This window comes from Cellulomonas sp. PhB143 (genome assembly GCF_003752595.1).
GTDB lineage: Bacteria > Actinomycetota > Actinomycetes > Actinomycetales > Cellulomonadaceae > Paraoerskovia.
Genome location: NZ_RKIJ01000012.1, coordinates 282012 through 397354, shown reverse-complemented (window position 1 = coordinate 397354; position 115343 = coordinate 282012). Strand labels below are relative to the sequence as shown.

The following is a 115343-nucleotide window of genomic DNA, read 5'->3' as shown; positions in this document are numbered from 1 at the left end:
TACCTGCACGTGCGGACCTGGTTGCAGATGCGCCGCCCCGTGGGGGACGCGGACCTCGACCCCCGCCCGCCGGGGCCGGGGGTGCGTGTGCGGCTCGTGCGGCAGGGCGACGACGGGCTGCCCGACGAGCGCGACGTGGTCGCCGTCCACGACGTGCTGGAGGAGGCGTTCGCCGACCACTTCAACCACCACACCGAGACGTTCGACGAGTTCGTCGCCCGGCTCCGCGAGGACCCCGGGCACCGGTGGGACCACTGGTGGCTGGGCGAGCTCGTCGACGGGGACGACGGCGCCGCGGTCCCGGCCGGCGCCCTGGTCGCCACGGCCTCGCTCGACGACGACGGCGAGCCCGTCGCGAGCTACGTCGACTACCTCGGGGTGCTGCGCACGGCCCGCGGCCGAGGGATGGCGAGCGCGCTGCTCGACGCCGTGCTCGCGGACGCCGCCGAGCGCGGCCGGGCGAGCGTCGCGCTCGAGGTCGACGCGGACTCCCCCACGGGCGCCACCGACCTGTACCGGTCGCTCGGGTTCGAGACGACCTACGTCACGCAGTCGTGGCACCGGGACGTGACGGTCCGCTGACCGCCGGACCGGCCGCCGCTCAGCCGTGCCGCGGCGCGTACATGATCATCGCGAACCCGACGAGGCAGACGAGCGCCCCGACGACGTCCCAGCGGTCGGGCCGGAAGCCGTCGACGAGCATCCCCCAGGCGAGGGACCCGGCGACGAACACCCCGCCGTACGCGGCGAGGATCCGGCCGAAGCTGGCGTCCGGCTGGAGGGTCGCGAAGAACCCGTAGAGCCCGAGCGCGACCACCCCGGCGCCGACCCACACCCAGCCCCGGTGCTCGCGCACGCCCTGCCACACGAGCCACGTCCCGCCGATCTCGAACACCGCGGCGACGGCGAACAGGACCACCGACCGCAGCACCGTCACCGGGCCGCGTCCTTCGCCGCGGGCAGCGCGGACGACGCGAGCACCGCGAGCCGGTCCGCGGCGTCGCTGCCCGCGTCCGGGTGGTAGACGACGAGCATCTGGCCGTCCGCGCCGCCGACGGCGAGCTTCTCCCGGTTGAGCCGCAGCTCGCCGACGACGGGGTGGTCGAGCAGCGACGTCGTCCCCTCCCGGGCGTGGACGTCGTGCCGTGCCCACAGCTCGCGGAAGCGCGGGCTCGCGAGGGACAGCTCGCCGACGAGCTCGATGAAGCGCGGGTCGTCCGTGTCGGTGCCGACGGACTCGCGGAACCCGGCCACCAGGCGCCGCGTCGCCTCGGGCCAGCCCGGGTAGAGGTCGCGCTCGGCGGGGTCGAGGAACACGTCGCGCAGCCGGTTCGCGCCGACGACGAGACGTGGGGACAGCGCCGTCGCCAGCGGGTTGACGGCGAGGACGTCGAAGTAGCGCCCCTCGACGAAGGCGGGCAGCCCGAGCGTCGCGACGAGGCGCGCGATCCCCGTCGGCACGCTCTCGCGCCGCGGCCGCCGCCGCGAGCGCCGCGGCCGGTCGGCACCGAGCTGCAGGAGGTGGGCCACACCGTCGTCGTCCAGGCGGAGCACCGACGCGAGAGACTCCAGGACCTGGACCGACGGGTTGCGGTCGCGGCCCTGCTCGAGGCGCAGGTAGTAGTCGGCGCTGATGCCGGCGAGCATCGCCACCTCCTCGCGGCGCAGCCCGGGCACGCGGCGCACCCCGAGCACCGGGATCCCGGCGTCCGCCGGGGTGACGAGCTCACGACGGGCGCGCAGGTACTCGCCCAGCGGGTTCGACGCGTCGCTCATGCGCCCACCGTAGGCCGCGGGGACGGCCGCGTGCCTGGTCCTGCGCCACCCAGGACCGCGGGGGCTCTGGTCCGCGCGCCGGGCCGCGCGAAGGATGGTGGGCAGAGCAGGACACCACAGCGAGGAGACCGACATGACCACCGCACCCGCCCTCGGCGGCAGCTTCACGACCGCGCAGGGCCTGACCCTGACCCGCACCGGCTACGGCGCGATGCAGCTCGCCGGTCCCGGAGTCTGGGGCCCGCCCGCCGACCGCGACGAGGCCGTCCGCGTCGTCCGCGCCGCGATCGACGCCGGCGTGAACCACATCGACACCGCCGACTTCTACGGCCCGCACGTCACCAACGAGATCGTCCGCGACGCGCTCACGGCGGCCGACGACGTCCACGTCGTCACCAAGGTCGGCTCCGTCCGCGGGGACGACGGCGCGTGGCTGCACGCCCGCTCCCCCGAGCAGCTGCGCGAGCAGGTCGTCTCGAACCTGCGCACGCTCGGGACCGACGTGCTCGACGTCGTGAACCTGCGGGTCGGCGGCGGCGCCGACGGCCACTCGCCGGTGCCGGGATCGCTCGCGGAGCCGTTCGGCGCGCTGGCACAGATGCGCGACGAGGGGCTGGTGCGCCACCTCGGGCTCTCGGTCGTCGACGCGGACCAGGTCGCCGAGGCCCAGGCGATCGCACCGGTCGTGACCGTGCAGAACTGGTACAACCTGGCGCACCGGGGTGACGAGGCGCTGATCGCGTCCCTCGCCGAGCAGCGCGTGGCGTACACGGCGTTCTGGCCGCTCGGCGGGTTCAGCCCGCTGCAGTCCGGGACGCTCGACGCCGTCGCGGGGCGCCTGGGCGCCGCCCCGCAGGCCGTGGCGCTCGCGTGGCTGCTGCAGCGCTCGCCGAACATGGTCGTCATCCCCGGGACCTCGAAGGTGGCGCACCTGCGCGAGAACCTCGCGGCCGCGCAGCTCGTCCTGCCCGACGACGTCGTCGCCGGGCTCGACACCGTCGCCGGGTAGCCGCGCCGTACGCTGGCACGGACCGGAGCCGAGATCCAGCGAGGGGTGGGACGCGGTGCGCTACGTGTTCGTGGGGGCAGGAGCGGTGGGCAGCGCGATCGGCGGGCTGCTGGCGAGCGCGGGCAAGGACGTGCTGCTCGTCGCGCGCGGGGAGCACGCGCGGGCGCTGGCGGGGCGCGGGCTGACCCTGCGCTGCCCGGACGCCTCGCCGACGCTGCACGTGCCGAGCGCGAGCGGGCCCGAGGAGGCGCGGCTGACCACGGACGACGTCCTGGTCCTGACCACCAAGACGCAGCAGGCGCAGGAGGCGGTGGCGCAGTGGGCGGACGCGCCGGTGCGCGACGCGGACGGCGCCGTCGTCGGTCGTGCGGGCGACCTTCTCCCCATCCTCACCGCGCTCAACGGAGTGACCGGCGAGGAGATCGCGCTGCGGTACTTCGCCCGGGTGCTCGGGGTCTGCGTCTGGTTCCCCGCCGTGATGATCGAGCCGGGCGAGGTGTGGGTGCGCGGCTACCCGCTGCGGGGCATCTTCCACGCCGGGCGCTACGGCGCCGCGCAGCACCCGGCCGCGGACCGCCGGCTCCTCGACGCCCTCGCCGCGGACTGGGGCGCGGCGGAGCTGCGCGTGCTGCAGCCGGCGGACGTGATGCGCTGGAAGTACCGCAAGCTGCTGTCGAACCTGGGCAACGTCCTGCAGGCGCTGCTCGGCGAGGCGGCCGAGGAGGCCGACGACGTGCGCCGCGCCGCCGAGGCGGAGGGCCGCGAGGTCCTCGCGGCCGCGGGGATCGACGTCCCCGACCGGGACGAGGTCCGCGAGGCATGGTCGGACTACTCCGCGGAACCGGTCCCCGGGGAGCCCGCGATGCTCGGCGGGTCGACGTGGCAGTCCCTGGTGCGCGGGTCCGGGTCGATCGAGACCGACTACCTCAACGGCGAGGTCGCGCTGCTCGCGCGCCGCTCCGGGCGGGCGGCCCCGGTCAACGCGGCCCTGGCGGCGCTGGGCCGGCGCGCCGCGCGCGAGGGACTGACGCCGGGGGCGACGTCCGTCGCGGAGCTGCGCGCCGCCGTCGGGCCGGAGCCGGGCCCGTCCCGTCCGCCTGCGGCAGACTGACGGACGACGCGCGCCGCACCACCGCGGCGCCGCCCGGACCGATCGGAGCGAACGATGAAGGCAGCGCGGTTCAGCCGCTTCGGCGGCCCGGAGGTGCTCGAGATCGTGGACCTGCCGGACCCGCACCCGGGTCCCGGCGAGGTGCGGATCGCGGTGCGCGCCGCCGGTGTCAACGCGAGCGACTGGAAGAAGCGCCAGGGCCTCATGGACCCCGAGCTCCCGCAGACGCTGGGCTACGAGGCGGCCGGTGTCGTCGACGAGCTCGGCGAGGGGGTCACGGACGTCGCCCTCGGTGACCGCGTGTTCGGGTCCACGTCCTCCGGGGCGGCCCAGGCCGAGCTGACGTGCCTGTCCTTCTACGCCCCGGTCCCCGAGTCCCTGGGGCTCGCCGAGGCCGCGACGCTGCCGGCCGCCGTCGAGACGGCCGCGCGCTCGCTCGACCAGCTCGGCGTCGCCGCCGGCGCCACGGTGCTCGTCAACGGCGCCTCGGGCAACATCGGCAGCGCCGCCGTCCAGCTCGCCGTCGTGCGCGGGATGCGCGTGATCGGCACCGCCGGCCCGGCGAACCATGACTACCTGCGCACGCTGGGCGCCGAGCCCGTCGCCTACGGCGAGGGCATGGTCGAGCGCGTCCGGGCCCTGGCGCCCGACGGCGTCGACGCCGCCCTCGACGTCGCCGGCAGCGGAGTCCTGCCGGAGCTGATCGGGCTCGCGGGCGGCGCGGAGCACGTCGTGACGGTGGCCGACTTCCGCGGCGCGCAGGAGCACGGGGTCAGGTTCAGCCGCGGCGACTCCGGGCGCGCGCTGTACGTGCTCGGCGAGATCGGCGAGCTGGTCGGGTCGGGCCGGTTCTGCGTCCCCGCGGTGCAGACCTTCCCGCTCGCCGACGTCGCCGAGGCGCACCGCGTGGGCGAGGCCGGCGAGGCCGGGGGAAAGATCGTGCTCGTCCCCGCCTGAGCGTTCCCGGATGTCTGCACCGTCGTCGTCCCGCGCGCGTGCGTCCCCCCGTGCCCCTACTGTCGGCCGAGCCGGGCCCTCTCACGGGTCCGGCTCGGCCGAGACGACGGAGGAACACGCATGGGCACGGTCACCACCACCGACGGCACCGAGATCTACTTCAAGGACTGGGGGTCGGGCCAGCCGATCGTCTTCAGCCACGGCTGGCCGCTGTCGGCCGACGGCTGGGACACCCAGATGCTGTTCTTCCTCCAGCACGGCTACCGGGTGATCGCCCACGACCGTCGCGGTCACGGGCGCTCGGCCCAGGTCGCCGACGGCCACGACATGGACCACTACGCCGACGACCTGGCGGCGCTGACCGAGCACCTCGACCTGCACGACGCCGTCCACGTCGGCCACTCCACCGGCGGCGGCGAGGTCGCCCACTACATCGCCCGGCACGGCGAGGACCGGGTGGCCAAGGGCGTGCTGATCAGCGCGGTGCCGCCGATCATGGTGCAGACCGAGGCCAACCCTGGCGGCCTGCCCAAGAGCTTCTTCGACGGCCTGCAGGAGCAGGTGGCCACCAACCGCTCGGGCTTCTACCGTGAGCTGGCCGCCACAGCCTTCTACGGCTTCAACCGGCCGGACCGCGAGCTGTCCGAGGCGATCGTCGAGAACTGGTGGCGCCAGGGGATGATGGGCGGCGCGAAGGCCCACTACGACGGCATCGTCGCGTTCTCGCAGACCGACTTCACCGAGGACCTGAAGAAGATCACCGTCCCGGTCCTGGTGATGCACGGCGACGACGACCAGGTCGTCCCCTACGAGGACTCCGGGCCCCTGTCCGCGAAGCTCCTGCAGAACGGGACCCTGAAGACCTACGCGGGGTTCCCGCACGGGATGCCGACGACCGAGGCGGCGACGATCAACGCCGACCTGCTGGAGTTCATCAGGTCCTGACCCTCAGAGCGCCGCCAGGGCCGGGTCGAGCGTCGCGTGCCGCGCCGACGGCGACGCTCCGCCCGCCGAGGGCGACGCTCCGCCCGCCGACGGTGACGAAATGCGCCCGTCAGAGCCCCATCGGGGCCGCGAAACGTCACCGTCGGCGGACGGGGTGTCACCGTCGGCGGGGTGGGTGTCGCCGTCGGCGGGAGAGCGGGCCCGTCAGCTCCAGTCGACCGAGAAGTACTGCGTCTCCTGGAACTCGCGGATGCCGTCCCGGGCGCCCTCGCGCCCCAGCCCGGACTGCTTGACCCCGCCGAACGGCGTCGCCGGGTCCGAGACCACGCCGCGGTTGACGCCCACCATCCCGGCGTCGATCCGCTCCGCGGTCTGCAGCGCCCAGCGCAGGTCCCGCGAGAACACGTACGCGGCGAGGCCGAGCTCGGTGTCGTTCACCGCGCGCAGCAGCTCCTCCGTGTCCGTCCAGGTCGCGATCGGCGCGACGGGGCCGAAGATCTCGGTCCGCAGGATCTCGGCGTCCGCCGGGACGTCGCTCAGCACGGTCGGCGCGTAGAAGTGCCCGGTCAGGCCCGCCGGCACCGGCGCGCGGTGGCTCACCCGGGCGCCTGCCGCGACGGCGTCGTCGACCAGGCGCGTCACGCCCGCGAGCGCCTTGGCCGAGATCAGCGGACCGATCTGGCTCCCGTCGGCGAACGCGGGGCCCACCTGGAGCGCCTCGACGGCTGCGCCGAGCCGGGCGGTGAACTCCTCGACGACGTCGGCGTGCACGTACAGCCGGTTGGCCGCCGTGCAGGCCTGGCCGCCGTTGCGCAGCTTCGCGACCATCGCGCCCGCGACCGCGGCGTCCAGGTCCGCGTCCGCCGCGACGACGAACGGCGCGTTGCCGCCCAGCTCCATCGACGTGTTGACCACGCGCTCGGCGGCCTGGGCGAGCAGCACCCGGCCCACCGGCGTCGACCCCGTGAACGAGATCTTGCGGACGCGGGAGTCCTCGAGCCAGGTCGTCACGACGCCCGCCGCGTCCGTCGTCGGGACGACGTTCACGACGCCGTCGGGCACGCCGGCCTCGGTGAGGATCTGCGCGACGGCGAGGGCGGTCAGCGGGGTCTCGGCCGCGGGCTTGAGCACCACGGTGCAGCCGGCCGCGAGCGCGGGCGCGATCTTGCGCGTGGCCATCGCCGCGGGGAAGTTCCACGGCGTGACGAGGGCGGCGACCCCGACGGGGCGGTGGGTGACGATCGTGCGCGTGCCCCCGGCGGGCGAGGCGCCGTACTCCCCCTCGGTCCGCACGGCCTCCTCGGCGAACCAGCGGAAGAACTCGGCCGCGTAGGCGACCTCGGCGCGCGCGTCGGCCAGGGCCTTGCCGTTCTCCCAGGCCATCAGCCCGGCGAGCCGGTCGGTGTCGGCGACCATGAGGGCGAACGCGCGGCGCAGCACCTCCGAGCGCTCGCGCGGCGCCGTCGCGGCCCAGCCGGCCAGGGCCGCGGACGCCGCGTCGACGGCCGCCGTCGCGTCGCCGGCGTCGCCGTCGGGCACGGCGGTGATGCGCGCCGCGGTGGCCGGGTCCTCGACCTCGAAGGTCCGGCCGGACCGCGCGGGGCGGCCCGCGCCGTCGACCCACACGCCCTGCGCGGGGGCGAGCGACTCGACGAAGGCGCGCAGGTCGGCGTCGGGCACCGGAGCGACCGCGGGAGCGGTCGCCGTGCTGGTCGTGCTCGTGGTGGTGGTGCTCATGGGGCCCTCCAGGGCGGGTGCGGTGGTGGTCAGGGGTACAGGCCGCGCAGCCGGTGCGCGGTCGCGACGCGCTCGACCGCCATCGCGGTCGCCGCCGTCCGCAGCGACAGGTCGCGGGAGGTGGCGTACTCGCGCACCGCGGTCCACGCGCCGAGCATGCGCTCGCGCAGCCGGGCCTCGACCTCGGGCAGCGTCCACCAGTAGGCCTGGTTGGCCTGCACCCACTCGAAGTAGCTGACGACGACGCCGCCCGCGTTGGCGAGGATGTCCGGCACCACGAGCGCGCCGGCGTCCGCGAGGATCGCGTCGGCCTCGGGGGTGGTGGGGCCGTTCGCCCCCTCGACGACGACGCGGGCGCGGACGCGGGGCGCGTTCTCGGCCGTGAGCACGCCCTCGACGGCGGCCGGGACGAGGAGATCGACATCGAGCTCGAGGAGCGCGGCGCCGTCGATCTCGTCCGCGCCGTCGAAGCCGACGACGGTCCCGGTCGCGTCGACGTGCGCCTCGAGGGCGTCGACGTCGAGCCCGCTCGTCCCCACGACGGCGCCGTACTGGTCGCTCACGGCGGTGACGCGGACGCCGGCCTCGGCGAGGAAGCGGGCCGCGCCGCGGCCGACCTTGCCGAAGCCCTGCACGGCGGCGGTCGTCGAGTCCGGCGCGAGGCCGCGCGACTCGAGCGCCGCGAGCGCCACGTCCACGACCCCGCGGGACGTGGAGCTGGCCCGGCCGAGGGAGCCGCCGAGCGCGACCGGCTTGCCGGTGACGACGCCCAGCACCGTGTGGCCGTGGTTGACGGAGTAGGTGTCCATCATCCAGGCCATGGTGTTCTCGTCGGTGCCGATGTCCGGCGCCGGGATGTCCCGCTCCGGGCCGATCAGCGGCAGGATCTCCGAGGTGAACCGCCGGGTCACCCGCTCCAGCTCCGCCGTGGAGTACGCGCGGGGGTCGATCCGCACCCCGCCCTTCGCGCCGCCGTACGGCACGTCGAGCAGCGCGCACTTCCAGGTCATCCACATCGCGAGCGCGCGGACCTCGTCGAGGTCGACGTGCGGGCTGTAGCGGATGCCGCCCTTGGCCGGGCCGCGGGAGAAGTTGTGCTGCACGCGGTGCCCGATGAGCAGGTCCTGGCTGCCGTCGTCGCGCCGCAGCGGGATCGAGACGGTGACCTCGCGGCGCGGGGTCGCGAGCATGCGCTGCATGCCGTCGGACAGCCCGAGGACCTGGGCGGCCTCCGCGAGCTGGGAGCGGGCGTCGTCCAGCGGGCCCGCCGGGGCGGCGGCGGCCGACGGCGCCGGCGCCGGCGCCGGCGCGCTCGTCTCCGTCAGCGTGGCGGTCATCGGGTCGCCCCGAGCGCGCGCTCGAGCACGTCCAGGCCCTCGGCCAGGAGCTCGTCGGCGATGGACAGCGGGGGCAGCAGGCGCAGGACGTTGCCGTAGGTGCCGCAGGTCAGCACGATGACGCCCTCGGCGTGCGCGGCGCCCGCGACGGCCTTGGCCAGCGCCGCGTCGGGCTCGCCGGTGGCCGGGTCGACCAGCTCGACGGCGATCATGGCGCCGCGCCCGCGCACCTCGCCGACGCGGGCGTCGCGCTCCGCGAGGGCGCCCAGGCGCGCCGTGAGCTGCTCGCCGACCGCCGTCGCACGCTCGAGGAGACCGTCGGCGACGATCGTGTCCAGGGTCGCCAGCGCCGCCGCGCAGGCGACCGGGTTGCCGCCGTAGGTGCCACCGAGCCCGCCGGCGTGCGCGGCGTCCATGATCTCGGCGCGGCCCGTCACGGCCGACAGCGGCAGGCCGCCGGCGACGCCCTTGGCCGTCGTGACGAGGTCCGGCACGATGCCCTCGTGCTCGCTGGCGTACCAGGTGCCGGTGCGGGCGATGCCGCTCTGCACCTCGTCGGCGACGAAGACGACGCCGTTCTCGCGCGCCCAGTCCACGATCGCCGGCAGGAAGCCCTCGGCCGGGACGATGAAGCCGCCCTCGCCCTGGATCGGCTCGATGATCACGGCGGCGAGGTTCTCGACGCCGACCTGCTTCTCGATCTGGTCGATCGCGCGGCGCGCGGCCTCGGGGCCGGAGAGGCCGTCGCGGAAGGGGTAGGACGTCGGGACGCGGTAGACCTCGGACGCGAACGGCCCGAAGCCGGACTTGTACGGCTGGTTCTTCGCCGTGAGGGCCATCGTGAGGTTCGTGCGGCCGTGGTAGGCGTGGTCGAAGGCGACCACCGCGGTGCGGCCGGTGTACGAGCGGGCGATCTTCACCGCGTTCTCCACGGCCTCGGCGCCGGAGTTGAACAGCGCGGTGCGCTTGTCGTGGTCGCCGGGGGTCAGGGCGTTGAGCCGCTCCGCGACCTCCACGTACCCCTCGTAGGGCGTGATCATGAAGCAGGTGTGCGTGAACGCGGCGGCCTGGTCGCCCACGGCCTGCGCGACGAGCGGGGCGCTGTTGCCGACGGTCGTCACGGCGATGCCCGAGCCGAGGTCGATGAGCGAGTTGCCGTCGACGTCGACGACGACGCCGCCCCCGGCGGCCGCGGCGAAGACCGGCATCGTGGTGCTCACGCCGCCGGGAACGGCGGCGCGCTGGCGTGCGGCGAGCTCGACGGAGCGCGGGCCGGGCAGGGCGGTGACGAGCCGTCGCTCCTGGGGAAGGGCGGGGCCGCCGACGACGGCCTGGTCGCTGACCTGGGTGGTGACGGACATCTGCGCCTCCGGGGGTGGGTAGCTCCTCGCCCGCTGCGGGCGAGCGGCGCCGGTCGGGCGCGTGAGGCCGACGCTAGGCGCCACGGCCCGGGGCACGACATGGCAGATCTGCACAATTATGAGATCGCCGTTGTGCAAGAGTGATCCCCATGACCACCGTCCGGGACGTCCTGGCCAGCCCGGCCCTCGCGCTGCGCGGCGTGCACCTCCCGCGCCCCGAGGAGCCGGTGCGCTGGGTCGCGACCTCCGAGCTCGCCGACCCGAGCCCGTTCCTCGAGGGCGGCGAGGTGCTACTCACCACCGGGCTGGAGACGGCGGGGTGGGGCGCCGGGGACGACGGCCGGTGGGACGCCTACGTCGCACGCCTGGCCGCCGTGGGCGTGGCCGCGATCGGGCTCGGCACCGGGCTGACCCATGCGGGCGTCCCGGACGCGCTGGCCCGCGCCTGCCGCGAGCGCTCCGTGAACCTCGTCGAGGTGCCCCGCCGCACCACCTTCGTGGCGGTGAGCCGCCTGACCGGCTCGCTGCTGGCCGAGCGCGAGCGCGCCGCCGCGCAGCGCGCCGCGACGATGCAGCAGGACCTGACCGAGGCCGCGGCCCGCGCCGAGGGGCCCGCGGCCGTGCTCCGGGTGCTGGCCCGCCACCTGGACGGGGGCGCGGCGCTCGTGGACCCGGGCGGCGCGGCCGCGCGCCGCGACCGGGCCGGCCAGGCACCCCCCGAGGGGCTCGACCTCGCCGCCGAGATCGCCCGCATCCGCCCGCAGGGCCTGCGCGCGTCCGGCTCCGTGACCGTCGGGACGTCCACCTGCGTCGTGCAGCCGGTCGGCCTCGACCGGCGCCCGGAGAGCTACCTGGCGGCCTGGACCACCGGCGCGCTGGACGACGGCCGGCGCGGTGCCGTGACCACCGCCGTCGCCCTGCTCGGCCTGGACGCGCAGCGCCGCCGCGAGGGGCGGGACGCGTCCCGGCGGCTGCGGGCCCGCGCCCTGGAGCTCCTGCTCGACGGCGACCCGCGGACCGCCGCCGTGCTCCTCGACGCCGACGACCGCCCCGGGACGGTGACCCTGCCGGCGACGTTGCGGGCGCTGGAGGCGGCGGCGGGCCCCGCCGCCCCGGCCGGGGCGCTGGACGACGCGCTGGGCGCGCTCGAGGAGGAGGCCGGGGTGGTCCTCGCGGCCGGCGCCGGCCCGCGCCTGCGGCTCGCCGTCCCGGCTGCCGACGCCGCGCGCGCCGCGACCGTCCTGGCCGGGCTCGGGTGCACGGTGGGCGTCGGCGAGGAGGTCTCCCGCGACGCGGGCCCGCGCACGGCGCGCACGGCCCGGCACGCCCTCGCCCAGGCCACCCCGGCGCTGCCGGTGGTGCGCTGGGACGACCTGGTGGACGACGGCGTCCTCGCCCTGCTCGGGGAGGACGCCGCGGCGTCGTACGCGGCGACGTTCCTCGCCCCGCTCGCCGGGCGGCCGGGGCTCGTGGACGCGCTGCGCTCGTTCCTGCGCCACCACGGCTCGCTGGGCCGGGTGGCCGACGAGCTGGGCCTGCACCGCAACACGGTGCGCCACCGGGTCGCGGAGATCGAGTCCGCGCTCGGCCGCTCGCTCGACGACCCGGCGACCCGGGTGGGCGCCTGGGTCGCGCTGCAGGCCGACGACGCCCGCCGCGTGGACGGCGCCTGACGCCCGGCGCCCCCTCTCGCCGAGACGTCGAATCTGGCCCCTGTTCTCGTCAGAACAGGGGCCAGATTCGACTTCTCGGCGGAGGGCGGCTAGGCGTCGAGCGCGTGCATCACGTGCTTGACGCGCGTGTACTCCTCCACCGAGTACAGCGACAGGTCCTTGCCGTAGCCGGAGTGCTTGAACCCCCCGTGCGGCATCTCCGAGGTGAGCAGCACGTGGGTGTTGACCCAGACGCAGCCGAAGTCGAGGTCGCGCGAGACGCGCATCGCCGTGCCGTGGTCCGTCGTCCACACGCTCGAGGCGAGCGCGTAGTCGACGTCGTTCGCGAGCTCGACCGCCTCGTCCTCGTCCGCGAAGCGCTGCACGGTGAGCACGGGGCCGAAGACCTCCTCCTGGACGACGCGGTCGTCCTGGCGCACGTCCGTGATGATCGTCGGCGCGAAGAAGAAGCCGTCCTCGCCCACGCGCCGGCCGCCGGTGGCGACGCGGGCGTGCGCCGGCAGCGAGTCGATCTTCTCGGCGACGGACGCCAGGTGGCGGGCGTTGTTCAGCGGGCCGTAGGAGTTCTCGGACTCGTCGGCTGCTCCCGTGACCTGCTCCTGCGCCGCCGCGACGAGGAGCTCGACGAGGGCGTCGTGGGCGGAGTCCTGGACCAGCACGCGGGTGACCGCCGTGCAGTCCTGGCCCGCGTTGAACATGCCGAACTCGACGAGGGCCTTCGCCGTCGCCCCGAGGTCCGCGTCCGCGAAGACGACGGCCGGGGCCTTGCCGCCGAGCTCGAGGTGCGTGCGCTTGACCTGCTCCGCGGCGCCGGCGGCGACCGCCATGCCGGCCCGCACCGACCCGGTGATCGCGACCATCGCGGGCGTGCGGTGGGAGGTCATCAGCGCGCCGGTGCTCGCGTCGCCGAGCACCACGTTGAGCACGCCGGCGGGCAGGATCTCGCCCGCGACCCGCGCGAGCGCGAGGGTCGACTCGGGCGTGGTGTCGGACGGCTTGAGCACCACCGTGTTGCCGGCCGCGAGCGCCGGGCCGATCTTCCAGAACGCCATCATCAGCGGGTAGTTCCAGGGCGTGACCTGGGCGACGACGCCCACGGGCTCGCGCCGCACGTACGACGTGTGGTCGCCGAGGTACTCGGTGGCGGCCTTGCCCTCGAGGGTGCGCGCGGCGCCGGCGAAGAAGCGCAGGGCGTCGGCGCCGGCGGCGACCTCCTCCTGGGCGATCTGCGCGCGCGGCTGGCCGGTGTTGCGGTGCTGGGCCTCGACCAGCGTCTCGGACGCCGCCTCGACCGCGTCGGCGAGGCGCAGCAGCAGCCGCTGCCGCTCGGCGGGCGTGGTGCGCCGCCAGGTGCGCAGCGCCGTCCGCGCGGCGTCCATCGCCGCGTCGACGTCGGCCGCGCCGGAGACCGGCGAGACCGCCACGCGGGTGCCGGTGGTGGGGTCGACGACGTCGAGCCGGCCCTCGCCGGCGGCGTCGACGAAGCTGCCGTCGACGAAGTTCTGCAGGACAGCGCCTGCGTGGGTGCTCTCGTGTGCCACGGGTGTGATCCCCCTCGGGGTGGGCGGGCGCGGGCCGGTCCGCGCACAAATGAACGTGCTTCACTTTCGCACACGGGGCGCCGTCGCGACACCCCCCTCAGCCGGCCGCGAGCCCCTCGAGCCGCGACCGGAGCCCGGCGAGCAGCACGGCGAGCCCGGTCTCGAAGGCCGCGTCGGCGTTGTCGCGCCCCTCCCGCGCGAGGGCGAGGCGGCCCAGCACGGGCTCCGCGCCGTCGTCGGGCACCTCGAAGATCTCCGGGGGCGCGGTCGCGTCCAGCGCCGAGCCGAGCACGAACGACTCGACCACGACGACGACGTCCAGGACGTCGTCGTCCGGCCAGCCGCCGGCGCACAGCCCCGCGGCGACCCGCTCGTACATGGCGACGGTGTGCGGCGAGCCGGCGATCGGCGTGACCGCCATGACGGGCACGAGGGGCGCGTGCCGGGCGTAGGTCTCGCGGTACGAGCGCGCCCAGCGCTCGAGCGCGACGTCCCAGCGCTCGGCGCCGAACGCCGAGTCGTCGATCCCGCCGTTGACATGGTCCTGGATCCAGCGCAGCAGCTCGCGCTTGGAGGAGACGTGGTTGTAGAGGGCCGACGGCGCGACGCGCAGGTCGCGCGCGAGGGCCGCCATCGTCAGGGCCGGGTAGCCGCGCGAGCGGATCAGCGCGACGGCGGCGGCGGTGATCTTCTCGCGCGAGAGCAGGGGCGCGCTGGGCCGGCCGCGCCCCCGCGCGGCGGTCCGCCGGGTGCCGCGCCGCTCGTCGTTGCGGTTCTCGCTGACGGACGTCACGCCGCCACTTTCTCACGCCCGGCGGGCACGCCCCGGCGAGACAGCCCTTGACGCGGCGTCGCGCCCGGGGTGTTAATGAGTGCCATTCATAAAGGAACCCTCCGACGATGCAGGAAGAGCTCGATGAACCCCACACCCTCGCGTGAGCAGCAGCCCGTCCCCGACCTCGAGCGCGACGTCGTCGTCGTGGGCGCCGGCCCCGCCGGCCTCATGGCCGCGCGCCGCCTCGTCCGCGCCGGCCACAGCGTCGCGGTCCTCGAGGCGCGCGACCGCGTCGGCGGCCGCACCTGGAGCGACACGATCGACGGCGCCTGGCTGGAGATCGGCGGCCAGTGGGTCTCCCCCGACCAGACCGAGCTGCTCGGCCTGGTCGAGGAGCTCGGCAAGGAGACCTACGAGCGCTACCGCGAGGGCGAGTCCGTCTACGTCGGCCCCGACGGCACCCGCACCCGGTACACGGGCGACCGCTTCCCCGTCAGCGAGACCACCGCCGTCGAGATGGAGCGGCTCATCGCCCTGCTCGACGACCTCGTGGCGAAGATCGGCGCGAGCGAGCCGTGGGCGCACCCGCTGGCGCGCGAGCTCGACACCGTCTCCTTCCAGCACTGGCTGCGCGAGCAGTCCGACGACGAGGAGGCCCGCGACAACATCGGCCTGTTCATCGCGGGCGGCATGCTCACCAAGCCCGCGCACGCGTTCTCCGCCCTGCAGGCCGTGCTCATGGCCGCCTCGGCCGGGTCGTTCTCGAACCTCGTCGACGAGGACTTCATCCTCGACCGCCGGATCGTCGGCGGCATGCAGTCGGTCTCCCAGGCCGTCGCCGCCGAGCTCGGCGACGACGTGCACCTGTCCACCCCGGTGCGCACCATCCACCGGGACGACGACGGCGCGACCGTCGTCTCCGACCGCGTCACCGTCCGCGCGCGCAAGGTCGTCATGGCCGTGCCGCCGAACCTCTACACGCGCGTGTCGTACGACCCGCCGCTGCCGCGCCGCCAGCACCAGCTGCACCAGCACCTGAGCCTCGGCCTGGTCATCAAGGTGCACGCCGTCTACGCGACGCCCTTCTGGCGCGCCGACGGCCTGTCCGGCACCTGCTTCGGCTCCGGCGCGCTCGTGCAGGAGGTCTACGACAACACCAACCACGGCGACGAGCGCGGCACCCTGGTCGGGTTCATCTCCGACGAGAAGGCCGACGAGATGTTCACGCTCGACCCCGACGAGCGGCGCGCCCGCGTCCTCGGCTCGATCGCCGGGTACCTCGGCCCGCAGGCGCTGGAGGCCGAGGTCTACTACGAGTCCGACTGGGGCTCGGAGGAGTGGACCCGCGGCGCGTACGCGGCCAGCTTCGACCTCGGTGGGCTCTCGCGCTACGGCGCGGACCAGCGCACGCCCGTCGGGCCGATCCACTGGGCGTGCTCCGACCTGGCCGCCGAGGGCTACCAGCACGTCGACGGCGCGCTGCGCATGGGCCGCCGCGTGGCGGAGGAGATCACCGCGGAGCTCGGCGCGTGAGCACGCCCCGCGTCGTCGTCGCCTACGCGGGCGACGAGCGCAGCCGCGACGCGCTGGCCCTCGGGGCGGTGGCCGCACCGTCGTTCGGCGCCGAGCTGCACGCCGTGCTCGTCGTGCGCTCCGACGACCCGTTCGGCACGCCGTACCCGCCCGTCGGGGACGTCCGCCCGCTGACCGAGGAGCACGCCCAGGGCTGGCTCGACGCCGTGCGCGACCTGGTGCCGGCGGACGTGCCGGTCGCCACGCACCTGCGCCGGGACCGCTCGGTCTCGCAGGGCGTGCTCGACGCCGCCGCCGAGCTCGGCGCGTCGCTCGTCGTCGTCGGCACCGCGGCGGGCGGCCCGGCCGCGGCCTTCACCGTCGGCCCCGTCGCCACCCACCTGCTGCACGCCTCGCCCGTGCCCGTGCTCCTCACGCCCCGCCGCTACCGTCCCGCGGAGCGGCTGGAGCACGTCTACTGCGCGATCGGCACCCGCCCGGGCGCCCAGCTCGTGCTCGACGAGGCGGCCCGCGCCGCCCGGCGCGCCGGCGCCCCGCTGCACCTGGTCTCGCTCGTCGACATCGACGAGCAGCACGGCGCGGCCGAGGACGCGCGGCGCAGCGCGCAGGACCTCATGTGGCAGGTCGTCGCACAGCTCACCGACATCGACGTCACCATAGAGATCGGACAGGGACGCCACATGAGTCACGCCATCGAGTCCGTCGCCTGGGAGGCGCACAGCGTGCTCCTGGTCGGCTCCTCCCGGCTCGCGCCGGGCCGTCGCACGTTCCTCGGGTCCACCGCGGCGCGCATGCTGCGCCACCTGCCGGTGCCGATGATCGTGGTGCCGCGGTCCGAGGACGCCGCCGCATGAGCGGGCCCGCCGTGGAGGCGACCGCCACCGCGCCCACGAGCAGCGGCGAGGGCGAGGCCACGAGCGACAAGGGCCTCGGGGCCGGGCGCCTGGGCCTGATCGGCTCCATCGTCATCGGCGTCTCGACCATCGCCCCGGCCTACACGCTCTCGGGGGCCCTCGGCCCGACGGCGGCCGCCGTCGGCGAGCAGCTCCCCGCGATCTTCCTCGTCGGGTTCATCCCGATGCTGCTGGTCGCGGTCGGCTACCGCCAGCTCAACTCCGCCATGCCCGACGCGGGCACGACCTTCACCTGGGTCTCGCGCGCGTTCGGCCCGTGGGTGGGCTGGATGGGCGGCTGGGGCCTCCTGGCCGCCACGGTGCTCGTGCTGTCCAACCTCGCGGGCATCGCCGTCGACTTCTTCTACCTCATGCTGTCCCAGGTCACCGGGAACCCGGCGATCGCCGACCTCACCCGCAACGTGGCCGTCAACGTCGCCACCTGCCTGGCGTTCATGGCCATCGCCTGCTGGGTCTCCTACCGCAGCGTCGAGACCACCAAGATCGTCCAGTACGTGCTCGTCGCGTTCCAGGTCGTCGTGCTCCTGTGGTTCTCCGTGGCCGCGTTCACGCACGTCGCCGACGGGAGCGCCTTCGCCGGCCTGGCGATCGACCCCCAGTGGTTCGACCCGTTCGCCGTCGACTCCTTCTCCTCGTTCGCGGCCGGCGTCTCGCTGTCCGTCTTCATCTACTGGGGCTGGGACGTCGTCCTGACCCTCAACGAGGAGACCAAGGGCTCGGCGGTCACGCCGGGCAAGTCGGCCACCTGGACGATGTTCGTCATCGTCATCCTGTACATGGCCGTGGGCCTGGCCGTGCTCGCGTTCTCGGGCGTCGGGACCACCGGGCTCGGGCTCGGCAACCCGGACATCCAGGGCAACGTCTTCGCCGCCCTCGCCGGGCCGGTGATGGGGCCGATGGCGATCCTCATGTCCTTCGCCGTCCTCGCGTCGTCGGCCGCGTCGCTGCAGTCGACGATCGTCTCCCCCGCGCGGACCATGCTCGCCATGGGCCACTACGGGGCGCTGCCCAAGACCTACGCGCGGATCAACCCCCGCTTCCAGTCCCCCGGGTACGCGACGGTCGCCTCGGCGGTCATCGCGTCGGTGTTCTACGCGATCATGCGCGTGCTCTCCGAGGACGTCCTGTGGGACACGATCACCGCGCTCGGCATCATGGTCTGCTTCTACTACGGCGCGACGGCCCTGGCCTGCGTCTGGTTCTTCCGCAAGGAGTGGCGCAACCCGCGGGCCCTGCTGACCAAGATCGTCGCGCCGGGCATCGGCGGCGTGCTGCTGCTCGTGTTCTTCGTCCAGACGTCGGTCGACTCCATGGACCCGGCCTACGGGTCGGGCTCGCACATCGGCGGCATCGGGCTGGTGTTCGTCATCGGCATCGGCATCCTGGCGCTCGGCGGCGTGGTCATGGTGTTCCAGTGGCTGCGCCGGCCCGGGTTCTTCCGGGGCGAGAGCATCACCCGCGGCACGTCCACGGACGCCGGCTCGCCCGGGACGCTCGTGTCCTGACGGACCGGCGCTCCGCCCGGAGCCGACGGCGCACCCCGCCCTCTCGAGACCCCGCGCCCCCGACCTCGTGTCAGGGGCGCGGGGTCTCGCGCGTCAGCATCCCGCGCAGGGCGCGCAGCACCAGCCCGGAGCGCTCGGTCGTCGAGCCCCACCGGACCAGCGACTGGGCGTTGAGCCCGTCGATCATCCCGAGAACCTGCCACGCGGCGGCGTCCGGGTCGCGGACCTCGAGGTCGCCGGCGCGGACGCCGTCGTCGATCACACCGAGCACCACCGCCTTCCACGCGTCCATGCGGTCGCGGACGCGGGCGGCGAGCGCCTCGTTCCGGCGCCCCAGGGCCCACGACTCGACCCAGACGAGCGTCACGTCGTCGCGGGTGCCGTCCATCAGGGTGCCGACGAGGCGCTCCAGCGCCTGGTCCGCGGTCGCGCCGCGCAGCAGGGCGGTCACGTCGTCCAGCTCCTCGCTGACGACGCGGGCGAAGGCCTCGGCGACGAGCTCGTCCATCGACGGGACGTAGTGCGACACGAGCGCGGGCGCGACGCCCGCCCGGGCGGCCACCGTGCGCATCGTGATGCCCGCGAGGCCGTCCTCGCGCGCGATGGCGCAGGCCGTCGCGACCACCTGCGCCCGGCGCTCCTCGGGGTCGAGCCGGCGGCTGCGCCGGCCGCGGGCGTCGCCGGCCGCCGTCGGGGGCGGGAGCGTCTCCCGCGCTGCCGCGGGGGCTGCCGGCTCCGGTGGGGTTGACATGCGGCAAGCCTAGGGGCATCGTCTCTTGTTGACCAGATGATCAACAAGACCGCCGACGACGCCGTCGGGCACGGCCGAGCAGCAAGGAAGGTGGCCGGCATGGCCTGGAGGATGCCGCGCGAGGCGGACCCGCACGAGCGCACCTGGATGGCGTTCCCGCGCGAGGGGACCACCCTCGGCGAGAGCACGTCCGAGCAGGAGGCCGGCTACGCCGCCTGGGCCGCCGTGGCGAACACCGTCGCCGGTTTCGAGCCGGTCAGCATGGTCGTCGACCCGAGCCAGGCCGCGCGCGCGCGCCGCATGCTCGACCCGGCCGTCGAGGTCCACGAGGCGCCCCTCGACGAGTTCTGGATGCGGGACGTCGGCCCCACGTTCGTCGTGGACGACGAGCGCCCGGGCGTCCTGGGCGCCGTCGACTGGGTGTTCAACGGCTGGGGCGCCCCCGCCTGGGCCGAGTGGCAGCTCTCCGCCCGGCTCGGCGCGCACGTGGCCGGGCTGACGGGCGCCGAGCTGGTGCGCTCGGACCTCGTCAACGAGGGCGGCGGCATCCACGTCGACGGCCGGGGCACGGTGCTGCTCACCGAGACCGTCCAGCTGGACCCCCGGCGCAACCCCGGCCTGGACCGCGCGGCCGTCGAGGCCGAGCTCGCGCGCACCATCGGGGCCACGACCTGCGTCTGGCTCCCGCGCGGGCTCGGGCGCGACTACGACGACCTCGGCACCAACGGCCACGTCGACATGGTCGCGACGTTCGCCGCGGACGGCACCGTCCTGCTGCACGAGCAGACGGACCCGCAGCACCCCGACCACCTCGTCAGCCGCGCCCTGCGCGAGCTCCTCGAGGCCGCGACCGACGCCGCCGGGCGACCCCTGGACGTCGTCGGCCTGCCCGCGCCGGCCGTGCTGCGCGACGACCACGGGTTCGTCGACCTCAGCTACGTCAACCACACGCTCGTCAACGGCGGCGTCATCGCGTGCGGCTTCGCCGACGAGGCCTCCGACGCGCGGGCGCGCGAGCTGCTCGCCGACGCCTACCCCGGGCGCGAGGTCGTGACGGTCGACGCCCGCGAGATCTTCGCGCGCGGCGGCGGAATCCACTGCATCACCCAGCAGCAGCCGCTCCTGCCCGGCGCCCCCGCAACCACCACGCGCGCCGAGGAGGCTCCCCGTGGTTGAGGTGCACGAGGCCTCGATCGCGCAGCTGCGCGCCGCGCTCGAGTCGGGCGGGACCACGGCCGTCGGGCTCGTCCGGGCGTACCGGGCGCGCATCGCCGCCTACGACGCCCCGGGGACGACGACGTCGCTCAACGCCGTCGTCGTCGAGAACCCGCGGGCGCTCGCCGAGGCGGAGGCCTCGGACGCGCGCCGCGCCGCGGGCGAGGTGCTCGGCCCGCTCGACGGCATCCCCTACACCGCCAAGGACAGCTATCTCGTCGAGGGCCTGACCGCGGCCGCGGGGTCCCCCGCCTTCGAGCACCTCGTCGCCCAGCGCGACGCGTTCACGATCGAGCGGCTGCGCGCGGCCGGCGCGATCTGCCTGGGGCTGACGAACATGCCACCCATGGCCAACGGCGGCATGCAGCGCGGCGTCTACGGCCGCGCGGAGAGCCCGTACGACGCCGCCTATCTCACCTCCGCGTTCGGCTCCGGGTCCTCGAACGGCTCCGGCACCGCGACGGCGGCGAGCCTCGCGGCGTTCGGACTCGGCGAGGAGACGTGGTCGAGCGGCCGAGCTCCGGCGTCCTGCAACGCCCTGTGCGCCTACACACCCTCGCGCGGCGTCATCTCGGTGCGAGGCAACTGGCCGCTCGTGCCCACGATGGACGTCGTCGTCCCCCACACGCGCACGATGGCGGACCTCCTCGAGGTCCTCGACGTCGTCGTGGCCGACGACGACGACCCGCGCGGGGACTTCTGGCGCACCCAGCCGTGGGTCGAGGTCCCGAAGGCCTCGGAGGTGCGCCCCACGTCCTACGCGGCCCTGGCCCCGTCGGGCGCGGGTGCGGCGCGGGACGTCCTGCGCGGCCGCGTCCTCGGCGTGCCGCGGATGTACGTCGGCACGGACCCGGAGGCGGGCACCGCGGCGTCGCCCGGCATCGGCGGCCCCACCGGGACGCGCATCGAGACGCGGGACAGCGTGATCGCGCTCTGGGCGGCGGCCCGCGCCGACCTCGAGGCGGCCGGCGCCACGGTGGTGGAGGTCGACTTCCCGCTGGTCAGCAGCTACGAGGGCGACCGGCCCGGGGCACCGACGATCGCCACCCGCGGCCTGGTCTCCCCCGCGTACCTGCGGCGCGAGATCCTCGACCTGTCCGCCTGGGCGTGGGACGACTTCCTGCGCGCCAACGGCGACCCGGCCCTGCCGGACCTGAGCGGCGTCGACGGCGCCGCGATCTTCCCGGCCCCCGAGGGCGCGCTGCCCGACCGCTACACCGGGTTCGACGACGACATCGCCGCCTATCCCGCCCACGTGCGCGAGCACCCGGTCGCCGCGATGACGGACATCCCCGAGCTCGGCCCGGGCGTGCTCGGCCTGGAGGAGACGCGGCGCGTCGACCTCGAGGAGTGGATGGACGGCCTCGGGCTGGACGCGGTGGTGTTCCCCGCGATGGCCGACGTCGGGCGCGCGGACATGGACGTGAACCCGGACTCCGCCGAGCGCGGCTGGGCCAACGGCGTGTGGGTCGCGAACGGCAACCTCGCGATCCGGCACGCCGGCGTCCCGACGGTCACGGTGCCCATGGGCGCGATGGCGGACACCGGCATGCCGGTGGGCCTGACGTTCGCGGGCCGGGGGCACGACGACGTCCGGCTGCTCGGGCTCGCCGCCGCGTTCGAGGCCACGGGGTCGCGGCGGACGACGCCGCCGAGGACGCCGCCGCTCCCTTGAGCCCACTCTGTCGCCGCCCAGTCGACCGCTCACCCGCCGGGACACAGAAGGTCCCGGCCAGGATCCCCTGAGCCGGCCTCCAGCAATTCGGTTCTTCCACAGCCGTTCGATGGGGAGCACATGAATTCGATCGTCAGCCTCGTATCCCGCGCCTCCCGTACGAAAGGCGATCCCTGCGGCGAAGGACGAGCCCGGACGATCACGCAGAGCGACGAGGGGCGAGAGCTGGCTTCGCTTCACGTGGTCTCCGGCCGTGACAGGCGCATCCATCCAGGTCGCTTGTCGGATCGCGTCCTGGACGACGAATGATTCGAGAAGGTGCCCGAACTCCGTGAGCGCCGACGGGTCAAGTCGTTTCACCTTCGCCGCGCTCAGCCGCAGTAGGTGAGCGCCTACACCGGAGTCGACCACGTGGACCTTGGGCGTCTCGAGACTCCTGGGAAGCGGGGTCGCGCCCCAAGCGGGGAGCCTCTGGATGAGGAACAACGCCTCGAGCAGTTCGATGTATGCAGAGGTCGTGTCCCACGACGGAGCCACGTCACCAGCGACCTTGGAGACGTTGAGCATCGGTCGGTCTCCGCAGGCTGCTCCAGAGCCAAGGGCATACCCCCGCGCATGACTCGGTCGATGTACTCGCTGCGCGACGTCGTCGCGAGCCGGGCCGTGTGGTCGACATCCCCTTCGAAGGCTCGCTCGATGAAGTGACTGTCCGTGGCATCGATCTCGGTCTGCGTGAACGGCAGGATGGGGAGTCGCTGCAGGCGGCTCGTCAGCGCCTGGGTGCCTACCGGCAGCGAGTCGTAGCTCGCCGAACCCGCCAGCACGAACATGCCGGGCCGGGTCTCACGATTCAGTCGGGACTTGATCGCGTCCAGCAACGCCGGCACCCGCTGATACTCGTCGATGAGGATGGGCGGGACCTCGCCGATCACTGCCGACGGGCTGTTCTGCGCGAGCTGGAAGTAGTCGTCTCGGTCAAGGTCGACGACGGGCACACCTGAATTCGCGAAACCCGCCAGGAGCGTCGACTTGCCAACCCCTCGGGGGCCTTCAAGCAGAAGCACCGGCGTCTTGGTCCGGCGAGCCCTACCCGGCAAGCGACGAACCTCCTGCTCGCGTTCGCGATCGCCGGCCACATTGCGATAGCGCTCCACCACCCGCGATCTCCTGGGCGGCTGCTGGCAGATTCCGACCCGAGATGGCGGCAGGTTCCGACAAGTTTGATCGAGCGCCGAGTGAGCCCGTCGTCCGCGATCGAGCATCCAAGGAACGCTCGCTCACAACGACGTGAGCACCTGAGCCCCGCACGGACACTCCCACGGCACGACACAGGCAGACGCCCTGCAACGCCTCACCGACACCGCAACGGCACCCACAGAGCGCCACACGCTCCGCTTCCACCCCGGCGGATCCGCCGCTCGCGCCGCCCAACCCGGACAAGCCCGCCGCAAACGAAAAAAGCCCCGACCGGGGAACCCGGTCGAGACCTCTTTCAGAACTGCCGAGCACTTCCAGGAGGAAGCCCTCTCACTGTGGGTGATTCCGGAAATGCGCTGACCAGTCCCGATGCACGGTCACCGCTGAAGCCAGGCACACCCCGCCGTACCTTCCAGGCACACCTGCCATCGATCGGGGCGGTTCTCAAGGCTGCTCGGGGCATCTCCCATGATCAATCTCTGAGAGGCGGGATGAACACCAGAACCTCCTCCATCGGCCCAGTGCGTCCTGCCCCACCGGCCAGCACGGCGCTCACGTGAGGGACGGCAGCTCATCACAGCGAGATGCGCAGATAGTTGCCCCGTTCCTCGCCCACGCCGGCCGCAGCCCACGTGGCGACCTTTCCTGCCTGTTCGCTCCGCACGTCGACATTGGTGCGATTGAGGTAGGCGCTGCCGCCGACGCACTTCACGACTACACCCCAGCCGGGCCACGGTGCATCGGCGTCGGCCACTTGCATCTCCACGGTCTCGAGCGCAATGACCAAGGGAGCGATGGAACCAACTGGTTGGCCGGGGACCGGGGTAGCCGTCCTTACCGCGGCTGGCTCGGCAGTGATCGCGGCGGGTCTGGTCGGTGTCGGCGCAGAGTTCAGGCGACCTGACGCCCCAAGAGCGAACGGGTCGGGCCACACGCGGGTAGCCACGTCCGCGAGGAAGACACCTCGTGCGTTGATCTCGACCTCGTTCCACTCTGGGACGGCCGCGACGCCCTTGTTGATCACCAGTGCGCCTTGCTTCGCGAACTCCGGACGCTTCGCGGACCACCCAAGGTTGGACACGTCGAGGTTGAACGCCTGCGTGACGAGAGTGAGGTTGCCCAGTCGGTCGAGTACCTGTCGGCGCTGGAGCAGCATCTGTGCCGCTGCAGCGTCTGCGGAGTCGGGGTCGACGGGGTTGCCCGTGGGGTCCGTCAGTGGCCAATGCGCCATCCAACTGCGCGGCAAGACGTGTTCGATCTGCAGGTCGTCAAACCCAATCGTCGCGGTCGGCTCGTGCGGGTCCTCATGGCGGAGCTGGCTGTCGATCGCTCGGAACAACGCGCGGATTCGGTACTGCGCGACGGCGTTGTAGAACGGCCGCGACAGGAACGCTCCGCGCACGTCCTCGTCCGTTGGCCATGCGAGCGTCCCGTCCTTGAGCGAGTCGACGACCGCATCCGCGACGTTCCGACCTGCTTCGGCCGCGCGCATCGCGACACGCAAGACGCGAGCCAGGTGGGTGCCGTACCCGCGGGTCTGCCAGCCCACATAGGAACGCCGCATCGCCCACGACTCGACTGCACGGACAGCACGCACCTCGTCGTCGAGGCTGACCACCTCGAGCGAAGCGATGCGCAACCAGGCAAGGAGCGGCACCGCAGTCGTGATCTCGAACTCGTTGAGCCTGTCGTACGACGTGCGCAAACGCGGATCGACGGTTCCAACGCCGTAGATGGCGCGATAGGCCTTCGCGTACTCGCTGAGCTCACGAAGAACTTGCTCGGTGTCCGGGGCGCTAGGACCGTTCAAGTACTCCCTCGCCTCCCGGTAGAGGTGACTGACGTTCGCCTCGAAGCCGGAGACACCAGTGAGCCAGACCGAGAGCAGAACATCGCGCCGGCCCCGCGCCGCGTGGCCTCGTCCGACGACGGACTTCCACCAGTCGTCGTCGAAGTCCGCCCAGTACGTGTCGTAAAGTCGGTCGACGTCCTCGTCGGCAAGTTCGCCTCGGAGGAAGAGAAGGTTCTTCACGAGGTCGATCGCTGCAAGCGGCGTCTGACGGCCGTTGAGCACCTCGAAGATGACCTGCGCGTCGTCGTTTTCCTCAAGATCGATTACGACGAGCTTGAACAGGCTCGACAATGCGTCCGCCAACGCCTGGAGACGCGTGGGATCCAATTCGCCTGCGTCATTGAGCGCACTCTGCCGGACGGCCTCCGAAAAATAGCGGCGCGCCTGAAGGTACAGGTGGTCCTTGCTCCCGGAGTAGGCAGGGACCGCATCTGCCATCGCGGTGGGCCAGACCTCGCGATCCCGTCGTCGCGGCCAGAGCTTGTGGACCTCTTCAGGCGAGTCCACGACGTCGTCGGGGTTGAAGAGCATGCGGCGAACTGATCTGCGCCTGTCCGACTCGGCTTCCTGGAGCACGTCCAGCAGCCCTCGCACTAGGAGCTGGATTGTGGTGAGGCGTTGCTGACCGTCGATCACCGAGCGGAGCGCGACACTTCCCGTCGCGAACGGCAGGCTCGCACAGACGATCGCCCCCATGAAGTGCGGGGTGACGCTCTGCTCCCTGTTCTTCAGGACGACGGTGTTCTCGACCTGGCTTGAACGTGCATCAAGGAGCTTGTCTGCCGTGCTCTCCAGGTCCTCGAACAGGAGTCTCCACTGACCGTCAAGCGTCCACTCGTAGTCGCGTTGGAACGTCGGGATTATGTACCGGCGCTCCGGCTTCAGAATCTCCTGCAATGGGTACGTCTTGGCGTCCACGGGGCTCCTTCACGTCGGCCTCGAGGGCAATCATGTCAGCGGCGCGTCACGTGGTAGGGCTGGCGTCGGGTGAAATCGGCGATCGCCCGCCGGGCGCCGGCTCAGTCACACGTCCCCACTGCCGGGTACTTGGCGTCCCATTCCTCGGCGAAGTCGTCATCCGAACCTCGGCCTGCTCGGCGTTCACCGCCCTGTAGATCAGCTTCAGGTCCCGGGACATCTTGTCCCCAGTCCTGCCGGGCGGCGTAGCGGAACGTGTTGCGGATCAGGTGGAACACGCAGGTCTGGGCCTGCGCGTGCTCCCACAGGGTCGTGTCGTTTCCTACAGGCCCTCGAAACCGTCGCAGACCGCGATGCACACGTCCGCCACGCCTCCGGTTCTTGAACTCCGTCAGGACGCTGAGCCAGAACTTCGCGCCCTCGCCGCCGTCGCCGGTCCAGATCCTGAGGACGTCGCGTTCCCCGCGGGTGGTCACGCCGATACCTCGACGAGCCCAAAGACGACCGGTCCATCGGCTACACCACCCGCTCGCGCACCAAACCCCGACGAGGACCACCTCGCACGGCCGGCAACACCCCCCACAACCCGACCACCTGAACACCGGCAGCACCGCCGGACAGATCAGCACGCCCCAGAACCGCTCGAAATCGTCCCAACCGTCCGCTGAACCAGCCCGATCAGCACCACGCAGGCCGCGCCGTCGCGCATCACCTCGCCGCGAGACCACGCAGGACCGCACGAACACCCAGAAACGACGAAAGTCCCGGCCGGAGTATCCCGGCCGGGACTTTTCGAAGTTCGCTGCTCTCGAAACCGAGAACAGCCTCACGTGGGTGGTTCCGGAAACTCGCTGACCAGCACGAGGCCTGCGCGATGCGAGGGGCCAGGCACACCAGCAGGGTCCCGCCAGGCACACCTGCGCTCCTGCGGCACACCAGGAGAGCGTGCCGTGACGATGCGGAGAGCCCCCGCCCCGCGACGGTCAGCGTGGCGAGTTGTGTTGCAGCGCTTCGAGTCAGCGAGTCGGCGACGACTCCACGGTCGAGTGGCGACGCGACTACCGCAGCCGGTCGCGCTGTTGCCCCGCCGGACAACTCCATAGGCTGAGGCCATGGCACCCCGTCCTCGCTGGTGGCACATGCTCCAGGCCTCGAAGAACGAAGCACGCCTCGCCGTCGATCTGTACAACCGTTCTGGCAATGAGCGTCAGCTTGAAGCCTTCGTCGTGCACATGAACCTGGCGTGGCTCCGACTGCTGCAGGCCGCGACCGAAAAGGACGACGGTGATCTGTTCATCCGTGACGCGCGCGGTTGGAGAGTGCGCCACCACGAGGATGGCGAGTGGAAGCACAAGCCGCTGAGCACGTTGCTCAAGGAACGCTTCACTGAGCACGACCCGGTCCGGCGGAACGTCGAGTTCTTCATGCTGATCCGTAACCGCATCGAGCACCGATACGAGCGAGACATCGCGTCGCTCGTTGCGGGCAAGACCCAGGCGCTGCTCCTCAACTACGAGAGGGCAGTCGTCGAACTGTTCGGGGCCGAGGAGGGTGTGGCACAGGAACTCCGATTCCCGTTGTTCATGTCTGTGCTGACCGACTCAGCTGTAGAGGCGGCGAAACGGGTGCGAAGCCGGGTGCCAAAGGCCGTGCTCGAGTGGGTGCAGGACTTCGAGACCGGCCTGCAGCCGGACACGTTGGCGGATCAGAGGTTCGAGTTCCGGGTCTTCCTCGTGCCGCACAAGGGCCCTCGGACGACGGCCGACGCGAGCATCAGCTTCATCCGTATGGAAGACCTCACGCCCGAACAGACGGAGGCACTGGACCAGTTCCAGACGATCATCCAGGACAAGTACGTGCCGGTGGAAGACCTTGGGAACCTCCGGCCGAAGGACGTCGTGAAACAGGTCGGCGAACAGGTCAATATCGAGTTCACGATGCATGCGCACACTCAGGCCTGGCGGTACTTCGGTGTCCGGCCCCCCGCCGACAGTCCGACTCCTGAGAAGACGAAGTCGGACTTCTGCCGCTACAACGACGCCTTCGGCGAGTACGTCTACACGCCGGCGTGGGTTAACTACCTCGTCCGTAAGGTGAGTGAGCCGCAGGTCTTCGCGAAGATCATGGCTTGGCAGCCTTCTTCGGGCGCGCCGAGTCCGACTATTACCCGCGCCCATGATGCTGACGGCGAGGATGACGTTGACGAGGCGGTCATCGGTTAGTCCATCCGTGCCACGCCAGCCGAGGCCCGCGCAGTGGAACGGCTGTCTCGGTGCTCCGAGCGAGAGATGTCCTTCCTCCCGAGCCGGTTCGCCGTCTATCTACTGAGGGCTCCGGGGAATGGGCCGCGCTGCACGATCTGAGTCGTTCGGCGTAGGCCCAGGAGATCCTGACCCATCGCGCGAAGCACCGACTGACCGACGCCTAGCGGGAGCGACGCGGCCGAGTGCGCGAGAGCGACAGGGATAACCGCGTTCGGGTACAGCCGTGTCTGGACGCGGTCGAGAACCTCACAGATGGGACGCAACGTCGGATAGCTTGCGATATCCTCGCCCGCTGCGGTCCCGTATGGCGTGATCCCCGGTCGCGGCGGAACAGTGATGACGAGCGTGCTCCCTGCCCGTGTGCGATAGATGAATCGCCGCCCGTAGAACTCGTCGACTCCGTACTGGTGGTCGGCGGGCCGGCCCGTGATTCGATTGATGTACTCGCTCGACAGGGCCATCACGCTCCCCTCGGGGATCATGGTCTTGATGAGCTCCGAGTGCTCCACGAACCGACCGGACTTCTCGACCCCGACGACAAGCGGCGCAGCCGGGCTTCCGCTCGCGGCGGCCGCCGCGGTCAGGTCACCGAGGTAGTCCTGGAAGCGGCGCTTCAACGGCGCGACCACACCGTGCAGCGCGAGCGGACCGTCCGTGATGAAGAGGGTTCGCCGCATGGCATCGGCGCCATGAGGGTCGCGGTGGAGAACCTGCATGTAGCCAAGGGAGGTCAGCCGCTCGGCCACGAGCATGACCCTCGTGAGCGCCGACTGGTTCGAGCCCTCGGGCAAGTACTCCTCGTGCGTCCGAAGCGCATCTCCAAGGAAGACCGGGGCTTGGCAGGCAGGGCACGTGGTACCAGCCTTCGGCACGGTGATCGCGCCACCCGGAAGTTCCGCGTCCTTCACGCCGCAGGTTGGGCAGCGGCGCAGGGAGATCGTTGTCGCGGACGCGTCCGGGGTACCGTGCAACGCCAGGAGCATGTCGGCGAGCGTGAGCGGGGACTCGTCGTCGAACTTTGTGCCCGCGAGCAGTCGATCGAGTTCCTGACGCCAGGTGTCGACGCCAGTGAAGCCGGGCATGACCAACCCTGATCCAGGCAGCGCGCCGTCGAAGGCCGCGTGCTTATGCGCCTCTCGGAGCAAGGCGGGGTCCACGAACTCGCCTACGCCCGAGGCGTGGAGCTTCGACAGGTCGACGAAGGACGCGGCGACGCGGACGTAGCCCACCTTGACCGTCGGGTGTTCGCGCGTGGCCTCGACCTCGGTGTCCGAACCATCCACCGTGATGGCAAAACGAACGTCGTCGGATGCTTGCGCGTTCGGGAGGGTCTCGAGCGGGTGACACAGGGACTCGACTAGTCCGAGGTCGGAGGGAGCCGCCTGGGCCACCTGCCATCGAGAGAAGGCGTCACGAACCGCCTGGCTATTGACGACTGGAACGTGCCCGAGCCGGGATGCCCGCTCCATCGGGTACGGCATGTCAGGCGATCTTTGCGGGATCAACCGGCTGCAAGCCAGAGGCCCGCCTTGCTTCGTTGATCATGTCGTGGTCGAACTTCGCGACCTGTACGGGAACGATGTACTTGCCGGAGTACGTCTTCATGCGCACGAACCCTTGGTCCTCGGCTCGGCGGATGCTCTCGGCCCACGTCTTGAAGTCGTAGTAGTGCGACAACTCCTTGGTTTCATTGTCCGAGTTGAGGTGGGCGACCAACCAGTTAGAAGTGTTAGAGAGGATGCGCTGGTCCACGCTAGAGACCTCCTGTGTCGCGTAGATCAGTCCGATCTTGTACTTCGCCGCCTCCTTAGACATGCGGACCCAAGGGTTCCCGGCCACCTCCTTGGCGCCCCGCTCGAACAGGTTGTGCGCCTCCTCGACGATCACCTGGAAGGGGTGTGGCTTCTTTCCCGCAGCGAAGTCGTCGCGAGCACGATCGAGCAGCGTCGTAACGATCCGCTCGGACAGCGTCTTAACAACGGTGCCGTTGCCCTTGGACAGATCGACGATGACGAGCCGGCCCGCAAGCATGTCCTGCCACACGAGATCACCGATGTCGCCGATGGCGTTGCGATCGTGGAACGGCTTGAGGCGCTTGATCGCAGCATCTCCGGCCCGGCCCTCCATGGCCTTCAGGATGTCGGCGAGCTCGCCCTTGTCGAAGTCACGCTTCCAGGACTCCGTGAGCTTCCCATCGGCGTTCTGAGACTTCAACCAGTCAAGGAGTTTCTCGGCAGCGGCGGTGGTCTTCACGTATGCGTACTTCCCAGACCCCGTGACATCCGCGATCGCCTTCGGGCCGGTAGTGGCCTCGGTCACGAGGTCGTTCGTCAGCATGATGCGGGTACTCGGGAGGGGGCCCGAAATTCCAGCGCGGTGGAGCAGAGCGTAGAACGCGAGCCGGTTGCGCTCGAAGTGAGACTGCGCGCTCACGTCTTTCGGATCAGGCACGGCGAAATCGACCGCGCGAAAGCCAGCCATGTACTGAGCTCCCGCTGAGGCCGACTCGGCAACCTCCTGCTGCACCATGGCCCATACCGTCTGGAGGCTCGCCGCATCCAGGAAGTTGATCCGAAGGGGTCTCTCCACGGCCTCGCTCGGGTCGGGGCTCTCCTTGTAGACGCGCACGTGGTCAGCCGTGTCGCCGAGGAGCCGGAGGCCCGTCTTGTCCTGATCGTTGATGTTCGCGTACTCACCCTGAGGATCAAAGATCAGCTGGCCGACGCGCGCGTCGGTCAAGGAGCTCTGGCGGTGGACAGCCGTAACGATTGTCTTCACAGTGTTGGACTTGCCGGTTCGGGTCATGCCGAACACCGCGGTCTTGCGCGCCACGAAGTCGTCGATGTGTACCCGGACCTCCGCCTGGTCGATCCCCGATGCCCGGGCCCGACGGCGAGTAGACGAGAAGCGCACCACGCCGAGCGGCAGTAGGTCGTCCTCACCAGTCTCGGGGTACGACGCGAGCCACGACAGCACCTTCTTCGAGGGGAGGAAGACCTGGTACTTGGCTGACGAGACGACGTTATCGATGTCAGCCCCGAACTCGACGAGGTCTGAGTTGCCCGACGTGTAGAAGGTCCCGATCACCTCGCAGTCGAAGGCGGACTGCTGGAGCTCGTTGCGCGTCAACTCATCGGTGACCTCGTCGAAGCCCTTGCCCGAATCTCCTGCGTCACGGACGACGGCCAGTCGCGTCTGTACGAGGTCTGGCTCGTTCGGAAGGGGAGCCGTGCCCCGCACGCGAAGGAGGATCAGCTCCTCGTCGTCGAGGGTGAACCCTTCCGCGGTCTGCGTGCCCGCCGCGGCAAGTAGGAACCCGCCGTGGGGTACGCCACCGGCCTGCTTCTTCCTGAAGTCGTCGGTGAGTACGACGGCAGAGTTGTAGTCGAGTCGGAAGACGCCACCGATCGCGTGGCATCCGTCGTTCACAAGCGCCGCGAGGGGCGTTGCAGTCTGCTGGGCCGCGAGGAGGGCGGACGTTATGCTCATCAAGACTCCGTGTCGTCAGGCCTGCCGCGAGCGGCGGGAACTTGGGGAAGGTTCGTGAACAGCACTTCGCGGCCCGGCACGGGCCTCGATCTCGTGCCCGTCATCGTGTACGTGTGCGGCACCGCGAACCGACGGACCTCCGGCATCTTGTCCGCGCCATAGAGGTCGAGGACCAAGGGCTCCTTGTCATACGACAGGATCCAACGCTCGCCGCTCCCGTTCAGGTACTCCGCCAACGCTCGGTGATGGCGTTCGGAGAACGAGCGGCGGTAGATCCCGCCCGCCTTCTCGATGTACGGGGGATCCATGTAGAAGACGAGGGACTTCGTTCGCCAGCCCCGGGCAGCGTGGACGTCCAATGCGACACGGATGGAGTCCTCCCAGCGGCCCTCGTGAACACCCACGATGCGCCCTTCGTCGGCAAGCTTCCGGACATGCCGCAGTCGGGCCTCAATGCCGTTCATGTCAAAGCGGCAGTCAATCTTGTAGTTGAGTTGCGCCCGACCGCCGATCGGACCAGCGTTGCCGCCGATTATCCCTGAGAAAGTCGTCCGATTCAGGAAGAGGCACTTGAGGGCGCGGTTGCGCGCGCCCGTCGGCTTGAGTGCTCGCCAGTAGTCCCATCGCTCGACGGTGATCGGCTCTCTGCGCATCGCCGCGATGAGCCACTCGGTGTCAGTCGTCGCAACCTTCCAGAAAGCTGCAATTAGCGGATCGAGATCCGCCAGCAGGACTCGCTTGACGGCGCCGATCTCAAGCAGCCCGAGCGAGACGCTGGCTCCCCCGCAGAACGGCTCGACGAGCAACTCGGGTGCTGGAACATTGGCCTCGATGAGCTCTGCAATAGCCGGAATCATGCGGCGCTTCGAGCCCGGGTACCGGAGGGGCGAGAGCGTGTTGAGCGGTAGCGGCCGGCGCACGCCCGCCAGCGGGATCAGACCCTCCATGCCTACGGGCGACGCGCCCAGCTGCGGCGACGTCGGCTCATTCAAACTTGCGGCCCGGATCGGCGACGCCGTCATCGGACCGGCGCTCACGGCTCTCCTCGGGTGTGTCACGTGGGATCTCAACGGGTCTTCCTGCTGGGTGGACTGTGTCCTGACACTAGTGGACACCAGGGTCGAACGTGTCGATATCCGGTTTCGACGTGGTGTGTGTCGGGGCGTAGCACGCGGGTGATCACGGCATCCGGTCGGCTCGAAGAGTACGACGGTTTCACCCGGCTCGAGGCAGAAGTAGCCGGAGCGTGGTCGTTACGGTAGTAGTTGTCCTCGAGCTCGGCGGGGTGGGATGAGGCCGATCTCGCCGTGCAGCCGTCGGTGGTTGAACCAGTCGATGTACTCCGCGGTGTCGAGCTCGAGGTCGTCGATCGACTTCCACGGGCCCTCGTAGCGCACGAGCTCGGCCTTGAACAGCGTGTTGAACGCCCCGGCGAGGGCGTTGTCGTACTGCCGCCGGTCGAGCCGACCGGCGACGTGGCTGGCTTCGTTGGCATCACTTGATCGGGCGTAGTTGGGGGCGCTGTCCAGTCGACCGCGCCGGGGCCAAGCATTCTGAGGAACGGCCGCGGTCACGCTCAACCGCGCAGGAGGTGTGCCGGATCGCGGAGGACTTATCGAGGCGGCGCGGCATTTCCGGACCGGTTCCCGGGCGTGGCGATCACGAGCCGAGCATCGCGCGAGTTCGTTCGGCGAACGCCTGACGACTCCCCCCCCCCCCGGCGCAAGGTCCACGTCGAAGCGAACTACGCGCGTGCGAGGAACGTCCGCACCTGATCGAGTTCTGTTGCCCTGATGCCTAGTTTCGAATCTGGTTGCAGGAGTAGGCACTGTCCGGTCCCGTAGGCCCGGCGGACTCGGGCCCGACGTGTCGGCTTCAGGTCATCATCGATCCAAGCGAGCGAACCTCGTGCCCCCTCGCAGGTGCAAGAGAACGGATCGCAACTTCCACCACGTTCGATCCGTCGCGTTCCTCTCCACCTCGGCGAGCATCGGGAAGTCGTCGAGGCCGAGTGCTGGGGCGACGTGAGTGCGTACGTCACTACCCCAGCTCGTCAGCCATCGAAGCTCGACGTCTCCCTCCTTGTTGAGGGCGTTGAGCCCTGCGATGACGTCTGGGCGGTAGAGCAGGCGGTATCCGCCCACGCGCGCAACCGCCATCCCGTCTTTCGCTTCGCTCCCGTACGGGCTGATCACTCCGTCGAGGTCGAGGATCAGCATGGGTCGTGGACTCATCGACACCTCCAGAGACGTCCGACTCCATGGTCCGCTGTTCCGCTTCCAACTGCGCGTGCCGCTCGTGACTCTGGACGCCAGTGGGCATACCTTGGTGATGGCTGCCCGTACCTGGTGCGGGGGCACGCCGCTGATCTGAGCCATCGGCTCGCGGCGCTGAAGGAGTCTCACCACCTCCTTCGCTCGGTCCGACCAACCGACTGACGGATCTACGGATCCGGTTCTTACAGTTTGGTCGTTTCGACGGAGGTGGTGATGATGAAGAACCAGAACAGCGCGGTGGTCATCCCAGCTGCGCGGACGGGGCGCCCGTCATCGCGCGACCGTGTCTACGCGCCCGACGAGACGGTGCGGTTCGACGCTCGCATTCCGGCCCACCTCGCGCTCCGCCTGTACGAGACTGCTCGTGCTTCAGGCCGGCCAGTGACGGCGGTACACGCAGACCTCTTGGCGAAGGCTCTCGACGACGAGGGCGGAGCCGACATGGGCTGAGCCAGTCGGCGCAGGGCGCCGAAGGCGCGAAAATGGGCCCAGGAGCGGCAACTCCCGAGCCCGATCGCCTCGCATCAGCGGACCACTACTTCCGCTGCAAGAAAGTCCCGCGTTTCGATGGGGGTCCTTCTATGCCTTCAGACTGCTCTTCTGGAACTGACGCCGTCAACCGCAACGCCGAGAACGACGCCCGTCTTGCCAAGGCCCGTGTCCGCGCGTACACCCCTTACGCGATCCGCGCGGACTTCTGGGCGCCCGTCGCCGAGTTCACCCGCGCGGTCGCCTTGGACCTGCATCCGAGCGAGCCCCGACGGGCGACAGAATCGATGCGGACCCTGAGTCAGTTCGTCGTGTGGGCCCACCGTCAGGGCCACCCGCTGGATCGCGAGGCGATGTTCAGCCCCGACGTGGTGGAACGGTACATCGCCGTCGGATGTACCCACCTGGCCGAATCCTCGAGGGCAACACGGCGTGCTGACCTGCGGCGCTACTCCACCGCATTGACCCGCCGAGCACCCTGGGCACCACTGCCGCACCAGCTGCGCGCCGAGTACACGATCGTCCCCTATACGCCGGCCGAGGTCAGCCGCCTCCTCGAGGTTGCTGCACAACAGCGCACAGCATCCAGAAGACGACGACTGACCGCGCTGCTCGCCCTGGGTCTTGGCGCGGGCCTCTACCCTCGCGAGGCCCGCGACGCCATGACCGACGACCTCGTCGAACGTCACGGTCACCTCTGCCTGGTCGTTCACGGCGACCACCCGCGCACGATCCCTATCTCGCCGCCCTACGACGTGACCCTGGCACAGATCAAGGAAGACGATCCTGGCGCGACGATCCTCGGGTTCGTCGCCAAGGACTGGGACCGCGGTCCCTTGGGCCACATGCTGGAGCACATCGAACGCCCGCCCGACTGTCCCGATCTCAAGACCTACCGGCTTCGGGCGACCTGGATGCTGGCGCACCTCGACAACCGTGTCCACCTCAACGCGCTCTCGCAGATGGCTGGTGTGACGTCCTGGAAGTCATTCAGTCACGTCATGAAGTTCATGCCCCAACCCGACGAAGCAGAGCTCGTCGCGGAGGTCACCCGCCCGTGACCAGGGAGACGACTCGCAGACGCCGACCGCAGCACACGCCGACCGGTGCCAGCCGTCGTGACTACCATCCCGACCGCATGACCGAGCAGCAACGGATCAACCGGGCCATCGCCATGTCGAACACGCCCACCCTGACAATCCTTCTCGATGCGTGCACCAAGCGAGTTGGCCGTCCTGCCCTGCTGAGCTACGCCCTCCTGGCCCGCATCCTGTTCTTCCACACCTTGACGAACCCGGCGACGCTGACCATCGCGTCGGTCGCTCGCACCGTGGCGGAGATGTCACCACGGGCCCGCGCCCAGCTCGGGATCCCCGAGGAATGGGTCGCTACCAGCGACGCCCGTACGGGCCTGGACAAGAGGATCCTCGACCGCCTCCACGCTCTGAGCGCCGCCACCAGGGCTGGCGTGAGCGTCGACCACGACCACACCGTGTGGGTCAACGCCGACACCGGGGAGATCGACCCGTGCCCGACGTCGTGCCCGGCCCTAGCACTGACTCCCGAGCAGATCCACTCCACGATCGTCCAAGCAGGTCTGCCCACCACGTTCCCGCGCACACCCGCGGTCGCGATCGACGGAACCGACGTGGAGTCGTACTACGCGGCCTACCCGCATGACGCCCTACACCCGGACGGACGGATCTGCGCCGACAGGGAAGCGCGCTGGGCCAAGCGCACCGCCACCAACAGGCGCCCCACCGAGTTCTACGTCGGCTTCGAACTCCACCTGGCGACCTACATCGCAGACGAGGGCACCGGTAATGAGGTCCCTCTGCTGTGCGCCGGCATGGCACTGCGCCCCGGCGTGACCGACCGCATCGGAGCAGCTCTCGCCCTGGTCGACGCCGTCATGAGCCACGGCGACGTCACCGAGGCGCTCTTCGACCGCGGCTACACGATGGCCACGGGCGAGCACTTCGCCCGACCGCTGCGAAACCGCGGCGTCGAGGTCGTCTTCGACCTGCACTCGTCACAGCGAGGCACCCGCCCGGGCCCCGTCCCCGGCACCCTGTGGATCGACGGCAGCCTGTACAGCGCCGCTATCCCGACGAACCTGCGCCAGCTCGAGCCACCACGGATCGGCCAGACGAGTGGCGACAATGCCCGTGTCCGCGAGCTCTTCGACGCCCGCGAACCCTTCCGATTCACCCGGCACAGCCGCCGCAACGACGCCCTGGGCACCCAGCGCTACAAAGGACCGGCCCTGGCGGGCCACGTCCGCTGCCCCAACACGCCAGCCTCGATGCGGCGTAGCCAGGACATACCCACCACCACCTGCACCCCGGGCTCAGCCTGCGGCTGCGGCATCACCCTCACCGTGCCCGACACCCTGCACGAACGAGACCGCCAACGCCTGCCCTGGCAGTCCACCGCCTGGGCCAGCTCCTACCACCGCCGCAACCGCATCGAGAGCCTCAACTCGAAGATCCGCGTCCACGACGCCAACGTCAACCACGGCTTCATCCGCGTCCGCGGACTCAACCCCACCGCACTGCTCCTCGCGTTCACCCTCGCCGCCTACAACGCCCGCGAGCTCTACCGATGGCACGTCGCCGCCGGCATCAACGAACCCTGGCAGTCGTACCTCGGCGAGCCCATAGACGACCGGCCCATCGGCTACACCACCCGCTCGCGTACCAAGCCCCGGCGAGGACCACCACGCACGGCCGGCAACACCCGCCACAACCCGACCACCTGAAACACCGGCAGCACCGCCGGACAGGTCAGTACGCCCCAGAACGGCCGAAATCGTCCCGACCGCCCGCCGAGCCAGCCCGATCAGCACCACGCAGTCCGCGCCGTCGCGCATCACCTCGTCGCGAGACCGCGCAGGACCGCACGAACCGCCCAGAAACGACGAAAGTCCCAGCCGGAGTATCCCGGCCGGGACTTTTCGAAGTTCGCTGCTCTCGAAACCGAGAACAGCCCACTGTGCGCGAGGGGGGACTTGAACCCCCACGCCCTTTCGGACACTGGCACCTGAAGCCAGCGCGTCTGCCATTCCGCCACTCGCGCGCGCCGAGAAAACATACCACGGTGACCGCGTCGTCTCGGCACCCGCGGGAGCCGCCACAGCGGTGACGTGCGCCACCGCACCACCCCGGCCAACCCACGGCCAACCCCCCACCCCGCACCCGACCGCCGTCGTCCACGGCACCTCCACAGGCTCTGCCGCGTGCCCGGACGCCCGCGCGGGAGCGGTGTCGTTACGATCGGGTAGTCCGACCGAGGTCTGTCGCGGCCCGTCCGGGCCCAGGCGCCGGGCGACGAGCACGAGGGGAAGGGGTGGCATGGGAGTCCTGGACCGGTTCGAGAAGGGCGTCGAGCGCGTCGTGAACAACGCGTTCTCGCACGTCGGCCGCAACGAGGTCAAGCCGGTCGACATGGCGAGCGCGCTGCGCCGCGAGATCGACGACCGTGCCGCGGTGCTGGGACGCGACCGGACGGTCGTGCCGAACGAGTTCACCATCGAGCTCTCCCCCGAGGACTTCACGCAGGTGGAGGGCTGGGGCGCGGAGACGCTCGCCGACGAGCTCGCCACCAACATCACCGAGTACGCCGCCTCGCAGCACTACGCGTTCGTCGGGCCCGTCAGCGTGAGCTTCGAGGAGGACGGCGCGCACGAGCCGGGCCGCTTCCACACCCGCTCCGCGTCCGTCCGCGGCAACGTCGCCCCCGCCACGTCGACGCCGAACGCCCGCCACCCCCTGCTCGACATCGACGGCCAGCGCTACCTCCTCACGGGCGCGGTGACGGTCATCGGCCGCGGCTCCGAGGCGGACATCGTGGTCGACGACGCGGGCGTCTCCCGCAAGCACCTCGAGATCCGGGTGACCGACGACGGCGTCGTCGCCACGGACCTCGGCTCCACCAACGGCCTGTACGTCGAGGGGCACCAGGTTCCAGCCGCTACGCTCCTGGACGGAAACACCCTGACCATCGGCAGGACCCGGATCATGTTCTGGACCGGCGCGGCGTCGCGCCAGGAGGACGAGGAGTGGTGATCACGCCCGTATGAGCGAGCTCACGTTCACCCTGCTGCGGCTGGGGTACCTCGTGCTGCTGTGGGTGTTCGTGCTGTCCGCCATCGGCGTGCTGCGCCGCGACCTGTACGGCACGCGCTCCGCGGACCGCCGCAAGGCGAAGAAGTCCGCGAAGGCACGCGCCGCGGCGACCCCCGCCCCCGCACAGGTGGCCCAGCCGGTCGGCGCGGCAGCTGCCGGGGCCGCTGCGCCCGCCGCTGCGACGCCCGCGCCGTCCGTCCCCCGCGGCCCGAGCCGCCTGGTCGTGACCGCCGGCCAGCTGCGCGGCACGTCCCTGCCCCTGTCCTCGCAGACGATCATGCTCGGCCGCTCCCCCGGCTGCACCCTCGTGCTCGACGACGCGTTCTCGTCCTCGCGGCACGCGCGGATCTTCCCGCACGAGGGCCGCTGGTACCTGGAGGACCTGGGCTCGACGAACGGCACCTACATCAACGACGAGCGCATCAGCGGGACCGTCGAGATCAGCCAGGGCACCCCGGTCCGCATCGGCCGGACCGTCGTGGAGCTGCAGGGATAGCCGGTGGACATCGCTCTCCGTTACGCCGCACGGTCCGACGTCGGCCTCGTCCGGTCGAACAACCAGGACTCCGCCTACGCCGGGACCCACCTGCTCGCCGTCGCCGACGGCATGGGTGGCCACGCCGGGGGCGACGTCGCGTCGTCCCTGACGATCGCCGCCCTCGCCGGCCTCGACGGCGAGTCGACCGGCCCCGACCAGGCCCTCGCCGCGCTCGAGCGGGCCGTCGACCACGCCCGCGAGGACCTCGTGCGCCGCACCCAGGTCGACCACGACCTGACGGGCATGGGCACCACGGTCACCGCGATGGTGCGCACCGGCAGCACGCTGGTCATGGCGCACCTGGGCGACTCGCGCGCCTACCTGCTGCGCGACGGCGAGCTCACGCAGGTCACCACCGACCACACGTTCGTCCAGCACCTCGTCGACACCGGCCGCATCACGGCCGAGGAGGCCGAGGTCCACCCGCAGCGCAACGTCGTCATGCGCGTGCTCGGCGACTTCGACGTCGACCTCACCCCGGACCTGTCGGTCCGCGAGGCCCTCGTCGGGGACCGCTGGCTCCTGTGCTCCGACGGCCTGTCCGGCTTCGTCGGCGCCGACACCCTCGCCGAGACCCTGCGCTCGGTGCCCGACGTCGACGCGTGCGCCGACAAGCTCCTCCAGCTCGCGCTGCGCGCCGGCAGCACGGACAACATCACCGCGATCGTCGCCGAGGTCGTCGACCTCGACGCCCCGTCCGACGCCGCGCCGGACACCGTCCCGCAGGTCGTCGGCTCCGCCGCGACGGACCGGTGGCGCACCGAGGCCCTGAACGGCACCACGGGCACGTCGGGCAGCCTTGGCGCAGACACGGCCCCGGTGCCCGACGACGGCACGTCCGCCGCGCAGGCGGCGGCGCCCGAGCCCGCGGCCGGCGACCCGGACGACCCCGACCCGGCCGCGCTGGACGCCGAGGACCTGGACGAGGACGCCCGCGAGCTGCCGCGGCGTCGTCCGTGGATCCCGGTGCTCGGGGTGGTCGTCATCCTCGCCGTCCTCGTCGGCGGGGCGTGGGCCGCGTACCTGTGGACGCAGACGCGCTACTTCGTGGGTGTGGCCGACGGGAACGTCGCGGTGTACCAGGGCGTCCCCTCGACGATCGGCCCGATCGAGCTCTCGACCCCGGTCGACGTCACCGGCACCCCCGTCTCCGAGCTGCCCCTGTACCTGCAGCAGCGGCTCGAGCAGACCATCCCGGAGACCAGCCAGGCCGCGGCCCAGGAGCGGGCCGACGCCATCGCGCAGGACGCCGTCCCGCCGGTCCCCGAGCCCACCCCGACGCCGGGCCCGACCGCACCGACACCGACGCCGACGCCCACCGCCGCCAGGGTGACGGGCTGATGTCCACGGTCGAACCCGTCGTCCGCCGCCCGATGCGGGGCAAGGAGCTGGTGCTCCTCGTCCTGGCGCTCGCGCTGGGCATCGGCGCCTTCGCCAACGTCGCGCTGCGCACGCTGGGCGAGCTGCCCGAGGACTTCTACGTCTACTCCGCCGTCTGGGCCGGGCTCGCGCTCGTCGCGCACGTGGTGCTGCGCATCCGTGCGCCGTTCGCCGACCAGGTCCTGCTGCCCGTCGCGGTCGCGCTCAACGGCATCGGCCTCGCCGCGATCTACCGGTACGACGTCGCCCGGCACCTGCAGGACCGGTCCTCGGACCTCGCGCGCGGGCAGCTGACGATGTCGGCCCTCGCGATCGTGCTCGCCTGCGTCCTGGTCTTCGTGCTGCGCGACCACCGGGCCCTGCGGCGCACGACGTACACGGCGATGATCCTGGGCCTCCTGCTCATCCTGCTGCCCCTCGTGCCGCACATCGGCACGTCGATCAACGGCGCGCAGATCTGGATCCGCGTCGCGGGCTTCTCGTTCCAGCCGGCCGAGGTCGCGAAGATCGTGCTGGCCGTGTTCTTCGCGGGCTACCTCGTGACCAACCGCGACACCCTCGCGCTCGCCGGGCGCAAGGTGCTGGGCCTGCAGCTCCCCCGGCTGCGCGACCTCGGGCCGATCCTGCTCGTGTGGGCCGCGTCCCTGGGCGTGCTGGTGTTCGAGAACGACCTCGGCACGTCGATCCTCTTCTTCGGCCTGTTCGTCGCCATGCTCTACGTCGCGACGGAGCGGTTCAGCTGGGTGGTCCTCGGTGTCGGGCTGCTCGCGGCCGCCGCGGTGTTCGCGGCGACGACGGTCCCGCACGTCCAGCAGCGCGTCGAGGCGTGGCTGCACCCGTTCGACGACGCGGTCTACAACCAGACGCCCGGCGGCTCGGGCCAGCTGGTCCAGGGCCTGTTCGCGATGGCGAACGGCGGGCTCTTCGGCACCGGCTGGGGCAACGACTACCCCCTGCTCACGCCGTACTCGTACTCCGACTTCATCTACACGATGCTCGGCGAGCAGCTCGGGCTCACGGGCCTCCTGGGGATCCTCGCGCTGTACATCCTCTTCGTCGAGCGCGGCCTGCGCACCGCCCTCGGCGTGCGCGACGGGTTCGGCAAGCTCCTCGCGTGCGGCCTCGCGTTCACCGTGGCGCTGCAGCTGTTCGTGGTCGTCGGCGGCATCACGCGCATCATCCCCCTGACCGGCCTGACGCTGCCGTTCGTCGCCCAGGGCGGCTCGTCCGTGCTCGCGAACTGGCTGATCGTCGCGCTCCTGCTGCGCGTCTCGGACAACGCGCGGCGCCCGTCCGCGCTGCCCGTGCGCGGCACGGTCGGCAAGGGCGGCATCGTGGCGAGCGTCGGCGCCCCGCAGGTCCTCGAGGCCGTGGACTCCGCGGGCGAGCCCGACGTCGCGCCCGCCGCCGCGCCCATCCGGGTCGGCGCGGGCGAGCCCCGCCCCGCCAGGGCCGTCGGCTCGGCCGGGGCGGACGACGCCGGCACCCAGCTCACCGAGGTCGTCCGGCCGGGAGGGGGCCCGCTCCCGTCCGGGGGGCCGCCGGTGCCGCCGCCCCCGGCGCCGCCCGAGCGCCCCGACCGCCATCCGGTCGACGAGCCGGGAGAGCCGCAGCAGCGGGACCAGCCCGACCAGCCCGAACGGGCGGACGACGACGAGGAGGGCCGAGCATGAACGTCCCGATCCGCCGCGTCGCGTCCCTCGTGCTGCTCATGATCGTCGCGCTCATGGTCTCCACGACCGTGATCCAGTACTTCCACGCCGGCACCCTCGACGCGGACGGGCGCAACAAGCGCGCCACGTACGACGAGTACGGGCGGTTCCGCGGACCGATCATCATCGCCGGCGACCCCGTCGCGTCCTCCACGCCGGTGGACGACCCGTACGGCTACCAGCGCAAGTACGCCGACGGGAAGATGAACGCCGCCGTCACCGGCTTCTTCTCCATCGTCAACGGCACCTCGGGGCTCGAGCGCACGGAGAACGACTACCTCAACGGCACGGCCGACGACCTGTGGTTCGACCGGCTCACCTCCCTGTTCACGGGCGCCCAGCCGCAGGGCTCGTCCGTCGAGCTGACGATCGACCCGAAGGCGCAGAAGGCCGCGTGGGACGCCCTCGGCGACCAGCGCGGCGCCGTCGTGGCCATCGAGCCCTCGACCGGCAAGATCCTCGCCCTCGTGTCCAAGCCGTCGTACGACCCGAACGACCTCGCGACGCACGACTACGCCGCGGCGAACGAGGCCTACCAGGCCCTCGTCTCCCCGGACAACGACCAGCGGCCGCTGATCAACCGGGCCATCGGCGGCGACCAGTACCCGCCGGGGTCGACGTTCAAGCTCATCACCTCCGCGGCGGCGCTCCAGTCCGGCGACTACACGCCCGAGACGGTCATCCCCGCGCCGACGACGTACACGCTGCCCGGCACGAGCACGGTCACGGAGAACTACGGCGGCGAGGTCTGCTCCCCCACGGGCGAGCAGACGCTGGCCGACGCCCTGCGCATGTCCTGCAACACCGCGTTCGAGGGCCTCGGCGTCAAGCTCGGCGACGACGCGCTGCGCGACCAGGCCGAGGCGTTCGGGTTCGACCAGAAGCTCAGCATCCCGCTGACCGTCACCCCCAGCCGCTTCCCGCCCGACGACGACAAGGGCGCCTCGAGCCCGGCGCGCACCGCGCTGTCCGCCATCGGGCAGGGCGACGTGCGCGCGACCCCGCTGCAGATGGCGATGGTCTCCGCCGCCATCGCGAACGACGGCACCCTGATGAGCCCCGAGCTGGTCCAGACGGTCCGCAACCCGGACCTCGACGTCGTCTCCCAGATGTCCCCGAAGAAGCTGGGCCGCCCCATCTCCACGGCCACCGCGGGCGACCTCACCTCGATGATGGAGAACGTCGTCGAGAACGGGACCGGGACGACGGCGCAGATGCCGGGCATCAAGGTCGCCGGCAAGACCGGTACGGCCGAGACGGGCGTGGACGGGGAGTCCCCGCACGCCTGGTTCACCTCGTTCGCGCCGGCCGACGACCCGCAGGTCGCCGTCGCCGTCGTCGTCGAGCACGGCGGCTCCGCCGGCAGCGAGGCCACCGGCGGCCGCGTCGCCGCACCGGTCGCGAAAGCGGTCATGCAGGCGGTGATCGACGGGTGAAGCCCGTCAAGGGCATGGTGCTCGGCGACCGCTACACGCTCGTGCGGCGGATCGCCGTCGGCGGCATGGGCGAGGTGTGGGTCGCGGCCGACAGCGCCCTGCACCGCGAGGTGGCGGTGAAGGTGCTGCGCGCCGAGTACACGGGCAACGAGGACTTCCTCGCGCGCCTGCGCACCGAGGCGCGCAACAGCGCCGCGCTCTCCCACCCCCACATCGCCCAGGTCTACGACTACGGGGAGCAGGAACGCTCCGGGTACCTCGTCATGGAGCTCGTCACCGGCGAGCCGATGGCCGACCTCCTCGAGCGCGAGCCCGTCCTGCAGCTGCACCACCTGCTGCCGATCCTCGCCCAGACCGCACGCGGCCTGCACGCCGCGCACGTGGCCGGCGTCGTGCACCGCGACGTGAAGCCCGGCAACATCCTGCTCGACCGCACAGGCGAGGTGAAGATCACCGACTTCGGGGTGTCCCTCGCCGCGAACCAGGTGCCGATGACGGCGACCGGGATGGTCATGGGCACCGCCCAGTACCTGTCCCCCGAGCAGGCGATCGGCAAGCCCGCCACGGGCGCGTCCGACCTGTACGCGCTGGGGATCGTGGCCTACGAGTCGGTCGTCGGGCACCGGCCCTTCACCGGCGCCACGCCCGTGGACATCGCCGTCGCCCACGTCAACGAGGCCGTCCCGCCGCTGCCGCCGTCGGTGGACCGCGAGCTCGCGCGCCTGATCATGCAGATGCTCGAGAAGGACCCCGCGCGGCGACCCCCGAGCGGGGCGTTCCTCGCGCGGGCGTTCGACGAGATCATGCTCGAGATCTCCGACGACCCGTGGGGCGTCATCGCGCGCATCGGGCCGGGCGCGACGCGGCCCCGGTCCGGCGGAGGGCACCAGGCCTCGCCGCGCGCCGAGGCCGCGGGGCGCGCCGGCCAGCACCGCGCGCAGACCGCCGGGACCGCCGGCGCCGTGCCGGGGGCCTCCCGGGCCGACGCGCCCGCGCCCGCCTCCGGGGCCGCCGGGTCCCTGCCCACCGTGCGCGCCGCCGCGCCGTCGGACGAGGAGCCGGCGCCCGCGGCCCGGCCGTCCGCCGCGCGCCAGGCACCTCGTCCGCCCGACGCCGCGGGCCCGGCCGGCGGCCCTCGCTCCTACCCGCCCCGTAGCGCCGTGCGCGCCGACGCCGCGTCCCGCTCCCGGGCGGACTCGCGGGCCGACTCCCGGCGCGGCGCGATCCCGGCGTCGGCGCCCGCCGTGCGCTCGCCGCACGGCATGATCCGGCCCACCACCCGGCCGCCCCGCCCGGCAGCGCAGCCCTCCGGGGCGCCGCCCGCGCCGCCCGCTCCCCCGAAGGACGAGCCGCGCACCCCCACCCGCGCCGCCCGCCGGGAGGCGGACCGCCGCGCCTCGGGCCACCGCACCTCCGGTGCCGGGGACTCCCCCCGGCGCACGTCGACGACGACGGGCCGCCGGCTCGGCGGCTCGCCCCGCGGGGTGTCGTGGCCCCTGGTCGCGCTGGCCGCGCTCGTGCTCCTCGTCGTCGTCGTGGCGCTGGTCGGGTGCGCGCCGACGACCCCCTCGGACGCCTCGGCCGCGCACGGCCCGACGATCGTGACCGCATCGTTGCGCCCCGTCGACGCGAGCACCGCCGTCGATGGGATGATGCTGCCAACCCAGGGATCCGCCCGCGGGCCCTGGACTCCGATGACATCGAAGGACGTGTAAGTGGTGGACAACGCACCTCGGGTACTCGCTGCCCGCTACGAGGTCGGCGAGCTGATCGGCCGTGGCGGCATGGCCGAGGTTCACATCGGCCGGGACACCCGCCTCGGGCGCACCGTGGCGATCAAGATCCTGCGCTCGGACCTCGCCCGCGACCCCTCGTTCCTCGCTCGCTTCCGTCGCGAGGCGCAGTCCGCGGCGGCGCTCAACCACCCCTCGATCGTGGCGGTCTACGACACCGGCGAGGACGTCGGCACCGACTCGCAGGGCGCGCAGACGCACGTGCCGTTCATCGTCATGGAGTACGTCGAGGGCCACACGGTCCGCGACATCGTGCGCGACGGCCACTCGGTGCCCATCGAGGAGGCCGTCGAGATCACCGCGGGCGTCCTGTCGGCGCTCGAGTACTCCCACCACGCCGGCATCGTGCACCGCGACATCAAGCCCGCCAACGTGATGATCACGCCGACCGGGACCGTCAAGGTCATGGACTTCGGCATCGCTCGCGCCGTCGCCGACTCCGCGGCCACGATGACGCAGACGCACTCGGTGATCGGCACGGCGCAGTACCTCTCCCCCGAGCAGGCGCGCGGCGAGACGGTGGACGCGCGCAGCGACCTGTACTCCACGGGCTGCCTGTTCTTCGAGATGCTCACCGGCCGGCCGCCCTTCATCGGCGACTCGCCGGTCGCGGTCGCCTACCAGCACGTGCGCGAGACTCCCCCGCGGCCCAGCGAGCTGGCGCCCGACGTGCCCGAGGTCCTCGACCGCATCACGCTCAAGTCGCTCGCGAAGGAGCGCACGGACCGCTACAGCAGCGCCGGCGAGTTCCGCGCGGACCTCGAGGCCGCGGTCAACGGCGGGCACGTGTCCGCGGGTGCGATCGGCGCCGTCGCGGCGGCCGCCGGGCTCGCCGCGGGAGCGGGCGCCACCCAGGTCATGGGCGCCGAGCAGGGCACCCAGGTGATGGGCGCGCAGACCAACCCGTGGGGCACGACGCCGGTGGCGCTGCCTCCCGACTCCGCCGGGACCCCCGAGGGCCCCGAGGAGGAGCCGAAGAAGAGCCGCAAGGGCCTGATCTGGACGCTCGTGACGATCGGGGTGCTCGCGATCGCCGCGATCATCGCGATCATCGCGCTCCAGGGGCCCGACGAGCCGGACACGGTGGCGGTCCCGACCGTCACGGCGGACATGGACGCCGAGGCCGCGCGCGCCGCGATCGAGGGCAAGGACCTCGTCTTCAGCCAGCGCGAGGTGGCGGACGACTCCGACAAGGGCACGTTCGTACGCCAGGACCCGCGCGGCGGCACGCAGGTCGCGCCCCGCTCGACGGTGACCGTGTTCTTCTCCTCCGGGCCCGGCCAGGTGACGGTGCCGGACGTCGCGGGCAAGAGCCAGGCCGACGCGCGCGACGCCCTCCAGGAGGCGGGCCTCGAGGTCGGCAACGTCGAGAGCGAGCACAGCAAGGACGTCCCCGAGGACCAGGTGACCAAGACGGACCCGGCCATCGGGGACACCGTCGCCGACGGCGCCACCGTCGACCTGTTCGTCTCCGACGGCAAGGTCGAGCTCCCGGACGTCACGAACATGAAGCAGGCCGACGCCGAGAGCGCGCTCAAGGACGTCGGGCTGACCGCCGTCGTGACGAAGGAGCCCACGGACAAGGCCGACGAGGGCGTCGTGTTCCAGCAGGACCCGGGCAAGGGCGAGGTCGCGCAGGGCTCGTCGGTGGACCTGACGGTCGCCACGAAGCCCGAGACCCCGAAGACGAACGTGCCGAACCTCGAGGGGCTGACGCTCGACCAGGCGTCGTCCGAGCTCGGCCGCGCGAACCTCAACATGGGCAACCAGTCCCAGCAGGCGTCCGACAAGCTCGCGGCCGGCCAGGTGATCGCGACCGACCCGGCCGCGTCGACGCAGGTCGACGAGGGCTCGTCGGTCAACGTCGTGGTCTCCAGCGGCCCGGGCCCGCAGACGCCGCCGGCGCCGGGGTCCGACCAGGGCGGCGACGACGGGACGGCCACCCCGGGCGACGACGCGACCGGGGACGACGGCGCGGGCGGCGGCGAGGACGGGGCCGCGGGCGGCGGCAACGGCTGACCTGCCGCCGGGTCGGCCGGACCGGTCAGCCAGGCCGGTCAGCCGCGGACGAGCGGCGCCATGCCGGCCGAGCGCTCCACGGCGCCGTCGGCCCCGCACGTCTCGAGCCAGTTGGCCAGGAGCCGGTGCCCGCCCTCGGTGAGCACCGACTCGGGGTGGAACTGCACGCCGTGCAGCGGCAGCTCGCGGTGCTGCAGCCCCATGACGATGCCGGACTCCGTCCACGAGGTCACGCGCAGCTCCTCGGGCACCGTCTCGCGGACCACGGCGAGCGAGTGGTAGCGGGTGGCGGTGAACGGCGACGCGAGACCCGCGTGCACTCCCCCGCCGTCGTGCTCGACGCTGCTCGTCTTGCCGTGCATGAGCTCCGGCGCGTGCGTGACGGTCGCGCCGTACACCTCGGCGAGGGCCTGGTGCCCGAGGCAGACGCCGAGCATGGGCGTGCGCGAGCGGGCGCACGCCCGGATGACGTCCTCGCTGCTGCCCGCGCCGTGCGGCGTGCCGGGTCCGGGCGAGACGAGGACGCCGTCGAACACCGCGCCGTCGGTGTCGTGGAACCGCCCCTGGTCGTCCGGCTCGGGCACGGCGTCGTTGCGGACGACGACCGTGCGCGCACCGAGCTGGTCGAGGTAGCCGACGATGGTGTAGACGAACGAGTCGTAGTTGTCGACGACGAGGATGCTCGTCATGGTGCTCCTTCTCCGACGGTCTGCTGGTTCATGGGCACGTAGTCCGACACCCAGGGGAAGAACCACTGGAAGCAGACGAGGACGACGGCGGCGGCCAGGACGAGCAGGATCAGCACCCGCACCCAGACCGGTCCGGGCAGCGCCCTCCAGAGGGGTCCGTACATCAGGGTCCTCCCGCGCTCGAGGGGTCGATGCCCGCGTCCGTCAGCTCGGCGGGCGTGCCGTCCTCCACGGGCAGCCAGTAGTCCAGCTCGCCGTGCACGATGTAGCGCTGCGCCGCGGAGAACAGCGGGTGGCAGCTCGTCATGGTGATCAGCCGCTGCGTGGGGACGACGTCCGGGTCGTCCGGGTCGGACGGCACCGGCGCGACGACGCCCACCTCGTCCGGGTAGACGATCAGGTGGGTCGTGACCCGGTAGACGTACCACGTGTCCTCGGTCCGCACGACGACGGGGTCGCCCTCCCGCAGGTCGGCGATCTTGTTGAACGGCTTGCCGAAGGTGGTGCGGTGCGCCGCGACGGCGAAGTTGCCGAGGCCGCCGGGCATCGCCGTGCCGGGGTAGTGCCCGATCCCGATGGTGTCGAGGACCTCCGCCTTGTCGATGCCCTGGGCGACCGGCTTGACGTAGTCCGCCCCGAAGCGCGGGACGTACATCTGGGCGAACACGGTGAGGTTCGCCGGCTCGTCCATCACCGGCGGCTCGTCCCGGCGTGGCGTGGGGTCCGCGTCGGCCTGGGCGGGGGGCGGCGTCCACGCGAGCGAGTCGATGACGTCGGCCTGGTAGCGGTCGCCCTGGACGTCCGTCCACCACAGCTGCCAGACGATGAACAGCGCGAGCAGGACGCCGAGCGTGATGAGCAGCTCGCCGACGACGCCGACGACGTGGCTGCCGACACCGCCCCGGCGGCCCGGCCGGCCGTGGGTCGGGTTGGCGTGCGGCACCATCCGCGGTGCGCCGCGGTGCGGCACGCTGCCCGGCGGGCTGCTGCGGGTGCCCTGCGCCGTCACCGCCCGCCGCCCGTCCGCGTCGCCGTGGCGGGGACGGCGTGCTCGAGGTCGGAGCTCTCGGCCCGGGGCATGGCGATCCTGCTCTCCTCGTTCACGTCGTACCCCAGATGTACGACGTCGACGTACGTCTTGTACACGGCGATCTCCGGCGAGCGGTCGAGCGCGGCGCGCAGCGCGTCCTGGTCGCCGATGGCGGCGACCTCGAACGGCGGGGAGTACACCCGGCCCTGGAGGATCAGCACGTTGCCGACGCACCGGAAGGCCGTCGTCGAGTCGACCCGCTGACCCTGCAGGGTCATCGCCTCGGCCCCGCCCGCCCACAGCGCGTTGATCACCGACTGCAGGTCCTGCTGGTGCACGACGAGGTCGTCCGGGCGGAAGTCCTCGCCGTAGTTGCCCGGGGGCGCGTCGTCGAGCGCGACCGTCAGGCCCGGCCCCCGGACCGCGACCGTCGCCGCGGCCACCTGCGTGTTGCTCTCCGCCTGGGCCTCGGCCTTCGAGGGTGCCGTCGACCCGGCCGGGCGGAGGTGGGCGATCTGCGCGTCCAGCGTCCGGACCCGCGTCGTGAGGTCCTCGACGCGCCCGGACTCGCTCTCCACGAGCTCGGCGAGGTTCTCGGGGTGCCGCTCACCGCTGCCGTGCGCCAGCTTGGCGCTGGTCGCGAACATCAGGCCGCACGCCGCCAGCACGAGCCCGACGCCGAGCGCGCCGAGCACACGGCGCGTCCGCGACCGGCGCGCCGGTCCGTGCGCGACCTGCTCGTCCACAGTCGGTCTCCGTCCTCGACCTCGTGCCGTCGTCCTCGCGAGGCCCGGCCCCGGGAGCCCGCCGCGGGCCGCGCGGAGCGCGGAGCCTGTCCGAGGCGATACCTTGCGCCCACTACGCTAGTTGACGATCGGCGCTGCCCGTTCACCGTCCGCCCGAGAACCCCGTCCACAGGAGTCCACGTGCCCGTCTCGAAGCGCCGCAAGCCGAAGTCCGCGACCACCGAGCCGCAGACCTACAAGCCCGACTCGACGAACCCGCGGTGGCTCGTGCCCACCATGATCACGCTCATGGTCGCCGGACTCGCCTGGATCGTGCTGTTCTACCTGACGAGCGGGCGCGCCGACCTGCCGGTGCCGTTCCTCGGCCAGTGGAACCTCGCCGTCGGGTTCGCGCTGATCATCGCGGGCTTCACGCTGACCACGCGCTGGAAGTAGCCAGCGCGCGCGCCACGGGCGACCGTTCCACAGGGCTGTGGAGAAGTTATCCCCACCCGTGCACACAGGTGTGGATAACTACACCGGTGTAGTTCGTCAGCCGATCCACCCGGTCGAGGTGTACTTCCACACCGACAGCGCCACGAGCACCACGACGGTCACGGCCGGCACCAGCCACAGCGTCAGCGCCTGCCGGGCGCGCGGGGCGTAGGCGTAGGCGGCGCCCATCGCGGCGCCCGTGACGAGGCCGCCCAGGTGCGCCTGCCAGGCGATCGCCCCGCCGCCGACGATGAACGGCAGCGCGAGGTTGATCGCGATGAGCACGAGCACCTGCGTGGCGTTGCGCCCCGCCCGGCGCAGCACCAGGAAGATCGCGGCGAAGAGGCCGAAGATCGCCCCGGACGCCCCGAGCACGCCCTGGAACCAGCCGCCGCCGGGCACCGGGTCGGCCAGCAGGAGCACGCCGACCTGCCCGCCCACGGCGCACAGCAGGTAGAGGCTGGCGTAGCGCACCCGGCCCAGCGCCTGCTCGAGCGTGGGCCCCACGAGCCACAGCGCGTACATGTTGAACAGGATGTGGAACGGGTTCGACGAGTGCAGGAACGCCGCCGTCAGGAACCGCCACGGCTCGGTGTCCCCGAGGCCGGGCGCGAACACCCAGCGCTCGGTCCAGCTGCCGCCGTCGCCGCCCGTGACCAGCTGCAGGAGCCAGCTGACCGCGCAGATGCCGATGATCGTCAGCGTGACGACCGGCCGCCCGCCGCGGACGGTGCCGCCGAAGATGGTCCTGGCCTGCGGCGCCGCCCGCGCCGTCTCGCGCACGCAGTCGATGCACTGCACGCCCACGGCCGCCGGCCGCTGGCACTCCGGGCACGCCGGACGACCGCAGCGCTGGCAGCGGACGTACGCGGGACGGTCGGGGTGCCGCGGGCAGACCGGGACCTGCGCGGCGGGGCCGGTCGCTCCCGCGGCCGAGCCCCAGGGCGGCTGGCTGATGGTCAGGCCTCGATCGTGACCGAGTCGATCGTGATGTCCTCGACGGGGCGGTCGCCCGGGCGCGTCGCCGTCGTGCCGATCGCGTCGACGACCTGGCGCGACGCGTCGTCGGCCACCTCGCCGAAGATCGTGTGCTTGCCCGTGAGCCACGGCGTCTCGGTCGTGGAGATGAAGAACTGCGAGCCGTTGGTGCCCTCGGTGGCGCCCGTGACCGGGTTGCGGCGGCTGCCGGCGTTGGCCATCGCGAGCAGGTACTTGCGGTCGAAGCCGAGCTCCGGGTGGATCTCGTCGTCGAACGTGTAGCCGGGGCCACCGGTGCCGGTGCCGAGGGGGCAGCCGCCCTGGATCATGAAGTTGTCGATGACCCGGTGGAAGATCAGGCCGTCGTAGAACGGGGCGTGGCTCTCGGCGCCCGTGCGCGGGTCCGTCCAGGCCTTCTCGCCCGTCGCGAGCCCCGTGAAGTTCGCGACCGTCTTGGGCGCGTGGTTCGGGAAGAGCTCGATGCGGATGTCACCAGCGGAGGTGTGCAGGGTTGCGAACATGGCGCCATTCTCGCACGACTCCCCCTCCCGGCTCCGGGCCCCGACACCCCGCGCACGACGGCGCTCGCGACGGACCGGCCGTGGTGGCAGAGTGGGCGTACCAATGACGAACCGACGATCGGGGAGCCCTATGTTCGACCGGATCCGACGGTCTGCCAGCGCGGCGGGCGAGACCCTCGACGCTGTGGACACCGAGCGCATCAAGGAGCAGGCGGCGCACGTCGCGGCGTCTCTCCAGGAAGCCCGTGCCCAGGCCGGACCGGCCGCCAAGCACCTGGCGGTGCAGGCGAAGGACGCCGCAGCGGCGGCCAAGGAGTGGAGCGGGCCCAAGGCCGAGGCCTTCGCCGGCTGGGCGCAGCCCCGCCTCGAGAAGGCGTGGCAGGACAGCGTCCAGGCCGCCGCCCCGCGGGTCGAGTCCGCTGCCGGCAAGGCCGGCCCGCTGATCGACACCGCGCACGACAGGCTGGTCGAGGACTATCTGCCGAAGCTCGTGAGCGCGGTCAACGCCGCGGCCGCGAGCGCGGCGGCCGCCGCGGGGAACGCCGCGCAGTCGGCCGCGTCCTCCGCGCACGACGCGGCGGACGCGACCTCGTCCGCGGCGCGCAAGGCGGGCAAGAAGTCGAAGAAGAAGTCGCACAAGGTGCTGTGGACGGCTCTCGCACTCGGCGCCGCCGGTGCGGCCTACGTGCTCTGGAGCCGCGCCCAGCCGACGACCGACCCGTGGGCGGAGCCCGTCGAGGGCGAGCCGGCCCTCGGGACCCCGTCGACGTCGTCGGCCGCCCGCGCCGCGGAGTCGGTCGGCGCGGCGGCGAGCACCGCGGCCGCCAAGGGCAAGGAGGCGGCCGGCAAGGTCGCCGCCCAGGCCGGCGCGGCGGCGGAGGCCGCCGGCGACAAGGCCGCCGACGCGGTCAAGGCCACCAAGGAGACCGCGAGCAAGGCGCGTACCCGCGCGACGGCGAAGGCGGAGGACGCCACGTCCACCGCGAAGGCGACCGCGGCCGACGCCAAGGACGCCGCCAAGCACGCCGCCGACGACGGTACGGCGAAGGACGACACCTCCGCCTGACCCGCACCGGCACGGCGCGCACGCACGCAGCGCGCGACGCGCGAGGCCCCGGACCGCATCGGCGGTCCGGGGCCTCGCGCGTGCGTGGACGGGCCGGTCAGCCGACCTTCGCCGCCGCGGCGGAGAGCGCGTCGAGGTAGTCGTCCAGGCCCCAGGGCAGCGACAGGACGGTCGGCGGAGAGACCGCCGCGACGAGGTCCGTGCCGACGATCTGCGCGACGGCACCGGACTTCACCTGCGGCATCACCTGCAGGGCGTCCTTGGCGAGCACGGCGTCCTCGGTCTTCTGGTCGTCCGCGAACGAGACGAGCATGTCGCTCTTGAGCTGGTCGAGCTGCTCGTAGCTGAGCGTGTAGTAGAAGCTCGACTCCCCCGTCGCCAGCTCGCCGACGCTCGGCGCCGTCTTCAGCCCCAGGTCCTCGAGGAACTGCTGGCGCGGGTCGTCGGCCGTGTACACGTAGAACGTGTCGCCGGTGTCCCAGACGGACGCGACGGTCTTGCCGGCGAGCTCGGGGTGGGCGTCCGCGGCCTCGGAGATGGTGGCCTCGGTGTCGTCGATGAGCGTCGCGGCCTGGTCGTCCATCCCGAGCGCCGTGCCGACGCCGGTGACGACGTCGCGCCACGGCGTCGACCACGGCTTGTCCGGGTACGCCACGGTCGGGGCGATCTTCGACAGCAGGTCGTACTCGTCCTGCGTGATCCCGGAGTAGTTCGCCAGGATCAGGTCGGGCTTCTGGGCGGCGATGTCCTGGACCGGGACCTCCTGCTGGTTCGGCAGGACGACGGGCGTCTTCTCGCCGGCCTTGTCGAGGGCGTCCTTGACCCAGGGCAGGACGCCGTCCTTGTCGCCGCCGTAGGCCTGGTAGGACATGGCGACCGGGACCACGCCGAGGGCGATCGCGGCGTCGCTGCTCCCCCAGCCCCACGTGACCACGCGCTCGGGCTTCGCGGGGATCTCGGTCGTGCCGAGGGCGTGCTCGATGGTGACCGGGAAGGCGTCGTCGGACGCGCTGCTCCCGCTCGACGGGGACGCGCCCGCGTCGGAGGAGCCGCTCGAGGAGCAGCCCGCGAGGGCGAGGACGGCGGCGAGGCCCGCGGCGAGCGCCGCGGCCTTGCGTCGGGTGGACAGCACGAAGGGCTCCAGTGGTCGAGAGGGGTCGGTCGGGCGTTCAGGCCGCCGCACCCGTCAGGTGAGGTGTGCCTACCCTCACTATACGACAGGCCCGGGCGGCGGGACCGCGCCGTCCGGCACGGGGAGGCGGCCCACGGGCACGACCATGGGGGAGCCGTAGACCGGGTCCGGGACCACCTGGGCGCTCAGCCCGAAGGCGGACGCGACGATCTCCTCCGTGAGCACCTGCGCGGGCGGGCCGGTCGTGACGACGCGGCCCTCGGCCATGACGACGAGGTGGTCGGCGTAGCGCGCCGCGAGGTTGAGCTCGTGCAGCACCATGACCACGGTCGTCCCGTGCTCCCGGTTGAGCTCGGACAGCAGGTCCAGGACGTCCACCTGGTGGGCGAGGTCGAGGAACGTCGTCGGCTCGTCGAGCAGCAGGACGTCCGGGTCCTGGGCGAGCGCCATCGCGATCCACACCCGCTGGCGCTGACCGCCCGAGAGCTCGGCCACCGGCCGCTCGGCGAGGTCGAGCGTCGAGGTGCGCTCCATGGCGCGGTGGACGACGACGTCGTCCTGCGGCGACCAGCGCCGGAACCAGCCCTGGTGCGGGTAGCGCCCGCGCCCGACGAGGTCGCCCACGGCGATCCCGTCCGGCGCGACCGGCTCCTGGGGGAGCAGCCCGAGCACCTGGGCGACCTTGCGGCTCGGGGCACGGTGCAGGTCCTCGCCGTCGAGCAGGACCGTCCCGTCGAGGGGCTTCAGGAGCCGCGCGAGGCCGCGCAGCAGCGTGGACTTGCCCGAGGCGTTCGCGCCGACGACGACGGTGACCTCGCCGTCGGGCACGACCAGGTCGACGCCGTGCACGACGGCGTGGCCGTCGTAGCCGAGGTGGAGCCCCTCGGTCCGCAGGTCGTGCATCATGCTCCCTTCCCTCGGGAGTTCGTGGTGGCCAGCTGCCACAGCAGGTAGGGCGCGCCCACGGCGCCGGTGACGACGCCGACCGGCACCTGGACGGCCCCGAAGAGGTTCTGCCCGACGAAGTCGCCGGCCAGGACGATCAGGACGCCGGTCAGGGCCGTCGCGGTCAGCGCGAGGCTGCCGTCGCGCACGAGGCGGCGGGCGATCGGCGCCGACATGAAGGCGATGAAGGCGATCGGCCCGGCCGCCGCCGTCGCGACCGCGGCGAGGCCTGCCCCGACGACCAGCAGCGTCACCCGCACCCGCTCAGGGCGCACGCCGAGGCCGGAGGCGAGGTCGTCGCCCAGCTGCAGCACCCGCAGGCGCGGGGCGAAGGCCACGACGAAGGGCAGGAGCACGGCGACGAGCACGGCGGTGACGCCGACCGTCTGCCACGAGACGTTCCCGATGCTCCCGGCGAGCCAGACGACGGCGTCCTGGACGGCGTCGAGGTTGCCGCGCGTCATGAGGTAGCTGAGCACCCCGGAGGCCACGAACGCGACCGCGATCCCGATCAGCGCGAAGCGGTAGCCGCTGATCCCGTCGCGCCACGCGAGCGCGTACACCGCGAGCGCCGCCACGACGGCGCCCGCGAACGCGAAGCCGGACAGCACGGCGCCGCTCGCGCCGAGCACCACGATCGCGTAGACCGCGGCGACGCTCGCGCCGCCCGTGATGCCGATGATGTCGGGGCTCGCGAGCGGGTTGCGCAGGAGGGCCTGGTAGAGGCCGCCGGAGAGCGCGAGCGCGGCGCCCGCGACGATCCCCAGGGCGAGGCGGGGCACGCGCAGGTCCCACACGACGAACGTGGAGCCCGCGTCGCCGTGCCCGACGAGGGTGGCGGCGAGGTCGCCGAGCGACATCGGGTAGGGGCCGACGACGAGGCTCGCGGCGATCACCACCAGCAGCAGGGCGGTGAGCACGAGGAGCACGCCGCGGGGCCGGCGCGAGCCCCGCGCCCGCAGCGGGCGCACAGCGTTGCTCGTCACAGCCCCGCCACCCCCTTGCGGCGGACGATCGCGATGAGCAGAGGCGCCCCGAGCACCGAGACCACGATGCCCACCTGCAGCTCCGCCGGGCGCAGCACGAGGCGGCCCACGACGTCCGCCACCAGGACCAGCGCCGGGCCGAGGAACGCCGCGTAGGCGAGCAGCCACCGGTGGTCCGGGCCGGTGAACCGGCGCGCGAGGTGGGGGACCACGAGGCCGACGAAGACGAGGGGGCCGGCGAGCGCCGTCGCGGAGCCGCACAGCAGCACCACGGCGACCGCGCTGAGCACGCGAGCGCGCACCAGGTGCTGTCCGAGGCCGCGGGCGAGGTCGTCGCCGAGGGCGAGCAGGTCGAGCGTCCGGGCGACCGCGACCGTCAGGACCACCCCGACGATCGCGAAGGGCAGCACGGGCCGCACGACGTCCATGCTGCGGCCGGCGAGCGAGCCGACGGACCAGAAGCGGTACTGGTCCAGAGTCGAGGGGTCCATGAGCAGGACGAGGGTGATGAGGGACGTCATGGCCGCGGCGAAGGCGGCGCCCGCGAGCGCGAGCTTGACGGGCGTCGCACCACCGCGGCCGGTGCCCGCGACGCCGTAGACGACCGCGACGGCGAACGCCGCCCCCGCGAACGCGAACCACACGTACCCTCCCGGGTCGGTGACGCCGAGCAGCGCGATCGCCAGGACCACCGCCAGGGAGGACCCGTGCTGGATGCCGAGCAGGCCGGGGTCGCCGAGCGGGTTGCGGGTCACGCCCTGGATCACCGTGCCGCCGAACGCGAGGAGCAGCCCGGCCAGCGCCCCGACGACGGTGCGGGGCAGGCGCAGGTCGTGGACGGCCGTGTCGTCGGCGTTCCCCGGCACGGGGTGCCACAGCGACGACCACACGTCGTCGAGCGGGACCGGCCGTGCGCCCAGCGCGAGGCTGGCGGCGACGGCGGCGACCAGCACCACCACGCACACGACCAGGCCCGCGGCAAGCCGGCGACGCCGCCGCGCGGCGGCTCCGGGGGTGCGCACGGGCGACTCGGGGCCCGGCCTGGTGGCCGGGGCGGTGGTGGTCACGTCGGGTCCAGAGTGGTTCGGGGGCGGAGTTCGCAGGGCCGGACGGACGAGCCGAAGGTCACCCTTACCTGAGTCTCTCACGGTCCCGGGACGGGATCGCGCCCCGGGCCTACGCTCGGCCCATGACCACCTCACCCGCCGACCGCCGCGTCCCGCTCGGGCGCGCCCCTCGACCCGCCACCGGCCCGGACCTCGCGGAGCGCGTCCGCCGGCTGCTGCTGGACCGGACGCCCGACGACGTCCGCGGCGCCGACCGGGTCGTGGTCGAGGCCACCACGGACGGGACGGACGTGCCGCACCTGTCGGTCGACGGCACCGGCGTCGTCGTCCCCGTCACGGACTCCGGCCGGGCGGCCGGTGGGCAGGGGAGCGGCGGCCCGGCCCCGGCCGACGCCGGGGTGCAGCCGGCCCTCCTGGGCGAGCTCGACGTCGTCGGGCACCCGCTCGAGGTGGCGGGAGTGCCCGTGGACGTGGATCTCGCGGCCCGGGGCGTGCGCTTCCTGTGGATCGAGGACGTCGAGGGCGGGCTGTGGGCCGAGGTGCAGGAGCCGGACGACGCGGCGCCGGTGAGCGGGCACGTCCGCGTGGCGGCCGGGCGCGAGGCGCTGGTCGACGCCGTCCGGACCGTGGCCGCCGAGAACGCCGGGCGCATCGGGGTGACCCTCTCGTCGCTGGACGTGGCCGTCGAGCAGCGCGGGCCGCGCGGGATCGGGGTAGAGGCGGTGGGCCGGGTGCGCAAGGGGTTCGTCTCCGCGCCGGTGACCGTGCGGGCGACGGCGAGCGTGGACGACGCGATGGTGCTCACCGTGGGCGACCTCGCCGTGAGCAGCGGCAACCCGGTCGTCTCGGCGCTGCTGGGCACCGTGCGCGGGCGGGTCGAGGCGTACTCCGGCAGGCGTTTCGACCTCGCGGGGTCGCTGCCGCCCGGGCTGCAGCTCGCGGACGTGCGGGTCGACGTCGGCGAGCAGATCGTCCTGCAGGCCAGGCTCGCGTGAGCGGGCCGGGCGACGGAGGGGCTGCCGGAGGCGGCGGTATGTAGGTTAGGCTCCCCTCCGTGAGCCTGCCCTTACCCACCGTGCCGTCCCTCGTCGGCGCCGGCCTGGACCTCGCGTACGACGGCCGACGGGTCGTCCACGACGCCGGCCTCGCGCTCGTCCCCGGCATCGTCACCGCGCTCGTCGGCCCCAACGGGTCCGGCAAGTCCACCCTGCTGCGCTCGCTCGCGCGGCTGCACGCGCCGTCGTCGGGCACCGTCACGCTCGCCGGGGCGCTCGCCGGGACGCCCGGCGGGGGAGCCGCGGACGGCACGCCGGCCACGGTCGACGCGCTCGCGCTGGGGTCCAAGGACTTCGCGCGCCGCGTCACGCTCCTCACGCAGTCCCGCCCGACGCCGGGCGGGGTGAGCGTGCGCGACGTCGTCGCCTACGGCCGCCACCCCTACCGCGGCCGCTTCGGCACCGGCGACGCCGACGGCCCCCGGGTCGTCGAGCGCGCGATGCGCCTCACGGGGGTCGCGGCGATGGCCGACCGCCCCGTCGACGCGCTCTCCGGCGGAGAGCTGCAGCGCGTGTGGCTCGCGACCTGCCTGGCGCAGGACACCGGTGTGGTCCTGCTCGACGAGCCGACGACGTTCCTGGACCTGCGCTACCAGGTCGAGATCCTCGACCTGGTGCGCGACCTGGCCGACGACCACGGGGTCGCCGTCGGCGTCGTGCTGCACGACCTCGACCAGGCGGCGGCGGTCGCGGACCGCGTCGTCCTCCTGCACGGCGGCACCGTGCGCGGGTCCGGCACCCCGCGGGACGTCCTGACCGCCGAGCTGCTCAGCGAGGTCTACGGCCTGCGCATCGACGTCCGCGTGGACGACGACGGCAGGGTCCGCACCCACCCCGTCGGGCGGCACACGGCCCGCCGGCGCGAGCACGCGCTCACCTGATCCGCTCGACCCCCTCCCGGCCCATCCCTGCGCGGGCTCCCGCGCGCCGACCCGAAGGACACCCATGCCCGCTGCACCCCTGCCCCCTGCACCCCGCCGCCGCACCCGCGCGGCCACGACCGCCACCGCCTCGGCGGCCGCCCTGCTCGGCACCCTGCTGCTCTCCGCCTGCGGCACGACCGAGGCCCCCGCCACCGCGGACGAGACCACCGCCGCCGCCCCGTCCGGTCCCGTCGAGGTGACCGACGAGCGCGGCACCGTGCACCTCGACGCGCCCGCGACGAAGGTCGTCTCGCTCGAGTGGGGCCTCACGGAGAACCTCGTCGCGCTCGGCGTGGAGCCCGCCGGCGAGGCGGACGTCAAGGGGTACAACGTCTGGGACACGCAGGCACCGATCGACGCCTCGACGCCCGACGTCGGCACGCGCGGCGAGCCGAGCCTCGACGCGATCGTCGCGCTCCACCCCGACCTCGTGGTCACCACGACCGACCTGCCCGAGAACGTCCTGGCCCAGATCGAGAAGGAGGTCCCGGTCCTCGCGCTGCGCGGGTCGGACTCCTCCGACCCGATCGGCTACATGCGCCGCACCGTGACCACGCTCGCGGAGGCGACCGGGAGGCAGGCCGAGGCGACCGAGGTGCTCGCGGGCTTCGACGACAAGATCGCCGAGGGCAAGGCCGCGCTCGCCGACGCCGGCAAGGCCGGCGCGCCGTTCACGATGTCGGACGGCTGGCTCGACGCCGGGAACGTCTCGGTCCGGATGTACACGCCGGGCTCGTTCGTCGGGGGCGTGGCGGCCGAGCTCGGCCTCGACAACCAGTGGACCACCGGCGGCGACAAGGACTACGGCCTCGCCAGCACCGACGTCGAGGGCCTGACGAAGATCACCGACCCCGACTCGACGTTCGTCTACGGCGCCAACGACTCCGACGGCGGGGACCCCTTCGAGGAGGGCCTGGCCGACAACGCCATCTGGAAGAAGCTGCCGTTCGTCGAGGCCGGCCACGTGCACCGCATCCCGGACGGGATCTGGCCGTTCGGCGGCCCGCTCTCCGCCGAGGCGTACGTCGACACGCTGGTCGACGCCCTCACGTGAGCGCCCCGGACGTCGTGACCGCGCGTGCCGGGCTTGCGGACGGTGCCGGCACCGGGAGGGCCCCGGCCGCCCGGCCGGTCCGCGTGGCCGCGGCGTTCGTCGTCGCCCTCGTCGTCCTGGCCGTCCTGTCGGTCGCGCACCTGCTGCAGGGCACCGCCGACCTGGGCGTGGGCGAGCTCCTGCGCGCGGTCGTACCGGGCTCGTCGGGTGCCGACGACGCCTCCGCCCAGGCCGTCGACGTCCTGCTCGCCAGCCGCCTGCCGCGGCTCGCGGCGGCGCTGCTCGTCGGCCTGGCGCTCGGGGTGGCGGGCACGACTCTGCAGTCGGTCGCCCGCAACCCCCTCGCGTCGCCGGACACGCTCGCGGTCAACGCCGGCGCGTACGTCGCGGTGGTCGCCGTCGCGGCGTTCGGCATCTCCCTGCCGTTCTACGCCGGGGGGCTGGTCGCGTTCGTCGGCGGCCTCGCGGCGTCGGGCCTCGTGCTGCTCGTCGCGCGGGGCGGGGCGAGCGGGCCCACGCGCCTGATCCTCGCCGGGTCCGCGGTCGCGCTCGCCCTCGACGCGCTCACCACCGTGCTGCTCATGCTCTTCCAGCAGGACACCGTCGGCCTGTTCGCCTGGGGGAGCGGCACGACCGTCCAGTCGGGCACGCACCAGGTGAGCCTCGCCGCGCCGGTCGTGGCCCTCGGGGTCGCCGCCACCCTGCTGATCGCGCACCGGCTCGACGTGCTCGGGCTCGGGGACGACACGGCGACCCTGCTCGGCGTCGACGTGCGGCGCACGCGCGTCCTCGCCGTGGTCCTCGCGGTGCTGCTCGCCGCGACCGCGGTGACGGTCACGGGACCGATCGGGTTCGTCGGCCTCTGCGCGCCCGTCGTCGCGCGGCTCGTCGCCCGGCGGGTCCCCGGCCTCGGGCGGCACCTCGCGCTCCTGCCGTTCGCCGGGATCGTCGGGGCGGTCGTCATCGTCGCGGCCGACGTGCTGCTCCGGCTCGCCGTCCCCGCGGCGGTCGCGATCTCCGTGCCCACGGGCGTGGTCACGACGCTGTTCGGCGCGGTCGTGCTCGTCTGGCTCGCCCGGCGGCTGCGCGACGGGGGCCCGGGGGCCGCGACCACGGCGGCCGGCGCGCACGGTGCGGTCCGCTCGCGCGCGTGGGTCGCGGTCGTCGCGGTCGTGCTCGTCGTCGCCCTCGTGGCGGCGTTCGTCGCCGCGCTGCTCCTCGGTGACCGGCTCGTCCTGCTCGGTGACGTCGCGAGCTGGTGGCGCGGGACGGCCGGCGACGAGGTCTCGTTCGTCCTCGACCAGCGCTGGCCGCGCGTCCTCGCGGCGCTGCTCGGCGGCGCCGCGCTCGCGCTCGCCGGCTCGATCGTGCAGGCGGTGTGCCGCAACCCGCTCGCCGAGCCGGGACTCCTCGGCGTGACGCCGGGCGCCGGGGTCGGCGCCGTCGCCGTGGTGCTCCTCGTGCCGGGCGTGGGGATCTGGCCCGTGATGGGGGCCGCCACCGTCGCCGCCCTCGCGACGTTCGCGCTCGTCTACCGGCTCGCCGCGGGTCGGCGCGCGGCCGGGCGGGCGATGGCGTCCGACCGCCTCGTGCTCATCGGCGTGGGCGTCAGCGCCGCCGCGAGCGCGCTCACGACTCTGCTCGTCGTGGTCGTCTCGCCGTGGAGCACGAACCTCGCGCTGACCTGGCTCGCGGGCTCGACGTACGGCCGCTCGCTCGACCAGCTCCTGCCCGTCGCGCTCGTCCTCGTGGTCGGTCTCCCGTTCGCGCTGCTCGGGGCGCGCACGCTGGACCTGGTCTCCCTGGACGACGACGTCCCGCGCGTCCTCGGCGTACCGCTCGGCCGCCAGCGGCTCGGGTACCTCACGCTGGCCGCCCTGCTCACGGCCGCCGCCGCGTGCGCCGTCGGGGCGCTCGGGTTCGTGGGGCTCGTGGCACCGCACGCGGCCCGCGCGCTGGTGGGCGCCCGGCACGCGCGCTCGGTGCCGGTGGCGATCGGGCTGGGTGCGCTGCTGGTCAGCGTCGCCGACACGCTCGGTCGCACCGTGATCGCGCCGTCGCAGATCGCCGCGGGGCTGGTCACCGCGCTCGTCGGGGCGCCCTACTTCGTCTGGCTGCTGTGGCGCAGCCGGGGGAGCGCCGGCGCCTGACGTACGCGGTCCCGCGCGGCGCGCCGGGCGCGACCGAACCTGCGGGGCCGGGAGCCGGAAAGAGCCGCTGACCTGGGAAGATCCCCGGTCAGCGGCTCGTGCGCCTGGTGGAGCCAGGGGGACTCGAACCCCCAACCCCCTGCTTGCAAAGCAGGTGCGCTACCAATTGCGCCATGGCCCCGTGGCCGCCCGAGGGAGGCCGGTGGTGACGTCGTGCTGCCGCCCGGAGCCCGGCGTCGGGCTCACTCGAAGGTGTCGGTGACCTCGGCCCACAGATCGCGCTCGTCCGCGGACTCGTTGTACTTGCGCCACACGAGGTACCCCGCGCCGGCGGCGAGGAGGACCAGCAGGAGCTTCTTCATCGATTCCCCTTCGATCGGTCGGACAGTGGGCCTAAGAGGACTTGAACCTCTGACCTCTTCCTTATCAGGGAAGCGCTCTAACCGTCTGAGCTATAGGCCCGTCGCGCTTGCACGCGAGGATGAACGTTACCCGATCGCCCGGGCCGTTCCCAAACCGATCACTCGTCGGTCAGTGTGAGGTGGATCCCACCGACGACGGCCGCCGTGATGTTGTAGACGAAGGCCAGCACGGTCGCCAGAGCCGTCATGATCACGAGGTTGATGATCGCGATGAGCGCGGCCAGCGAGACCACGCGGTTGAACTCCACGTACTGGAGCACGTTGACGTTGTTGCTCTCGGTACCGATGATGTCGCGGATCAGCGTGTCGAGCTGCGTGAAGACGCCCAGCTCGTTGATCACGCCCCAGACGACGGCGGTCGCGACGACCATCATGATCCCGAGCGCGAACGCCAGGATGAACGAGAGCTTCATGACCGACCACGGGTCGACGCGCGAGACCACGAGGCGTACGCGACGCACGCCCGGGTCGGCGGCGGCCTGCTGCCGGGCGGCGGCCTGCGGCTGCGCGGCGGTCGCGCCGGGGGCGCCACCGGCGCCGGGCCGGGGCGTGCCGCCGGCCTGCTGCGGCGCGGTCCCGGGCGGGGCGGCCTTGCCGTCGGGGCCGGCCGGGGTCCCGGCGCCGAGCCCCTGGGGGTCGTCGGTGGTCTTGTCGGCCACCGCCGTCACGGTCGCGACGCGCGCCGCGGCCGCACGGGCGGCCGAGAGCGCGGCGGCAGCGGCCTTCGACGCACCGGAGCGCACCGACGAGGTCGTGCCCTGGTCCGGCGACTGCTCGGACGTGCCCGCGGGCGCGGGCTGTGCTCGCTCCGCGGTCTTGGCCGCGGCCGGGGCGGCCGACCCCGACGGTCCGCGCTCGGACGCGCCGCGCGCCGTACCGGGCTGTGCGGCATCGGTCCGGGGGCCCGGCGTCGAGCTCGGCCGCGCCGCGGGGTTCGTCGGCGGGATCGACGTGGGCGCGGCGGGCGGCGGGGGCACCGCAGGGCCGCGGCCTGAGGCGCTACCGCCGGAGGTCGTGGACGTTCGTTGGTTGGTGCTCATCGCTCACGCTTCCTCGGTCGTGTCCGGGGCGTCGCTCTCCTGCGCCGCGGCACTCCCTGTCGGGTCGGTCGAGGTCCCGGTCGCTCCGGTCCCGTCTGCGCCCACGGTATCCCCATCCACCTCGACCTGACGCTCGACGTTCCGCGCCACCGCGATGATGCGATCGCCCTTGCCCGGCTTGGCGAACGTCACACCCTGGGTGTTGCGCCTGGTCAGGTTGACCTCGGCGACCGCGGACCGGACGATCTTGCCGCCCTCCATGATGACGAGCACCTCGTCGTCCTCGCCCGTGACGAGAGCCCCCACGAGATCTCCACGGGCCTCGACCAGGTTCGCCACCTTGATGCCGAGCCCGCCGCGCCCCTGGACGCGGTACTCGTCGATGTCGGTCCGCTTGGCGAACCCTCCCTCGGTCACGACGAACAGCTGGGAGCCGGGGACGACGACGTCGGCCGAGAGCAGCTCGTCGTCCTCGCGGAACTTCATGCCGGTCACGCCCGACGTCGCGCGGCCGAGCGGGCGCATCGCCTCGTCGTTCGCCTCGAACCGGATGGACTGGCCCTTGCGCGAGACGAGGATCAGGTGGTCGTCCGCGTCCACGAGGCGGGCCGAGACCAGCTCGTCGACGACGCCGTCGGCGTCCTCGCGCAGGTTGATCGCGATCAGACCGCCCGACCGGGGTGAGTTGTACTCCGCGAGCCGCGTCTTCTTCACCAGGCCGCGCCGGGTCGCGAGCACGAGGTAGTCCGCCGAGTCGTAGTCGCGCATGCTCAGCACCTGCGCGATGTGCTCGCCCGGCTGGAACGCCAGCAGGTTCGCGACGTGCTGGCCCTTCGCGTCCCGGCCACCCTCGGGCAGCTCGTAGGCCTTGGCCCGGTACACGCGGCCGAGGTTCGTGAAGAACAGCAGCCAGTGGTGGGTGGTGGTGACGAAGAACTGGTCGACGATGTCGTCCTCGCGCAGCTGCGCGCCGCGCACGCCCTTGCCGCCGCGGCGCTGCGCCCGGTAGCTGTCGCTGCGCGTGCGCTTGACGTACCCGCCCCGCGTGATGGTGACGACGACGTCCTCCTCCGCGATGAGGTCCTCCATGGAGACCTCGCCGGCGAAGGGCAGGATCGTGGTGCGGCGCTCGTCGCCGTACCGGTCGACGATCTCGTCCATCTCCTCGCGGACGATCTCGCGCTGGCGGCTCGGTGACGCCAGGATCGCCTGGTACTCGGAGATCTGCCGCGCCAGCTTGTCGTGCTCGTCGATGATCTGCTGGCGCTGCAGCGCCGCGAGGCGGCGCAGCTGCATGTTGAGGATCGCGGTGGCCTGGATCTCGTCGATCTCGAGCAGGTCCATCAGCCCGGTTCGCGCCTCGTCGGCGTCGGGGGAGCGGCGGATCAGCGCGATGACCTCGTCCAGCGCGTCCAGCGCCTTGAGGTAGCCGCGGAAGATGTGGATGGCCTTCTCGGCCTCGCGCAGCAGGTAGGCGGTCCGGCGCACGACGACGTCGACCTGGTGGGTGGTCCAGTGCCGGATGAACGCGTCCAGGCTCAGGGTGCGGGGCACGCCGTCGACCAGGGCGAGCATGTTCGCGCCGAAGTTGTCCTGCAGCTGGGTGTGCTTGTACAGGTTGTTGAGCACGACCTTGGCGACCGCGTCGCGCTTGAGCACGATGACCAGCCGCTGGCCCGTGCGCCCGGACGTCTCGTCGCGGATGTCCGCGATGCCCTGCATGCGGCCGTCCTTGACGAGGTCCGCGATCTTCAGGGCGAGGTTGTCCGGGTTGACCTGGTACGGGAGCTCGGTGATGACCAGGCAGATGCGGTTCTGGATCTCCTCGACGGAGACCACGGCACGCATCGTGATCGAGCCGCGGCCCGTGCGGTAGGCCTCCTCGATGCCCTTGTGCCCGAGGATCGTGGCGCCCGTCGGGAAGTCGGGGCCCTTGATCCGCTGCAGGAGCGCCTCGAGCAGCTCCTCGCGCGACGCGTCCGGGTGCGCGAGGTGCCAGCGCACGCCCTCGGCGACCTCCCGCAGGTTGTGCGGCGGGATGTTCGTCGCCATGCCGACCGCGATGCCCGCCGACCCGTTGACCAGCAGGTTCGGGAACCGCGACGGGAGGATCAGGGGCTCCTGGGTGCGCCCGTCGTAGTTGTCCCCGAAGTCGACGGTGTCCTTGTCGATGTCGCGGACCATCTCCATGGCCAGCGGGGCCATGCGGCACTCGGTGTACCGGGGGGCGGCCGCGGGGTCGTTTCCCGGCGAGCCGAAGTTTCCCTGGCCCGCGACCAGCGGGTAGCGCAGCGACCAGTCCTGGACGAGGCGCACCAGCGCGTCGTAGATCGCCGAGTCGCCGTGCGGGTGGAACTTTCCCATGACGTCGCCGACGACGCGGCTGCACTTGGAGTACGAGCGGTCGGGGCGGTAGCCGCCGTCGTACATCGCGTACAGGACGCGGCGGTGCACGGGCTTGAGCCCGTCGCGGACCTCCGGCAGGGCGCGGCCGACGATGACGCTCATCGCGTAGTCGAGGTAGGAGCGCTGCATCTCGAGCTGCAGGTCGACCGGCTCCACGCGCCCGTGCTGCACGGCGAGCGCGGCGGCCGCCTCGACCGCGGCCTCGCCCGTGGGCACCGCTGCGCCGTCGCCCGTCGTCTCGTCCGGTCCCTGCGGGGGAGTCTCGTCCGTCACCGTCTACCTCGTCCTGTCGTGCTGCGTGAGTCTGTTCGGTCGCGCCCCGGATGGGCGGGGGCGACGTGCCGGGTCGTGGCGGGCCGGCGCGCTAGATGTCCAAGAACCGCACGTCCTTGGCGTTGCGCTGGATGAACCCGCGACGCGACTCGACGTCCTCACCCATGAGGATCGAGAAGATCTCGTCGGCCGCCGCGGCATCGTCCATCGTGACCTGCAGCAGCGTGCGGTGCTCGGGGTCCATCGTGGTGTCCCACAGCTCCGAGTAGTCCATCTCGCCGAGGCCCTTGTAGCGCTGGATCCCGTTGTCCTTCGGGATCTTCTTGCCCTCGGCCTGGCCGGCCGCGAGGAAGACGTCGCGCTCCTTGTCGGAGTAGACGTAGTCGTGCGGGGCGTTGGACCACTTGAGCCGGTACAGCGGCGGCTGCGCCAGGTACACGTGGCCGTGCTCGATCAAGGGCCGCATGTAGCGGAACAGCAGCGTCAGCAGCAGGGTGCTGATGTGCTGGCCGTCGACGTCGGCATCGGCCATCAGGACGATCTTGTGGTACCGGAGCCGGCTGAGGTCGAAGTCCTCGCCGATGCCCGTGCCGAAGGCCGTGATGATCGACTGGACCTCCTGGTTGCCGAGCGCGCGGTCGAGCCGGGCACGTTCCACGTTGAGGATCTTGCCGCGGATCGGGAGGATCGCCTGGCGGTCCGGGTTGCGCCCGCGCACCGCGGAGCCGCCCGCCGAGTCGCCCTCGACGATGTAGACCTCGCACTCCTCCGGCTTGTTCGACTGGCAGTCGCGCAGCTTGCCCGGCATGCCGCCCGACTCGAGCAGGCCCTTGCGCCGCGTGGCCTCCCGCGCCTTGCGGGCGGCGAGGCGCGCCTGGGACGCCTGGATGGCCTTGCGGATGATGTCGCGGGCCTCGGTCGGGTGGGAGTCGAACCAGTCCGTCAGCCGCTCGCGCACGATCTTCTGGACGAAGGTCTTCGCCTCGGTGTTGCCGAGCTTCGTCTTCGTCTGGCCCTCGAACTGGGGCTCGCCGAGCTTGACGGAGATGACCGCCGTCAGCCCCTCGCGGATGTCGTCGCCCGTGAGGTTGTCGTCCTTGTCCTTGATGATCGCCTTCTCGCGGGCGTAGGAGTTCACCAGGGAGGTCATCGCCGAGCGGAACCCCTCCTCGTGGGTGCCGCCCTCGGTCGTGGCGATCGTGTTCGCGTACGTGTGCACCGACTCGGAGTAGGAGCTCGTCCACTGCAGCGCGATCTCCGCGGAGATGAGGCGGACCTCGTCCTCCGCCTCGAAGTCGATGATCTCGTCGTGGATCAGCTCGACCTTCTTGGCCGAGTTCAGGTGCTTCACGTAGTCCACGAGGCCGCCGTCGTACTTGTACGAGACGACCCGGGGCTTGCGTACATCGCCCTCCGGGGTGCCGTCCCCGTCCTGGCCGGCGACCTCGTCCGCCGTGTCGAGGTGCTCGGCACGCTCGTCCGTCAGCGTGATGCGCAGGCCCTTGTTGAGGAACGCCATCTGCTGGAAGCGCGCGCGCAGCGTCTCGAAGTCGAAGACCGTCGTCTCGAAGATCGTCCCGTCGGCCCAGAAGGTCTGCGTCGTGCCCGTGGCGTCGGTCTCGACGCCACGCTCGAGCGTGGTGACCGGCCGGCCGCCGTCCGCGAACTCCTGGCGCCAGAGGTGGCCGTCGCGGCTGACCTCGGTGACGACCCGCGCGGACAGCGCGTTCACGACGGAGATGCCGACGCCGTGCAGGCCGCCCGAGACCGCGTACCCTCCGCCGCCGAACTTGCCGCCCGCGTGCAGGATCGTCATGACGACCTCGACGGTCGGCTTGTGCTCCGTCGGGTGCATCGCCACGGGGATCCCGCGCCCGTTGTCCGAGACGCGCACGCCGCCGTCGGCGAGGAGGACGACGTCGATCGTGTCCGCGTGCCCGGCGAGCGCCTCGTCCACAGAGTTGTCCACAACCTCGTAGACGAGGTGGTGGAGGCCGCGCTCCCCGGTCGAGCCGATGTACATCCCGGGACGCTTGCGGACGGCCTCGAGGCCCTCGAGCACCGTGATGTTGCTCGCCTCGTAGCTGCTGCTCCCCGGGGACGGCGACGGGACGACGGGTGCTGCCGGGGTGTCCGGGGTCGCCGGAGCGCCGTCTCGCTGCGCAGGATCTGTGGTCTTGTCGTCTTCTGCCACGGGGTGGGGAGCTCCTCGTCCTCGCAGGCCGACCCGGTGGGCTCGGCATGCGGATCACGGTCCCGGACACGCACGGACACACCGTCCACCGCCGAAGTGGTGGACGGGTCGTTCTGCGCGACCGGACTGACCTGTCCATCCTACCCGGGATCGCACGATTCCCAGGGAGATCCGGGTTGTCCACAAGGTTTCTCCACAGGCGTGCGCCGGCCTCCGACGCCCCGCTATCCCCAGGTGTCGCGCGGCCCCGGACCGCGCACCGTCCGGGGGCCGCGACGGAACGACGGACCCGCCGGGCCCAGGACCCGGACGTCGTGCACGACGCCGTCGCCGACCTCCTCCGCCAGCCGCTGCAGGAGCCTCGGGACGAGGATCTTGACCTGGGCGGCCCAGGCCGAGGAGTCGGTGCGCACCACGAGCACGTGGTCCTCGAAGGTCTCGGGCGTGCAGTGGTCCGCCACCTGGTCGCCCACCACCTCGCGCCAGCGGCCGACGACGCCGCCGACCGTCACGTCGGGCGTCCAGCCGCGGTGGCTCAAGAAGCTGGTCACGACCTCGCCGAAGAGCTGAGGGTCGCGCGCGCCGGGGCCCCCCGGTCGCGGACCGTCCGCCAGCGGGTTCGGCACGCGCTTGCCCGGGCGCAGCCCGCGCGCCCGCGCGCCCGCCCGGGCGCGGTCGAGCGCCTGCTTGGCGACCGTCGCCGGGGGAGTGAGGTCGACCAGCTCGTCGAGCGCGCGACCGCCCGTGCCGTCGTCGTCCTCGGGGCCGGTGCCGGTGCCTGTGCCTGCGCCCTCGGCGGGCTCGTCGGCGGGCTCGGGGCCCGGATCAGTCGTCGACACGCTCGGCCCGTCCCGTCGACACCTGGATCTGCGCGCCGTCGAGCCCGGCGGGGACGTCCTCGGCCACTGCGGCCGTGATGAGCACCTGCCCCCCGTCCGCCACCATCCGCGCCAGGCGTTCGCGCCGGCGCGCGTCGAGCTCGGCGAAAACGTCGTCGAGCACCAGGATCGGCTCGCCGTCCGCGCCCCAGTCGGCCGCCCCGGAGAGGAGCACGAGATCCTCCGGGACGCCGTCGGTCATCACCCGGTAGGACGCGAGGCGCAGCGCGAGCGCGAAGGACCACGACTCCCCGTGGCTGGCGTACCCCTTGGCCGGCAGCCCGGCCAGCGTGAGGACCACGTCGTCCCGGTGCGGCCCCACGAGGGTGACCCCGCGCTCGAGCTCGCGCTCGCGCACGGAGACCAGCGCCTCGAGGAGCCGTGCCTCCAGCCCGACGGCGGACGCCTCCTCCGGCTCGCGCGCGCCGTCCCGGACGCCGGGATCTGCCAGGGCCTCGTCCGAGGTCGAGCGGTACCGGATCTCCGCGGCGCCCTGTCCCGCCGAGACCTCGTCGTACGCGGCCGCCACGTAGGGCGCGAGGCCCGCGACGATCTCCGCCCGCAGCGCCAGCACCTGCGCCCCGAGCGACGCCAGCCGGGCGTCCCACACGTCGAGCGTGGCGAGCGGGTCGCCCTCGGGCGGGGGACCGGACGGCCCGCGCCCGCCGCGCCGCCGTCCCGCCGACGCCGAGCGCAGCAGCGCGTTGCGCTGGCGCAGGACGCGGTCGTAGTCGACGAGCAGGGCCGCCGACCGCGGCACCAGGAGGACCGAGAGCTGGTCGAGGAACCTGCGGCGGCCGTCGGGCTCCCCCTTGACGAGCGCGAGATCCTCCGGTGCGAACAGCACGGTGCGCACGATGCCCAGCACGTCGCGGGCCCTGCCGAGCGCTCCCCGGTTGATCCGCGCGCGGTTGCTCCGGCCCGGGTTCACCTCGAGCTCCACGGTCTGCGCCCGGTCGCCGCGGACCACGCGGGCCCGGACGACGGCGCGCTCCGCGCCCGAGCGCACGAGCGCGGCGTCGCTCGCGACGCGGTGCGACCCGAGCGTCGCGAGGTAGCCCACGGCCTCGACCAGGTTGGTCTTGCCCTGCCCGTTGGGGCCGACCATGGTCGTCACCCCGGGGCCGAGCTCGAGGTCCACCGTCTCGTAGGAGCGGAAGTCCACGAGGGACAGGTGGGAGATGTACATCAGTGAGCCTTCGAGATGTGCACAGGGGCGGGAAGGGGCGCCCCGGCCCGGTCAGCCGTCGGCGGAAGGCTTCGTCGCATGACCACCGAACTGCTGGCGCAGGGCGGCGACCGCCTTCATCGCGGGAGACGCCCCCTGGCGCGACGCGAAGCGGGCGAAGAGCGCTGCGGAGATCACCGGGACCGGCACGGCGCTGTCGATCGCCTCGTCGACGGTCCAGCGACCCTCGCCGGAGTCCTCGACCCAGTCGCTGATCTGCCCGAGGCCCGGGTCCTGCTCGAGGGCGAGGACGAGCAGCTCCAGGAGCCAGGAGCGCACGACCGTGCCCCGGGTCCAGGCCTTGAGCGTGCCGGGGACGTCCTTGACGATGTCCTTGGCCTCGAGCAGCTCGAAGCCCTCGGCGTATGCCTGCATGAGGCCGTACTCGATACCGTTGTGCACCATCTTGGCGTAGTGCCCGGCACCGACGTCGCCCGCGTGCACGAACCCCTCCTCGCGGGGTCCCTCCGGCCGCAGCGCGTCGAAGACCGGCAGCGCTGCGCGCACGTGCTGCTCGTCTCCGCCCACCATGAGCCCGTAGCCGTTCTCGAGGCCCCAGACCCCTCCGGAGACGCCACAGTCGAGGTAGCCGACGCCGGTGCCGGCGAGCTGCTCGGCGTGCCGGGCGTCGTCGGCGAAGTGGGAGTTGCCGCCCTCGATGACGATGTCGCCCGCGGACAGCAGCCCGGCCAGCTCGTCCACGACGGCGTCCGTCGGGCCACCGGCGGGCACCATGACCCACACGATCCGCTCCCCGGCGGGCAGCGCGTCGACCATCTCGGCGACCGACGCGGCGTCCGACACGTCGGGGTTGCGGTCGTAGCCCGTCACCTCGATCCCGGCGCCGCGCAGCCTGGTGCGCATGTTCGCGCCCATCTTCCCCAGCCCAACGAGTCCGATGTGCATCGTTCGCCCTTCTCGAGTGTGCGTCCTGGTGCGGTGGTCAGCCGGCGAAGCGGATCGGGACGAGCAGGTAGCGGTACGACGAGGTGGCCTCGCCGTCGAGCGACCCCTGCCCGGTGAACTCGACCGGCTTGTTCGGGTGGGTGAAGCCCATCCGGACGAAGTCGGTCCCCAGCGCGCCCAGCCCGTCGAGCAGGAACTGCGGGTTGAAGGCCACGGAGATCTCCTCGCCCACGAGCACGGCCTCGAGGGCCTCGCTCGCCTGGGCATCATCACCCTGTCCCGCGTCGAGCACCACCTGGCCGTCGCTGAACGTGAGCCGGATGGGGGTGTTGCGCTCGGCGACGAGCGCGACCCGCTTGGCCGCGTCGATCAGGGCGCCCGTCGGTACGACGGCGTGGATCGGGGTCTCGTCCGGGAAGAGGCGCCGCACCGGGGGGTAGTCGCCGTCGACGAGCTGCGAGGTCGTGTGCCTGCCACCGGCCTCGAAGCCGATGAGGTCCACGCCGGCACCCGTGCTGAGCGCAACGTTCACCGTGCTGGAGCTCCCGAGTGACTTCGCGACGTCCGTGAGCGTGCGGGCCCGGACCAGCGCCACCGACGAGAAGGACGGCGAGCTCGGGTTCCAGGTCAGCTCGCGCAGGGCGAGCCGGTACCGGTCCGTCGCCAGCAGCGTGATGTTCTCGCCGTCGATCTCCATCCGGACGCCGGTCAGCAGGGGGAGGGTGTCGTCGCGGCTCGCGGCGACGCTGACCTGCGCGACGGCGTTCGTCAGCTCGTCACCGCCGACGGTGCCCGAGACGTCGGGCATCGCGGGCAGCGCGGGGTAGTCCTCTACCGGCATCGTCAGCAACGTGAACCGGCTGGCGCCGCACGTGACGACGACCTTGGTGCCGTCGACGACGACGTCCACCGGCTTCGCCGGGAGCGCGCGGGAGATCTCGGCGAGGAGCCGGCCGGACACGAGGACGGTGCCGGCCTCGCTCACGTCGGCGGCGATCTCCGAGCGCGCGGACACCTCGTAGTCGAAGCTGGACAGGCTGAGCGTCCCGTCGAGGTCCGCCTCGATCCGGACCCCCGCCAGCACCGGTGCCGGCGGACGTGTCGGGAGGGTCCGGGCGGTCCAGGTCACGGCCTCGGCCAAGACGTCCCGGTCGACCCTGAACTTCATCCCACAACCTCTCGTCGAACCTCGTCGACGGCCGAGGGCGCACGCCACCGACCGTCGCTCGCACACTACGGCACGCTCAGTATGTCGGAAATCCATGCGGCCTGCGGACCCACCGCAGGCCGCTGTCCAGGGCCGATGTACACAGCTGTGTACAGCACTGTGGATAACTGTGGACGAGCGGCCGATTCATGTGGAGGACGGACCTCGGCACGGTGGACGGACTGTGAACGGAAGACGACTCTCCACAGACGGCGCGAGTTGTCCACAACCGCCCCGGCGCGCGATCCACAGCGGGAATCGGACGCTGACCTGCGCGGACATCCGTCTCCCACAGGATCCACAGGTGCGATGACGACGACGACTTGTTCCCTCCAGGGATATTCACACACCTTCATCAGGGCCAGCCAGGGCCCACGACCTGCCAGGAACGACGGAGCCCCGGACCTCGACGAGGTCCGGGGCTCCTGAGCCTGCGCGTCAGCCGCGGTGCTGCTGCTTGATCCTGCTCGTGAGCTCGGTGACCTGGTTGTAGGTCGAGCGCCGCTCGGCCATCTGGTCGGCGATCTTGCGGTTCGCGTGCATGACGGTCGTGTGGTCCCTGCCACCGAACTGCTGACCGATCTTCGGCAGGGACAGGTCCGTCAGCTCGCGACAGAGGTACATGGCGATCTGTCTCGCCGTCACGAGCACCCGGGACCGCGAGCTCCCGCACAGGTCGTCGATGGTCAGACCGAAGTAGCCGGCGGTCTGCGCGATCACGTCCGCCGGTGTGATCTCCGTGGTGTCGTTGTCCGTGATCAGGTCCTTGAGGACGATCTCGGCCAGGGCGAGATCCACCTGCTGCCGGTTGAGGTTCGCGAAGGCCGTGACCCGGATCAGCGCGCCCTCGAGCTCGCGGATGTTCGTCGAGATCTTGGAGCCGATGTACGACAGGACGTCGGCCGGCGCGGCCAGGTTCTCGTTGCTCGCCTTCTTGCGGAGGATCGCGATGCGGGTCTCGAGGTCGGGCGGCTGGACGTCGGTGATCAGGCCCCACTCGAACCGCGACCGCAGCCGGTCCTCGAACCCCGCCAGCTGCTTGGGCGGCAGGTCCGAGGTGATGACGACCTGCTTGTTGGCGTTGTGCAGCGCGTTGAAGGTGTGGAAGAACTCCTCCATCGTCTGTTCCTTGCCCTGCAGGAACTGGATGTCGTCGATGAGGAGCACGTCGACGTCCCGGTAGCGCCGTTGGAAGGCGCCGGCCTTCCCCTCGCCGATCGAGTTGATGAAGTCGTTGGTGAACTCCTCGGAGTTCACGTAGCGCACCCGGACGTGGGGGTACAGGTTGTGCGCGTAGTGGCCGATCGCGTGCAGCAGGTGCGTCTTGCCCAGTCCGGAGTCGCCGTAGATGAACAACGGGTTGTAGGCCTTCGCCGGTGCCTCGGCGACGGCGACGGCCGCGGCGTGGGCGAACCTGTTGGACGAGCCGATGACGAAGGTCTCGAAGACGTACTTCGGGTTCAGCCGCGTCGGCTCCGCGGGCCGCGGGGATGCGGAGGCGGCGGGACGTTCCGGCTCGGGAGGCAGCGTGTCGTCGGACGTCGTCGTGCCCGGGTCCTGGTCCGGCGCCGGGCGGCTGGGCCCGGACGGGGACTCGGCGCTGATCTGCGGGTCGACGGTGATGGCGAACCGGACGTCGCGGCCGAGCACGGAGGCGATCGCGCCGATGAGCTCGTCGCGCACGTTCGTCTCGAGGTACGAGCGCGTGTGCTCGTGGGAGACGGCGAGGAAGACGGTGTCGTCGAGGATGCCCATCGGCTTCGCCAGCCGGATGTAGGCGAGCTGCCGGCTGGACAGGTCCGGGTTCGACTCGAGCGTCGAGATGGTCTGGGACCAGACCTCCTCGATGGAGTCGTCGACTGACGGCACGGGCGCCTCCTTCTGTGCGGCGGAACGGGAGCGGACCGCGGGTCTTCCGATGCGGGAGTCTCGCACGGTACGCTGTTATCCACAAAGTTTTCCACAACCTGTGCGGACGTCTGCGCCAGGACGTGCGCGGCCGATGTGCACCGCGCTGTGACGAGGGGTACGGTTCGTCGGTTTGACGTCGCGCGGCCCCGCGGCGTAACGTCATACAGCCGTTCCAGGTCGTCTGGCATGCCCTCGTTCCGGGGTGCAGTCCGGTCGACGAGGTCACGACCACGGTGCTCAGCGCGCAAGCGTGCGGGCGCCCGGCGTGGACCGGGGACGGGACCATCATTCGTACGTACTGCATCGTCGGGACAAGACGGTGTGACCCCCGACGCCCTTGGAGCACTCGTGAGCAAGCGGACCTTCCAGCCGAACACCCGCCGTCGTGCGAAGACCCACGGCTTCCGTCTGCGGATGCGCACGCGCGCGGGCCGCAGCATCCTTGCGGCGCGCCGCCGCAAGGGTCGCACCGAGCTCTCTGCCTGAGGTGCTTCCCCCGGCTCACCGGCTCCGCCGCCCCTCCGACTTTCGGACGACGGTGCGGCAGGGTCTGCGTGCCGGGAGCAGCACGATGGTCGTCCACATGCTCCCGGGCTCCGACGAGCCCGGGAGCGTCGTCGTACCCAGGTTCGGGTTCGTGGTCTCGCGCGCCGTGGGCAACGCCGTGCAGCGCAACCTGGTGAAGCGCCGGCTGCGCGCGTCCGCGCGCGAGCACCTCGACGCCTGCCCCTCGCGGGCGCGTGTGGTGGTGCGTGCGCTCCCCGGTGCGGCCGCGGCGGACTACGCGGAGCTCGACCGTGACCTGGCGCGCAACCTCGCGCGGGCATCCTCGCGGGTCGATGCCCGGCAGAGCACGGCGACCGTCGCGGGAGAGGGTCGATGACGGCGGCGGCACATCCCGCCGGCGCGACGGTCCGGTCGCACCGGGGCAGGACCGGAACGTCGCGTGGGTCACGCGCGTTCGCTGCCGTCAGGCGCTTCCCCGTCGTTGTACTTGTGGCCCTCGTGCATCTGTACCAACGCTGGATCTCGCCCATGACGCCGCCGACGTGCAAGTACTACCCCTCCTGCTCGCAGTACGCGGTCGTGGCGCTGCGCCAGCACGGGGTGCTCACCGGGGGCCGACTGGCGGCCTGGCGGCTGCTGCGCTGCAACCCCTGGAGCAACGGCGGCGTGGACGACGTCCCCGGCAGCCTGGTCGATCACGAACATCACCACCCGCCCGCATGACTTCTGCCCGCGGTGACGCGGCCGGTCAGCACGTGACAGAAGGTTAGGGAGCACCAGAGATGGGTTTCATCGGAACGATCCTCTACCCGATCGAATGGGTCGTGGCGTGGATCATGTACCTCGCGCACGAGGGCCTGACGCTGATCGGGTTCCCCGACGGCGCGGGTCCCGCGTGGGTGCTGTCCATCGTCGTGCTCGTGATCGTGATCCGGATCGCCCTGATCCCGCTGTTCTTCAAGCAGATCAAGGCCTCGCGCGGCATGCAGCTCCTGCAGCCGGAGCTCAAGGCCATCCAGGCGAAGTACAAGAACAAGAAGGATCCCGCGTCGCGCGAGGCAATGAGCCGCGAGACGATGGCGCTGTACAAGAAGCACGAGACCAACCCGTTCTCCTCGTGCATGCCGATCCTTCTGCAGTCGCCGATCTTCTTCGCGCTCTTCCGTGTGCTGCACGGCCTGGGACCGATCTCGACCGGCGCCCAGGACCCGATCGGGCCGATCAACCAGAGCGTCGCCGGAGACATCGAGAGCTCGACGGTCTTCGGGGCCAAGCTCTCGGACGTCTTCCTGCAGACCGACGACCTGCAGGCCAAGCTCGTCATCGCCTGTCTGATCCTCGCGATGTGCGCGACCATGTTCTTCACCCAGCGCCAGCTGACGATGAAGAACATGCCGAAGGCCGCGCTCGAGGGCCCGGCGGCACAGACGCAGAAGATCATGCTCTACGGGATGCCCTTCATCTTCGCCTTCTCGGGCGTCAACTTCCCCGTGGGTGTCCTCGTCTACTGGACGACGACGAACCTCTGGTCGATGGGGCAGCAGTTCTACACGATCAAGCGCATGCCGGCGCCCGGCTCCGAGGCCGAGCGGCTGATGAAGGAGCGCAAGGCACGCAAGGCCGCCGCCAAGGGCATCGACCCCGCCGAGACCACGACGCAGACGGCGGTGATCGAGCGGCCCAAGGGCCAGCGCCAGCAGCCCAAGCGCAAGGACCGCCAGAAGCCGCGTCCGGCCGGAGGCGCTGGCGCCACGCCGGCGCAGTCCGGCGGGACGAGCGGTCCTGGCGCGCTCACGGAGGGCGGGGACGAGAGCTCGGCGAGCGAGGGGCCGGTCGTGGGGAACGGTGCATCGACGACGTCGCCGACGAAGCCCGTCGGCCCTGCCGCAACGGGATCCGGGGGGCCTGGAAAGGCGAGCTCCGGGGCCCAGGCCAAGGGCGGTCCTCAGCCGGCCTCCGGGCAGGCCCGATCGAAGACGCAGAAGAAGCCCAGCGGGTCCGGGCAGCCGAAGAAGACGGGTGGGCGGTGACGGCTCCCGATCGTTCCGGAGCCAGGACCATGACCCCGAACCACGAAGGACGAGACATGACATCCACGGATGCAGCCACCCCCAGCAGCGAGCCGGCGGACCCGACGAAGGCTCTCGAGGAGGAGGGCGAGATCGCGGCGGACTACCTCGAGGAGCTGCTCGACATCGCGGATCTCGACGGTGACATCGACATCGACGTCGAGCACGACCGTGCCGCGGTCGAGATCGTCTCCGACGAGGCGGGCGCGCTGTCGGATCTCGTGGGTGCCGAGGGGGAGGTCCTGGACGCACTGCAGGAGCTCACGCGCCTCGCGGTCCAGGCGAAGACGGGGGAGCGCAGCAGACTGATGCTCGATGTCGCGGGCTACCGTGCGGCACGCCGTTCGGAGCTGACCGCGATCGCTGAAGAAGCGATCGAGCGGGCGCGCACGGCCTCCGAACCGGTCGCGTTGTCGCCCATGAACGCCTTTGAGCGCAAGGTCGTCCACGACGTCGTCACCGCAGCCGGTCTGCACAGCGACTCGGCGGGAACCGATCCGAACCGTTATGTCGTGATTGAGCCGGTTCAGGCCTGATCGGCTGGTTCCGCGCGAGTCGCTGGTCCGGACGAGATCATTGTCGTGAGTGCTGACCATCGGCCGACCTTCGGGCCGAACCACAACGAGGAGCGCCTGGTGACCGAGCTACCGCCGGAGGAGTCGTTCGTCGACACCGCACTTGCCGAGTCGACAGAGGTCCGTGAGTTCTTCGGCTCGTCCTACGACCAGGTAGCGCGGTTCGCGTCTCGGCTCGCCGCCGAGGGGGAGCTGCGAGGGCTCATCGGCCCTCGGGAGCTGCCCCGGCTGTGGGAACGACACATCGTCAACTCGGCCGCGGTCGTCCCGTTCATCGACGACGGCGCATCGATCGCGGACGTCGGGTCCGGCGCGGGTCTCCCTGGTCTGGTGATCGCCATGATGAGGCCCGCCTCGTCGGTGGTGCTGATCGAACCCATGGAGCGCCGGTGCGAATGGCTCTCCGAGATGGCTGCGGAGCTGCAGCTGTCGAACGTCGAGATCAGACGCGGTCGCGCGGAGGAGTTCCACGACGCGTTCGAGGTGCAGTTCGTGACCGCACGCGCGGTGGCAGCCTTGGACAAGCTCTGCCGCATGTGTCTCCCGCTGGTCGCCCGAGGCGGTCAGATGGTGGTGCTCAAGGGACAGAACGTCGATCGCGAGGTTCCTGGCGCGCTCAAGGTGACGCGGAAGCTCCGGGCGGAGGCTCCGGAGGTCCTGGACGCGCAGACCGTCGCCGGCGTCGAGACCACGAAGGTCGTGCGCATCCGCCGTCCCTGAGTCCGACGCTCCGTCTGCGAGCGGTAGTCCTCGCCCTTTCCGGTGGCCGGTGCGACCGGGTGGCTGTCGGTGCCAGGCGTCGTAGAGCTCGGCCCACACTGTCCTGGCGCGGGCAGTCCGCGGGCTGCGTCGTCCGGCACCTGTGGCGGCATGGCTCTCCGCACCACACCGCGCCGCCTCGTCGGGAGCGGTGGTTGCAGGGTCGGCTAGCGTCGTGATGGTCCGGAAGTCGGTCCCCCTGCGTGGGGCGCGTGCCGGGTGCGACGGGAAACTTCTGTCATGTCCCGGGCGTGTTCCACGTGAAACATCGAGGCCGTCCCCGGGACTACAGGTCCATGGACACGCCGGCGATGGTCGAGCGCCCCGTGGGCTCGATCGGTTCCGGACAGCACAGCGCCCGGGCGCAGAGGGCGATCACCGGTCACCTCTGTGGTGACGGCGCGGCTCTCCGCGGAGCGCCGTGAGGGCGGTCGAGGAAGGTCACCCGACGATGAGCTGGTCTCCGCCGCATGGATGACGGGCCGAGAACCATCGCGTGGCGGTCTTCGTGCGCGTCGCGAGTTGAGTCGGGGTGGGTCGGCCTCGCAGAGTGTGGGAGCCGGTCCGGGAGCGTCGACGTGCTGCGGGGGAGAGGTGCCCTGTGTGGCAGGCACGGCGCGGTGTGTCTGAGGGGATGTCGCGGCGATTCGTGCCGGGTCGCGCGCACCGTCGCAGCTCGGACGATCCATGAGGCGCGGCGGACACGACCACACCGAATAGTCGCCCGCGAGCTCTCAGGCCGAGATCCTCGCGCACTGCCGGTGCGATCCCTGTCGTTCCAGGTGCCCGCACTCGTGCGTGTTCCTGCGTCGGCGGGTCGTCGAAGCATGGGGAAGGCGGAGCCGTCGGGGGACGCAGGCATGGGCGGCGGCAGGGGCGGAGTCCGGATCAGGAACAGCTCGTCGGGAAGACACGGCTGCGGCTGGCCCGCTGCTACAGCGGATACGCGTGGCGCGCGTCGGGGGACGTTGCCGTGTGGGGTGGACCCAGGTCGAGAGAGAACGTCGGCCGCGCAACGCTTGAGGTCGTCCCGCGGAGCTCCCGTGGAGCGCGGCTGGCCCGGCGCGGGCCGGTGCATCGTGCCCGGAGCTTCCCGTTGGCGACGCGCACGTGCCACGAGAATTCGGTCCGCGTTCTCGTGTGTAGGTGACCGGGCCGGTGCCGCCAGAGTGCGAGGATAGGCACACCCGAATGAAGGAGACGGTAGTGACTGACGGCTTCGACGAGCCTGACGGCGCCTGGTCCGGAGAGCGTGATGCGGGGACCGTTTCACGTGAAACATCCGACCATCGAGACGACGAGCGTCGCGCAGCCTTGATGGCCAGCCTGCCGTCGGTCGACGACTCGACACCGTTGGCCGCGCAACTGAGCGTGGATGCGCGCCGACGGATCGAGCTGCATGGACGGACGTTCGAGAAGCCCGCCGCCACGAGAGTCATCACCATCGCGAACCAGAAGGGCGGCGTCGGCAAGACGACCTCGACGGTCAACCTCGCCGCCGGCCTGGCACAGGGGGGGATGAATGTCCTGGTGATCGACAACGACCCACAGGGGAACGCATCAACCGCGCTCGGTATCGAGCATCGCGCCGGCACCCCCTCGGTGTATGAAGTCCTGGTGGAGGGGCAGCCTCTCGCGGAAGTCGTGCAGAAGTGCCCGGATCTCCCGTCGCTGTGGTGTGTGCCCGCGACGATCGACCTCTCGGGAGCCGAGATCGAGCTTGTCTCGCTCGTTTCACGTGAAACACGCCTCCGGCGCGCGGTAGATGACTACCTGCAGGCCCGCGTCGACGAGGGCCTCGAACCCATCGACTATGTGCTCGTGGACTGCCCGCCCAGCTTGGGGCTGCTGACGGTGAACGCGTTTGTCGTGGGGCGCGAGGTGCTGATTCCGATCCAGTGCGAGTACTACGCGCTGGAGGGCCTGACTCAGCTGCTCAGAACGATCGAGATGATCAGGCAGCACCTGAACCCGGATCTCCACGTCTCGACGATTCTTCTCACCATGTACGACGGGCGCACCAACTTGGCACAGCAGGTCGCGGAAGAGGTCAGGTCGCACTTTCCCGAGCAGACGCTCAAGACGTCGGTCCCGCGCTCGGTACGCATCTCCGAAGCACCGAGCCACGGTCAGACTGTCATGACCTACGACCCGGGATCGAGCGGAGCCCTCGCGTACCTGGAGGCGGCTCGTGAGCTGACACGGCGGGGGCCCGTTCGCGAGCCGATGCGTGGTGACCTCGTACGAGCGCGCGCGGGCCAGGATGACGAGCATCACGACAGGGCAGCGGAACAGCGGCCCACGGCGATCCAGGAGGACGCACGATGAGCGAACGACGTCGGGGACTCGGTAGGGGCCTCGGGGCGCTGATCCCGACGAGCGGTGATCGGGACCGTCCCGTGGATGTCTTCTTCCCGTCGAACAAGCCCGTAGCCGAGCCTGCCGAGCCCGCGGCGGTGCTGACACTGGACCCGGAGGGGCGCAGCGCGAACGACGACACCGCGGGTGCCGGTGGCGGGCATGACGGCGGCCGCACCTCCGCACCGTCTGACCAGGCGCCATCCGTGGCGGTCTCCGACGGCTCCGCGACGTCGGGGCCGGATTCGACGGGCCCGTCGAGCGACGACGACGCCGAGGCGGGCACCGTCACAGACGTGCCTGGGGCAATAGCGGTCTCCTCCAGCACCGACGGTGGCCAGCGCGCGGGCGTCGTAGACGCCGTGGGCTCGGTGAGCGCTGTCGACGACGGTGTTTCACGTGAAACGGCCGACGGCGACGGCTCGGGCGAAAAGTCTGGTTCGGGCGGGATTGATGTTTCACGTGAAACGACCCCTCCGGTCAGTCGGGAGGCCGGGAGCACGGAGGAGGGGTCCCATGCGGGCTCCGGCGGATCGGCATCAACCCCCGGTGCTGAATCCGCAGGGCGGGCCGTCGAGGGTGACAGCGGCCTCGTCCCGGTCCCCGGCGCGACGTTTGCGGAGCTCCCGGTCTCCCAGGTGCACCCCAACGCCCGACAGCCCCGCACCGTCTTCGACGAGTCGGAGCTCGACGAGCTGGTCGGGTCGATCCGTGAGATCGGTGTGCTCCAGCCCGTGGTCGTGCGTCCTGATCCCGCCGAGGACGGCACCTACGAGCTGATCATGGGGGAGCGGCGCTGGCGCGCGACGCAGGCGGCCGGGCTCGACGTGATTCCGGCGATCATCCGTGTCACGGACGACTCGGACATGCTGCGGGACGCCCTGCTGGAGAACCTGCACCGCAGCGCGCTGAACCCGCTCGAAGAGGCGGCGGCGTACCGCCAGCTCCTCGACGACTTCGGGTGCACGCACGACGAGCTCGCGAGCCGGATCTCGCGCAGCAGGCCGCAGATCTCGAACACGCTCCGCCTGCTGCGTCTGCCCCCGCTGGTCCAGCGCCGCGTCGCCGCCGGCGTGCTCTCGGCGGGCCACGCGCGGGCCCTGCTCGGGCTGACCGACGGGGCAGCCATCGAGCGGCTCGCGCAGCGGATCGTTGCCGAGGGGCTCTCCGTGCGTGCGACCGAGGAGATCGTGTCGCTCGGCGGTGGGGAGGAGAAGCGGGCTTCGCGGGCTCCACGCGCCGGCCAGCGCTCGGAAGCGATCGAGGAGCTGTCCGGGCGGCTCTCCGACCGGTTCGAGACCCGGGTCCGGGTCAGCCTCGGGAAGAACAAGGGTCGTCTGACGGTCGAGTTCGCCTCGGTCGACGACCTCAACCGGATCCTTGACCGGATGGCCCCGGACGATCCAGGTCTGCTCCGGAAGTAGTGTCTACCAGGCATCGCTGCAGGTCAGAGCGGGATGCTGCAGTGCGGGTGGCCCCGGTCCGAACGGCGGACCGGGGCCTCCCGCGTCGACGGGACCCCGCTGCGTCGCGACAACCGCACGGGTCCGGCGGTCAGCGCGTCAGGAGCTCAGCGCCGCGGCCACGAGGCCGCCATACACGTCGGCGAGCGTGCGGTCCGACGCACGGACGGCCTGCGGCAGGAGTGACGTCTCCGTCATCCCGGGCGCGACGTTGACCTCGAGGAAGTGCGGCACGCCGGCGTCGTCGACGATCATGTCGGTGCGGGAGAGGTGACGCAGGCCGAGCACGCGGTGCGCCTCGACGGCGACGCGCGCCGCACGCTCGGCGACCGCAGGATCGAGCCGGGCGGGCGAGAAGTACTCGGTGCGGCCGGGGTTGTACCGTGCGTCGTAGTCGTAGCTGCCGTCCGTGACGATCTCGACGGCGGGCAGCGCCCGCGGGCCGGCGTCCGAGGGCCCCGCGCCGTCGTCGATGACGCTCACGGCGATCTCCGTACCGACCACCGCTCGCTCGATGAGGGCGACGCTCCCGTAGGCGAAGCACTCGACCATCGCGCGGGGCAGCTCCTCCGCGCGGCGGACGAGCGTGACCCCGAGGGCGGACCCGCCGTGGGTGGGTTTCACGACGAGCGGCAGCCCGAGACGGGCCACCACCCGGTCCAGCACCGCGCGCGCGCCGAGCTCTCGGAAGAGGGTCTGCGGGAGGGTCACGAAGTCCGGCGTGGAGATGCCGACGGCCGCGACGGCCCCCTTGGCGATCGTCTTGCTCCATGCCACGCGGCTGGCGCCGGGGCCGGTGCCGACGTACGGGAGGCCCAGCGCGTCCAGCACGTCGCGCAGCGAGCCGTCCTCACCGCCGGCGCCGTGCAGGAGGGGCCAGACGGCGTCGGGCCGGTGCGTCTCGAGGTACGGCAGCAGAGCGGCGTCGAGATCGCGCACGCTGACCTCCATGCCGCACGCACGCAGCACCTCCGCGACCCGGCGCCCGGAGCGCACGGAGACCTCGCGCTCGTGCGACATCCCTCCGGCGAGGACGACCAGGTGTCGACCGTCGAGGGTGGCTGACGACGTGTTCACGATGACCTCTCGGGCGGTGATGTTCGGACGGGCGTGCGCTCGGAGGGGACGCCCGGAGCGCGACGGGGCAGCGGCCCTGGCGCGCGGCGGCCGACCTGGGTCAGGCGAGGTCGGGGGCGGGGTTCTCGACGTCGCGAAGGTCGGGGTCCAGCGCGACTCCCGTGCCGAAGAGCTCGACCAGGTCGCGCTCGGCGCCGACGACGCCCGCGAGCCGGCGGACGCCCTCGCGGATGCGCTCCGGGGTCGGGAAGCAGTACGACAGCCGCACGTGGTCCGCACCCGTCCCGTCCGCGTAGAACGCCGTGCCCGGCACGTAGGCGACACGCGCCGTCACGGCGCGGGGGAGCATCGCCCGGGCGTCGATGCCCTCGGGTAGGCGCACCCACACGTAGAACCCGCCGTCGGGCACGTTCCACGACGCGTCGGGCAGGTGCTCGCTGAGCGCGCCGATCATCGCGTCGCGCCGCGTGCGGTACATCTCGCGGAACTGCTTGATCTGCCCGCGCCAGTCGGACGACTCGAGATAGGCGGAGATCGCCAGCTGCGAGGCGTTGGAGGGGCACAGGATCGACGACTCGCTGGCGAGCACGAGCTTCTCGCGGACGGCGTGGGGTGCGATGACCCAACCCACCCGGTAGCCCGGGGCGAAGGTCTTGGAGAAGGACCCGAGGTACAGCACGCCGTCGTCGTCGAGGGACCGCATCGCGGGGAGGACGTCGCCGTCGAAGCCCAGCAGCCCGTACGGGTCGTCCTCCACGACGAGCACGCCGTGGCGCCGGGCGATCTCGAGGACCTGGGGGCGGCGCTCCGCGGAGAGGGTCACGCCCGCGGGGTTGTGGAAGTTCGGCACGCTGTAGAGCAGCTTGACGCGCCTGCCCTCGGCGGCGAGCCGCGTCAGGGTGGCGTCGAGCTCCGCCGGGACCAGGCCGTCGGCGTCCATCGGCACGTGGACGACGTCCGCCTGGTAGGACCGGAAGACCCCGAGGGCGCCGACGTAGGAGGGGGCCTCCGCGACGACGACGTCGCCCGGGTCGACGAAGATACGGGTCACGAGATCGAGGGCCTGCTGCGAGCCGGTGGTGACGACGACGTCGTCGGGGTGCGCCTCGATGCCCTGGGCCCGCACGACCTCGACGATGTGCTCGCGCAGCCCCTCGTCGCCCTGGCCGGAGCCGTACTGCAGGACGGTGGTGCCGCGCGTCGCGACGAGCCGTCGCATGGTGTCGGCGATCGCGTCGAGCGGGAGGCCGTCGAGGTAGGGCATGCCGCCCGCGAGGGACACGACCTCGGGACGGTTCGCGACGGCGAACAGTGCGCGGATCTCCGACGCGCGCATGCCGTGCGCGCGCTCGGCGTACGACCCGAACCAGGGGTCGAGGCGCGTGCCGCCCGTCGCGCCCGGTCCCGCTGCGCCGCCGGCGCGCGCGCCGGCCGCTGCCGCCACGGGGGTGGGGGTCGGCGCGATCGGGGCGTTCTCTCCAGGCGCGTTCGTCACCGGCCCAGTCTCGCACGGGCCGTCGCGTGCTCCGCGGTCATCCTGCGCGGGGCGTGTGAAGACGCCCCGGCGTGCGACGACGCCCCGCGAAGGAGGAGGACCTCCCGTGCGGGGCGTCGGACGTGCGTGGCCGGGGCGTCGCAACGCGACGAGGCGTCAGACGAGCAGAGCGTCGATCTCCTCGGCGATGGTGCGCTTCGGCCGGCCCCCGACGAGCGACTTCACGAGCTCGCCGCCCTGGTAGAAGTTCAGCGTCGGGATGGACACGATGCCGTAGGCGGCGGTGACGGCCTGGTTCGCGTCGGTGTCGAGCTTCGCGATCTTCACGCGACCGGCGTAGTCCCGGGCCAGCTCCTCGAGGATCGGTGCCACCTGGCGGCACGGGCCGCACCAGGTCGCCCAGAAGTCCACGACGACGGGCACGTCGGACTCGAGCACCTCGGCGCGGAAGGTGTCGTCGGTGACCGCGACGGTCGCGGCTGCGGTGGTGGTCATCGGATCTCCTCCAGTGCCTCGGGCAGGCCCTCGGGGTTGGGCACCGCGGGGGTCCCCGCGACGTCGGCCTCGCCGGCGGAGTCGGCGAGCGCGGTCAGGTACGCCTGGGCGTCGAGCGCCGCGGAGCAGCCCGTGCCGGCGGCGGTGATGGCCTGGCGGTAGAGGTGGTCGACGGCGTCGCCGGCGGCGAACACGCCGGGGACGCCGGTCCGGGTCGTGGGGTGCTCGACCTCGATGTAGCCCTCGGGGTTGAGGTCGACCTGGCCCTTGACGAGGTCGGTGCGCGGCTCGTGGCCGATGGCGACGAACAGGCCGGTCGCGTCGAGCGCGCGCGTCTCGCCGGTGACGGTGTCGCGGAGCGTGAGGCCCGTGACCTTCGTGTCGCCCGCGATGCCGACGACCTCGGAGTTCCAGGCGAACTCGATCTTGGGGTCCGCGAACGCGCGGTCGGCCATGATCTTGGACGCCCGGAGCTCGTCGCGCCGGTGCACCATCGTGACCTTCGAGGCGAACCGGGTGAGGAAGGTCGCCTCCTCGACGGCGGAGTCGCCCCCGCCGACGACGACGATGTGCTGGTCGCGGAAGAAGAACCCGTCGCACGTGGCGCACCAGGAGACGCCGCGGCCCGAGAGCCGCTTCTCGTCCTCCAGGCCGAGCTCGCGGTACGCGGACCCGGTCGAGAGGATGACGGCGCGCGCACGGTAGGTCTCGCCGTTGACGGTCGTGACGGACTTGACCGGTCCGTCGAGGAAGACCGTCTCCGCGTCGTCGTACTCCACGAGCGCGCCGAACCGCTCGGCCTGGGCACGCATGTTCTCCATGAGGTCCGGGCCCATGATGCCCTCGGGGAACCCGGGGAAGTTCTCCACCTCGGTGGTGTTCATCAGGGCGCCGCCGGCGGTGACCGAGCCGGCCAGGACGAGGGGCGCGAGGCCGGCGCGCGCCGCGTAGACGGCGGCCGTGTACCCGGACGGGCCGGACCCGATGATGACGAGGTCGTGGACCTTCCCCGTTGACTGCTCGCTCACGTGTGCTCCTTGGTGGACGTCGGTGCTGCTGGGGGAACGCGCGGCGGTGCCTGCGTGTTCCGGAGGGTCAGGAGACGAGGATCTCGTTGAGCTCGACACGGTTCTTGCCGCCCGACGTCTGGGGCAGCTCGGGGAACCAGAGCACGAACGTGTCGGCCTCGGTCGCGTCGAACGACAGCTCCGTCTCGCTGGAGAACGCCGCGGTGGCGAGCACCTTGCCGTCGGTCGGCTTGTCCGCGCTCGTGGCCCGGACCTCGACCTTCCCGCCCGTGTCGTTGGTGTCGAGGATGATCGTCGACACCTTCGCCTTCTCCTTGAGGTGGATGGCGTACCCCACGCCCGACTTCATCCCGTAGGTCGGGTCGGAGTACGTCCGGGTGAACCAGAACGTCTCGGGCTGGCCGTCGTACGCCTGCGGCGCGTCGTCGGGGTGCTCGCCCTCGGAGTCGCCGGCGGCCTCCCCCTCGGGGTCGAGAGCCTCTCCGGAGTCGATGACGGGGCGCACCTCGGGCGTCTGGGTCGGCGTGGGCGACGGCTCGGGAGCCGGTGACTCCTCCGGCTTCGCCGAGTCCTTCGAGTCGCGCGGCTGCTCCGTGCGGGCCGCCGCGCCGTCGCTCTGGATCGGGGGCTCGTAGCCGCCGAAGACGGAGTTCAGGGCCCAGACCAGGCCGAGGACGACGACGAGGGCGACGACGACGAGCGTGATCCACGTGGGGTCGAAGCGACCGCCGCCCGCCTCCGCGCCGGCCGCGGCGGGGACGGGGCCGCCGGGCGGCCGTCCGCCCGGGCCCTGCGCCTGGGCGGCGTACTGGCCCTGCGCCGGAGCCGGACCCTGCGCCGGGACCTGGCCCGTGCCCTGTCCCTGCATCGCAGCGGCAGCGGCCGGCGACCACGGCGGTATCTCCGCGGTCGGGTAGGGCTGCTGGGGCCACGGCGCCGCGCCCGCAGGGGTCGCGCCGCTCGGCGGGAGGGAGGGCGGCATGGCGCCGGTCGGGGGAGCGGGGGGTGCGCCGTGCGTGGCTGCGGCACCGACCGCCGCGGCCCCGCCGACGGCGGCCGCGCCGTGCCCCCGTGAAGCCTGCCGACCGCCCGCGCCGCGGCCGTGCACCGACGTGCGCACGGGGGGGCGGGCCGGGTCCGGCGCGGCCGTCGGCGCCGCGGGCTGCTCGAAGGTCTGCCAGGGCTGGAGCGCGGCGACGAGCTGCCCCGGCGTGCGGGGGCCGTCGGTCGAGCGGGTGGTCAGGGTGCTCCGGCACAGGTCGGCGAGCCAGTCGGGCGTGTCCTCGGGGAGGTCGGGGACGCCGCCCGTGGTGCGCACCGCGGGCAGGGGACGGGCCGTGTCCGCGGTGAGCCACGGTGCGTCGAGCGGCTGGCCGGCCCAGCGGGCGGTGACGAGGTAGTGCAGGAGCGCCACGAGGTCGACCGTGTCGGTGCGGGAGGTGGCGTCCGGGTCGGACTGGTCGGCGCCCGCGATGCCCGCGTCGAGCCCGAGGCCCGTCAGCACGACGCGGGTGCCGTCGACCCGGACTGCCTCGGGGCGCAGCGCGAGGTGGTGCACGCCGCGCTGGCGCGCGGTCTCGAGCGCGGTGGCGACCTCCCCGACGATGGAGCGCGCCTGCTCGGGGTCGCAGAGGCCGCGGTCCACCAGCTCGGCCAGCGTGGCGCCGCGGAACTGCTCGGTCACGACGTAGGAGATGTCGCCCTGCGTGCCGACGTCCAGCACGCGGGTGATCCGCGGGTCGGCGACGAGCGCCGCGCGGCGGGCCGAGTCGAGCGCGATCGGGGCGACGGCGCCCTCCACGACGGCGACCTGGACGGGCCGGTCGAGCACCGCGTCCCGCGCGGTCCAGGACTCGACGCCCCGCAGGTCGGACGTCGCACGGTCGGCAAGACGGTAGCGCGCGGCGAGCGTCGTGCCGGGACGGAGCGTGCTCACGGAACCTCCGGGATCGGTGGCCGGGACGGCCGGTCGTGGTCCCGACCATGGTACGGGGAGTGCAGGTCAGCGCCGCCTCAGACGGGCCAGGACGGGGGAGACGACGCCGGTCAGCTCCTGCACGCGCAGCGCGCGCAGGACGACGACGTAGACGACGGTCATCACGAGGCCCACGGTGACCGTCACCGCGAGGGCATAGGTCCACGACAGCCCGAAGAGGTCGCCGAACGCCGCCTTGACGAGCAGGCCCGCGCCGGCGGCGACGAGGGTCGCGACGGTCACGCGGGTGAGCAGGCTCAGGATGCGGGTGCCGTCGATGCCGTCGAGCCGGCGGCGCAGCCCCACGGTGCGCAGGAGCACGACGGCGAAGTTCGCGATCGACATGGTGGCGGACAGCCCCACGACCCACCACTGCCCGGGGAGCACCAGGGTGGACAGCCAGCCGAGCCCGACGAGGATGACGGTGCGGATCGCCTGGATGACGAACACCGAGCGCCCGTCCTCGAAGGCGTAGTACACCCACTTCATCAGGGCCATGCCGCCGAGCGGGGCGAGGCCGACCGCCATGGCGATCAGGACCTGGCTGACCACCACGGCCGACGCCGCGTCGACGGACGGCAGGAGCAGCTTGGTGATGGGCAGGGCGAGCACGATCATCACGGCGGTCGCGAAGATGGTGAAGACGGACGTGATCCGCAGGCCGCGCGAGAGGTCGGAGCGGACCAGCGCCACGTTCCCGGCGGCCGCTGACGCGCTCATCCGCGTGAACAGGGCGGTCGCGATCGAGACGGTGACGAGCGAGTGGGGCAGCAGGTAGATGAGCAGGGCCTGGGAGTAGGCCGCGGGACCGGCGACCGCGAACGCCGACGGCGCGCTGGTCACCAGCCCGGTGACCAGACCTTCGCGTGCCGGGTCGTGGAGGTAGCTGCCGAACCCGTCGGCAAGGGCGGCCGACGGCGCCCCCGACGCCAGGCGGGTCTGGTACCAGACCCCGAGCTGGTCGAGCATGACCATGCCGAACGTCCAGCCGGCGACGGCGCCCACGGAGCGCAGCCCGATGCCGTGCAGCCCGAGCCGCACCCGCCACCGGAACCCCGACCGGTACAGGGGGACGAGGAGCACGACGGCCTGGCCCACGATCCCGGCGGTCGCCGTCCCGGCGAGCAGCGCGATCTTGGGCGCGTCCCAGGCGCTGAGGTTGTCGACCTGACCGGTGGCTGCGGGACCGTAGATCGCGATGAAGGCCGCGAACCCCGCGATCGAGATGACGTTGTTCAGCACCGGCGACCACATGTACGGCCCGAACTGGTGGCGGGCGTTGAGGACCTGGCCGAGCAGCGCGTACAGCCCGTAGAAGAACAGCTGGGGGATGCACCAGACGGCGAACGAGACGGCGAGGCCGAGCTGCGCGTCGGACCAGTCGGCGGAGGCGTAGACGCGGACGACGAACGGCGCGGCGGCGGTCATCGCGAGGGTGATGACGAGCATCACCAGCGAGGCGAGCGTGAGGAGCTTGCCGACGTTCTCCTCGGGGTTGCGGCCGCGGTAGATCCGCACGATCTGGGGGACGAGGACGGCGTTGAGCACGCCGCCCGCGAGGATCGCGAACAGCATGTTCGGGATCTTGTTGGCGATGTCGAACGCGTCGGCCGCGAGCCCGGTGACGCCGACCGCGGCGACCAGCAGCATGTTCCGCACGAGCCCGAGCGCGCGGGAGACGGCGGTGCCGACCGCCATGACGAGCGAGCTGCGCCCGAGGCTCTGGGCCGGGGGCAGGGTGCCGGAGGCGGCCTCGTCCGAGCCGCCGGTCTCCGGGGTGCCGGTGACGACCGGCTCGTCGGGATCCTCCACCGCCTCGGACCGCTCCTGGCGGACCTGGGCGTCCTGCGGCTCCAGGGGCGCCTGCGCGCCCCGGGGGCGGGCGTGCCTCATCGGGGGTCCTCCGGGTCGTGGGGGACGGCGGCGGCGCGCGTCGAGGCGCGGCCGCGCCGGACGGAGCGCCAGACGCCGGCGACGAGCAGGAGGCCGAGCAGGGCGGCGATCACGGCCGTCCCCACGGTCGCCCACGCGGCGCGCAGGCGCACGTCGAAGGTCTGGTCGGCGCCGACCTGCGCGCCGTCGGCGGCCTCGAGGTGCGCGGCGGCGCTGATGTTGCCGCTGCCGACGGCGGTCACGGCGACCTCGACGATCTGCTCGGTGCCTGCCGCGACGGTCGCCGTCGGGGCGGAGCCGACGCGCAGGCGGGGGTCGTCGGGGGTCAGGACGACGGTGACGGTGGCGTCCTGGGGCAGGTCGTTGCGCACGCGCACGGGCAGCCCGCCGGAGTCGGTGATCAGGTTGATGGTGCTCCCGGGGACGATCTGCACGCCGTCGACGACGTCCTGCGCGGCGGCGAGGGCCGTGTCGACCGCGGTGTCGCGCGTCGCGGGCGCGCCGCGGAAGGCCACGGACGTCGGCGCGACGAGGAGGCGGTCGACGGGCGCGGTCAGCGCCGCCGGGTCGTCCACCACGGCGGCGACGCCGGCGACGTCCTCGTGCTTGCGGGCGAGGGAGCGCAGGGTCGCGGTGGAGATCTCGCCGGGGTCCGGGCTCGCCTGGGGCAGGGGCGCGCGGGCGTCGTCGGACGAGTCGGCGGCGAGCAGGTCCTCGACCGGCCGCAGGGTCACCCACGGCGTCGTCGTGAGCGCGTCCAGGGCGGCGTCGGCCGCCGTCGGGTCCGGGTCCCAGTCCCGGGGGAGGGTCACGAGGACGTGCCGCGTGTCCGAGGGGCGCTCGGCCGCGATCGTCGCGGTCTCGGCCATCAGCCGGCGCTGCTGCACGAGCGGTGTGCTCCCGGCGTCGGGCGCGGCCTCCGACGCGGTGCCGACGAGGGTCCCGAGGACCGGGTCGGCGACGAGGACCGAGGCGTCACCCGCCGTCGTCCCGACCGCGTCCCGGGCCGACGGCGTCCCCCCGGAGCCGGGGACGGCGGCGGGCGTGCCGTCGTCGGACACGACCAGGGGGCGGCCGGCGCGGACGGACGTGGTGACCGAGGTGGCGTCGGTCGAGACGGGCCAGGCGAGGTCGGTGCGCCACGCGCCGAGGACGGCCGAGGGGCGGTCGGCGGGGAGCGGGACGCCCGCGTGCGCATAGGCGGAGACGTCCGGGTCGAACGCCGGGAGGGCGAACAGGTCCCGGCCGCCCGCGCCGTCCTGGAGCCGCGAGACCCAGGACGTCGCCGCGGCGTCGTCGGCGTCGTGGGCGGCGTCGACGAGCGCCGGGTCGGCCGCCCACGCGAGCTGGGGACGGTCCTGCGTCGCGGCGAGCACACGGTCGAGGCGCGAGCCCGGCGCGACGGCGGCGACGGTCGAGGCGCGGGCCTCGTCGTCGTCGGGCGCGGACGGGGGCCCGACGACGGGGACGGCGACGCTCAGGTCCACGGTGGGGGGCGCGACCGTCTCGGGGTCCCAGACCACGAAGGTGCGGGCCGCCGCGACCGGTCCACCGGCGTCGGACACGACGACGGCGAGGCCCTGGGCGCCCCACGACGTGTACCGGCCCAGGCCGAGCTGCGCCCACGAGACCTTGAACGTGACCGACGCCTTGCCGCCCGCGGGGACGGCCTTGAGCGTCTTCGCGGTGACCTCGCGCCCGTGCGGCTCGTCGGGGTCGGTCGAGTCCCAGGCCGCGACCCAGTCGCGCGTGTGCGCGGCGGAGTTCCGGTCGATCCCGAGCAGCGCGGTGGGAGTCTCGAGCGCCGCGTCGGACCCGTTGCGCACGACGGCGGTCACGGTGAGGTCGTGGCCCGAGGTCAGGACGTCGGGCGTCGCCTTCGTCAGGGTCACGGTGACGTCCGTGGCTGCGGTCGCGGCGGGGGGTCCGGTGGTGGGCGCTGCGGAGGCAGGTGACGCGGCGGCGCGCGGGGACGCCACGGCACCGGGCGCGAGCGCGGGCAGGAGGACGGCGACGCAGGCCAGCAGGGCGACGACGAGCGCGAGCGCGGCGCGAGGGACCATCGCGCCGCCGACGGGGATGGCGGTCATGCGAGGTCGGTGCGGTTCCGGGCGTCGCGGTTCACGGTCCCGCGCACGAGCGGGACGTCGGTCTGGCCGCGCAGGACCTCGTCGGCGGCGAGCGCCAGACGGCGCTCGTTCGGGTACGAGAGGCGGTCGGGCAGCTCGGCGAGGGGGATCCAGGCGGCGTCCTCCGCCTCCTGGTCCGGGTCGCCCTCGACGGAGATGACGCCACCGGTGGCGTGCAGCAGGAAGTGGTGGACGACCTTGTGCACGCGGCGGTCCGCGCCCGCGAACCAGTAGTCGATGGTGCCGAGCGGCCCGTCGACGACGCCGACGATGCCGGTCTCCTCCTGGATCTCGCGGACCGCGGCCTCCTCGGCCGTCTCGCTGCCCTCGAGGTGGCCCTTGGGCAGGCACCACTCGAGGCGCCCGCCGCGGTTGCGCCGGGCGATCACGGCGACGTTCGCGAGCCCGCTCGCGAGGTCGACGACGATCCCCCCGGCCGAGACCTCCTCCACCACGGGCAGCGGTGCGGGCGCGGGCGCGACGACCGGCGGCTCCTCCGGGTCGCGGTGCAGACGGAGCCCGCCCGGGGGCGCAGGAACCCCCCGGTTCTCCGGGGAGGGCGCGGGCGAGGACATGGCGTCACCTTACCTACCGCGCCTGACCTTCTGTGCTTGCCCGGTGGGTCCACCCCGCCCGGCCTCGGTAAACTCGTCGGTCGTGTCCTCCTCCGCGCAGCTCCCCGAGCCCGTGCCCGCCCTCCCGCCGGGCGCGGCGGCCTCGTTCGCGTCGACCGAGCGGACGGCGGTGGAGCTCGGCGAGCTCTTCCGCGACGCGGGGCACGAGCTCGCGCTCGTCGGCGGACCGGTGCGCGACGCGTTCCTGGGCCGCACCAGCAACGACCTGGACTTCGCGACGTCGGCGCGTCCCGACGAGACGCTGGCGCTGCTCGCCGCATGGGGGGACGCGCACTGGGACATCGGCAAGGAGTTCGGCACGATCGGCGCCAAGCGCTACGCCGCCGGCGCGCGCGGGGGCGCGCGTGCGGGCGGGCTCGCGCCCGACGACGTCGTCGTCGAGGTGACGACGTACCGCACGGACGAGTACGACCCGGCGTCCCGCAAGCCGCTCGTCGCGTTCGGCGACACCCTCGAGGGCGACCTCTCGCGTCGGGACTTCACCGTCAACGCGATGGCGGTGCGCGTCCCGGGGATGGAGTTCGTGGACCCGCACGGCGGCATGGCCGACCTCGCGGAGCAGATGCTGCGGACGCCGATCGCGCCGGAGCGCTCGTTCGACGACGACCCGCTGCGGATGATGCGGGCCGCGCGGTTCGCGGCTCAGCTGGGGTTCCACGTGGAACCGGCGACGGCCGAGGCGATCGTCGCGATGGCAGGGCGCATCGAGATCGTCTCGGCCGAACGCGTGCAGGTCGAGCTGTCGAAGCTGCTGTGCGCGCCCGAGCCGCGGCGAGGGCTCGAGGTGCTCGTCGACTCGGGGCTCGCGGCGCACGTGCTGCCCGAGCTCCCGGCCCTGCAGCTCGAGATCGACGAGCACCACCGGCACAAGGACGTCTACGACCACTCGCTGATCGTGCTCGACCAGGCGATCGCCCAGGAGACCGCGCCCGACGGCGTCGTCCCCGGCCCGGACCTCGTGCTGCGGCTCGCGTCGCTGCTGCACGACATCGGCAAGCCCGCCACGCGCCGGTTCGAGGAGGGCGGGGGCGTCAGCTTCCACCACCACGAGATCGTCGGCGCGAAGCTGGTCGCGAAGCGGCTGCGGGCGCTGAAGTACGAGAAGGCGGTCGTCAAGGACGTCTCGCGGCTCGTCGAGCTGCACCTGCGCTTCCACGGGTACGGCGAGGGGCAGTGGACGGACTCGGCGGTGCGCCGCTACGTGACGGACGCCGGCCCGCTGCTCGAGCGCCTGCACCGGCTGACGCGCGCGGACTGCACGACGCGCAACCGGCGCAAGGCCAAGCGTCTCTCGGACGCCTACGACGACCTGGAGCGCCGCATCGCCGAGCTGCGCGAGCGGGAGGAGCTCTCCGCCATCCGCCCCGACCTCGACGGGGGCCAGATCATGGCGACGCTCGGGATCGCGCCGGGGCCCGTCGTCGGGCAGGCGTACAAGCACCTGCTCGAGCTGCGGATGGAGCGGGGCCCGCTGGGCGAGGACGTCGCGCGCGAGGAGCTGCAGCGCTGGTGGGCGGCGCGGGACTGAGCGACCGGCGCTTCGTGTCGATCTGCCGCCGGGATCCCGCCGCCGGGCTCCCGACCGCCGGGCTCCCGCCGCCGGGCTCCCGCCGCCGGGCTCCCGCCGCCGGGCTCCCGCCGCCGAGCGCGTCATATGTCGGCCGGTTCGGCGTTCTGGACCCACTGAGGGCGCGTTCGGCGGTGGTGCGCCGGGCCGAGATGGGCGCGTCAGCGGGTCGCGCGCTCGCCGCTGGGCAGGCCGTAGTCGGTGTTCTCCACCGAGTCCGGGTCGTCCGCGGACGTCGGCTCGTGCTCGTCCGGCGCCGCCGCCGGCTCCGGGGTGAGGTCCTGCTCCTCCGGCGCGGGGCGTCGGAGCCAGAACGCGGCGACCACGGCCACCACGAGCACGGCGGCACCCCAGGCGAAGGCGCGGGCGACGCCTCCGGCGAGCGCCGTCGTCGGGCTCGCGCCGTCCTCCCCGAGCGCGAGGGACGTCGTCGTCAGCACGGCGACGAACAGCGCCGTGCCCGCAGCCCCGGCGAGCTGCTGCACGGTGCTGATGGCCGCGGAGCCGTGGGAGTACAGGTGCGGGGAGAGCGCGGAGAGCGCCGCGGTGAACAGCGGCGTGAAGACGAAGGCCAGACCGAGGCTGAGGACGACGTGCGCGCCGAGGACGTACCAGGTCGAGGTCTGCGCGTCGACCATGGCGAGCATGGCGAGGGACGCCGTCACCGCGACGGTGCCGGGCACCACGAGCGGGCGCGGCCCGACGCGGTCGTAGAGGGAGCCGACCGTCGGGCCGAGGAGGCCCATGAGCAGCCCGCCGGGAAGGACGAGGAGCCCGGTGGCGAGCGGCGTCATCCCGAGGACGTCCTGCAGGTACAGCGGCAGCAGGATGATCGACCCGAACAGCGCGACCATGGAGACCGCCATGATCGCCAGCGCCACGGTGAAGTCGCGGGCGGCGAAGACGCGCAGGTCGAGCAGGGCCTCGTCGCCGCGCTGCAGCGCGAGCTGGCGCCACACGAACAGGGCCAGCGCCGTGGCGCCGCCCGCCAGCGGCACCCACACGGGCACCACCGTGGTCGCCTGCGCGGCCTCGCCGAGGCTCGAGAGGCCGTAGACGAGGCCGCCGAACGCCGCGGCGGCGAGCAGCAGCGACCACGGGTCGAGCCGGGTGGAGCTGCGCTCGGCGGTGTCGCGGACGAACACCGCGCCGAGCACGAGGGAGACCAGGGCGATCGGCAGGACGACGAGGAAGATCGTGCGCCAGCCGGACACCTCGAGCACCGCGCCGGACAATGTCGGGCCGAGCGCCGGGGCGGCCGACATGACGATCGCGACGTTGCCCATCACACGCCCGCGGGAGCGCGGCGGGACCACGGTCATGATGGTCGTCATCAGCAGCGGCAGCATGATCGCGGTGCCCGACGCCTGGACCACGCGGCCCGCGAGGAGCATCGGGAACCCGGGGGACATCGCCGCCACGAGGGTTCCGGCGCTGAACAGCGCCATCGCCAGGACGTACGCGCGGCGGGTCCCGAGGCGCTGGATCACCCAGCCCGTCGCGGGGATGACGACGGCCATGGTGAGCATGAACGCCGTCGTCAGCCACTGGCCGACGGCCGGCGTGATCCCCAGCTCGTCCATGATCGGGGGCAGCGCGACGCCCATCGTCGTCTCGTTGAGGATCACCACGAACGCCGACAGCAGGAGCAGGGCGACCACGACGACGTCCTGGCGCGGCATCCGCGTCGCCTCCGGGGCGGGGGCCGCGGGCGCGGTGACGGCGGGGGAGACGGCCGTCGTCGTCGGCTCGGTCGAGGGGTGCATGGCTCTCCTGGTGGCGACCGCGCCCTCCGGGACGCCGGCCTACGAGCGGGTGTCGAGCGGCTGCTCGGGGCGGGTAGGTCGATCTTGCTGGCACAACCGCGCCGGGGGCCAGCGGATTCCCGGCGAGGGGCCCGGGGACGGCTCCGGCGGTGGGGGTCAGGCCGTGTGGCGGACCACCAGGACGCAGAGGTCGTCCTCGAGCGAGCGGCCGGTCATCGCCCCGACCAGCAGGTCGCGGATCGCGGACGCGTCGGCGCCGCGGGGGAGCGCGCCCGCCGCCGCGACGAGCTCCGCCAGGCCCTCGCGCTGGCCGCGGTCGCGTCGCTCGACGAGCCCGTCGGTGTAGAGCACGAGCGTCGCACCGGGCTCGAGGCGGACGGCCGCCTCCGTCGGGGCGTGCAGGTTCGTGATGCCGATCGGTGTCGTCAGCGCCTCGTCGAGCAGCGTCACGGTGCCGTCGGGCGCCAGGAGGAGCGGGGGCAGGTGGCCCGCCCGCGCGTAGGTGACGGTCCGCGCGGCGGGCTCGCCGGCCGCGGCGGGCGAGACCCGCAGGTACGCGCACGTGGCGATGTCCGCCATGCCGAGCCCCCGGACGAGCTGGTCGAGGCCGTCGAGCACCTCGAGCGGGGACGCGCCGGACCAGGCGCGCGAGCGCAGCACCGAGCGGAGCTGGCCCATCGAGGCGGCCGCCTCGATGTCGTGCCCGACGACGTCCCCCACCGCGAGGCCGACCGTCCCGTCCTCGAGGGGGATCACGTCGTACCAGTCGCCGCCGACGTCGGCGCGCGCCGTCGCGGGCACGTACGCGGCCGCGCAGTCGAGGCCGGGCACCGGCGTGAGCTCGGGCAGCATGCTCCGCTGCAGCGTCACCGCGCGGCTGTGCTCGCGGGCGTAGAGGCGGGCGTTGTCCAGGGCGAGGCCGCTGCGCGCGCCGACCGCGGTGATGTCGGCGACGTCGTCCCGCGTGAAGGCCTGGTGGGTCTTGCCCGAGACGATCGTCAGGACGCCGAACGGCCGGTCCCGCCCGCGCAGGGGCACGACGATCGACGTGCCCAGCCCCAGCGTGCGCAGCGCCTCGAGCTCGAGGGGCTCGACGCGGCTCGGGATGTCGGCGAGGTCGTTGTGGAACGGCGCGGGCAGGTAGTCGTTGCCGACGGCGACGACGTGGTTGATCATCGGCGACTCGCGCAGCCAGCGGGTGCTCTGCTCGAGTGCCAGCGCCGCGCCGGCCTTGGCCGCGTCGGCGGCGGCAACGTGGATCCGGGCCACCGCGCCGCGCTCGTCGAGGACGGCGACCAGGCACCAGTCCCCGAAGTGCGGCGCGACGAGCTCGGGGAGCAGGGCGGCTCCCTGGCGCTCGTCGAACAGCTCGACGAGCGCCTGGGTGATCGACGCGAGCAGGGACAGGCGGGTGTTCTGCCGCTCCGCGAGCGCGTGCTCGCGCTCGCGGGCCTGCTCGTCGAGGACGCGCTCGCTCACGTCGGCCTGGATCCCCACGTGGTGGGTGATGCGGCCGTCGTCGTCGCGGACGGGCGCGACCACGAGCTGGTTCCAGAACCGGGTGCCGTCCTTGCGGACGTTCAGCACGGTCTCGGCGACGGGCCGGCCCGCGGCCACGGCCGCGGAGATGCGCTGCACGGCGGCGCGGTCGACGTCGTCGGCCTGCAGGAAGCGGCAGTTGCGCCCGACGACGTCCGCGGCCAGGTAGCCGGTGGTGCGCTCGAACGCCTCGTTGACCCAGACGACCGGGTTGTCGGGCAGGCTCGCGTCGGAGATCGCGAACGACAGGTCGCTGCGCACGGTGGAGCGCAGGTGGAGCTCGGCCGGGAGGGCGGCGGACGCCGTCGGGCGGTCTCGCGTGGCGTCGGCCGGCGGGCATGCAGGGTGCATCGGGTCCCCGGTTCGTGCTGTGCGCAGGCCGTGGTCTCGACCGTGCGACGACGCCGTCAGCCGCGCGTCCTGGGGGATTGTGGCTGGTCGGTGGCCCTCTTGTCCACATCGGCGCCCGTCGCGAGGGCCGGCGTCGGCACGTCGGCCGGGGAGCGCGCCCCGAACAGTCCCAGGGCCGCGGCGAGGAGGCCGTACGCGACGGCCAGGAGGACGAACACGGTGGCGGACCAGCCGGTGTCCGGCAGGGTGACGGCGGCGAGCGCCGCGGCGCCGACGAAGGCCGCGTTGTAGAGCATGTCGTACAGCGAGAACGCGCGGCCGCGGTACTGGTCGACGGTGTCGCGCTGCACGATCGTGTCGACGCAGATCTTGGTGCCCTGCGCGGCGAGCCCGAGCAGGACGGCGCCCACGAGCATGGTCGTGCGCGTCAGCGAGACGGTCAGGAGCAGCTGGCTGACGGCGGCGAGCGACAGCATCATGACCATCCACCGGTGCGGGCCGGTGCGGGGGCTCAGCGTCGGGGTCGTCAGCACGGCGATGCCGAAGCCGAGGCCCGACGCCGCGAGGACGGTGCCGAACGTCGTCAGGCCGGCCTGGGTGTCCGCCGGGTCGGAGAGCAGGTTGCGCGAGATGAGGATGCTCGCCACGAACGTCACGCCGTAGACGAACCGGTGCGCCGCCATGACGAGCAGCGCCTGGCCGGGGGTGCGGCGCAGCCACGCGTACCGGGCGCCGTCGGCCAGCCCGCGGGCGACGCGCACGAGCTCGTTGCGCACGTCCGGGCCGGTGGCCGTGCGCAGCGGGCCGAGCTGGTCGCGGCCGAGGCGCAGCGCGAGCACCGCGGCGGTGCCGAACACCAGCGCGGAGACCGTCAGCGCGATCGCGTCCTTCGCGCGGCCCGGGTCGAGCAGCAGCCCGAGGACGAGGCCCAGCCCGCCGCCGAGCCCCGCGGCGACGGCGCCGAGGGTGGGCGCCAGGGAGTTCGCGGTCAGGAGCAGCGGGCCGTCGACGACGCGCGGCTGGGCGGCGGACAGCGCGGAGAGCAGGAACCGGTTGACCGAGAGGTTCACCAGCGCCAGGACGTAGACCCACGGCCCGACGCCGGAGGTCACCATGATCGCGGCGATCGTCAGCGTCAGGACCAGCCGCAGCGCGTTGCCGTACGCGAGCACCTGGCGCCGGCGCCACCGGTCGAGGAAGACGCCGGCCCACGGCCCGACGATCGTGAACGGCGCGAGCAGGACGGCGAACGCCACCGCGACGTCGGCCGCCGTGCCCTGCGACTCGGGGGAGAAGAAGAACAGCGTCGCGAGCCCGACCTGGAACATCCCGTCCCCGCACTGGGAGACCAGGCGCACCGTGAACAGCCGCCGGAAGCCGCGCAGGCGCAGCAGCTGGTTCAGGTCGCGGAGCACGGGCACGGGGCCCATCCTCCCACCCGCCCGACGACGGAGGGCCGGCGCCACCGTGTCGGTGGCGCCGGCCCTCGGGTCGAGCGGTGGAGCGGGTCGGTGCTCCGGGTCAGCGCTCGATGTCACCGGCGATGAAGGCCTCCAGCTGGGCACGGCCCAGGGTGTCCTCCATCTGCACCGGCGGCGACTTCATGAAGTACGTCGAGGCCGAGAGGATCGGGCCGCCGACGCCGCGGTCCTTGGCGATCTTCGCGGCGCGCACGGCGTCGATGATGATGCCGGCCGAGTTGGGGGAGTCCCAGACCTCGAGCTTGTACTCGAGGTTCAGGGGCACCTCGCCGAACGCGCGGCCCTCGAGGCGGACGTAGGCCCACTTGCGGTCGTCGAGCCACTGGACGTAGTCCGAGGGGCCGATGTGGACGTTGCGGTCCTCCTTCTTGCCGCCGAGGGGGCCGGTCAGGTTGGAGGTCACGGCCTGCGTCTTGGAGATCTTCTTCGACTCGAGGCGGTCGCGCTCGAGCATGTTCTTGAAGTCCATGTTGCCGCCGACGTTCAGCTGGTACGTGCGGTCCAGCACGACGCCGCGCTGCTCGAAGAGCTTCGCGAGCACGCGGTGCGTGATGGTGGCGCCGACCTGCGACTTGATGTCGTCGCCGACGATCGGCACGCCGGCCTCCTCGAACTTCGCGGCCCACTCCGGGTCGGACGCGATGAACACGGGCAGCGCGTTGACGAACGCCACGCCGGCGTCGATGGCGCACTGGGCGTAGTACTTCGCGGCGACCTCGGACCCGACGGGCAGGTAGCAGACGAGGACGTCGACCTGCGCCTCGCGCAGCGCGGCGACGATGTCGACCGGCTCCGCGTCGGACTCCTCGATGGTCTCGCGGTAGTACTTGCCGAGGCCGTCGTTCGTCACGCCGCGCTGGACGGTGATGCCCGTCGGCGGGACGTCCGCGATCTTGATCGTGTTGTTCTCGGAGGCGTTGATCGCCTCGGCGAGGTCGAACCCGACCTTCTTCGCGTCGACGTCGAACGCCGCCACGAACTCGAGGTCGGAGACGTGGTAGTCCCCGAACTGCACGTGCATGAGCCCGGGCACCGTGCTGGTGGGCTCGGCGTCGCGGTAGAAGTGCACGCCCTGGACCAGTGACGATGCGCAGTTACCGACGCCAACGATGGCGACGCGGATGGAGGTCATCCTCGCTCCTTGATGTTCGTGCCGGGACGCGGGACGTCGTCGGCGGTGGTGTTCTTCTCGGTGGTGCGACCTGTGGAGGTCTGAGGACCGTCGTCGTGCGGACGGCGCCGGTCGCGTTCTGTGGTGATGAGCCCGTCGAGCCACCGGACCTCGCGCTCGACCTGTTCCAGGCCGTGGCGCTGCAGCTCGAGGGTGTACTCGTCGAGGCGTTCGCGGGTCCGCGCGGCGGACTCCCGGACCGCCTCGAGGCGCTCGGTGAGCCGGGTGCGCCGGCCCTCGAGGATCCTCAGGCGGGTCTCGGCGTCGGTCTGCGCGAAGAACGCGAACCGGACGTCGAAGCTCTCGTCCTCCCAGGCCGCGGGGCCCGACGACGCGAGCTCGGTCTGGAGGTGCTCCTTGCCCTCGGCGGTGAGCTCGTAGACGATCCGGGACCGCTTGCCCGCGAGGGCGTGCGGCGGGACCGCCGTGGACTCGGTGCCGACGATGAGGCCGCGCGCGACCATGCTCTTGAGCATGGGGTAGAGCGACCCGTACGAGAGGGCGCGGAACGAGCCGAGCAGCACGTTGAGGCGCTTGCGGAGCTCGTAGCCGTGCAGCGGCGTCTCCGTCAGCAGACCGAGGATCGCGGTCTCGAGCACACCGGAGCCTCGGCGCACTGATTCCTCCTCGGAAAGGGACGGGGGGCCGTGCTGGACGGCGCTGGACGATCGACTCGATGTATCGAGCCGATACATCGTCATGCTAGGTGTACCAGATCGAGGGGCCTTTGCGCGAGTACGGGCCGGGGGTGTGAAGAACCGGCGAACGTGTCGCACGCCTCCGGTAGAACTGCGGGCGGGGGCCGGGGGGCCGCCGGGGCGAGCGTCTAGTGTTCCCTGTGGTCCGCCGCGCCCCCCGGCCGGCGACCGGCCCCGTCGTCCCACCAGGAAGGTCCATCGTGGCGAGTCCCGCGACGCGATCCAGCGCCCCCACCCGGCGCCGTCGCTTCTTCGACTACCCGCGCGCGCACGTCACGGGCTTGCGCCGCTGGCTGCCCTCGTGGCGCGTCGTCGTCGGCACGGTCCTGGCGGTCGTCGCGCTGGTCACGGGCGTCGTCATCGCCGCGTGGGCCACGACGGACGTGCCGAAGGAGCTGCCCAGCGCGCAGGACCAGTCGAGCACGCTCTACTTCTCGGACGGCACGACCGAGATGGCCTCCTTCTACGTCGACGGGGGCAACCGCGCGAGCGTCTCCTACGGCGACCTTCCCAAGTACGTGGGCGACTCGGTCGTCGCGTCGGAGGACACCACCTTCTGGACGAACCAGGGCGTCGACCCCAAGGGGATCGTCCGCGCCGCGGTGAACAACGTCCGCGGCGGCGGGCGCCAGGGCGCCTCGACCCTCACCCAGCAGTACGCCGAGCGGTACTACACGGGCACGACGACGAGCTACGCGGGCAAGGTCAAGGAGGTCCTGCTGGCGCTGAAGATCACGCAGGACCAGCCCAAGCAGGAGATCCTCGAGAACTACCTCAACACCATCTACTTCGGCCGCGGCGCGTACGGGATCGAGCAGGCCGCGCAGACCTACTACGGCATCCCCGCCGCGGACATGACCGTCTCCCAGTCGGCGCTGCTCGCCGGGATCATCCCCGCGCCGTCGTCCTGGGACCCTGCGTCGAACCCGGAGATGGCGGAGCAGCGCTGGAACCGCGTGCTCGACCACATGGTCACCGACGGCTACCTGACCGCGCAGGACCGCAAGGACGCGACCTTCCCGAAGACGCTCGACAAGAAGACCCAGAACCGCTACAAGGGCACCAACGGGTACCTCGTGCAGATGGCGCGCGACGAGCTCGTCAAGAGCGGGCGCTTCACCGAGGACGACCTCGACACCGGCGGCTACAAGATCGTCACCACGGTCGACAAGGACATGCAGAAGCAGGCCGTCAAGGCCGCGCAGTCCCTGCCCGACGACGCCGACAAGAACATCCGCGTCTCCCTCGTCTCGACCGACCCGAAGACGTCGGGGATCCGCGCGCTCTACGGCGGCCCGGACGCGGTCAAGCAGGCGTACAACACCTCGACGCTGGGCGCCGCGCAGGCAGGCTCCACGTTCAAGCCGTTCACGCTCATCGCCGGCCTCGAGAACGGCAAGACGCTCCAGGACAGCTACAACGGCAACGACCCGCAGCAGTACGGCGACTGGAAGGTCACGAACTTCGGCCACGAGAGCCTCGGGTCGAACACCAGCCTGCTGCGGGGGCTCACCTACTCCGTGAACACGGTGTTCGGCGGGCTCAACGTCGACATCGGGCCGGACAAGACGGCCGACGTCGCGAAGCGCCTCGGCATCACGGAGAAGGTCGACCCGGTCCCGTCCAACGTCCTCGGGATCACCCACGTGCACGGCGTCGACCTCGCCAACGCGTACAACACGATCGCCGACGGCGGGCAGTACAGCCCCGTGCACATCGTCGACAGCGTCTCGACGCGCGCCGGCGAGACCGTGTTCACGGGCGCGAAGGCGCCCAAGCGCGTCGTCGACCAGGACATCATCAACGGCGTCACGTACGCGATGACGCAGGTCGTGCAGGAGGGCTCGGGCCGCGAGGCCCTCGCCCTGGACCGTCCCGTCGCCGGCAAGACCGGCACGTCGAACAGCAACCGGTCGGCGTGGTTCGCCGGGTTCGTGCCCCAGCTGACCACCGTCGTCGGGATCTACCAGGTCTCCGACGACGGGAAGTCGGAGGAGGAGATCCAGCCTTTCGGCGAGTGGAAGCAGCAGGGCCGCACCATCACCGGATCGACGTTCCCGGCCCGCGCCTGGACCGAGTACATGCAGGCCGTGCTGAAGGACGAGCCCGTGGAGGACTTCCCCGAGTACGTCGCGCCGACGCCGACCTGGTCGCCGGAGCCCGAGGAGACCCAGGAGCCGCAGGAGACCCAGGAGCCCGAGGAGACGAAGTCCCCGGAGCCGAAGGAGATCGAGACGGTCGACGTGCCGGGCGGGCTCGTCGGGACGGACAGCGGCTCCGCGTCGGGGGCCCTGAGCGCCGCCGGGCTGAACGCGTCCATCACCGAGGAGTACTCCGACCAGCCCAAGGGCACCGTGCTGCGCGTGCTGGGCAAGAGCTCGGTGCCGGCCGGGTCGACGATCGGGCTCGTGGTGTCCAAGGGGCCGGACCCGACGAAGGTCGAGCCGAAGCCCGAGCCCACGCAGACGCAGGAGCCCGAGGACCCGCAGCCCACGCCGACGCAGACGGACGACGGCGGCGGCGACGGTGGCGGCGACGACCAGGGTGACGGCACCGGCGACAAGCCCGGCGACAAGCCTGGCGACCAGGCGAAGAAGGCGTTGTCGAGGCTGGTCGGCGACTGACGTCGTCGGCCGCCCCGGATCTCATCGGGAGCACGCCGCGCGAGCGGGTATCCTTGATGACTGCTGTGCCCGCGTCCGGGCGGCCGACCTGGCCCGCCGGCGCACGGGACCCACGCAGCGCACGCAGAACCCTCCTGTCACGGAGATTCCGTGACCGCAGAGTCCACAGGAGGTGGGTTGAACATGCGTAAGTACGAGATGATGGTGATCCTCGACCCCAGTGTCGAAGAGCGCACCGTCGCACCGTCCCTCGACAAGTACCTCTCGGTCATCACGACCGACGGCGGTTCGGTCGACAAGGTCGACATCTGGGGCCGTCGGCGCCTCGCGTACGAGATCCAGAAGAAGTCCGAGGGCATCTACGCCGTCGTGGACTTCACCTCGACCTCGGACACCGCCAAGGAGCTCGACCGTCAGCTCGGCCTCAACGAGGTCGTCCTGCGGACCAAGATCCTGCGCACCGACGCCAGCTGAGACCCCGCGTCCACACCCCCGCACACGTCGCAGCGCCTGTGTCCCAGCCTCGTGGTTGGGTAGGCGCAGCAGACGAGCCCCGCAGGGCACCCCTACCTAAGGAGTTGGCATGGCCGGCGACACCATCATCACGGTGATCGGAAACCTGACGGCAGACCCGGAGCTCCGGTTCACGCCGTCCGGTGCTGCCGTCGCCAACTTCACGGTGGCGTCCACGCCCCGGCAGTTCGACCGTCAGAGCAACGAGTGGAAGGACGGCGACACGCTGTTCATGCGCTGCTCGATCTGGCGCGAGGCTGCCGAGAACGTGGCGGAGTCCCTGACCAAGGGCATGCGTGTGATCGCCCAGGGCCGTCTGGTCCAGCGGTCGTACGAGACGCGCGAGGGTGAGAAGCGCACGGTCGTCGAGCTGCAGGTGGAGGAGGTCGGACCTTCTCTCAAGTACGCCTCGGCCAAGGTCACGCGGGCCCAGCGCTCGGGTGGCGGCGGAGGCGGCTTCGGCGGCGGCAACGCCGGCGGAGGCAGCAGCAACGGCGGCGGTGGCTTCAACGGAGGCGGCCCGTCCGGCGGCGGACAGAACAACGACCCGTGGGCCACGGCAGGCCCCGCCTCCTCCGGTGGCGGGTTCTCCGACGAGCCCCCGTTCTGATCGCCGCTCACCCCCCAGATCATCTGACCGGGTCGCGCCGAGCGCGGTCCGGTGACCAGAAGTAAGGAGCAACACCATGGCAAAGCCTGTGGTGCGCAAGCCCAAGAAGAAGGCCAACCCGCTGAAGACGGCGAAGATCGAGACCGTCGACTACAAGGACACGGCTCTTCTGCGCAAGTTCATCTCCGACCGCGGAAAGATCCGCGCTCGCCGCGTGACCGGCGTCTCCGTCCAGGAGCAGCGTCAGATCGCCCGTGCCGTCAAGAACGCCCGCGAGATGGCTCTCCTGCCGTACTCGTCGTCGGCACGCTGATCAGGATCAGGAAGGAATACTCATGGCCAAGCTGATCCTCACGCACGAGGTCACCGGTCTCGGTGAGCCCGGCGACGTCGTCGACGTCAAGGACGGGTACGCCCGTAACTACCTCGTCCCCCGCAACCTCGCGACCCCGTGGTCCAAGGGCGCCGAGTCGCAGGTCTCCGCGATCCGCAAGGCGCGCAAGGCCCGCGAGATCGCGTCGCTCGACGACGCGAAGGCCGCCCGTGACTCGCTCCAGTCGAAGGCGGTCGTCGTGACCGCCAAGGCGGGCGAGGCGGGCCGTCTGTTCGGTGCCGTCACGACCGGCGACATCGCCGAGGCCGTGGCCGCGAACGGCAGCCTCACCGTCGACAAGCGCAAGATCGAGATCGGTCAGCCGATCAAGTCGGTCGGCTCCTACACGGTGTCGATCCGCCTGCACCCCGAGGTCTCGGCGAACATCGCCGTGGACGTCGTCGCCGGCTGAACCACCCGCGCCGCGCCGGCTCTGCTGAGCTGACCGGCTCGACCGGAGGCCCGGTCGCTCCCTCAGGAGCGGCCGGGCCTCCGTCGTGCGCGGCGCCGGCCGTTCGGTGCCGCCCCGACCTGGGTCGAGCACGCCATCTGTACCGTTCCCGGCCGCCGGAACGATACGGATGACGTGCTCGGCAGTCAGGGGCCAGGCCCTCGCGGCTGGGCGGCGGCTGGTCAGACCGTCGCAGCTCGGCGGCCGAGGGCCAGGCGCTCGGCTGCCGCGAGTCAGGCGCCCGTGACCATCCAGCGGCTGCCGCGCGCCCGCAGGCCGGTGGTCAGGGCCCGGGCCGCCATGAAGACCCCCGCGAAGGCGAGCCACAGCCAGGCCAGGCCCCAGGCGCCGTCGGGCGCGAACGCCCCCACGGCCAGGGCGACGGGGGCGTAGACGACGAGCGTGAGCATGCCGGCCCAGGCGAGGTAGGTGCCGTCGCCGGCGCCGATGAGGACGCCGTCGAGCACGTAGACCCAGCCGGCGACCGGCAGCAGCACGCCCGTGACCGCCATGCCGAGGGCGACGGCGGAGCGCACGCCCGGGTCGGAGGTGAACGCGAGGGCGAACCACCAGCCGCCCGCGGCCATGGCGAGGCCCATGAGGGCTCCGGCGCCGACGCCCCAGCGCAGCGTGCGGCGCAGGATGCGCCGGGTGTCCTCGACGTTCCCGGCGCCGAGCCCCTGGCCCACGAGCGCCTGCGCGGCGATGGCGAGAGCGTCGAGGGCGAACGCGGCCAGGCCCCACACCGAGCTCACCACCTGGTGGCCGGCGAGGGCGACGGCGCCGAGGCCCGTCGCGACGTACACGGTGAGCAGGATCGCGCCGCGCAGGGACAGAGTCCGTACGAACAGGGGCAGGCCGGCGCGGGCGCTCGACCAGATGCCGCCCGCGGCGGGGCGCAGCGAGGCGCCGCGCCGCAGCGCGCCGCGCACCACCACGACGCCGAGGACGGCGGCCATGGCGACCTGGGAGATCGCGGTGCCGATGCCGGAGCCGGCGATCCCCAGGCCGGCGCCGTAGACGAGGACGACGTTGAGGACCGTGTTGAGGACGGCGCCGGACGCGGCGACGTACAGGGGCGTGCGGGTGTCGCGCATGCCGCGCAGCACGCCGGTGGACGCCAGCACGAGGAGCATGCCGGGCAGGCCGAGGCAGGACCAGCGCAGGTAGACCACGGCGTGGTGGGCGACGTCGTCGGCCCCGCCCATGGCGCCGATCGCCCAGGGCGCGCCGATCCACAGGACGGCCGCGAGGACGGCGCCGAGGCCGAGGGCGAGCCACATGCCGTCGACGCCGGACTGGAGGGCCTCGCGCTCGTGCCCGGCGCCGATGCGGCGCGCGACGGCGGCGGTCGTCGCGTAGGCGAGGAAGACGCACAGCCCGACGACGGTCAGCAGCAGGGTGCTGGCGAGCGAGAGGCCGGCGAGCTGGGCCGTGCCGAGGTGCCCGACGACGGCGCTGTCCACGAGCACGAAGACCGGCTCGGCGACGAGCGCGCCCAGCGCGGGTACCGCGAGGGCGAGAATCTCGCGGTCGAGAGACGCCTGTGGACGACGGTTGTGGACGGACGACGGCCCCGGGCGTGTCGTCGGCGTGTCGCGAGATCGGTTGTCGTCCACACCCCGAAGGCTAATGTTTCTGCCGATCTCGGGGGCGTACACCCGCGACCCGGACAGTTGTCCACATGGTTATCCACGGCCTGTGCACAGCTTCACGAGCGTTGTCCACAGGCTTTGGACGTCCCTGTGGGTAGACAGGTTTGCCCGCGCCGGACGCCGGTCATATCGTCGCCCAGTCGTGTCTTCGCCGGACGCCCCGGGCACCGGCCCGCGTGTGGGTGGCGGGCGGTAGAACAGAGGTTCGACGGGCACGACGCGCGTCAGGCCACGAGGGACCGAGGGAACAGATGTCGATCGAAGAGCTCGAGGCCGGGTACGGCAACGACCGGCCGAGCGGCACGGCGTTCGACCGCACGCCGCCGCAGGACGTGCAGGCGGAGCAGAGCGTGCTGGGCGGCATGCTGCTCTCGAAGGACGCGATCGCCGACGTCATCGAGCAGGTGCGCGGCACCGACTTCTACCGTCCGGCGCACGAGGCCGTGTACGACGCGATCATCGACCTGTACGGGCGCGGCGAGCCGGCGGACGCGATCACGGTCGTCGCCGAGCTGCAGAAGCGCGGCGAGCTGGGGCGTGTCGGGGGAGCGCCGTACATCCACGACCTCATCGCCATGGTGCCGACGGCGGCGAACGCCGGGTACTACGGGCGGATCGTGCGCGAGCGCGCGGTGCTGCGCCGGCTCGTCGAGGCGGGCACGCGCATCGTCCAGCTCGGCTACGCGACCGAGGGCGGCGACGTCGACGACATCGTCAACAACGCCCAGGCCGAGGTCTACGCGGTCACCGAGCGGCGCACGGCGGAGGACTACGTGCCGCTCGCGGACATCATCGGCGGCACGGTCGACGAGATCGAGGCGGCCGGGCACCGCGGCGAGGGGATGGTCGGCGTACCGACGGGGTTCGCGGACCTCGACCGGCTGACGAACGGGCTGCACCCGGGGCAGATGATCGTGCTGGCGGCGCGTCCGGCCATCGGCAAGTCAACGCTAGGTATAGATATAGCAAGGTCGGCCTCGATCAAGCACAACATGACGTCCGTCGTGTTCTCGCTCGAGATGAGCCGCAACGAGATCACGATGCGCCTGCTGTCGGCCGAGGCTCGGATCCACCTGCAGAAGATGCGCAACGGCTCGATGGGCGAGGACGACTGGCAAAAGCTCGCCGCCACGATGGGCAAGATCACCGAGGCGCCGTTGTTCATCGACGACTCGCCCAACATGTCGCTGATGGAGATCCGCGCCAAGTGCCGACGGCTCAAGCAGCGGCACGACCTCAAGCTCGTGGTGATCGACTACCTACAGCTGATGACGTCGGGCAAGCGTGTCGAGTCGCGCCAGCAGGAGGTCTCGGAGTTCTCGCGTGCGCTCAAGCTCCTCGCGAAGGAGCTCGAGGTTCCGGTGATCGCGATCTCGCAGCTGAACCGTGGCGCTGAGCAGCGGCAGGACAAGAAGCCCGCTATGTCTGATTTGCGCGAAAGTGGCTCAATTGAGCAAGATGCGGACATGGTGATACTTCTGCATCGCGAGGATGCCTACGAGAAGGAGTCGCCGCGGGCGGGGGAGGCGGACCTGATCGTCGCCAAGCACCGTAACGGACCGACGGACGTCATCACGGTGGCGTTCCAGGGGCACTACTCGCGGTTCGTCGACATGCAAGCGTGAGCCCGATGCTGTCGAGATGCAGCCTAGATTGACCGATCCTCCACCTAGTTGAACTGCTGCCGAGATGCGGCCTACTCTGCGCAATCCTCCACTTACGCTGCGGGGCTCCTGATGATGGTGGTTCGTATGCCGTCCATCCAGGGGACCCCGGGTAGTCCCACCCATAAGGGAAGGCCCGCGATTCACAGTCGCGATGTGCCGACCCGGGGCTTGGACAGATACACCGCGCCGCTGATGTGCTGGCCGAGCTGCCCGCTCGCTGGCTCGGTCAGCTCGTATCCGGCCGACCTGTACATCTTGACGTTGCGCTCGCTGCAGCGACCGGTGAAGAGGTCGAACTGGTGCACGGAGTCCGGCGCCTGGGACTCCGCGTAAGAGAGTAACCACCGTCCGAGGCCCGTACCTCGGAGGTCGGGCGCGACCATGAGACGCCCGATTTCCCAACGTTGGCCCTCCTGGTGTGCGCGAACCGCCGCTATGAGTCTCGGTCCTTTCCGGAGGGTCCAGACATGCGTGCTCTCCACCCAGGCCTCGACGGCTTCGAGGTCTTCATGCAGCGCAGGAATCGCGAACGTGTCGTTCAGGATCGCCTCGGTCACCCAGCAGCAGCGCTGAAGCACCAGCAGCTCTGCGGCATCATCGCCCCGGGCATACCCGAGCGTGTAGCCGGCCGCCGGAACTAATTCTTCGTCAGCCACGGCCAAGAACCTAGTACCGGTCTAGCAACGGGCGCAATGCGGGTGGGATGTTTCCTGATGCGTGGGGCGGCTCGCAAACACGTGCGTTCGCACTTTCTTGCGGCCACCCGGTGGAGGTACGAGGCAGACCCGGAATTTCGGGTCCGGACCCCACCGTCGAGCGCACTTGGGTGTCCAGGGCCACCGACCGCGATCGCGCAAGGTACATCGGTGCGTCCGCGCTGCTCCGGCCGCTGGTAGCCCCGCGGCACACAAGGCCGCACTCCTCCGGTCTGGCGGGGCGGAAGGTCCGTACAGTCGGGCTCATGCCGCTGCATGACGACGAGGTCACCGTCACCGCCGCCGCCGTCCGCCGCCTGGTCACGACCCAGCACCCCCAGTGGTCGCACCTGACCGTGACGCCGGTTGCGGAGTCCGGGACCGACCACCTGCTGTTCCGCCTCGGCGACGACGGCAGCGCCGATGGCGTGCGCCTGGTCGCGCGGATGCCGAAGATCGAGTGGGCCGCGAACCAGGCGACGTCGGACGCCCGCTGGCTGCCGCACCTCGCGCCCCACCTGCCGCTGGCCGTGCCCGTGCCCGTCGCACTGGGCGCACCGGATCACGCCTACCCGTTCCCGTGGTCGGTGGTGCCGTGGCTTCCGGGCGCCGCCGTCGCCGACCCGCTCGACCCGGACGCCCGCCTCAACCTCGACCCGCACACGGCGGCCGTCGACCTGGGCGCGTTCATCACCGCGCTGCGCGCTGTCGACCCCTCCGGCGGGCCGGTGAAGGACGGCACCTCGCGCGGCGTCCCGCTCGACCGCCTGGACGACGACGTCCGGGCGGGGATCGCTGCGTCGGGAGACCGCATCGACGGCCCGGCGACGACGAAGGCTTGGGACCGCGCGCTCGAGGCCGCAGCCGATCCCGTCCCCGGCCGCTGGATCCACGGCGACCTCATGCCCGGCAACCTTCTGGTGCGCGACGGGCGGCTCAGCGCCGTCATCGACTGGGGTGCGGCCGGCGTCGGCGACCCGGCCGCCGACCTGCCGCCCGCGTGGTGGCTGTTCGCCGGGCGCGAGCGGGACGCCTTCCGTGAGGCCGCCGGCGCCGGACCCGGCGGTGAGCTTGACGACGGTGCGTGGGAGCGCGGACGCGGATGGACGCTGGTGCAGGGCGTCGCCGCGATCCCGTACTACTGGGACCGCTGGCCCGCGTTCGCGCGGGCCTCGGTGCGGCGTGTCGCCGCCGCCGTCGGGCACCCGTGAGGCGGAGACCGGCCGCCGAGACGCGGAGACATGCTGGCGCCTCATGCTCGACGTCTTCGGCCCGGCGGACGCTGCGCGACCGGTGCGCCGCGCTGGCCGAGCTCGGGGCGGGAGTCATTTGCTCCGTGGTCGCGAGCTAACGTCGTAGGCATGAACACGGCAATGAATGTCGTCGAGATCGCGCAGCGCATCGCCACCGAGGCTCACGCGGACCAGAAGGACAAGACCGGCCACCCGTACATCGGGCACCCGACTCGGGTCGCGGAGCGCACTCGCACGCCTGGGGGTGCGGACGACGCCGTAGCAACAGCCTGGCTGCACGACGTCATCGAAGACACGGACATCACGGGCGACGATCTGATCGCCCAGGGGATTCCCGCGCACGTCGTCGCTGCGGTGGAGGCGCTGTCCAAGCGGAGCGGCGAGGCACCGGAGGACTACTTCTCCCGGGTCAACGCCGAACCGCTCGCGATCCGCGTCAAGCACGCCGACCTGGACGACAACACCGACCCGGAGCGCGTCGCGCGGCTCGACGACGCCCTGCGCGAGAGGCTCGCGGCGAAGTACCTGCGGGCTCGGCAGCTGCTGTCGCCGATCCAGGACTGACGACAGGTCGCGACGACTGCGAATATCAAGGAAGGCAAAAACTCTCAAGGAGTACAAAGCGCCTGGCCGGAGCCCGTTCAGCCCGCGAGTACCTGCGCGAGCACGCAGCCAGCCTCGGCAGATGACCGGCCCTGCGGCGCGCACCTGTTACGTTCGTCCGATGCAGAGGCGGGCCGTCGAGCTCCGGGATCGCACCCGTTGAGCACGGCGACCGTCGTCGGCGGAGGCCCGGCGGGGCTGATCGCCGCCGAGGTGCTTGCCCAAGCGGGCGTGGCGGTGACGGTGCACGACCGGATGCCGTCGGTCCCGCGCAAGTTCCTCCTGGCCGGTCACGGCGGCCTGAACATCACGCACAGCGAGGACCGCGCACCGTTCCTGCGCCGCTACGGCAGCTCGGCCGACGCGCTGGCGCCCATGCTCGACGTGTTCGGACCGGCCGACCTGCGCGCGTGGTGCGAGGGGCTGGGCGAGCCCACCTTCGTCGGGACCAGCGGGCGCGTCTTCCCCCGCTCGTTCCGGGCGAACCCGATGGTCCGGGCCTGGCTGGCGCGGTTGGCCGACCTCGGGGTCCGGCTCGAGCGCCGCCACCGGTGGACGGGATGGGCCGACGACGGCGGGCTGCGCTTCGTCGACGCCGACGGCGCGGAGAGCACGGTCACCTCCGACGTCGTGGTCTTCGCGCTCGGGGGCGCCTCGTGGCCGCAGCTCGGGTCGGACGGCGGCTGGCTCGCCCCGTTCGCCGGACGCGGGGTCAGCGTGCTTCCCCTGCTGCCGGCCAACGTGGGGCTCCGCGTGGGATGGAGCGAGACCTTCGTGGAGCGGTTCGCCGGGACACCCCTGAAGAACGTCGGGCTGAGCGTCCGCGGGGCGGCCGGCCCCACGGCGGCCGGTCCCGCGGCGCGCGGCGACGCGATGGTGACGTGCACCGGGATCGAGGGCGGCCCGGTGTACGCGATCGGGGCCGCGGTCCGCCGCGCCCTCGCGACGGGCCGGTGCGTCGTCGACGTGGACCTGCGGCCCGGCCTGAGCGTCGAGCAGCTCGCGGGGAAGCTGCAGCGCCGTCGTCCGAAGGACTCGACCTCCACGTGGCTGCGCCGCGCGGTGGGGCTCGACCCCGTCGCGGCCGCGCTGCTGCGCGAGGCGGGCCCCGTGCCGAGCGATCCCGCGCGGGTGGCCGAGCTCATCCGGGCGGTACCCGTGCAGGTCAGCGCCACCGCGCCCATCGACCGGGCGATCTCCACCGCGGGCGGCATCGCCTGGGCCGAGGTCGACGAGGCCCTCATGCTGCGCCGGCTCCCGGGCACCTTCGTCGCGGGCGAGATGCTCGACTGGGAGGCGCCGACGGGCGGCTACCTGCTGCAGGCGTCGTTCAGCACGGGCGTCGTCGCGGCGCAGGGCGCGCTGGCCTGGCTCGAGCGCGCCGCACAGCAGCGCTGAGGATGCCCATGCCCGGTCCCGCGGCCGGCGCTCTGCCCTGAGCAGAAGCGCCGGCCGCGGAGGGACGGTCCGCGTACGTTGTGGACATGTGGACGTCCGCGCGAGGCGAAGACCGGCAAGAGCCCCTGTGGCGACACCTGCTCGGGGAGCGCCTGAGATCGCTCAGGCACCAGCGTGGGGAGACGCTCGACGACGTCGCGATCCGTGCCGGCGTCTCGGCGCAGTATCTGTCGGAGATCGAGCGCGGGAAGAAGGATCCGTCGAGCGAGATGATCGCGGCGGTCGCGGGCGCCCTCGACGTGACGCTGCTCGACCTGACGCAGAGCGTCGCCGAGGGACTGTGCCCGACGCCGTCGTCCGCCTCGCGACGCTCGGCCTACCAGGCGACGAACTTCGCCTTGGCGGCGTAGCCCGAGCCACGGCTCGGCGTCCCGGGCGTCATCATCGCTCGATCACGTGGTCGAGCAGCCCGAAGTCGCGTGCTCCCGTCGCGGTGAAGGTACGGTCGTGGTCGGTGCTGGCCCGCAAGGTCTCGACCTCCTGGCCGGTGTGCCGGGCAAGGACGCTCTCCAGGTCGGACCGGATGCGCAGCACCTCGTCCGCCTGAAGGATGAGGTCCGGGATGCTTCCCCTGCCCTGGGCCGCCGGCTGGTGCAGGACGACGCGGGCGTGGGGGAGAGCGGCACGCCGACCGGGCGCACCGGCGGCCAGGAGGACGGCGCCGACCGCGACGGCCTGTCCGACGCACGTGGTCGCGACCGGCGGCCGGATGAACTGCATGGTGTCGTAGACGGCCAGCGCGGCGCTGGGATCCCCACCCTCGCAGTTGATGTAGAGGTTCACCTCGCTGTCAGGGCTGCTGGACTCGAGAAAGATCAGCTGCGCGATCAGCGCGTTGGCGACACCCGCGTCGATCGCGGTGCCGAGATAGATGATCCGCTCGGTCAGCAGCTGGGAGTAGACGTCCATGATCCGCTCGCCGCGCGGGCTCTGCGCGACGACGTGGGGGATCGTGTAGGAGCTCATCGCGCGCCCTCCGTGCCGGCGCGGGCGAGGTCGGCGCGGGCGAATCCCGCGTGCCCCTGCCGTCGTGGCTCGACGTCCGCCCAGGAGTGGACGATCGTGTCGACGAAGCCGTACTCGCGGGCGTCCTCGGCGGTGTACCAGTGGTCGTGGAGCGAGTCCTCGAAGACCCGCTCGACCGGTTGTCCGGTGTCCTCGGCGATCAGCCGCAGGACCGTGTCACGGGTGTGCCGCAGGTCGTCCGCCTGGAACTCGATGTCGACCGCGGTCCCACCGATCCCGGCGGATCCCTGGTGCATCAGCACGCGCGAGTGGGGCAGCGCCCTGCGCTTGCCCGGCGTCCCCGCGGAGAGCAGGAACTGGCCCGCGCTGTAGGCGATCCCGAGCACGAGGGTCGAGACGTCGTTCGGGACGGTGCGCATAAGGTCGCGGATCGCGAGCATGGCCGGCACGGAGCCGCCGGGGGAGTGGATCCACAGCGCGATGTCGGCCGACGGGTCCTCGGCGAGGGTGATCAGCTGGGTGGCGAGCAGGGTCCCGTTGTCGTCGTCGAGGACGCCGTCCAGCACCAGGACGCGCCGCTCGTAGAGCTCACGCCTGGCTCGGTGGTCGAACATCCTTGCGCTCTCGGATTCGCTCATGAGTCCACCCTGCCTCGGTGGATCCCGCGGACGGACCGGTCTCTGCCCGGAGCAGAGCAGCTCTGAGCAGAGCCGGCGCCCAGCCCTCACGATCGGAATGCGCCCATCTCGACCACCGTGTCCACCCCGAGCCGCTCCAGGAACGCGTCGTCGTGGCTCACGACGAGCAGCGCCCCGCGGTAGGACTCGAGCGCCTCGACGAGCTGCGTGACGCTCGGGA

General features: G+C 72.2%; 99 protein-coding genes, 3 tRNA genes and 2 pseudogenes (2 of these 104 cut by a window edge). 47 read left to right on the top strand and 57 right to left on the bottom strand.

All coding sequences use genetic code 11. The annotated features are described in order from the left end of the window. Window positions 1-582: the 3' portion of an N-acetyltransferase gene (locus EDF32_RS10050; protein WP_123308434.1), read on the top strand. The gene continues 474 nt to the left of window position 1, outside the view; 582 of the gene's 1056 nt are visible here — the last part of the coding sequence; the start codon falls outside the window, past its left edge; the stop codon is at window positions 580-582. A 19-nt stretch (window positions 583-601) separates the two neighbouring features. On the opposite strand, the gene EDF32_RS10045 is transcribed toward EDF32_RS10050, so the two are convergent. Then, window positions 602-937: a YnfA family protein gene (locus EDF32_RS10045; protein ID WP_123308372.1), complete on the bottom strand. Its 336-nt coding sequence runs from the start codon at window positions 935-937 to the stop codon at window positions 602-604. Further along, entirely contained in the window at window positions 934-1776 is an 843-nt protein-coding gene (locus EDF32_RS10040) for a helix-turn-helix domain-containing protein (protein ID WP_123308371.1), read from the bottom strand. Before EDF32_RS10040 ends, EDF32_RS10045 begins: the two co-directional genes overlap by 4 nt. Window positions 1777-1909: 133 nt before the next feature. Here EDF32_RS10040 and EDF32_RS10035 point away from each other — a divergent pair, with 133 nt between their 5' ends. The 4 genes from EDF32_RS10035 to EDF32_RS10020 all read left to right on the top strand — a co-directional run bounded on the left by EDF32_RS10035 (window position 1910) and on the right by EDF32_RS10020 (window position 5798). Further along, window positions 1910-2785: an oxidoreductase gene (locus tag EDF32_RS10035; RefSeq protein WP_123308370.1), complete on the top strand. Its 876-nt coding sequence runs from the start codon at window positions 1910-1912 to the stop codon at window positions 2783-2785. A 55-nt stretch (window positions 2786-2840) separates the two neighbouring features. Then, a complete protein-coding gene (locus EDF32_RS10030) occupies window positions 2841-3896 on the top strand; it encodes a ketopantoate reductase family protein (protein WP_123308369.1) in 1056 nt (351 codons plus the stop codon). A gap of 54 nt (window positions 3897-3950) precedes the next feature. Next, a complete protein-coding gene (locus tag EDF32_RS10025; RefSeq protein ID WP_123308368.1) occupies window positions 3951-4853 on the top strand; it encodes an NADP-dependent oxidoreductase in 903 nt (300 codons plus the stop codon). Between the two features lie 120 nt (window positions 4854-4973). Beyond that, window positions 4974-5798: an alpha/beta fold hydrolase gene (locus EDF32_RS10020; RefSeq protein WP_123308367.1), complete on the top strand. Its 825-nt coding sequence runs from the start codon at window positions 4974-4976 to the stop codon at window positions 5796-5798. Between the two features lie 204 nt (window positions 5799-6002). Here the strand turns inward: EDF32_RS10020 and EDF32_RS10015 are convergent, their stop codons facing one another. Genes EDF32_RS10015 through gabT form a run of 3 tightly spaced genes read right to left on the bottom strand, consistent with a single transcriptional unit; the run spans window position 6003 to window position 10233 of the window. Further along, window positions 6003-7535 (bottom strand): NAD-dependent succinate-semialdehyde dehydrogenase, encoded by a 1533-nt coding sequence (locus EDF32_RS10015; RefSeq protein ID WP_123308366.1) that lies wholly within the window; start codon window positions 7533-7535, stop codon window positions 6003-6005. A 29-nt stretch (window positions 7536-7564) separates the two neighbouring features. Next, the gene (locus tag EDF32_RS10010) at window positions 7565-8872 is read right to left on the bottom strand and encodes a Glu/Leu/Phe/Val dehydrogenase (RefSeq protein WP_123308365.1); all 1308 of its coding nucleotides are present in this window, start codon (window positions 8870-8872) and stop codon (window positions 7565-7567) included. Continuing rightward, window positions 8869-10233 carry a 4-aminobutyrate--2-oxoglutarate transaminase gene (gene gabT / locus EDF32_RS10005; RefSeq protein ID WP_123308364.1) on the bottom strand — a complete coding sequence of 455 codons (1365 nt, stop codon included), beginning with the start codon at window positions 10231-10233 and terminating at the stop codon, window positions 8869-8871. The genes EDF32_RS10010 and gabT overlap by 4 nt, the downstream gene beginning before the upstream one ends. Before the next feature lie 149 nt (window positions 10234-10382). Between gabT and EDF32_RS10000 the strand changes: the two genes are divergently transcribed. After that, window positions 10383-11906 carry a PucR family transcriptional regulator gene (locus EDF32_RS10000; RefSeq protein ID WP_123308363.1) on the top strand — a complete coding sequence of 508 codons (1524 nt, stop codon included), beginning with the start codon at window positions 10383-10385 and terminating at the stop codon, window positions 11904-11906. An 89-nt stretch (window positions 11907-11995) separates the two neighbouring features. Here EDF32_RS10000 and EDF32_RS09995 read toward each other — a convergent pair whose 3' ends face one another. Both EDF32_RS09995 and EDF32_RS09990 read right to left on the bottom strand, forming a co-directional pair. Next, window positions 11996-13447 carry an aminobutyraldehyde dehydrogenase gene (locus tag EDF32_RS09995; protein ID WP_123308362.1) on the bottom strand — a complete coding sequence of 484 codons (1452 nt, stop codon included), beginning with the start codon at window positions 13445-13447 and terminating at the stop codon, window positions 11996-11998. 97 nt (window positions 13448-13544) lie between these two features. Further along, window positions 13545-14240, bottom strand: coding sequence for a TetR/AcrR family transcriptional regulator C-terminal domain-containing protein (locus EDF32_RS09990; protein WP_199734891.1), 696 nt, complete (start codon window positions 14238-14240; stop codon window positions 13545-13547). Between the two features lie 123 nt (window positions 14241-14363). Between EDF32_RS09990 and EDF32_RS09985 the strand changes: the two genes are divergently transcribed. The 3 genes from EDF32_RS09985 to EDF32_RS09975 are packed head-to-tail and all read left to right on the top strand — an operon-like array spanning window position 14364 to window position 18174. Continuing rightward, window positions 14364-15755: an NAD(P)/FAD-dependent oxidoreductase gene (locus EDF32_RS09985; RefSeq protein WP_123308361.1), complete on the top strand. Its 1392-nt coding sequence runs from the start codon at window positions 14364-14366 to the stop codon at window positions 15753-15755. Then, window positions 15752-16609, top strand: coding sequence for a universal stress protein (locus EDF32_RS09980; protein WP_158614087.1), 858 nt, complete (start codon window positions 15752-15754; stop codon window positions 16607-16609). Before EDF32_RS09985 ends, EDF32_RS09980 begins: the two co-directional genes overlap by 4 nt. Continuing rightward, window positions 16606-18174: an APC family permease gene (locus EDF32_RS09975; RefSeq protein WP_123308359.1), complete on the top strand. Its 1569-nt coding sequence runs from the start codon at window positions 16606-16608 to the stop codon at window positions 18172-18174. The genes EDF32_RS09980 and EDF32_RS09975 overlap by 4 nt, the downstream gene beginning before the upstream one ends. Window positions 18175-18244: 70 nt before the next feature. Here EDF32_RS09975 and EDF32_RS09970 read toward each other — a convergent pair whose 3' ends face one another. Beyond that, entirely contained in the window at window positions 18245-18925 is a 681-nt protein-coding gene (locus tag EDF32_RS09970) for a TetR/AcrR family transcriptional regulator (RefSeq protein ID WP_123308358.1), read from the bottom strand. A gap of 99 nt (window positions 18926-19024) precedes the next feature. Here EDF32_RS09970 and EDF32_RS09965 point away from each other — a divergent pair, with 99 nt between their 5' ends. Both EDF32_RS09965 and EDF32_RS09960 read left to right on the top strand, forming a co-directional pair. Beyond that, complete coding sequence (locus EDF32_RS09965; protein WP_123308432.1) at window positions 19025-20101, top strand: agmatine/peptidylarginine deiminase; 1077 nt, start codon at window positions 19025-19027, stop codon at window positions 20099-20101. Next, window positions 20094-21815 (top strand): amidase, encoded by a 1722-nt coding sequence (locus tag EDF32_RS09960; protein WP_123308357.1) that lies wholly within the window; start codon window positions 20094-20096, stop codon window positions 21813-21815. Before EDF32_RS09965 ends, EDF32_RS09960 begins: the two co-directional genes overlap by 8 nt. A 282-nt stretch (window positions 21816-22097) precedes the next feature. On the opposite strand, the pseudogene EDF32_RS15095 reads toward EDF32_RS09960, so the two are convergent. The 4 genes and pseudogenes from EDF32_RS15095 to EDF32_RS14595 form a co-directional block, all read right to left on the bottom strand. Further along, window positions 22098-22406: pseudogene (locus EDF32_RS15095) on the bottom strand (DUF4143 domain-containing protein); the annotation flags it as partial. A gap of 188 nt (window positions 22407-22594) precedes the next feature. Further along, a pseudogene (locus EDF32_RS15090) lies at window positions 22595-23077 on the bottom strand (AAA family ATPase); the annotation flags it as partial. 509 nt (window positions 23078-23586) lie between these two features. Next, a complete protein-coding gene (locus EDF32_RS09945; RefSeq protein WP_123308355.1) occupies window positions 23587-25782 on the bottom strand; it encodes a DUF262 domain-containing protein in 2196 nt (731 codons plus the stop codon). A 101-nt stretch (window positions 25783-25883) separates the two neighbouring features. Further along, a complete protein-coding gene (locus EDF32_RS14595; RefSeq protein WP_158614085.1) occupies window positions 25884-26258 on the bottom strand; it encodes a transposase in 375 nt (124 codons plus the stop codon). 636 nt (window positions 26259-26894) lie between these two features. On the opposite strand from EDF32_RS14595, the gene EDF32_RS09935 reads away from it, so the two are divergent. Further along, window positions 26895-28004 (top strand): DUF3644 domain-containing protein, encoded by a 1110-nt coding sequence (locus tag EDF32_RS09935; RefSeq protein ID WP_123308353.1) that lies wholly within the window; start codon window positions 26895-26897, stop codon window positions 28002-28004. Window positions 28005-28099: 95 nt separating this feature from the next. On the opposite strand, the gene EDF32_RS09930 is transcribed toward EDF32_RS09935, so the two are convergent. The 5 genes from EDF32_RS09930 to EDF32_RS09910 all read right to left on the bottom strand — a co-directional run bounded on the left by EDF32_RS09930 (window position 28100) and on the right by EDF32_RS09910 (window position 33754). Then, window positions 28100-29527, bottom strand: a complete 1428-nt coding sequence (locus tag EDF32_RS09930; protein ID WP_148061591.1) for a hypothetical protein — start codon at window positions 29525-29527, stop codon at window positions 28100-28102. A 1-nt stretch (window position 29528) separates the two neighbouring features. Next, window positions 29529-31535 (bottom strand): ATP-binding protein, encoded by a 2007-nt coding sequence (locus tag EDF32_RS09925; RefSeq protein ID WP_123308351.1) that lies wholly within the window; start codon window positions 31533-31535, stop codon window positions 29529-29531. After that, window positions 31535-32572 (bottom strand): DNA adenine methylase, encoded by a 1038-nt coding sequence (locus EDF32_RS09920; RefSeq protein WP_123308350.1) that lies wholly within the window; start codon window positions 32570-32572, stop codon window positions 31535-31537. The genes EDF32_RS09925 and EDF32_RS09920 overlap by 1 nt, the downstream gene beginning before the upstream one ends. A 216-nt stretch (window positions 32573-32788) precedes the next feature. Further along, entirely contained in the window at window positions 32789-33109 is a 321-nt protein-coding gene (locus EDF32_RS15085; protein ID WP_370449958.1) for an integrase core domain-containing protein, read from the bottom strand. A gap of 309 nt (window positions 33110-33418) precedes the next feature. Continuing rightward, window positions 33419-33754, bottom strand: a complete 336-nt coding sequence (locus EDF32_RS09910; RefSeq protein WP_123308348.1) for a hypothetical protein — start codon at window positions 33752-33754, stop codon at window positions 33419-33421. 270 nt (window positions 33755-34024) lie between these two features. Here EDF32_RS09910 and EDF32_RS09905 point away from each other — a divergent pair, with 270 nt between their 5' ends. The 3 genes from EDF32_RS09905 to EDF32_RS09895 all read left to right on the top strand — a co-directional run bounded on the left by EDF32_RS09905 (window position 34025) and on the right by EDF32_RS09895 (window position 37061). Beyond that, window positions 34025-34261, top strand: a complete 237-nt coding sequence (locus tag EDF32_RS09905) for a mechanosensitive ion channel protein MscS (protein WP_233565849.1) — start codon at window positions 34025-34027, stop codon at window positions 34259-34261. A 131-nt stretch (window positions 34262-34392) separates the two neighbouring features. Next, window positions 34393-35361 carry a site-specific integrase gene (locus EDF32_RS09900; RefSeq protein ID WP_123308347.1) on the top strand — a complete coding sequence of 323 codons (969 nt, stop codon included), beginning with the start codon at window positions 34393-34395 and terminating at the stop codon, window positions 35359-35361. A gap of 77 nt (window positions 35362-35438) precedes the next feature. Continuing rightward, complete coding sequence (locus tag EDF32_RS09895; protein ID WP_233565848.1) at window positions 35439-37061, top strand: hypothetical protein; 1623 nt, start codon at window positions 35439-35441, stop codon at window positions 37059-37061. Between the two features lie 234 nt (window positions 37062-37295). Here the strand turns inward: EDF32_RS09895 and EDF32_RS09890 are convergent. Continuing rightward, window positions 37296-37378 (bottom strand) — tRNA-Leu (locus EDF32_RS09890). Between the two features lie 275 nt (window positions 37379-37653). Between EDF32_RS09890 and EDF32_RS09885 the strand changes: the two genes are divergently transcribed. From EDF32_RS09885 to pknB, 7 genes are read left to right on the top strand one after another with little or no spacing between them, the layout of a single operon-like run. After that, entirely contained in the window at window positions 37654-38367 is a 714-nt protein-coding gene (locus EDF32_RS09885) for a DUF3662 and FHA domain-containing protein (RefSeq protein ID WP_123308345.1), read from the top strand. A gap of 10 nt (window positions 38368-38377) precedes the next feature. Continuing rightward, complete coding sequence (locus EDF32_RS09880) at window positions 38378-38923, top strand: FHA domain-containing protein (RefSeq protein WP_123308344.1); 546 nt, start codon at window positions 38378-38380, stop codon at window positions 38921-38923. Between the two features lie 3 nt (window positions 38924-38926). Next, the gene (locus EDF32_RS09875; protein WP_123308343.1) at window positions 38927-40306 is read left to right on the top strand and encodes a PP2C family serine/threonine-protein phosphatase; all 1380 of its coding nucleotides are present in this window, start codon (window positions 38927-38929) and stop codon (window positions 40304-40306) included. Continuing rightward, the gene (locus tag EDF32_RS09870) at window positions 40306-42018 is read left to right on the top strand and encodes an FtsW/RodA/SpoVE family cell cycle protein (RefSeq protein ID WP_199734890.1); all 1713 of its coding nucleotides are present in this window, start codon (window positions 40306-40308) and stop codon (window positions 42016-42018) included. Before EDF32_RS09875 ends, EDF32_RS09870 begins: the two co-directional genes overlap by 1 nt. Next, a complete protein-coding gene (locus EDF32_RS09865) occupies window positions 42015-43493 on the top strand; it encodes a penicillin-binding protein 2 (RefSeq protein WP_123308342.1) in 1479 nt (492 codons plus the stop codon). The genes EDF32_RS09870 and EDF32_RS09865 overlap by 4 nt, the downstream gene beginning before the upstream one ends. Then, window positions 43490-45208: a serine/threonine-protein kinase gene (locus EDF32_RS09860; RefSeq protein WP_123308341.1), complete on the top strand. Its 1719-nt coding sequence runs from the start codon at window positions 43490-43492 to the stop codon at window positions 45206-45208. The genes EDF32_RS09865 and EDF32_RS09860 overlap by 4 nt, the downstream gene beginning before the upstream one ends. Further along, window positions 45209-47305: a Stk1 family PASTA domain-containing Ser/Thr kinase gene (pknB, locus tag EDF32_RS09855; RefSeq protein WP_123308340.1), complete on the top strand. Its 2097-nt coding sequence runs from the start codon at window positions 45209-45211 to the stop codon at window positions 47303-47305. 38 nt (window positions 47306-47343) lie between these two features. Here the strand turns inward: pknB and EDF32_RS09850 are convergent, their stop codons facing one another. Genes EDF32_RS09850 through EDF32_RS09840 form a run of 4 tightly spaced genes read right to left on the bottom strand, consistent with a single transcriptional unit; the run spans window position 47344 to window position 49770 of the window. Further along, complete coding sequence (locus tag EDF32_RS09850) at window positions 47344-47994, bottom strand: aminodeoxychorismate/anthranilate synthase component II (protein ID WP_123308339.1); 651 nt, start codon at window positions 47992-47994, stop codon at window positions 47344-47346. Beyond that, a complete protein-coding gene (locus EDF32_RS14705) occupies window positions 47991-48158 on the bottom strand; it encodes a hypothetical protein (RefSeq protein ID WP_199734889.1) in 168 nt (55 codons plus the stop codon). Before EDF32_RS14705 ends, EDF32_RS09850 begins: the two co-directional genes overlap by 4 nt. Beyond that, window positions 48158-49003: a class E sortase gene (locus EDF32_RS09845; protein WP_233565847.1), complete on the bottom strand. Its 846-nt coding sequence runs from the start codon at window positions 49001-49003 to the stop codon at window positions 48158-48160. The genes EDF32_RS14705 and EDF32_RS09845 overlap by 1 nt, the downstream gene beginning before the upstream one ends. Further along, on the bottom strand, window positions 49000-49770 hold the full coding sequence (locus tag EDF32_RS09840) for a DUF881 domain-containing protein (RefSeq protein ID WP_233565846.1): 771 nt from the start codon (window positions 49768-49770) through the stop codon (window positions 49000-49002). Before EDF32_RS09840 ends, EDF32_RS09845 begins: the two co-directional genes overlap by 4 nt. A gap of 180 nt (window positions 49771-49950) precedes the next feature. Between EDF32_RS09840 and EDF32_RS09835 the strand changes: the two genes are divergently transcribed. Beyond that, window positions 49951-50205 carry a cell division protein CrgA gene (locus tag EDF32_RS09835; protein WP_123308338.1) on the top strand — a complete coding sequence of 85 codons (255 nt, stop codon included), beginning with the start codon at window positions 49951-49953 and terminating at the stop codon, window positions 50203-50205. A gap of 96 nt (window positions 50206-50301) precedes the next feature. On the opposite strand, the gene EDF32_RS09830 is transcribed toward EDF32_RS09835, so the two are convergent. Both EDF32_RS09830 and EDF32_RS09825 read right to left on the bottom strand, forming a co-directional pair. Beyond that, on the bottom strand, window positions 50302-51201 hold the full coding sequence (locus EDF32_RS09830) for a rhomboid family intramembrane serine protease (protein WP_123308428.1): 900 nt from the start codon (window positions 51199-51201) through the stop codon (window positions 50302-50304). Window positions 51202-51203: 2 nt separating this feature from the next. After that, window positions 51204-51743, bottom strand: coding sequence for a peptidylprolyl isomerase (locus EDF32_RS09825; protein ID WP_123308337.1), 540 nt, complete (start codon window positions 51741-51743; stop codon window positions 51204-51206). Window positions 51744-51927: 184 nt separating this feature from the next. Between EDF32_RS09825 and EDF32_RS09820 the strand changes: the two genes are divergently transcribed. After that, window positions 51928-52809 (top strand): hypothetical protein, encoded by an 882-nt coding sequence (locus EDF32_RS09820; protein ID WP_148061590.1) that lies wholly within the window; start codon window positions 51928-51930, stop codon window positions 52807-52809. A 97-nt stretch (window positions 52810-52906) separates the two neighbouring features. On the opposite strand, the gene EDF32_RS09815 is transcribed toward EDF32_RS09820, so the two are convergent. The 4 genes from EDF32_RS09815 to EDF32_RS09800 form a co-directional block, all read right to left on the bottom strand. Continuing rightward, window positions 52907-53941 (bottom strand): iron-siderophore ABC transporter substrate-binding protein, encoded by a 1035-nt coding sequence (locus tag EDF32_RS09815; protein ID WP_233565845.1) that lies wholly within the window; start codon window positions 53939-53941, stop codon window positions 52907-52909. Window positions 53942-54019: 78 nt separating this feature from the next. Continuing rightward, window positions 54020-54844, bottom strand: coding sequence for an ABC transporter ATP-binding protein (locus EDF32_RS09810; RefSeq protein WP_199734903.1), 825 nt, complete (start codon window positions 54842-54844; stop codon window positions 54020-54022). Continuing rightward, entirely contained in the window at window positions 54844-55872 is a 1029-nt protein-coding gene (locus EDF32_RS09805; RefSeq protein WP_233565844.1) for an iron chelate uptake ABC transporter family permease subunit, read from the bottom strand. Before EDF32_RS09805 ends, EDF32_RS09810 begins: the two co-directional genes overlap by 1 nt. Beyond that, a complete protein-coding gene (locus tag EDF32_RS09800) occupies window positions 55869-56939 on the bottom strand; it encodes an iron ABC transporter permease (protein WP_123308333.1) in 1071 nt (356 codons plus the stop codon). The genes EDF32_RS09805 and EDF32_RS09800 overlap by 4 nt, the downstream gene beginning before the upstream one ends. A gap of 122 nt (window positions 56940-57061) precedes the next feature. On the opposite strand from EDF32_RS09800, the gene EDF32_RS09795 reads away from it, so the two are divergent. The 4 genes from EDF32_RS09795 (at window position 57062) to EDF32_RS09780 (ending at window position 62121) form a co-directional block, all read left to right on the top strand. Next, on the top strand, window positions 57062-57934 hold the full coding sequence (locus EDF32_RS09795) for a hypothetical protein (protein ID WP_123308332.1): 873 nt from the start codon (window positions 57062-57064) through the stop codon (window positions 57932-57934). Window positions 57935-57993: 59 nt separating this feature from the next. Then, window positions 57994-58875, top strand: coding sequence for an ABC transporter ATP-binding protein (locus EDF32_RS09790; RefSeq protein WP_123308331.1), 882 nt, complete (start codon window positions 57994-57996; stop codon window positions 58873-58875). Between the two features lie 64 nt (window positions 58876-58939). Further along, window positions 58940-59971: an ABC transporter substrate-binding protein gene (locus tag EDF32_RS09785; RefSeq protein ID WP_123308330.1), complete on the top strand. Its 1032-nt coding sequence runs from the start codon at window positions 58940-58942 to the stop codon at window positions 59969-59971. Continuing rightward, window positions 59968-62121 (top strand): iron ABC transporter permease, encoded by a 2154-nt coding sequence (locus EDF32_RS09780; RefSeq protein ID WP_233565843.1) that lies wholly within the window; start codon window positions 59968-59970, stop codon window positions 62119-62121. The genes EDF32_RS09785 and EDF32_RS09780 overlap by 4 nt, the downstream gene beginning before the upstream one ends. 105 nt (window positions 62122-62226) lie before the next feature. Here EDF32_RS09780 and EDF32_RS09775 read toward each other — a convergent pair. From EDF32_RS09775 to dnaA, 11 genes are all read right to left on the bottom strand, one after another. Beyond that, window positions 62227-62302 (bottom strand) — tRNA-Ala (locus tag EDF32_RS09775). A 61-nt stretch (window positions 62303-62363) separates the two neighbouring features. Continuing rightward, a complete protein-coding gene (locus EDF32_RS14880) occupies window positions 62364-62483 on the bottom strand; it encodes a DLW-39 family protein (protein ID WP_233565842.1) in 120 nt (39 codons plus the stop codon). A gap of 26 nt (window positions 62484-62509) precedes the next feature. Continuing rightward, window positions 62510-62583, bottom strand: a tRNA-Ile gene (locus EDF32_RS09770). A 58-nt stretch (window positions 62584-62641) separates the two neighbouring features. Next, the gene (locus EDF32_RS14700; RefSeq protein ID WP_199734888.1) at window positions 62642-63583 is read right to left on the bottom strand and encodes a DUF3566 domain-containing protein; all 942 of its coding nucleotides are present in this window, start codon (window positions 63581-63583) and stop codon (window positions 62642-62644) included. A gap of 3 nt (window positions 63584-63586) precedes the next feature. Beyond that, window positions 63587-66205: a DNA gyrase subunit A gene (gene gyrA, locus EDF32_RS09760; RefSeq protein ID WP_233565857.1), complete on the bottom strand. Its 2619-nt coding sequence runs from the start codon at window positions 66203-66205 to the stop codon at window positions 63587-63589. A gap of 148 nt (window positions 66206-66353) precedes the next feature. After that, on the bottom strand, window positions 66354-68456 hold the full coding sequence (gene gyrB / locus EDF32_RS09755; RefSeq protein ID WP_123308328.1) for a DNA topoisomerase (ATP-hydrolyzing) subunit B: 2103 nt from the start codon (window positions 68454-68456) through the stop codon (window positions 66354-66356). A 224-nt stretch (window positions 68457-68680) separates the two neighbouring features. Continuing rightward, window positions 68681-69295, bottom strand: coding sequence for a DUF721 domain-containing protein (locus EDF32_RS09750; RefSeq protein ID WP_233565841.1), 615 nt, complete (start codon window positions 69293-69295; stop codon window positions 68681-68683). Further along, the gene (recF, locus tag EDF32_RS09745) at window positions 69282-70523 is read right to left on the bottom strand and encodes a DNA replication/repair protein RecF (RefSeq protein WP_123308327.1); all 1242 of its coding nucleotides are present in this window, start codon (window positions 70521-70523) and stop codon (window positions 69282-69284) included. Before recF ends, EDF32_RS09750 begins: the two co-directional genes overlap by 14 nt. Before the next feature lie 51 nt (window positions 70524-70574). After that, window positions 70575-71468, bottom strand: a complete 894-nt coding sequence (gene gnd, locus EDF32_RS09740; protein ID WP_123308326.1) for a phosphogluconate dehydrogenase (NAD(+)-dependent, decarboxylating) — start codon at window positions 71466-71468, stop codon at window positions 70575-70577. A gap of 37 nt (window positions 71469-71505) precedes the next feature. Beyond that, window positions 71506-72636 carry a DNA polymerase III subunit beta gene (gene dnaN / locus EDF32_RS09735; protein WP_123308325.1) on the bottom strand — a complete coding sequence of 377 codons (1131 nt, stop codon included), beginning with the start codon at window positions 72634-72636 and terminating at the stop codon, window positions 71506-71508. Between the two features lie 477 nt (window positions 72637-73113). Next, window positions 73114-74544: a chromosomal replication initiator protein DnaA gene (dnaA, locus tag EDF32_RS09730; protein WP_123308324.1), complete on the bottom strand. Its 1431-nt coding sequence runs from the start codon at window positions 74542-74544 to the stop codon at window positions 73114-73116. Between the two features lie 390 nt (window positions 74545-74934). Here dnaA and rpmH point away from each other — a divergent pair, with 390 nt between their 5' ends. From rpmH to EDF32_RS09690, 8 genes are all read left to right on the top strand, one after another. Continuing rightward, window positions 74935-75072, top strand: coding sequence for a 50S ribosomal protein L34 (gene rpmH, locus EDF32_RS09725; RefSeq protein WP_123308323.1), 138 nt, complete (start codon window positions 74935-74937; stop codon window positions 75070-75072). 1 nt (window position 75073) lies between these two features. Next, on the top strand, window positions 75074-75469 hold the full coding sequence (rnpA, locus tag EDF32_RS09720; RefSeq protein ID WP_123308322.1) for a ribonuclease P protein component: 396 nt from the start codon (window positions 75074-75076) through the stop codon (window positions 75467-75469). Further along, window positions 75466-75816, top strand: a complete 351-nt coding sequence (yidD, locus tag EDF32_RS09715) for a membrane protein insertion efficiency factor YidD (RefSeq protein ID WP_123308321.1) — start codon at window positions 75466-75468, stop codon at window positions 75814-75816. The genes rnpA and yidD overlap by 4 nt, the downstream gene beginning before the upstream one ends. Before the next feature lie 59 nt (window positions 75817-75875). Then, window positions 75876-77123 (top strand): membrane protein insertase YidC, encoded by a 1248-nt coding sequence (gene yidC, locus EDF32_RS09710; RefSeq protein WP_123308320.1) that lies wholly within the window; start codon window positions 75876-75878, stop codon window positions 77121-77123. Window positions 77124-77179: 56 nt separating this feature from the next. Next, window positions 77180-77698, top strand: coding sequence for a R3H domain-containing nucleic acid-binding protein (locus tag EDF32_RS09705; RefSeq protein ID WP_123308319.1), 519 nt, complete (start codon window positions 77180-77182; stop codon window positions 77696-77698). A gap of 99 nt (window positions 77699-77797) precedes the next feature. Then, window positions 77798-78457, top strand: coding sequence for a 16S rRNA (guanine(527)-N(7))-methyltransferase RsmG (gene rsmG, locus EDF32_RS09700; protein WP_123308423.1), 660 nt, complete (start codon window positions 77798-77800; stop codon window positions 78455-78457). A 1356-nt stretch (window positions 78458-79813) separates the two neighbouring features. Continuing rightward, a complete protein-coding gene (locus EDF32_RS09695; RefSeq protein ID WP_148061592.1) occupies window positions 79814-80824 on the top strand; it encodes a ParA family protein in 1011 nt (336 codons plus the stop codon). A 326-nt stretch (window positions 80825-81150) separates the two neighbouring features. After that, window positions 81151-82278 carry a ParB/RepB/Spo0J family partition protein gene (locus EDF32_RS09690; RefSeq protein ID WP_370449957.1) on the top strand — a complete coding sequence of 376 codons (1128 nt, stop codon included), beginning with the start codon at window positions 81151-81153 and terminating at the stop codon, window positions 82276-82278. Window positions 82279-82416: 138 nt separating this feature from the next. On the opposite strand, the gene EDF32_RS09685 is transcribed toward EDF32_RS09690, so the two are convergent. From EDF32_RS09685 to EDF32_RS09650, 8 genes are all read right to left on the bottom strand, one after another. Continuing rightward, complete coding sequence (locus EDF32_RS09685) at window positions 82417-83394, bottom strand: D-alanine--D-alanine ligase (RefSeq protein WP_255414256.1); 978 nt, start codon at window positions 83392-83394, stop codon at window positions 82417-82419. A gap of 100 nt (window positions 83395-83494) precedes the next feature. After that, complete coding sequence (locus EDF32_RS09680; RefSeq protein ID WP_305037913.1) at window positions 83495-84838, bottom strand: PLP-dependent aminotransferase family protein; 1344 nt, start codon at window positions 84836-84838, stop codon at window positions 83495-83497. Between the two features lie 207 nt (window positions 84839-85045). Beyond that, window positions 85046-85384: a thioredoxin gene (trxA, locus tag EDF32_RS09675; RefSeq protein WP_123308316.1), complete on the bottom strand. Its 339-nt coding sequence runs from the start codon at window positions 85382-85384 to the stop codon at window positions 85046-85048. Continuing rightward, window positions 85381-86412: a thioredoxin-disulfide reductase gene (gene trxB / locus EDF32_RS09670; RefSeq protein ID WP_123308315.1), complete on the bottom strand. Its 1032-nt coding sequence runs from the start codon at window positions 86410-86412 to the stop codon at window positions 85381-85383. The genes trxA and trxB overlap by 4 nt, the downstream gene beginning before the upstream one ends. 67 nt (window positions 86413-86479) lie before the next feature. Further along, window positions 86480-88348, bottom strand: a complete 1869-nt coding sequence (locus EDF32_RS09665; protein ID WP_123308314.1) for a hypothetical protein — start codon at window positions 88346-88348, stop codon at window positions 86480-86482. Window positions 88349-88414: 66 nt separating this feature from the next. Further along, the gene (murJ, locus tag EDF32_RS09660) at window positions 88415-90280 is read right to left on the bottom strand and encodes a murein biosynthesis integral membrane protein MurJ (RefSeq protein ID WP_233565838.1); all 1866 of its coding nucleotides are present in this window, start codon (window positions 90278-90280) and stop codon (window positions 88415-88417) included. Beyond that, on the bottom strand, window positions 90277-92370 hold the full coding sequence (locus EDF32_RS09655) for a DUF6049 family protein (protein ID WP_123308313.1): 2094 nt from the start codon (window positions 92368-92370) through the stop codon (window positions 90277-90279). Before EDF32_RS09655 ends, murJ begins: the two co-directional genes overlap by 4 nt. After that, window positions 92367-92984: an NUDIX hydrolase gene (locus EDF32_RS09650; protein ID WP_123308312.1), complete on the bottom strand. Its 618-nt coding sequence runs from the start codon at window positions 92982-92984 to the stop codon at window positions 92367-92369. Before EDF32_RS09650 ends, EDF32_RS09655 begins: the two co-directional genes overlap by 4 nt. On the opposite strand from EDF32_RS09650, the gene EDF32_RS09645 reads away from it, so the two are divergent. Next, on the top strand, window positions 92983-94572 hold the full coding sequence (locus EDF32_RS09645) for a CCA tRNA nucleotidyltransferase (protein ID WP_123308311.1): 1590 nt from the start codon (window positions 92983-92985) through the stop codon (window positions 94570-94572). The two genes, EDF32_RS09650 and EDF32_RS09645, sit on opposite strands and share 2 nt — an antisense overlap. A 200-nt stretch (window positions 94573-94772) precedes the next feature. Here the strand turns inward: EDF32_RS09645 and EDF32_RS09640 are convergent, their stop codons facing one another. The 5 genes from EDF32_RS09640 to EDF32_RS09620 all read right to left on the bottom strand — a co-directional run bounded on the left by EDF32_RS09640 (window position 94773) and on the right by EDF32_RS09620 (window position 101536). Continuing rightward, on the bottom strand, window positions 94773-96377 hold the full coding sequence (locus tag EDF32_RS09640) for an MDR family MFS transporter (RefSeq protein ID WP_123308310.1): 1605 nt from the start codon (window positions 96375-96377) through the stop codon (window positions 94773-94775). A gap of 156 nt (window positions 96378-96533) precedes the next feature. Continuing rightward, window positions 96534-98267 (bottom strand): GAF domain-containing SpoIIE family protein phosphatase, encoded by a 1734-nt coding sequence (locus EDF32_RS09635; protein WP_123308309.1) that lies wholly within the window; start codon window positions 98265-98267, stop codon window positions 96534-96536. 56 nt (window positions 98268-98323) lie between these two features. Continuing rightward, complete coding sequence (locus EDF32_RS09630; protein WP_123308308.1) at window positions 98324-99697, bottom strand: MFS transporter; 1374 nt, start codon at window positions 99695-99697, stop codon at window positions 98324-98326. Between the two features lie 91 nt (window positions 99698-99788). After that, window positions 99789-100880 carry an inositol-3-phosphate synthase gene (locus EDF32_RS09625; protein ID WP_123308307.1) on the bottom strand — a complete coding sequence of 364 codons (1092 nt, stop codon included), beginning with the start codon at window positions 100878-100880 and terminating at the stop codon, window positions 99789-99791. Beyond that, the gene (locus EDF32_RS09620) at window positions 100877-101536 is read right to left on the bottom strand and encodes a PadR family transcriptional regulator (RefSeq protein WP_123308306.1); all 660 of its coding nucleotides are present in this window, start codon (window positions 101534-101536) and stop codon (window positions 100877-100879) included. Before EDF32_RS09620 ends, EDF32_RS09625 begins: the two co-directional genes overlap by 4 nt. Before the next feature lie 281 nt (window positions 101537-101817). Between EDF32_RS09620 and EDF32_RS09615 the strand changes: the two genes are divergently transcribed. From EDF32_RS09615 to rplI, 5 genes are all read left to right on the top strand, one after another. After that, complete coding sequence (locus tag EDF32_RS09615; protein ID WP_123308305.1) at window positions 101818-104241, top strand: transglycosylase domain-containing protein; 2424 nt, start codon at window positions 101818-101820, stop codon at window positions 104239-104241. A 183-nt stretch (window positions 104242-104424) separates the two neighbouring features. Further along, entirely contained in the window at window positions 104425-104715 is a 291-nt protein-coding gene (gene rpsF / locus EDF32_RS09610) for a 30S ribosomal protein S6 (protein ID WP_199734887.1), read from the top strand. 109 nt (window positions 104716-104824) lie between these two features. Then, on the top strand, window positions 104825-105364 hold the full coding sequence (locus tag EDF32_RS09605) for a single-stranded DNA-binding protein (protein WP_123308303.1): 540 nt from the start codon (window positions 104825-104827) through the stop codon (window positions 105362-105364). A gap of 76 nt (window positions 105365-105440) precedes the next feature. Then, window positions 105441-105677, top strand: coding sequence for a 30S ribosomal protein S18 (gene rpsR, locus EDF32_RS09600; RefSeq protein ID WP_013840065.1), 237 nt, complete (start codon window positions 105441-105443; stop codon window positions 105675-105677). A 22-nt stretch (window positions 105678-105699) separates the two neighbouring features. Next, window positions 105700-106149, top strand: a complete 450-nt coding sequence (rplI, locus tag EDF32_RS09595) for a 50S ribosomal protein L9 (protein WP_123308302.1) — start codon at window positions 105700-105702, stop codon at window positions 106147-106149. A gap of 272 nt (window positions 106150-106421) precedes the next feature. Here the strand turns inward: rplI and EDF32_RS09590 are convergent, their stop codons facing one another. Further along, window positions 106422-107714, bottom strand: a complete 1293-nt coding sequence (locus EDF32_RS09590; protein WP_233565854.1) for an MATE family efflux transporter — start codon at window positions 107712-107714, stop codon at window positions 106422-106424. Window positions 107715-108094: 380 nt separating this feature from the next. On the opposite strand from EDF32_RS09590, the gene dnaB reads away from it, so the two are divergent. After that, complete coding sequence (dnaB, locus tag EDF32_RS09585; protein WP_123308300.1) at window positions 108095-109468, top strand: replicative DNA helicase; 1374 nt, start codon at window positions 108095-108097, stop codon at window positions 109466-109468. A 182-nt stretch (window positions 109469-109650) separates the two neighbouring features. Here the strand turns inward: dnaB and EDF32_RS09580 are convergent, their stop codons facing one another. After that, complete coding sequence (locus EDF32_RS09580) at window positions 109651-110166, bottom strand: GNAT family N-acetyltransferase (RefSeq protein WP_123308299.1); 516 nt, start codon at window positions 110164-110166, stop codon at window positions 109651-109653. A gap of 305 nt (window positions 110167-110471) precedes the next feature. Between EDF32_RS09580 and EDF32_RS09575 the strand changes: the two genes are divergently transcribed. From EDF32_RS09575 to EDF32_RS09560, 4 genes are all read left to right on the top strand, one after another. Beyond that, window positions 110472-111416 carry an aminoglycoside phosphotransferase family protein gene (locus tag EDF32_RS09575; RefSeq protein ID WP_123308298.1) on the top strand — a complete coding sequence of 315 codons (945 nt, stop codon included), beginning with the start codon at window positions 110472-110474 and terminating at the stop codon, window positions 111414-111416. 150 nt (window positions 111417-111566) lie between these two features. Continuing rightward, window positions 111567-112022, top strand: coding sequence for an HD domain-containing protein (locus EDF32_RS09570; protein WP_123308297.1), 456 nt, complete (start codon window positions 111567-111569; stop codon window positions 112020-112022). 198 nt (window positions 112023-112220) lie between these two features. Then, window positions 112221-113459, top strand: a complete 1239-nt coding sequence (locus tag EDF32_RS09565) for a TIGR03862 family flavoprotein (RefSeq protein WP_123308296.1) — start codon at window positions 112221-112223, stop codon at window positions 113457-113459. Window positions 113460-113545: 86 nt separating this feature from the next. After that, on the top strand, window positions 113546-113869 hold the full coding sequence (locus EDF32_RS09560) for a helix-turn-helix domain-containing protein (RefSeq protein WP_123308419.1): 324 nt from the start codon (window positions 113546-113548) through the stop codon (window positions 113867-113869). A gap of 31 nt (window positions 113870-113900) precedes the next feature. Here the strand turns inward: EDF32_RS09560 and EDF32_RS09555 are convergent, their stop codons facing one another. From EDF32_RS09555 to EDF32_RS09545, 3 genes are all read right to left on the bottom strand, one after another. Further along, window positions 113901-114485 (bottom strand): ClpP family protease, encoded by a 585-nt coding sequence (locus EDF32_RS09555; RefSeq protein ID WP_123308295.1) that lies wholly within the window; start codon window positions 114483-114485, stop codon window positions 113901-113903. After that, window positions 114482-115123, bottom strand: a complete 642-nt coding sequence (locus EDF32_RS09550; protein ID WP_123308294.1) for a ClpP family protease — start codon at window positions 115121-115123, stop codon at window positions 114482-114484. The genes EDF32_RS09555 and EDF32_RS09550 overlap by 4 nt, the downstream gene beginning before the upstream one ends. 86 nt (window positions 115124-115209) lie before the next feature. Further along, a protein-coding gene (locus EDF32_RS09545) for an ABC-F family ATP-binding cassette domain-containing protein (RefSeq protein ID WP_123308293.1) crosses the window boundary here: on the bottom strand, window positions 115210-115343 show its end. The gene runs 1465 nt beyond the window's last position; 134 of the gene's 1599 nt are visible here — the last part of the coding sequence; the start codon falls outside the window, past its right edge; the stop codon is at window positions 115210-115212.

Excerpts from the sequence above, each read along its gene's own strand:
- EDF32_RS10040 (WP_123308371.1), bottom strand. The coding sequence starts at position 1,776 with ATGAGCGACGCGTCGAACCCGCTGGGCGAGTACCTGCGCGCCCGTCGT.
- EDF32_RS10035 (WP_123308370.1), top strand. The coding sequence starts at position 1,910 with ATGACCACCGCACCCGCCCTCGGCGGCAGCTTCACGACCGCGCAGGGC.
- EDF32_RS10025 (WP_123308368.1), top strand. The coding sequence starts at position 3,951 with ATGAAGGCAGCGCGGTTCAGCCGCTTCGGCGGCCCGGAGGTGCTCGAG.
- EDF32_RS10020 (WP_123308367.1), top strand. The coding sequence starts at position 4,974 with ATGGGCACGGTCACCACCACCGACGGCACCGAGATCTACTTCAAGGAC.
- EDF32_RS10015 (WP_123308366.1), bottom strand. The coding sequence starts at position 7,535 with ATGAGCACCACCACCACGAGCACGACCAGCACGGCGACCGCTCCCGCG.
- EDF32_RS10010 (WP_123308365.1), bottom strand. The coding sequence starts at position 8,872 with ATGACCGCCACGCTGACGGAGACGAGCGCGCCGGCGCCGGCGCCGGCG.
- gabT (WP_123308364.1), bottom strand. The coding sequence starts at position 10,233 with ATGTCCGTCACCACCCAGGTCAGCGACCAGGCCGTCGTCGGCGGCCCC.
- EDF32_RS10000 (WP_123308363.1), top strand. The coding sequence starts at position 10,383 with ATGACCACCGTCCGGGACGTCCTGGCCAGCCCGGCCCTCGCGCTGCGC.
- EDF32_RS09985 (WP_123308361.1), top strand. The coding sequence starts at position 14,364 with ATGAACCCCACACCCTCGCGTGAGCAGCAGCCCGTCCCCGACCTCGAG.
- EDF32_RS09975 (WP_123308359.1), top strand. The coding sequence starts at position 16,606 with ATGAGCGGGCCCGCCGTGGAGGCGACCGCCACCGCGCCCACGAGCAGC.
- EDF32_RS09970 (WP_123308358.1), bottom strand. The coding sequence starts at position 18,925 with ATGTCAACCCCACCGGAGCCGGCAGCCCCCGCGGCAGCGCGGGAGACG.
- EDF32_RS09965 (WP_123308432.1), top strand. The coding sequence starts at position 19,025 with ATGGCCTGGAGGATGCCGCGCGAGGCGGACCCGCACGAGCGCACCTGG.
- EDF32_RS09935 (WP_123308353.1), top strand. The coding sequence starts at position 26,895 with ATGGCACCCCGTCCTCGCTGGTGGCACATGCTCCAGGCCTCGAAGAAC.
- EDF32_RS09930 (WP_148061591.1), bottom strand. The coding sequence starts at position 29,527 with ATGCCGTACCCGATGGAGCGGGCATCCCGGCTCGGGCACGTTCCAGTC.
- EDF32_RS09925 (WP_123308351.1), bottom strand. The coding sequence starts at position 31,535 with ATGAGCATAACGTCCGCCCTCCTCGCGGCCCAGCAGACTGCAACGCCC.
- EDF32_RS09910 (WP_123308348.1), bottom strand. The coding sequence starts at position 33,754 with ATGCTGATCCTCGACCTCGACGGAGTGATCAGCCCGTACGGGAGCGAA.
- EDF32_RS09905 (WP_233565849.1), top strand. The coding sequence starts at position 34,025 with ATGATGAAGAACCAGAACAGCGCGGTGGTCATCCCAGCTGCGCGGACG.
- EDF32_RS09900 (WP_123308347.1), top strand. The coding sequence starts at position 34,393 with ATGCCTTCAGACTGCTCTTCTGGAACTGACGCCGTCAACCGCAACGCC.
- EDF32_RS09895 (WP_233565848.1), top strand. The coding sequence starts at position 35,439 with ATGACCGAGCAGCAACGGATCAACCGGGCCATCGCCATGTCGAACACG.
- EDF32_RS09885 (WP_123308345.1), top strand. The coding sequence starts at position 37,654 with ATGGGAGTCCTGGACCGGTTCGAGAAGGGCGTCGAGCGCGTCGTGAAC.
- EDF32_RS09880 (WP_123308344.1), top strand. The coding sequence starts at position 38,378 with ATGAGCGAGCTCACGTTCACCCTGCTGCGGCTGGGGTACCTCGTGCTG.
- EDF32_RS09870 (WP_199734890.1), top strand. The coding sequence starts at position 40,306 with ATGTCCACGGTCGAACCCGTCGTCCGCCGCCCGATGCGGGGCAAGGAG.
- EDF32_RS09865 (WP_123308342.1), top strand. The coding sequence starts at position 42,015 with ATGAACGTCCCGATCCGCCGCGTCGCGTCCCTCGTGCTGCTCATGATC.
- EDF32_RS09850 (WP_123308339.1), bottom strand. The coding sequence starts at position 47,994 with ATGACGAGCATCCTCGTCGTCGACAACTACGACTCGTTCGTCTACACC.
- EDF32_RS14705 (WP_199734889.1), bottom strand. The coding sequence starts at position 48,158 with ATGTACGGACCCCTCTGGAGGGCGCTGCCCGGACCGGTCTGGGTGCGG.
- EDF32_RS09825 (WP_123308337.1), bottom strand. The coding sequence starts at position 51,743 with ATGTTCGCAACCCTGCACACCTCCGCTGGTGACATCCGCATCGAGCTC.
- EDF32_RS09810 (WP_199734903.1), bottom strand. The coding sequence starts at position 54,844 with ATGCACGACCTGCGGACCGAGGGGCTCCACCTCGGCTACGACGGCCAC.
- EDF32_RS09795 (WP_123308332.1), top strand. The coding sequence starts at position 57,062 with ATGACCACCTCACCCGCCGACCGCCGCGTCCCGCTCGGGCGCGCCCCT.
- EDF32_RS09785 (WP_123308330.1), top strand. The coding sequence starts at position 58,940 with ATGCCCGCTGCACCCCTGCCCCCTGCACCCCGCCGCCGCACCCGCGCG.
- EDF32_RS14880 (WP_233565842.1), bottom strand. The coding sequence starts at position 62,483 with ATGAAGAAGCTCCTGCTGGTCCTCCTCGCCGCCGGCGCGGGGTACCTC.
- EDF32_RS14700 (WP_199734888.1), bottom strand. The coding sequence starts at position 63,583 with ATGAGCACCAACCAACGAACGTCCACGACCTCCGGCGGTAGCGCCTCA.
- recF (WP_123308327.1), bottom strand. The coding sequence starts at position 70,523 with ATGTACATCTCCCACCTGTCCCTCGTGGACTTCCGCTCCTACGAGACG.
- gnd (WP_123308326.1), bottom strand. The coding sequence starts at position 71,468 with ATGCACATCGGACTCGTTGGGCTGGGGAAGATGGGCGCGAACATGCGC.
- dnaN (WP_123308325.1), bottom strand. The coding sequence starts at position 72,636 with ATGAAGTTCAGGGTCGACCGGGACGTCTTGGCCGAGGCCGTGACCTGG.
- yidD (WP_123308321.1), top strand. The coding sequence starts at position 75,466 with ATGACGGCGGCGGCACATCCCGCCGGCGCGACGGTCCGGTCGCACCGG.
- yidC (WP_123308320.1), top strand. The coding sequence starts at position 75,876 with ATGGGTTTCATCGGAACGATCCTCTACCCGATCGAATGGGTCGTGGCG.
- EDF32_RS09705 (WP_123308319.1), top strand. The coding sequence starts at position 77,180 with ATGACATCCACGGATGCAGCCACCCCCAGCAGCGAGCCGGCGGACCCG.
- EDF32_RS09695 (WP_148061592.1), top strand. The coding sequence starts at position 79,814 with ATGGCCAGCCTGCCGTCGGTCGACGACTCGACACCGTTGGCCGCGCAA.
- trxA (WP_123308316.1), bottom strand. The coding sequence starts at position 85,384 with ATGACCACCACCGCAGCCGCGACCGTCGCGGTCACCGACGACACCTTC.
- murJ (WP_233565838.1), bottom strand. The coding sequence starts at position 90,280 with ATGAGGCACGCCCGCCCCCGGGGCGCGCAGGCGCCCCTGGAGCCGCAG.
- EDF32_RS09655 (WP_123308313.1), bottom strand. The coding sequence starts at position 92,370 with ATGACCGCCATCCCCGTCGGCGGCGCGATGGTCCCTCGCGCCGCGCTC.
- EDF32_RS09645 (WP_123308311.1), top strand. The coding sequence starts at position 92,983 with ATGGCGTCACCTTACCTACCGCGCCTGACCTTCTGTGCTTGCCCGGTG.
- EDF32_RS09650 (WP_123308312.1), bottom strand. The coding sequence starts at position 92,984 with ATGTCCTCGCCCGCGCCCTCCCCGGAGAACCGGGGGGTTCCTGCGCCC.
- EDF32_RS09640 (WP_123308310.1), bottom strand. The coding sequence starts at position 96,377 with ATGCACCCCTCGACCGAGCCGACGACGACGGCCGTCTCCCCCGCCGTC.
- EDF32_RS09635 (WP_123308309.1), bottom strand. The coding sequence starts at position 98,267 with ATGCACCCTGCATGCCCGCCGGCCGACGCCACGCGAGACCGCCCGACG.
- EDF32_RS09630 (WP_123308308.1), bottom strand. The coding sequence starts at position 99,697 with ATGGGCCCCGTGCCCGTGCTCCGCGACCTGAACCAGCTGCTGCGCCTG.
- EDF32_RS09625 (WP_123308307.1), bottom strand. The coding sequence starts at position 100,880 with ATGACCTCCATCCGCGTCGCCATCGTTGGCGTCGGTAACTGCGCATCG.
- rpsF (WP_199734887.1), top strand. The coding sequence starts at position 104,425 with ATGCGTAAGTACGAGATGATGGTGATCCTCGACCCCAGTGTCGAAGAG.
- EDF32_RS09605 (WP_123308303.1), top strand. The coding sequence starts at position 104,825 with ATGGCCGGCGACACCATCATCACGGTGATCGGAAACCTGACGGCAGAC.
- rpsR (WP_013840065.1), top strand. The coding sequence starts at position 105,441 with ATGGCAAAGCCTGTGGTGCGCAAGCCCAAGAAGAAGGCCAACCCGCTG.
- rplI (WP_123308302.1), top strand. The coding sequence starts at position 105,700 with ATGGCCAAGCTGATCCTCACGCACGAGGTCACCGGTCTCGGTGAGCCC.
- dnaB (WP_123308300.1), top strand. The coding sequence starts at position 108,095 with ATGTCGATCGAAGAGCTCGAGGCCGGGTACGGCAACGACCGGCCGAGC.
- EDF32_RS09575 (WP_123308298.1), top strand. The coding sequence starts at position 110,472 with ATGCCGCTGCATGACGACGAGGTCACCGTCACCGCCGCCGCCGTCCGC.
- EDF32_RS09570 (WP_123308297.1), top strand. The coding sequence starts at position 111,567 with ATGAACACGGCAATGAATGTCGTCGAGATCGCGCAGCGCATCGCCACC.
- EDF32_RS09560 (WP_123308419.1), top strand. The coding sequence starts at position 113,546 with ATGTGGACGTCCGCGCGAGGCGAAGACCGGCAAGAGCCCCTGTGGCGA.
- EDF32_RS09555 (WP_123308295.1), bottom strand. The coding sequence starts at position 114,485 with ATGAGCTCCTACACGATCCCCCACGTCGTCGCGCAGAGCCCGCGCGGC.
- EDF32_RS09550 (WP_123308294.1), bottom strand. The coding sequence starts at position 115,123 with ATGAGCGAATCCGAGAGCGCAAGGATGTTCGACCACCGAGCCAGGCGT.